Source organism: Shewanella sp. 8A, from assembly GCF_023475945.1.
GTDB classification, from domain to species: Bacteria; Pseudomonadota; Gammaproteobacteria; order Enterobacterales; family Shewanellaceae; genus Shewanella; species Shewanella xiamenensis.
On sequence record NZ_JAMDJP010000021.1, the window covers coordinates 1 to 82,113 of the forward strand.

81 protein-coding genes, 1 tRNA gene and 2 pseudogenes are annotated in these 82,113 nt (G+C 46.2%); 48 read left to right on the forward strand and 36 right to left on the reverse strand.

The window, feature by feature from the left end; genetic code table 11:
* A pseudogene (locus tag M0413_RS15565) lies at positions 1 to 148 on the forward strand (IS4 family transposase); the annotation flags it as partial.
* A gap of 712 nt (positions 149 to 860) precedes the next feature.
* Here M0413_RS15565 and M0413_RS15570 read toward each other — a convergent pair.
* On the reverse strand, positions 861 to 1,091 hold the full coding sequence (locus M0413_RS15570) for a transposase (protein WP_037421997.1): 231 nt from the start codon (positions 1,089 to 1,091) through the stop codon (positions 861 to 863).
* A gap of 656 nt (positions 1,092 to 1,747) precedes the next feature.
* On the opposite strand from M0413_RS15570, the gene M0413_RS15575 reads away from it, so the two are divergent.
* Together M0413_RS15575 and M0413_RS15580 are read left to right on the forward strand one after the other, a co-directional pair.
* The gene (locus M0413_RS15575; protein ID WP_037430137.1) at positions 1,748 to 2,440 is read left to right on the forward strand and encodes a YiaD family glycine zipper/OmpA-like lipoprotein; all 693 of its coding nucleotides are present in this window, start codon (positions 1,748 to 1,750) and stop codon (positions 2,438 to 2,440) included.
* Between the two features lie 217 nt (positions 2,441 to 2,657).
* On the forward strand, positions 2,658 to 3,485 hold the full coding sequence (locus tag M0413_RS15580) for a molybdate ABC transporter substrate-binding protein (RefSeq protein ID WP_099456981.1): 828 nt from the start codon (positions 2,658 to 2,660) through the stop codon (positions 3,483 to 3,485).
* A 76-nt stretch (positions 3,486 to 3,561) separates the two neighbouring features.
* Here the strand turns inward: M0413_RS15580 and mgtE are convergent, their stop codons facing one another.
* The 11 genes from mgtE to M0413_RS15635 all read right to left on the reverse strand — a co-directional run bounded on the left by mgtE (position 3,562) and on the right by M0413_RS15635 (position 11,924).
* Complete coding sequence (gene mgtE / locus M0413_RS15585; protein ID WP_037431332.1) at positions 3,562 to 4,926, reverse strand: magnesium transporter; 1,365 nt, start codon at positions 4,924 to 4,926, stop codon at positions 3,562 to 3,564.
* Positions 4,927 to 5,115: 189 nt separating this feature from the next.
* Entirely contained in the window at positions 5,116 to 5,391 is a 276-nt protein-coding gene (locus M0413_RS15590; protein ID WP_011627201.1) for an HPr family phosphocarrier protein, read from the reverse strand.
* On the reverse strand, positions 5,378 to 6,232 hold the full coding sequence (rapZ, locus tag M0413_RS15595) for an RNase adapter RapZ (RefSeq protein WP_037422011.1): 855 nt from the start codon (positions 6,230 to 6,232) through the stop codon (positions 5,378 to 5,380). The genes M0413_RS15590 and rapZ overlap by 14 nt, the downstream gene beginning before the upstream one ends.
* Positions 6,229 to 6,672 (reverse strand): PTS IIA-like nitrogen regulatory protein PtsN, encoded by a 444-nt coding sequence (ptsN, locus tag M0413_RS15600; RefSeq protein WP_037422014.1) that lies wholly within the window; start codon positions 6,670 to 6,672, stop codon positions 6,229 to 6,231. The genes rapZ and ptsN overlap by 4 nt, the downstream gene beginning before the upstream one ends.
* 2 nt (positions 6,673 to 6,674) lie before the next feature.
* A complete protein-coding gene (gene hpf / locus M0413_RS15605; protein ID WP_007650503.1) occupies positions 6,675 to 6,962 on the reverse strand; it encodes a ribosome hibernation promoting factor in 288 nt (95 codons plus the stop codon).
* Positions 6,963 to 6,990: 28 nt separating this feature from the next.
* Positions 6,991 to 8,466 (reverse strand): RNA polymerase factor sigma-54, encoded by a 1,476-nt coding sequence (locus tag M0413_RS15610; RefSeq protein WP_037431329.1) that lies wholly within the window; start codon positions 8,464 to 8,466, stop codon positions 6,991 to 6,993.
* Between the two features lie 106 nt (positions 8,467 to 8,572).
* Positions 8,573 to 9,304 carry an LPS export ABC transporter ATP-binding protein gene (lptB, locus tag M0413_RS15615; protein WP_037422019.1) on the reverse strand — a complete coding sequence of 244 codons (732 nt, stop codon included), beginning with the start codon at positions 9,302 to 9,304 and terminating at the stop codon, positions 8,573 to 8,575.
* Entirely contained in the window at positions 9,301 to 9,852 is a 552-nt protein-coding gene (gene lptA / locus M0413_RS15620; RefSeq protein WP_037422024.1) for a lipopolysaccharide transport periplasmic protein LptA, read from the reverse strand. The genes lptB and lptA overlap by 4 nt, the downstream gene beginning before the upstream one ends.
* The gene (gene lptC, locus M0413_RS15625; protein WP_037431327.1) at positions 9,839 to 10,399 is read right to left on the reverse strand and encodes an LPS export ABC transporter periplasmic protein LptC; all 561 of its coding nucleotides are present in this window, start codon (positions 10,397 to 10,399) and stop codon (positions 9,839 to 9,841) included. The genes lptA and lptC overlap by 14 nt, the downstream gene beginning before the upstream one ends.
* The gene (kdsC, locus tag M0413_RS15630) at positions 10,396 to 10,947 is read right to left on the reverse strand and encodes a 3-deoxy-manno-octulosonate-8-phosphatase KdsC (protein WP_037422031.1); all 552 of its coding nucleotides are present in this window, start codon (positions 10,945 to 10,947) and stop codon (positions 10,396 to 10,398) included. The genes lptC and kdsC overlap by 4 nt, the downstream gene beginning before the upstream one ends.
* Entirely contained in the window at positions 10,947 to 11,924 is a 978-nt protein-coding gene (locus M0413_RS15635) for a KpsF/GutQ family sugar-phosphate isomerase (RefSeq protein WP_037422034.1), read from the reverse strand. The genes kdsC and M0413_RS15635 overlap by 1 nt, the downstream gene beginning before the upstream one ends.
* A gap of 569 nt (positions 11,925 to 12,493) precedes the next feature.
* Between M0413_RS15635 and mlaF the strand changes: the two genes are divergently transcribed.
* From mlaF to murA, 7 genes are read left to right on the forward strand one after another with little or no spacing between them, the layout of a single operon-like run.
* A complete protein-coding gene (mlaF, locus tag M0413_RS15640) occupies positions 12,494 to 13,312 on the forward strand; it encodes a phospholipid ABC transporter ATP-binding protein MlaF (RefSeq protein ID WP_037427130.1) in 819 nt (272 codons plus the stop codon).
* Positions 13,309 to 14,094, forward strand: a complete 786-nt coding sequence (gene mlaE / locus M0413_RS15645) for a lipid asymmetry maintenance ABC transporter permease subunit MlaE (RefSeq protein ID WP_037427131.1) — start codon at positions 13,309 to 13,311, stop codon at positions 14,092 to 14,094. The genes mlaF and mlaE overlap by 4 nt, the downstream gene beginning before the upstream one ends.
* A 54-nt stretch (positions 14,095 to 14,148) precedes the next feature.
* Positions 14,149 to 14,622, forward strand: coding sequence for an outer membrane lipid asymmetry maintenance protein MlaD (gene mlaD / locus M0413_RS15650; protein WP_037427133.1), 474 nt, complete (start codon positions 14,149 to 14,151; stop codon positions 14,620 to 14,622).
* 11 nt (positions 14,623 to 14,633) lie between these two features.
* The gene (locus M0413_RS15655; RefSeq protein ID WP_037427135.1) at positions 14,634 to 15,287 is read left to right on the forward strand and encodes an MlaC/ttg2D family ABC transporter substrate-binding protein; all 654 of its coding nucleotides are present in this window, start codon (positions 14,634 to 14,636) and stop codon (positions 15,285 to 15,287) included.
* A 5-nt stretch (positions 15,288 to 15,292) separates the two neighbouring features.
* Positions 15,293 to 15,577, forward strand: coding sequence for an STAS domain-containing protein (locus M0413_RS15660; protein ID WP_037422051.1), 285 nt, complete (start codon positions 15,293 to 15,295; stop codon positions 15,575 to 15,577).
* A gap of 16 nt (positions 15,578 to 15,593) precedes the next feature.
* On the forward strand, positions 15,594 to 15,845 hold the full coding sequence (locus M0413_RS15665) for a BolA family protein (RefSeq protein WP_011621481.1): 252 nt from the start codon (positions 15,594 to 15,596) through the stop codon (positions 15,843 to 15,845).
* A 12-nt stretch (positions 15,846 to 15,857) separates the two neighbouring features.
* Positions 15,858 to 17,117 (forward strand): UDP-N-acetylglucosamine 1-carboxyvinyltransferase, encoded by a 1,260-nt coding sequence (murA, locus tag M0413_RS15670; protein WP_037422055.1) that lies wholly within the window; start codon positions 15,858 to 15,860, stop codon positions 17,115 to 17,117.
* A 675-nt stretch (positions 17,118 to 17,792) separates the two neighbouring features.
* Here the strand turns inward: murA and M0413_RS15675 are convergent.
* From M0413_RS15675 to degQ, 3 genes are all read right to left on the reverse strand, one after another.
* Positions 17,793 to 18,257, reverse strand: a complete 465-nt coding sequence (locus M0413_RS15675) for a hypothetical protein (RefSeq protein WP_192937981.1) — start codon at positions 18,255 to 18,257, stop codon at positions 17,793 to 17,795.
* A 788-nt stretch (positions 18,258 to 19,045) separates the two neighbouring features.
* Complete coding sequence (degS, locus tag M0413_RS15680; RefSeq protein ID WP_099456977.1) at positions 19,046 to 20,128, reverse strand: outer membrane-stress sensor serine endopeptidase DegS; 1,083 nt, start codon at positions 20,126 to 20,128, stop codon at positions 19,046 to 19,048.
* A gap of 125 nt (positions 20,129 to 20,253) precedes the next feature.
* The gene (gene degQ, locus M0413_RS15685) at positions 20,254 to 21,606 is read right to left on the reverse strand and encodes a Do family serine endopeptidase DegQ (RefSeq protein WP_099456976.1); all 1,353 of its coding nucleotides are present in this window, start codon (positions 21,604 to 21,606) and stop codon (positions 20,254 to 20,256) included.
* Between the two features lie 439 nt (positions 21,607 to 22,045).
* Between degQ and zapE the strand changes: the two genes are divergently transcribed.
* From zapE to rlmB, 8 genes are all read left to right on the forward strand, one after another.
* Positions 22,046 to 23,158, forward strand: a complete 1,113-nt coding sequence (zapE, locus tag M0413_RS15690; protein WP_099456975.1) for a cell division protein ZapE — start codon at positions 22,046 to 22,048, stop codon at positions 23,156 to 23,158.
* A gap of 298 nt (positions 23,159 to 23,456) precedes the next feature.
* The gene (gene rplM, locus M0413_RS15695; protein WP_011073682.1) at positions 23,457 to 23,885 is read left to right on the forward strand and encodes a 50S ribosomal protein L13; all 429 of its coding nucleotides are present in this window, start codon (positions 23,457 to 23,459) and stop codon (positions 23,883 to 23,885) included.
* 14 nt (positions 23,886 to 23,899) lie between these two features.
* Positions 23,900 to 24,292: a 30S ribosomal protein S9 gene (rpsI, locus tag M0413_RS15700; protein WP_006083052.1), complete on the forward strand. Its 393-nt coding sequence runs from the start codon at positions 23,900 to 23,902 to the stop codon at positions 24,290 to 24,292.
* 114 nt (positions 24,293 to 24,406) lie between these two features.
* Positions 24,407 to 24,595 (forward strand): DUF2065 domain-containing protein, encoded by a 189-nt coding sequence (locus M0413_RS15705; RefSeq protein WP_099456974.1) that lies wholly within the window; start codon positions 24,407 to 24,409, stop codon positions 24,593 to 24,595.
* A gap of 66 nt (positions 24,596 to 24,661) precedes the next feature.
* Positions 24,662 to 25,957, forward strand: a complete 1,296-nt coding sequence (locus tag M0413_RS15710) for an adenylosuccinate synthase (RefSeq protein WP_055647687.1) — start codon at positions 24,662 to 24,664, stop codon at positions 25,955 to 25,957.
* Positions 25,958 to 26,064: 107 nt separating this feature from the next.
* Positions 26,065 to 26,721 carry a flagellar protein MotX gene (motX, locus tag M0413_RS15715; protein ID WP_082389636.1) on the forward strand — a complete coding sequence of 219 codons (657 nt, stop codon included), beginning with the start codon at positions 26,065 to 26,067 and terminating at the stop codon, positions 26,719 to 26,721.
* A 39-nt stretch (positions 26,722 to 26,760) separates the two neighbouring features.
* A complete protein-coding gene (gene rnr, locus M0413_RS15720; protein ID WP_037422076.1) occupies positions 26,761 to 29,187 on the forward strand; it encodes a ribonuclease R in 2,427 nt (808 codons plus the stop codon).
* Complete coding sequence (gene rlmB, locus M0413_RS15725) at positions 29,188 to 29,928, forward strand: 23S rRNA (guanosine(2251)-2'-O)-methyltransferase RlmB (RefSeq protein ID WP_037422079.1); 741 nt, start codon at positions 29,188 to 29,190, stop codon at positions 29,926 to 29,928.
* Positions 29,929 to 29,988: 60 nt separating this feature from the next.
* Here the strand turns inward: rlmB and M0413_RS15730 are convergent, their stop codons facing one another.
* Both M0413_RS15730 and M0413_RS15735 read right to left on the reverse strand, forming a co-directional pair.
* A complete protein-coding gene (locus M0413_RS15730; RefSeq protein ID WP_140907818.1) occupies positions 29,989 to 31,416 on the reverse strand; it encodes an MFS transporter in 1,428 nt (475 codons plus the stop codon).
* A gap of 182 nt (positions 31,417 to 31,598) precedes the next feature.
* On the reverse strand, positions 31,599 to 32,342 hold the full coding sequence (locus M0413_RS15735; protein ID WP_047539304.1) for a DUF481 domain-containing protein: 744 nt from the start codon (positions 32,340 to 32,342) through the stop codon (positions 31,599 to 31,601).
* A 212-nt stretch (positions 32,343 to 32,554) separates the two neighbouring features.
* On the opposite strand from M0413_RS15735, the gene rpsF reads away from it, so the two are divergent.
* Genes rpsF through rplI form a run of 4 tightly spaced genes read left to right on the forward strand, consistent with a single transcriptional unit; the run spans position 32,555 to position 33,992 of the window.
* Positions 32,555 to 32,950, forward strand: coding sequence for a 30S ribosomal protein S6 (gene rpsF / locus M0413_RS15740; protein ID WP_011623998.1), 396 nt, complete (start codon positions 32,555 to 32,557; stop codon positions 32,948 to 32,950).
* Between the two features lie 8 nt (positions 32,951 to 32,958).
* Positions 32,959 to 33,264, forward strand: coding sequence for a primosomal replication protein N (gene priB, locus M0413_RS15745; protein ID WP_011073673.1), 306 nt, complete (start codon positions 32,959 to 32,961; stop codon positions 33,262 to 33,264).
* Positions 33,265 to 33,275: 11 nt separating this feature from the next.
* Complete coding sequence (rpsR, locus tag M0413_RS15750; RefSeq protein ID WP_006083042.1) at positions 33,276 to 33,503, forward strand: 30S ribosomal protein S18; 228 nt, start codon at positions 33,276 to 33,278, stop codon at positions 33,501 to 33,503.
* 36 nt (positions 33,504 to 33,539) lie between these two features.
* Positions 33,540 to 33,992 carry a 50S ribosomal protein L9 gene (gene rplI, locus M0413_RS15755; RefSeq protein WP_037422085.1) on the forward strand — a complete coding sequence of 151 codons (453 nt, stop codon included), beginning with the start codon at positions 33,540 to 33,542 and terminating at the stop codon, positions 33,990 to 33,992.
* A gap of 160 nt (positions 33,993 to 34,152) precedes the next feature.
* Here the strand turns inward: rplI and hydF are convergent, their stop codons facing one another.
* From hydF to M0413_RS15795, 8 genes are all read right to left on the reverse strand, one after another.
* On the reverse strand, positions 34,153 to 35,394 hold the full coding sequence (gene hydF, locus M0413_RS15760; protein ID WP_249554858.1) for a [FeFe] hydrogenase H-cluster maturation GTPase HydF: 1,242 nt from the start codon (positions 35,392 to 35,394) through the stop codon (positions 34,153 to 34,155).
* Positions 35,378 to 36,460, reverse strand: coding sequence for a [FeFe] hydrogenase H-cluster radical SAM maturase HydE (hydE, locus tag M0413_RS15765; protein ID WP_249554860.1), 1,083 nt, complete (start codon positions 36,458 to 36,460; stop codon positions 35,378 to 35,380). Before hydE ends, hydF begins: the two co-directional genes overlap by 17 nt.
* Entirely contained in the window at positions 36,460 to 37,098 is a 639-nt protein-coding gene (locus tag M0413_RS15770; protein ID WP_249554862.1) for a hypothetical protein, read from the reverse strand. Before M0413_RS15770 ends, hydE begins: the two co-directional genes overlap by 1 nt.
* Positions 37,099 to 38,538 carry a [FeFe] hydrogenase H-cluster radical SAM maturase HydG gene (hydG, locus tag M0413_RS15775; protein ID WP_249554865.1) on the reverse strand — a complete coding sequence of 480 codons (1,440 nt, stop codon included), beginning with the start codon at positions 38,536 to 38,538 and terminating at the stop codon, positions 37,099 to 37,101.
* Positions 38,539 to 38,607: 69 nt separating this feature from the next.
* The gene (locus tag M0413_RS15780) at positions 38,608 to 39,291 is read right to left on the reverse strand and encodes a cytochrome b/b6 domain-containing protein (RefSeq protein WP_037427165.1); all 684 of its coding nucleotides are present in this window, start codon (positions 39,289 to 39,291) and stop codon (positions 38,608 to 38,610) included.
* 13 nt (positions 39,292 to 39,304) lie between these two features.
* Complete coding sequence (gene hydB / locus M0413_RS15785) at positions 39,305 to 39,625, reverse strand: iron hydrogenase small subunit HydB (RefSeq protein ID WP_023268564.1); 321 nt, start codon at positions 39,623 to 39,625, stop codon at positions 39,305 to 39,307.
* A gap of 12 nt (positions 39,626 to 39,637) precedes the next feature.
* Entirely contained in the window at positions 39,638 to 40,870 is a 1,233-nt protein-coding gene (gene hydA, locus M0413_RS15790) for an iron hydrogenase large subunit HydA (protein ID WP_055647694.1), read from the reverse strand.
* Between the two features lie 633 nt (positions 40,871 to 41,503).
* Positions 41,504 to 43,702 carry a S46 family peptidase gene (locus M0413_RS15795; protein ID WP_249554867.1) on the reverse strand — a complete coding sequence of 733 codons (2,199 nt, stop codon included), beginning with the start codon at positions 43,700 to 43,702 and terminating at the stop codon, positions 41,504 to 41,506.
* A 122-nt stretch (positions 43,703 to 43,824) separates the two neighbouring features.
* Here M0413_RS15795 and dnaB point away from each other — a divergent pair, with 122 nt between their 5' ends.
* Both dnaB and alr read left to right on the forward strand, forming a co-directional pair.
* The gene (dnaB, locus tag M0413_RS15800; RefSeq protein ID WP_037422109.1) at positions 43,825 to 45,231 is read left to right on the forward strand and encodes a replicative DNA helicase; all 1,407 of its coding nucleotides are present in this window, start codon (positions 43,825 to 43,827) and stop codon (positions 45,229 to 45,231) included.
* 76 nt (positions 45,232 to 45,307) lie between these two features.
* Positions 45,308 to 46,384 (forward strand): alanine racemase, encoded by a 1,077-nt coding sequence (gene alr / locus M0413_RS15805; RefSeq protein WP_144374916.1) that lies wholly within the window; start codon positions 45,308 to 45,310, stop codon positions 46,382 to 46,384.
* Between the two features lie 168 nt (positions 46,385 to 46,552).
* Here alr and M0413_RS15810 read toward each other — a convergent pair whose 3' ends face one another.
* Positions 46,553 to 47,017 (reverse strand): chemotaxis protein CheX, encoded by a 465-nt coding sequence (locus M0413_RS15810; protein ID WP_037422113.1) that lies wholly within the window; start codon positions 47,015 to 47,017, stop codon positions 46,553 to 46,555.
* Positions 47,018 to 47,564: 547 nt separating this feature from the next.
* Between M0413_RS15810 and M0413_RS15815 the strand changes: the two genes are divergently transcribed.
* From M0413_RS15815 to M0413_RS15835, 5 genes are all read left to right on the forward strand, one after another.
* Complete coding sequence (locus M0413_RS15815) at positions 47,565 to 49,757, forward strand: TonB-dependent receptor (protein ID WP_037422115.1); 2,193 nt, start codon at positions 47,565 to 47,567, stop codon at positions 49,755 to 49,757.
* Positions 49,758 to 49,830: 73 nt separating this feature from the next.
* A complete protein-coding gene (locus tag M0413_RS15820; RefSeq protein ID WP_037422119.1) occupies positions 49,831 to 50,505 on the forward strand; it encodes a Fe2+-dependent dioxygenase in 675 nt (224 codons plus the stop codon).
* Between the two features lie 227 nt (positions 50,506 to 50,732).
* A complete protein-coding gene (dusA, locus tag M0413_RS15825) occupies positions 50,733 to 51,740 on the forward strand; it encodes a tRNA dihydrouridine(20/20a) synthase DusA (RefSeq protein ID WP_047539336.1) in 1,008 nt (335 codons plus the stop codon).
* 207 nt (positions 51,741 to 51,947) lie between these two features.
* A complete protein-coding gene (locus M0413_RS15830) occupies positions 51,948 to 52,241 on the forward strand; it encodes a hypothetical protein (RefSeq protein ID WP_037422125.1) in 294 nt (97 codons plus the stop codon).
* Between the two features lie 144 nt (positions 52,242 to 52,385).
* Positions 52,386 to 52,586, forward strand: coding sequence for a PspC domain-containing protein (locus M0413_RS15835; RefSeq protein ID WP_037422129.1), 201 nt, complete (start codon positions 52,386 to 52,388; stop codon positions 52,584 to 52,586).
* A 139-nt stretch (positions 52,587 to 52,725) separates the two neighbouring features.
* Here M0413_RS15835 and M0413_RS15840 read toward each other — a convergent pair whose 3' ends face one another.
* Positions 52,726 to 53,463 carry an enoyl-CoA hydratase-related protein gene (locus M0413_RS15840; RefSeq protein ID WP_037422131.1) on the reverse strand — a complete coding sequence of 246 codons (738 nt, stop codon included), beginning with the start codon at positions 53,461 to 53,463 and terminating at the stop codon, positions 52,726 to 52,728.
* Positions 53,464 to 53,497: 34 nt separating this feature from the next.
* On the opposite strand from M0413_RS15840, the gene M0413_RS15845 reads away from it, so the two are divergent.
* From M0413_RS15845 to M0413_RS15855, 3 genes are read left to right on the forward strand one after another with little or no spacing between them, the layout of a single operon-like run.
* The gene (locus tag M0413_RS15845) at positions 53,498 to 53,980 is read left to right on the forward strand and encodes a copper chaperone PCu(A)C (protein WP_249554869.1); all 483 of its coding nucleotides are present in this window, start codon (positions 53,498 to 53,500) and stop codon (positions 53,978 to 53,980) included.
* A gap of 11 nt (positions 53,981 to 53,991) precedes the next feature.
* Positions 53,992 to 54,960, forward strand: a complete 969-nt coding sequence (locus tag M0413_RS15850; protein ID WP_037422138.1) for a DUF2333 family protein — start codon at positions 53,992 to 53,994, stop codon at positions 54,958 to 54,960.
* Positions 54,961 to 54,962: 2 nt separating this feature from the next.
* Positions 54,963 to 55,700: a TIGR04219 family outer membrane beta-barrel protein gene (locus tag M0413_RS15855; RefSeq protein WP_037428021.1), complete on the forward strand. Its 738-nt coding sequence runs from the start codon at positions 54,963 to 54,965 to the stop codon at positions 55,698 to 55,700.
* 66 nt (positions 55,701 to 55,766) lie between these two features.
* Here M0413_RS15855 and tolC read toward each other — a convergent pair whose 3' ends face one another.
* Positions 55,767 to 57,074 (reverse strand): outer membrane channel protein TolC, encoded by a 1,308-nt coding sequence (gene tolC, locus M0413_RS15860; protein WP_037422145.1) that lies wholly within the window; start codon positions 57,072 to 57,074, stop codon positions 55,767 to 55,769.
* A 241-nt stretch (positions 57,075 to 57,315) separates the two neighbouring features.
* Between tolC and nudF the strand changes: the two genes are divergently transcribed.
* From nudF to parC, 7 genes are read left to right on the forward strand one after another with little or no spacing between them, the layout of a single operon-like run.
* Positions 57,316 to 57,918 (forward strand): ADP-ribose diphosphatase, encoded by a 603-nt coding sequence (gene nudF / locus M0413_RS15865; RefSeq protein ID WP_203432894.1) that lies wholly within the window; start codon positions 57,316 to 57,318, stop codon positions 57,916 to 57,918.
* 12 nt (positions 57,919 to 57,930) lie between these two features.
* Positions 57,931 to 58,371 carry a DUF1249 domain-containing protein gene (locus M0413_RS15870; protein ID WP_037422150.1) on the forward strand — a complete coding sequence of 147 codons (441 nt, stop codon included), beginning with the start codon at positions 57,931 to 57,933 and terminating at the stop codon, positions 58,369 to 58,371.
* A gap of 15 nt (positions 58,372 to 58,386) precedes the next feature.
* Entirely contained in the window at positions 58,387 to 59,223 is an 837-nt protein-coding gene (cpdA, locus tag M0413_RS15875; protein ID WP_169547091.1) for a 3',5'-cyclic-AMP phosphodiesterase, read from the forward strand.
* Between the two features lie 26 nt (positions 59,224 to 59,249).
* The gene (locus M0413_RS15880) at positions 59,250 to 59,825 is read left to right on the forward strand and encodes a YqiA/YcfP family alpha/beta fold hydrolase (protein WP_203432895.1); all 576 of its coding nucleotides are present in this window, start codon (positions 59,250 to 59,252) and stop codon (positions 59,823 to 59,825) included.
* A gap of 56 nt (positions 59,826 to 59,881) precedes the next feature.
* Complete coding sequence (parE, locus tag M0413_RS15885; protein WP_037422159.1) at positions 59,882 to 61,768, forward strand: DNA topoisomerase IV subunit B; 1,887 nt, start codon at positions 59,882 to 59,884, stop codon at positions 61,766 to 61,768.
* Positions 61,769 to 61,820: 52 nt separating this feature from the next.
* Positions 61,821 to 62,996 carry a PQQ-dependent sugar dehydrogenase gene (locus M0413_RS15890; RefSeq protein WP_069454282.1) on the forward strand — a complete coding sequence of 392 codons (1,176 nt, stop codon included), beginning with the start codon at positions 61,821 to 61,823 and terminating at the stop codon, positions 62,994 to 62,996.
* Complete coding sequence (gene parC / locus M0413_RS15895; RefSeq protein ID WP_055647704.1) at positions 62,989 to 65,265, forward strand: DNA topoisomerase IV subunit A; 2,277 nt, start codon at positions 62,989 to 62,991, stop codon at positions 65,263 to 65,265. The genes M0413_RS15890 and parC overlap by 8 nt, the downstream gene beginning before the upstream one ends.
* Before the next feature lie 193 nt (positions 65,266 to 65,458).
* On the opposite strand, the gene M0413_RS15900 is transcribed toward parC, so the two are convergent.
* Positions 65,459 to 66,529: a porin gene (locus M0413_RS15900; protein WP_037428011.1), complete on the reverse strand. Its 1,071-nt coding sequence runs from the start codon at positions 66,527 to 66,529 to the stop codon at positions 65,459 to 65,461.
* A gap of 884 nt (positions 66,530 to 67,413) precedes the next feature.
* Here M0413_RS15900 and tcdA point away from each other — a divergent pair.
* Positions 67,414 to 68,217, forward strand: coding sequence for a tRNA cyclic N6-threonylcarbamoyladenosine(37) synthase TcdA (tcdA, locus tag M0413_RS15905; RefSeq protein WP_047539345.1), 804 nt, complete (start codon positions 67,414 to 67,416; stop codon positions 68,215 to 68,217).
* A gap of 33 nt (positions 68,218 to 68,250) precedes the next feature.
* Here tcdA and M0413_RS15910 read toward each other — a convergent pair whose 3' ends face one another.
* Positions 68,251 to 69,882 (reverse strand): sensor histidine kinase, encoded by a 1,632-nt coding sequence (locus M0413_RS15910; RefSeq protein WP_249554871.1) that lies wholly within the window; start codon positions 69,880 to 69,882, stop codon positions 68,251 to 68,253.
* Positions 69,883 to 70,051: 169 nt separating this feature from the next.
* Between M0413_RS15910 and M0413_RS15915 the strand changes: the two genes are divergently transcribed.
* A complete protein-coding gene (locus M0413_RS15915; protein ID WP_047540754.1) occupies positions 70,052 to 70,663 on the forward strand; it encodes a superinfection exclusion B family protein in 612 nt (203 codons plus the stop codon).
* 120 nt (positions 70,664 to 70,783) lie between these two features.
* Here the strand turns inward: M0413_RS15915 and M0413_RS15920 are convergent, their stop codons facing one another.
* Complete coding sequence (locus M0413_RS15920) at positions 70,784 to 70,915, reverse strand: DUF3149 domain-containing protein (RefSeq protein ID WP_011715898.1); 132 nt, start codon at positions 70,913 to 70,915, stop codon at positions 70,784 to 70,786.
* A gap of 306 nt (positions 70,916 to 71,221) precedes the next feature.
* Between M0413_RS15920 and M0413_RS15925 the strand changes: the two genes are divergently transcribed.
* Entirely contained in the window at positions 71,222 to 72,811 is a 1,590-nt protein-coding gene (locus M0413_RS15925) for a bacteriohemerythrin (RefSeq protein WP_047539348.1), read from the forward strand.
* 189 nt (positions 72,812 to 73,000) lie between these two features.
* Positions 73,001 to 73,087, forward strand: a tRNA-Leu gene (locus M0413_RS15930).
* Positions 73,088 to 73,159: 72 nt separating this feature from the next.
* On the opposite strand, the gene modC is transcribed toward M0413_RS15930, so the two are convergent.
* Genes modC through modA form a run of 3 tightly spaced genes read right to left on the reverse strand, consistent with a single transcriptional unit; the run spans position 73,160 to position 75,761 of the window.
* A complete protein-coding gene (modC, locus tag M0413_RS15935) occupies positions 73,160 to 74,245 on the reverse strand; it encodes a molybdenum ABC transporter ATP-binding protein ModC (RefSeq protein WP_047539378.1) in 1,086 nt (361 codons plus the stop codon).
* Positions 74,239 to 74,976 carry a molybdate ABC transporter permease subunit gene (gene modB / locus M0413_RS15940; protein WP_144374920.1) on the reverse strand — a complete coding sequence of 246 codons (738 nt, stop codon included), beginning with the start codon at positions 74,974 to 74,976 and terminating at the stop codon, positions 74,239 to 74,241. Before modB ends, modC begins: the two co-directional genes overlap by 7 nt.
* A complete protein-coding gene (modA, locus tag M0413_RS15945) occupies positions 74,976 to 75,761 on the reverse strand; it encodes a molybdate ABC transporter substrate-binding protein (RefSeq protein WP_144374921.1) in 786 nt (261 codons plus the stop codon). The genes modB and modA overlap by 1 nt, the downstream gene beginning before the upstream one ends.
* Before the next feature lie 202 nt (positions 75,762 to 75,963).
* On the opposite strand from modA, the gene M0413_RS15950 reads away from it, so the two are divergent.
* Positions 75,964 to 76,743: a TOBE domain-containing protein gene (locus M0413_RS15950; protein WP_069454286.1), complete on the forward strand. Its 780-nt coding sequence runs from the start codon at positions 75,964 to 75,966 to the stop codon at positions 76,741 to 76,743.
* Between the two features lie 17 nt (positions 76,744 to 76,760).
* Here the strand turns inward: M0413_RS15950 and queG are convergent, their stop codons facing one another.
* The gene (gene queG / locus M0413_RS15955) at positions 76,761 to 77,942 is read right to left on the reverse strand and encodes a tRNA epoxyqueuosine(34) reductase QueG (protein WP_069454287.1); all 1,182 of its coding nucleotides are present in this window, start codon (positions 77,940 to 77,942) and stop codon (positions 76,761 to 76,763) included.
* 162 nt (positions 77,943 to 78,104) lie between these two features.
* Between queG and M0413_RS15960 the strand changes: the two genes are divergently transcribed.
* Positions 78,105 to 78,914: a substrate-binding periplasmic protein gene (locus M0413_RS15960; RefSeq protein WP_144374923.1), complete on the forward strand. Its 810-nt coding sequence runs from the start codon at positions 78,105 to 78,107 to the stop codon at positions 78,912 to 78,914.
* Here M0413_RS15960 and M0413_RS15965 read toward each other — a convergent pair.
* Positions 78,904 to 80,844, reverse strand: coding sequence for a GGDEF domain-containing protein (locus M0413_RS15965; RefSeq protein ID WP_249554873.1), 1,941 nt, complete (start codon positions 80,842 to 80,844; stop codon positions 78,904 to 78,906). The two genes, M0413_RS15960 and M0413_RS15965, sit on opposite strands and share 11 nt — an antisense overlap.
* A 114-nt stretch (positions 80,845 to 80,958) precedes the next feature.
* On the opposite strand from M0413_RS15965, the gene M0413_RS15970 reads away from it, so the two are divergent.
* From M0413_RS15970 to M0413_RS15980, 3 genes and pseudogenes are all read left to right on the forward strand, one after another.
* Complete coding sequence (locus M0413_RS15970) at positions 80,959 to 81,486, forward strand: phosphatase PAP2 family protein (protein WP_144374925.1); 528 nt, start codon at positions 80,959 to 80,961, stop codon at positions 81,484 to 81,486.
* Positions 81,487 to 81,510: 24 nt separating this feature from the next.
* Positions 81,511 to 81,945 carry a DUF3069 domain-containing protein gene (locus tag M0413_RS15975; RefSeq protein ID WP_037422197.1) on the forward strand — a complete coding sequence of 145 codons (435 nt, stop codon included), beginning with the start codon at positions 81,511 to 81,513 and terminating at the stop codon, positions 81,943 to 81,945.
* A 98-nt stretch (positions 81,946 to 82,043) separates the two neighbouring features.
* A pseudogene (locus tag M0413_RS15980) lies at positions 82,044 to 82,113 on the forward strand (valyl-tRNA synthetase); the annotation flags it as partial.

An 82,113-nucleotide genomic window follows, 5' to 3' on the forward strand; every position in this document is an offset into this window, starting at 1 on the left:
GAATGTCCCGAGAGACGTATTGGATATAGAACGAAATGCACGGCAATTTAAGCTGGATGGTAAACGGGAAAGGGCATATCCACGAGTCCTTAAAATGAGCAAAAACAAGTTCCCGGTTAGAGCAAAGAAAAATGCCGTTCACTCTTAAGTGAACGGCATTACGCCTTATGAGCGTCTTTTTTATTGGAATTAATTGCCTGGTGCGAGTGTTAAAGCCTGTGGCATTGCCATCCTTGGCACAGGCGTTATGCCCCTTCCTTTCCATTGAACCACTCAATAAAAGGACAAGACCAAAGGGAGAAATATGTTGATGGGCCACAGAGCACTATCGACATATTAATCTTTGGGGGAGACAACTCCCTCGAGCCTTGCCGAAACCTTCCCAATAACACAGCCATCCGTGGCGCGCTATCCTAGTCTAGCGCTGGATCGTCATTGATCCGTGAATAAAAGGACAAGACCCGAGAGGGTAATATGTTCATGACTTGGGGGAGCACAATTCACATATTTGATCTTTGGGGGAGATAGCTCCCTCTAAAGCCTTGTCAAAACCTACCTCTTTTTCTCTTGCAACACTTTGAGTGTTAAGTTGACAGAGTCGGACAGTAAACAGCACAGTTATTATTGTTATTTTGTACGATTTATATCTTAGGTCGTTGGGGAGCGATAATAGATACCCATCCGACTCTGTCTAAACTGTTATTTATTGCTAATCCAATTAATTGGATGACAAGGCCGGACGTAAAAGGGCGCTGTTATTATTGTTTTTAGCACAACTTTCATATCGCGTTAGACCTACAGGGCAATATGCAATGGGGTCCGGCCTTGTCTATAAGGGCACTGGGCGAGGTTACCTCAACCTATATCGTGCGTAATTCACTGTTTAGCTGCTTAATACGTTTCTGCAGCTGGGCAATTTCATTTATTAAGGCGCATTCACGTTGCTGCGGCTGTTGCTCACTTTCCCTTACCCACTGGTAAACCGCTTTAGCCGAAAGACCATACTGTCGTGCGACATCAGAGAGTAATCTGCCTTTGACTTTTACTTCAAAAATAACGTCAGGTTTAAGATTATGATTGACGATTCCCATGGCCTATCCCTTTTCACTTTATGCTATCTGTATGCGCTTTAACGGGTTCTTTGGGGGTATTCCTTCATGATTATTGGCGCTGCTCTATATCCCACTGACTATGTCCTATATGGCGTAGGGACAACCATTCGTGGTGACAATGACTAATGAGTTTCATCAGATGTTTCATCTCTTCCTCCTCAATCCACTTAGGGATTGTGCTTCGATTAACATGCCTCACAACGGGCACTTAGATTAACGTCCATTGATGTCAAACAGCTTACTTAGGTATCGAGTGAGTTACGCTTGGGGTCTCTACTCTTCTACCTATTTATTAGTATGTAAAATCCGTGCCAATTTTTTAATATATAAATTAATGTTTAAAATCAATTTATTGGGTTTATGTTTCAAACGATTGGCTTTAGAAGTTATGTCAGAAACGGTGCAGCTTGCACTATTTCAGTGCTTTTACTCTAAATGTTGCATGAATAAGCCAAAGATGTTTTGGTTTGGTGTTTTTTGCGATTAAATTACTCATAAACTGAGCAAAGAAACGATTAAAGATTGTCTCGAAAGAGAATGCTTATATACTGCGATTTTTTTATGGTGTTTTTGGCGATTTACCACGCCCTTTGCCTTTCAAAGGCAAATCTCATCAATCATGTTATGAGGTCATAATGATGAAGCCTTCTCTGATTAAATCATTGCCAGCATCTAAGCTTGCTATTGTGGTTATGGCTAGCGCCTTGATTGCGTCAGGCTGTTCGACTGTCAACCCCTATACCAACGAACAACAAACGGCAAAAGCGACTACGGGGGCGCTAATTGGTGCCGTTGCTGGAGCTGCCGTTGGTGTAGCCTCGTCAAGTAAGAGTGACCGCGGTAAAGGAGCTTTAATTGGTGCAGCCTCTGGCGCCGCCCTAGGTGGTGGTATTGGCTACTACATGGACGTACAAGAAACCAAATTACGCCAACAACTCGCTTCCACGGGAGTTAGCGTAACTCGCAGTGGTGACAATATTATTCTTAATATGCCAAATGAAGTGACTTTTGGTGTGGATCAAACCGAGCTGAGTGAGGGTGCTAAGCGGGTACTGAACTCTGTTGCGCTGGTGGCGAAGGAGTATAGTAAGACCCAACTTAACGTGTTGGGTTATACCGACAGCAGCGGCTCAGATTCATACAATTTACGTTTATCACAGGTACGAGCCAGCGAAGTAGGGAACTACTTGATGAGTAAAGGCGTGGCTTCCGCTCGCGTAAAGTCTAAGGGAATGGGTGAATCGAGTCCAATCGCATCCAATGCTAGTGCCGAGGGACGCGCGCAAAACCGTCGCGTGGAGATAGTGTTGACCCCAACGGGTCAATAATCATTCATCAAGGTTAAAGTCGCCTGCGGGCGACTTTTTATTTTATCCTAAGGGACAAATTGTCCTTCCGTTATCTATCTTGAGTGATCTTGTCCGCAATCATCTCTATTTGGGCTTATCAGGCGAGTATTCGACTTGATCCTGCCGGTATTTTCCCGTTTTGTATGTAGTTAGTTAAATTATGATAACTATTTCGCAGAGCCAAAGGAGAGCAATTATGGCAAAACAGGGCTTAGTACTGGCATTCAGTTTAGGGACTACAGTGATGGCAGGGATGGTACAAGGTGCGCCAATGAACACTGAGGCGACAGCCCCTATTGAACTAAGAGCCGCGGGCAGTTTAAAGGCGGCGATGAACGATATTATTGCGGCTTACCAAGCGAAATCCCAAGCTAATGTGGCAGCGCAGTATGCGCCTTCGGGTTTATTGCTTAAGCGGATCCAAGAGGGGGAGCGAGTTGATATTTTTGCCTCGGCGAATATGAAACACCCGCAGGCCTTAGTCGATGCGGGAGTGGGTCTACAGGTGCAAATGTTTGCCCGTAACCAGCTCTGCGCCATTGCTCAAGCGGAAGTGCCACTCACTAGCGCGAACTTATTAGACACCCTGCTCGCGTCGCAAATTAAGCTTGGTACATCAACGCCAAAAGCCGATCCCGCTGGCGACTACGCTTGGGCAGTGTTTGCGAAAGCCGAGGCTTTAAAACCCAATGCGAAAACTATATTAGAAACCAAAGCCATGCAGCTAACTGGTGGGCCTGAGAGTGCTAAACCGCCCAAGGATCGTAATCCCTATGCTTGGGTGATGGAAAATAAGCAGGCGGATGTGTTCTTAACCTATTGCACCAATGCGGTGCTGGCACAAAAAGAAGTGCCGAGCCTTAAGATTGTCGATTTACCGCCAGAGTTAGCTATTGGCGCCGACTATGGCCTATTGGTGTTAAAGGATGCCAATAGTGCGGCCGCACCTTTAGCCAAGTTTATTTTATCCCCTGAGGGACAGGCAATTTTGAGCAGTTATGGTTTTCAGCCGCCTAAAAAATAATGTCTAATAGACTCATTAAAAATGGCGCGAAATAGCGCCATTTTTGTTGCTCGCTTTAGCAAGGCTTGGGCCAGTGCTAGTGCATTAAATATAAAGTCGCTAATCCGAGAAAGGCAAACAGACCTATTACATCGGTGACTGTGGTGAGCACCATGCCGCCCGCCAACGCCGGATCTACTTTTAAGCGCTTTAAGATCAGCGGAATACTGGCGCCTGCTAGTCCTGCGACTGTCATATTGATGAGCATCGCACCGCCAATCAGGCTGGCAAGCGCCATATCATCTTTCCAAACTAATACCGCGATAAACACTAACATCGACCACATTAAGCCATTCAAAAAGCCAATAGCTAGCTCTTTGCCTATCAGCCAGCGGGCATTACTTTGGCCAATATGGCCTAGGGCAATCCCGCGGATCACTAGGGCCAAGGTTTGGTTCCCTGCGACGCCGCCCATGCTCGGTACAATCGTCATTAAAATCGCAATCGTGGCAAACTGTTCAATAGTGCCCTCAAACATATTGCTGACAGAGGCCGCCAGCAGAGCCGCAAATAGGTTGATCGTGAGCCAGAGCGAACGGCGGAAGGTACTTTTGAGTACAGGGGCGAAGGTGTCTTCATCATCGTCCATCCCCGCCATCCCCATCATAGAGTGCTCGGCGTCTTCACGGATAACATCCACCACGTCATCGATGGTGATCCGGCCGAGCAACTTGCCCTCACTATCGACCACGGGCGCTGACACCCAGTCATGGCGCTCGAACAGTTGCGCCACTTCACTGTCGGACATGCCCACGGGAATGCTCTCGATATCGGTATCGATAATGCTGCTGATATGAGTATTGGGATCGCAGGTGAGCAGATCCGCAAGTTTGACCCCACCAAGCACGCGATCGTGTTTATCCACCACGTATAAAGTATCGGTAGTGTCGGGCAGGTTGCCCCGTTGGCGCAAATAACGCAGTACCACATCGATATTGACATCGGGTCTTAAGGTTACTGTGTCGGTGTTCATTAAGCTGCCTGCGGTCTCATCGGGATAAGAGAGCGCTTGCTCGACTCGCTGGCGGTTTTGCAGACTCATCGACTGTAATACTTGTTTATACACAGTATCTGGCAGGCTTCGCAGAATATAAGCCAGATCGTCCGTATCCATGCTGGCGGTAGCCTTGGCGACTCGCTCTGGACTCATGGTGCTGATCAGCGGGTCTTTTAACTCTTCGCTGAGTTCATCGAGAATATCCCCGAGCTGATCTTGATCGACGAGTTGCCATAACACTTGCCGAGCTTTGGGAGGTGACGATTCTAAAATCAATGCGATATCTGACGGCGCCATATTTTGTAGCATTTGCCTGACATGCACAAACATACCACTGTTGAGGGCTTGACTCAGTTGGTCGAGGCGGTGTTCGGCTTGTAAACTGTCTGAGGCTTCTACAGGCATGTTTCCTCCATGGCGGCGGTGGATGGGTTGGCGTTTAGCTATTGAGGACTTAAGCCAAAGCGCAGCAGTACATTGTAATTTAGCGCACGGGAGGGCGTCGAGTCACAAATGTGTTTTACTGGTATAAGGTGCTGAAATCAAAACCAAACAGGATACTGAATACCGGCAGGGATCATCGAGATGATACCATCAGCAGGCTTCGTCAAACTTAGCGTCGATAAGGGCACAAATGGCATTAAGTGCAGGCTCGGCATCCGGGCCTTCGGCGATGAGGGTGATGGTTTTACCCATGCCCGTCTCGAGCATGAGTAGACCCAATACACTGGCGGCAGAGGCCTGTTTTTCACCTTGGATCAGCGTAATGCTGGCATCAAACTCAGAGGCCAATACCACGAGCTTTGTGGCGGCACGGGCATGTAAGCCGAGTTTATTGCAGATGGTGACTTGGCGCTCAAGTTTTGGCATGGCTCAACTCTCGATGGCGCGCATTGACTTTATGTTTGCCATTACTAAAACGTTTAGCTAGTTGCTCGGCTACATAGACTGAGCGGTGTTGGCCACCTGTGCAACCAATCGCAATCGTCAGATAGCTACGATTATTGCGCTCTAAATGCGGCAACCAGGTTTCGAGCAAATTCTCGATTTGCCAGATGAACTTATTCACCAGTGGCTGGCGATTTAAAAACTCCGCTACGGGTTCATCTAAACCGGTGAGAGGTCTAAGCTCCGGTTCCCAATGGGGATTTGGCAAAAAGCGCACATCAAACATAAAGTCAGCTTCGGTCGGCATACCATGCTTAAAACCGAAAGACTCGAAGTTGATCACCAGTTCCTTATCGACACTGCCAAGGAGTATTTGCCGCACTTGGTCGCTGAGTTCATAGATATTCAGATTCGAGGTATCTATATAGTGATCCATCTGCTGTGACAGCGGCTCCAGCAATTTGCCTTCAAGTTTGATGGCTTCTTGCAGTGACACTCGGCTCTTAGATAAGGGATGTAAGCGCCGCGTTTCGCTATAGCGTTTTAGCAGCACTTTATCGCTGGAGTTTAAGAAGAAGCTGGTGAGTTCAGTGCCCGTAGGCAGGCTGGCAAGCTGTTTAACCAGCACTTTGTCTTGCTCTGGTAAATTGCGCACGTCAACACTGATAGCAACGAGATCGTTACTGCCTTTGAGCTGTTCAAGCAAACTGCCAATCAAAGGCAAAGGCAAATTATCGACACAATAGTAGCCGAGATCTTCAAGCACTCTAAGTGCGACCGATTTGCCTGAGCCTGAACGCCCTGACACTATGACCAGTTTCATCCAATGATTACCTGATAGAGTTCCGTTTCATCATGCGTCTTGCGCAATTGTTTTAATATTTGCTTGTCACTGAGCTTTTCAGCCATGCATGACAAGGTACTTAGGTGCTGCTGACATTGGTCGGCAGGCACGAGTAGTGCAAATAAAATATCGACGGGTTGTTTATCGATAGCATCAAAGGCTATCGGCTCCTCACATTTTATCAATATCGCTATGGGTTGTGTTATATCGGTTAATCGACCATGTGGAATGGCGATACCGTTACCTATACCTGTGCTACCCATCTTTTCGCGCGCCACGAGGCTTTCGAAGATCTCTTGAGATGAGAGGGTGGGGTACTGGGCAGCGGCTAAGTCGCTGATGAGTTCCAGTACCTTTTTCTTACTGCCCGGAGTGGCGCAGGTTGTGCACTCCGGCCGCAGTATGGTACGAAGTTCCATTGCTAGTGTTTTGTTAACTTCTCTTTGTGTTTAATAACCTGACGATCAAGTTTATCAATCAGGACGTCTATGGCAGCATACATATCTGCATGCTCTGAAGTCGCGAAGACTTCACCACCGGTGAGGTTGATTCTCGCTTCGGCAATCTGTTGCATTTTCTCAACATTGAGCACAACGTGCACATTATTGATCTGTTCGAAATGACGTTCAAGTTTTGAAAACTTTTCCTCAACATATGCCCGTAACGATTCAGTAATCTCGATATGGTGTCCACTTAGGTTTATTTGCATAGAAACGTCCTCCGATACTCACAATAGGCTATAAACTTTTACGCTGATTGGAAGGGGGAATAAGCATCGCTTCTCGGTACTTCGCAATGGTTCTGCGCGCAACGTTAATTCCCTGTTCTGCCAGAAGTTGAGCCATCTTGCTGTCGCTTAATGGTTTTTTCTGGTTTTCCGCTGCAACCAGTTTCTTAATGAAAGCTCTGATTGCTGTGGATGAGCACTCACCGCCATCATCCGTCCCGACGTGGCTTGAGAAGAAATATTTTAGTTCAAAAAGTCCTTTTGGGGTATGCATGTATTTTTGTGTGGTCACCCGTGAAATGGTGGACTCATGCATCTCTACCGCCTCGGCGATATCGTTTAGGACCATAGGTTTCATGGCTTCTTCACCATATTCGAAGAAACCCTGTTGGTATTGCACTATGCAGTTTGCTACCTTGAGCAGTGTTTCGTTGCGGCTTTCAAGGCTTTTGATAAACCATTTAGCCTCTTGCAGATGGCCACGAATAAATTGGCTATCAGCTTGATTTTTTGAACTTCGGGCCATTGCTGCATATTGCTGATTTACGTTGATTTTTGGCATGCAGTCAGGGTTTAATTCGACCACCCAACGGCCGTTTTTCTTCGACACCGATACATCGGGGATCACATATTCTTCATCGACAGGGGTGATGAGTAAACCGGGGCGAGGATTCAAGGTTTGGATCAGCGCAATACTGTCCCTTAACTCGTCCTCTTTCAGTTTGGTCTTACGCATTAACAGCCTAAAGTCGCGAGCGGCGATCAGATCTAAATGATCTTTGATCAGCATGCGGGCGTTTTCGATGTGAGGGGTATCAGGCGAAAAATGAGATAGCTGGATCAGTAAACATTCGCTTAAATCCCTTGCCGCGACACCAACGGGGTCGAAATGTTGAATACGCTTGAGCACGGCTTCAACTTCGTCGAGTTCAATCTCGGGATTGCCCATGGCTTCGAGGATATCTTCAGTGCTTTGAGTGAGATAACCTTGATCGTCAATGGCATCAATAATCGCGGTGGCAATGGCTAAATCGGTTTCAGAGAAGGGTGTGAGGTTTTTTTGCCATTCTAAATGTTCGTACAACCCCTCGCTAGTTTCCCCTTGGAAGGGCATGTCATCTTCACGGCTGGCGCCAGAACCTGAGTTTGGCGATGCGGTAAATACTTCATCCCAAGTGGTATCCATGGGTAACTCTTCGGGCAGAGATTCTTTGGTCAGCGACTCGGCAATGTCCACGGTGGAATTATCTTGTTCCTGTGGCTGGGCAGTCGTTTCGCTAAAGTCGGTATCGGCGATATCTTGCTTACGTTCGCTAGGCGCGTCAAATTGCTCCTCTTCCAGCTCGAGAAGAGGATTAGAGTCTAAGGCTTGCTGGATTTCTTGTTGCAGTTCCAATGACGACAGTTGCAGCAGGCGAATGGCCTGCTGAAGTTGTGGCGTCATGGTTAACTGTTGACCCAGTTTGAGCTGGAGTGACGCTTTCATGTTACCGCTGATCCCTAGGTTATTATTGTGAGTTTAGGTCGCTTGATATCATATGGATGGAGCCTAGCGCTCTCAAATTCAAGGCTTATTAGCTTTGTTTTAGTAACTATAGCCTGAATTGTTCACCTAAGTACACAGCCCTAACTTGCTGATTGTCTAAGATCTCTGCGGGTGTGCCCTCGGCAATAAGATTACCGTGACTCACAATGTAAGCATGTTCACAGACGTCTAAGGTCTCGCGCACATTGTGGTCTGTGATAAGTACTCCAAGGCCTCGGCTCTTAAGCTGCTCGATAATTTTCTTGATATCGATAACGGAGATCGGATCAACGCCCGCAAAGGGCTCATCAAGCAGAATAAACTTGGGGTTGGCCGCTAAGGCGCGGGCAATTTCGACGCGGCGACGTTCACCGCCCGATAAGGACATGCCTTGGCTGTCACGAATATGGGTGATATGGAACTCTTCTAGCAGTTGCTCTAGTGCTTCTTCGCGCTGGTCACTATTGAGCTCTTTACGGGTTTGCAGTACCGCCATGATGTTGTCGTGTACGGTTAATTTACGAAAGATACTCGCTTCCTGTGGTAGGTAACCAATACCTTTGCGGGCACGCAGATGCATAGGATCGGCGGTTAAATCATCATCGTCGATAAAGATATGGCCTTTATCGCTTTTAACTAAGCCCACGACCATGTAAAAGGTGGTGGTTTTACCCGCACCGTTAGGGCCGAGTAGACCGACGACTTGACCCGTTTTTACTGTCAGGCTGACATCTTTGACAACCTGGCGGCTTTTATAACTCTTGGCGAGATTCTGTGCTTTTAAGGTGATTTGGGTCATTTAGAATCCTGTTTTTTCACAGGTTTATCTGTTGGTGTATTTTTGAGTTCTTCCTGATAATTATCAGGTTGAATAATGGTAATTACGCGATCATCACCATTGCCGCTACTTTCGGCGATCAGTTTTTGCTGAATAATATCGTAACGAATTAAATTGCCTGTAACTTGACTACCCGCTTGGTCTAGGGTCGCTGTACCAGTTAGGGTCAACGTCCGAGTGGCCATTTCATAGCGAATCTCTTTGGCGCTAGCAGATGCAGGGCGGCCATCATCAAGGATTTGGCTGTAGGTTGCTGGATTTCCTGTAGCCAGTAAGACTTTACTATTTTCGCCTTCGACAGAAAATGCACGGAGTTGATCCGCATGGATTTTAATTGAGCCTTGAACAACTTCAACGGGACCGAAGAAAATGATCTGATTGTTTTTAATGTCCGCAGTTTGACTGACGGCTTTAATTTTCACTTCTTGCTGTAAGTCACCGATCTTGGCGAAGGCATTCATGCTTATCATTAGCATTAGGCTGGCAAGTAATATGTTATTTTGCTTCATAGGTTCCTACTACCTGACTGGTCAATTGCACTTCCTGCGCGTTAAGGTCGGCATAAAGGCCTTGCCCTTGAATATTAAAATCTTTCCCTGTGACGTAAATGATGCGGTCAGAGGTCATTATCATTGTGTTGAGATCGAGTTCTAAAAAACTGGTGGACAAGGTTTGTATCGGTTCACCAGGGCTGATGGCATCGATAATAACATTATTTTCTAATACAACCTTGCCAGTATCTTTGTTGAGTCGACCTTGATCGGCTCTGATCTGCCATTTTGCTTTACCTTGGTCGGGATACACAAGATAGACAGGCTGAATAAAGTCGGTTTGGTTTTTAAGCTCATAGTGTTCCATGTGCTTTGCCGTGACGCGACTATTGACTTGTCCTTGCTCGTTAAACTCGATGCTGCGCAGATCTTCGATAATGTAGTCGGGTCTGTCTGTATCATTCAGGCTGCTATCGGTATCGCCACCGCGTTTTTGTTGGACCTGCCAATACAGCACGAGTGCAGTACCAAAAAAAGCAATAATGGCGAGGGTCACACGACTCATATGCTCATCCCATGGGCTGAGGTAAATTTGTTTTGACTCAGAAGTAACAGATCTGTCAGCTCTCTGAGCGCACCATGACCACCATTTAACTGGGTCACAAAATGGGCGTGTTGGCGCACATAGGGATGTCCATCGGCGACACAGACGGCAAGACCGACGACATTCATCACTGGCAGGTCGACAATATCATCACCGATATAGGCAACTTCTTCTGGTGTGACATTGTAGAGCGACAGCAGTTCTTCATAGGGGACAAATTTATTATCCACACCTTGATAAATATGGGTTACACCGAGGGCCGTCATGCGGTTTTCAACAATTTTAGACTGGCGGCCTGTTATCACGGCCAGATTAAAGCCACTGGTCAATAAAGAGCGCACGCCATAACCATCGCGGGTATGGAAGGCTTTGAGCTCTTCACCCGAGTTGCTTAAATAAATGCGGCCGTCAGAAAATACCCCATCCACATCGCAGATCAGCAGTTTAATTTTTTGCGCTCTTTGCCACACATCATCGCTGATCGGGCCGTAAAATCCTTGCTGTGGCATTAAATGACTCCCGCTTTAACCATATCGAGCATATTGAGCGCACCGACAGGATGATTGTCTTTATCTATCACTATCAGGCCGTTGATATTTTTGGAATCCATCACTTGCAGCGCCTGCGCTGCCAAGACGTTTTCAGTAATTGTGACACAGTTTCGCGTCATCACATCGGCGATAGGCGTGGTGCGTAGGTTGACTTGGGCATCGATAACGCGGCGTAGGTCGCCGTCGGTAAAAATACCCACGAGTTTGTTTTGTTCATCGATCACCGCCGTCATGCCTAGGCCCTTCTTGGAGATTTCATACAGGGCATCGGTGATGCAAATATCGTGTTTAACCAGTGGTAAATCATCGCCACTGTGCATCACGTTGCTGACTTTAAGCAGCAGCTTACGTCCTAGGGCACCGCCTGGGTGAGACATTGCAAAGTCTTCCCGAGTAAAGCCTTTGGCTTGCAGCAGCGCAATGGCCATCGCATCACCCATCACTAAGGTTGCGGTGGTGCTCGAGGTTGGCGCAAGCCCGAGCGGACAGGCTTCTTCAGGCACTTCAATACATAAATGAATTTTGGCCAAACGTGCCATCGTGGACTCAGGTTTGCCCGTCATGGCAATCACGGGAATGGCTTTACGTTGGATAACGGGCATCAGCGCAAGGATTTCGCTCGATTCACCCGAGTTTGAAATGGCGAGGATAATATCATTATCAGAGAGTACGCCTAAGTCGCCATGGCTGGCTTCGCCAGGATGCACAAAGAAGGCTGGGGTGCCAGTGCTGGCGAGGGTAGCAGAGATTTTATTACCAATATGGCCAGATTTCCCCATCCCCATCACGATGACTTTGCCGGTGCAGTTGAGGATTAACTCGCAGGCTTGGGCGAATTCAACGGAATCGACATATTGATAAAGATTGTCGAGGGCCGATTTTTCAATATCGATGACTTTACAGCCCCACTGGCGCAATTGTGATTGGTCTACCATGTCTATCTCTCTTCTTGCATTGTCTTTGTCGCCCCGTCTGGGATTGGAATAGCACAATTTGGTACGCGATAAAGATGATAAAATTAACGGCTTGTTACTTTGAGTCGCATGCTATTGTTTAAGCTCTGCGCCTAGGCATTAGGGCAGAATATATCGTTTAGCCATTGAATGCCTTGAGCAATATCATCGTCTTTGGTATTTCCCTTTTGCCACCCGCAGTGAGTAAGGTAACTATGATGGCCAGTTTGATGCTTAATTGCAGAACTCAATAGCGTTTTTAAGTTAAGTTGTACTCACATTATCTTTGTATCAATTAGCTTATGTCTTGACCGTTTACAAAACCATTTTGCTAATTTATCAACACAGGTGAAAACATTAAGTAACACTTTAGCTTCACAGAGCGAAAACTTAGGGCGCATTCTCGCTGGAAATGAGGCAAATTGAAAGTATCGCAGGACGATAGTGTCGATTCTGTTGTAGGTTAAAGCGCAATTACGTACAATTTGCGGCTCTTCGATTGGTCTGGGCAGGAAGCGTAGGCCACCTCTTTTCAAATATCGGAATCAAGCATGACTCAAGAACAAACGCCGTTGGTTGAGATCCGTCATTTGGGCTTTCGCCGTGGCCAGCGTGTCATATATGAAGATATTAGCCTGTCTATCCCTAGGGGCAAAGTCACCGCGATTATGGGACCGAGTGGCATAGGTAAGACCACCTTGCTCAAGCTTATCGGCGGCCAATTAACGCCCGATAGCGGCCAAGTGTTGTTCGATGGACAGGATGTGCATGCGGCGAGCCGTAGCGAATTATTCGAACTGCGCAAGCGCATGAGTATGTTGTTTCAAAGTGGCGCATTATTCACCGATATCAACGTCTTTGATAACGTTGCCTTTGCGCTACGTGAACATTCAGGCCTGCCCGAAGAGATTATTCGGACTATCGTGCTGATGAAACTTGAGGCCGTTGGGCTGCGGGGCGCCGCGCAAATGATGCCCAGCGAGTTATCCGGTGGGATGCAGCGCCGCGCTGCCTTAGCTCGGGCGATAGCCCTTGAGCCAGAAATGGTCATGTACGATGAACCCTTTGCCGGACAAGACCCTATTTCTATGGGCGTGCTGGTTAAGCTTATCCGCGAACTTTCCGATGCACTTAATTTAACCTCGGTTGTGGTGTCCCACGATGTGGATGAAGTGCTCGGGATTGCAGATTATGTGTATGTGGTTGCAGATAAAAAAGTTATTGCCCATGGCACGCCTGAAGAGTTAAAGCATGCGGATAATCCGCAGCTCAAGCAGTTTATTCAAGGTGCGCCAGATGGCCCTGTGCCGTTCCATTATCCGGCAAAGGATTACCAGCAAGAATTATTGGCAAAAGGAGTTGGCAAGTGAAGTTATTAGATAGTATTGCCGACCTTGGCCGCAGCGCTATCGAGTTAGTGCTCGGTTTTGGCCGTGCAGGCCTGATGCTGTGGGGCGCGATTGTTCGTTGGCCTCGGGTGCGTAAAGGTTTTCCATTATTAGTGCGCCAAATCTATGTGGTCGGCGTACAATCTATGGTCATTATTGTGGTCTCCGGCCTGTTTATCGGCATGGTGTTGGCGCTGCAGGGCTACAACATCTTAGTCGGTTTCGGTACTGAGGAGAGCTTAGGCCCGATGGTGGCCTTAAGTTTACTGCGTGAACTTGGCCCCGTGGTTACAGCCTTGTTATTTGCTGGCCGCGCAGGTTCGGCACTCACCGCCGAAATCGGTCTGATGAAGAGTACCGAGCAGTTATCCAGCTTAGAGATGATGGCGATTGACCCACTGCGGCAAATCATTGCGCCACGCTTTTGGGCGGGTGTAATAAGCATGCCGTTGTTGGCGCTGATGTTTACTGCGGTAGGTATTTATGGCGGCCATTTAGTGGGCGTGGAATGGAAGGGGATCGATGGTGGTGCCTTCTGGTCGATTCTGCAAGCCTCGGTAGAATGGCGCCAAGACATAGTTAACTGCCTGATTAAGAGTGGCGTATTTGCCGTGGTGGTGACTTGGATTGCCTTATACCGCGGCTATCAAGTGGTGCCGAATCCAGAAGGGATCAGCCGTGCAACTACTTCAACTGTGGTGCAATCGAGCCTCGCCGTACTGGCATTGGACTTTTTACTAACAGCCCTGATGTTTGGCCGCTAACGGATTGCAGCGCCAAGGATACAGATCGACGGATTAACAGAGTGGTAACTGAGCATGTTGACACGAAAAATTGAATTATTAGTGGGTGTGTTTCTCTTAACGGGCTTAGCGGCCTTTTTGGTGTTGGTGTTTAAAGTCGCCAATATCGAAGTGCAGACCAGCGACAGTAGCTATACCCTCACCGCCAACTTCACCAATATCGGTGGCTTGAAGGTTCGCTCTCCGGTCAAGGTTGGCGGCGTCGTGGTTGGCCGCGTGAGTAAGATTGATTTAGACCCAGTCAAACTGGTGGCTGTGGTGACGATTGTGATGGACAAGCGTTTCGATAAATTTCCTGAAACCAGTAGCTTAGCTATTTTAACTTCAGGTTTGCTCGGTGAGCAGTTCCTCGGATTAACACCGGGCTTTGTCGATGATGACGTGAGTATGCTTAAGGATGGCGACAAAATTGACGATACTCGCTCAGCATTAGTGTTAGAAGATCTGATTGGTCAGTTCTTATATAGTATGGGTTCAAAGGATAAATAGGGGTTACCGCTATGTTTAAACGCTTATCGCGCTTATTACTGCCGTTAGTATGGATGTTTACCGCAACGACCGCACTGGCGGATGACGCTCAGGTTAACACTATGGATCCTTATGCCATGGTGAAATCTGTTGCCAACAAAACCTTCGATCGGTTCCACAAAGACAAGGCGTTGATTGACGCCGATGCGGATCATCTTAAGGTGATTGTGCGTGAAGAATTAATGCCTTACATCGACTATAAATACGCCTCTTACAAAGTGTTAGGTCAGTATTTAAAAGAGTCGACTGAAGATCAGCGCAATCGTTTCGTCGATGCTTTTGAAGGCTACTTAGTTTCAACCTATGCCCAAGCTTTTACCGAATACACTAACCAAAAAGTGGAGTTTTCGCCTGGTAGTGATTTCAGCAATGAGAAGATTGTCGATGTAAACGTACAGATTATCGAAGCGGGTCGTCCGCCGATAAAGCTGTTGTTTAAAGTTCGTCGCCTCAAGGATGACTCTTGGAAGGCGTTTGACCTAGTCGCTGAAGGCGTGAGTTTGCTGTCCTCTAAGCAATCTGAAATCTCGAACCTTATCCGCCAACAGGGGATTGATTCAGTGATTAAGATGCTGGAAGAGCGCACCAAAGACAAAGTGACTAAAAAGCCTAAAGCAGGGAAGTAAGCGCCGTGGTTGAATTTGTGCAACAGGGTAACATTTGCCACCTAAAAGGGCGTTTATCACAGGAGCAAGTGGTCGTGCTATGGCCGCAAAGGCAAAGCCTGTTAAGCCAAGATACCCAAATGTTGTCGCTCGCCGAACTGGAGTACAGCGACAGTGCTGGTGTGGCATTTTTGCTGGCGTTAGTGCGCCAGCATGGCACGCCACTGAAGCTGTGCTCGGCATCGGAGCAGTTAAAAAAATTAATCGATTTATATGATTTACAATCCTTCTTCACCGAAGAAGCGAATTGAAAAGGTACCGAATTTCATGGAATGCAGCTTAATAGAACAGATTTTACGTGACGCGTTAGCACTCGATGAAGTGCACGCCAGCTCCGATGGCAGCCACTACAAAGTGATCGCCGTCGGTGAATGTTTTGACGGCATGAGCCGTGTAAAACAACAACAAGCCATTTATGCACCCCTGATGAGTTATATCGCCAGCGGTGAGTTACATGCATTAACGATTAAAACTTTCACGCCGACTCAATGGAAACGCGAGAAAATTTTCAACAGCTAGTAGTGAGGAAAAGTGGATAAATTAGCGATTCAAGCAAGCCCTCCGCTTGCTGGTGATGTGATTATTTCCGGTGCCAAAAACGCTGCGCTGCCGATTCTAATGGCAGGCGTGTTAGCCGAAACTGATTTTATTGTGTCGAATGTCCCCAATTTGCGCGATGTGAGCACCAGCTGTAAATTGCTGCGCTGCCTAGGCGCCGATGTGGATGAATTAGGCAATGGTCAAATCCGTATTTCGACCAAGAATCTTAATGAGTTCTGCGCACCTTACGATCTCGTTAAGACCATGCGTGCCTCGATTCTGATCCTTGGCCCGTTATTAGCCCGCTATGGCACCGCAGACGTGTCATTACCCGGTGGCTGCGCCATTGGCGCCCGTCCAGTAAACCTTCACTTACATGGCCTCGAAATGATGGGCGCTAAGATTGAAGTGAAAGAAGGTTATATCAAGGCCCGTGTCGATGGTCGCTTAAAGGGCGCCCATATTTTTATGGACATGGTGAGCGTAGGCGCGACCGAAAACCTATTGATGGCCGCGGCACTTGCCGATGGCGAAACCGTGATTGAAAACGCGGCCCGTGAACCAGAAGTGATCGACTTAGCTAACTGTTTGATTGCTATGGGCGCGAAGATCACCGGTGTCGGCAGTGCCACACTGCGTATTCAAGGCGTTGAACGTCTACAGGGCTGTGAGTACCGAGTGATGCCGGATCGTATTGAAACCGGTTCATTCCTTGTTGCCGCCGCTGTGACCCGTGGTCGTATCCGTTGCTTAAAGGCAGACCCAGCTTCGTTAGAGTCTGTTATCGCGAAACTCGAAGATGCGGGTGCCAAGATCACTACAGGTGAAGATTGGATTGAGCTCGATATGGAAGGCAAGCGTCCAAAAGCGGTAAATATCAAGACGGCACCATATCCTGGTTTCCCAACCGATATGCAGGCACAGTTCTGCGTGCTCAACGTTTTAGCCCAGGGCACTGCGACCATTACCGAAACCATCTTCGAAAACCGCTTTATGCACGTGCCAGAACTTATCCGTATGGGCGCGACCATGGAGCTTGAAGGCAATACCTGCATTATCCAAGGCATTGAGTCTTTGAGTGGTGCACAGGTAATGGCGACGGATTTACGTGCGTCGGCAAGCTTGGTGATTGCAGGCTTAGTCGCCGATGGTAAAACCATTGTCGATCGCATCTATCACTTAGATCGCGGCTATGAGCATATCGAGCAGAAGTTCCAAGGGTTGGGCGCGCATGTAGAGCGTGTGCAATAACATTTGCGTAGGATTCGCTCCCAATAAAAAAACCAGCCAAGTGCTGGTTTTTTATTGCGCATAATTTGTTTAGCTAAAAAGGAAAGGGACATTTTCGAGTTAAAACCTTAACTCTAACGAGTCTGTTTTAGATAAAAATATCTATGGAGATAACGCCCGCCACAAACGCAAGCAATTTGTTGCGAGTCGAGCCGCAAAGCGGCGTTTTGATGGCGTTTGTTATGCATTTTTCAATAGCCTTTCTGCCAGCGCTTTGGGTAAACACCTTTAAAAGAGATATTTATAAACTCGTCTTTACTAATGAGTCCATTTTGGTACTTAATTCCGTAGTAAATGAAAGCCGATAAAACACAAAATATGTACAAACAGAGAATAAGCGTTAAGAGGCAGCTTGCGAACATAAAAACAACTATCGTTTGATCATATTGCCGGATAGGGACATCAGTGGCTATACCAAAGAACGATGAAATATATTGGAAAAGGTAAAACGCTAGTACTCCACCAAGTATGCAACCGAAACCGCCAACTCTCGCTGATTCAGCGTAGAACTGAGGTTGTAAGTTTAACTGACTTTTAATTGCCCGAATCACTATGTGATTACCTCAAAATGCATAAAGCCGCCAACACCGGAAAATTAGGAGCGCAGCGAGTGATTTGTCCGAGTGTTTGGCTTTGTTAGAAGCCATATCGACGACTCTCTTTCTCTGGGTTGTGAACCCAAACATTGCAACCACCTTCTTTGGTATATGTTTTACCCAGGTCAGTAGTAATTTCTACCAAACACATTGCTGGTTTCCCACCAAGACCAGATGCCCAAAGGTGATACTTTTTTTTATCATCAGTATTAAAGGTAAAGATTACCTTTGCATCCTTTACCCACCAATCGGGTATCTTTAGTGATTCCAGGTCACGCTGTAAAATGCACGACAATAACTTGATAGCTTCTGAAAACTTTACACCCGTGACTTCATTTGGCGCATGCTCGTTTACAAGATTTATTACACACTCATTGGTGCCATTTTCTTGGGCGTATGCATATAGCTGACCGACAGCCCAGTACCCTTGATAATCAAAGTTTCTGCTCAGGCACCACTGGACTATATTTCCAGCAACTCCCTTAAGTTGTTTTCTTCGTGCCATATCTAAGTGCTTCTAACATTTGATTAGTGTGCATGCGCGTTTACCTCGTTGGACCAGTGAAAACGCGCACGGTTAACTATCTGTATGCAAAGAACTTATCAGCTTTCTGCCAAATACACCATCTGGAAAAACGCGCATGCGCGTTTTCCAAGCCTATTAACTAAAATTCAGTTACTATATCCACCTGATTTTATAGAGCTTTATTTATTGCGGATGGAATTAGTGCGCACTGATATTGTCTTAAAATCACTCCAAAGTATCTAAATTTAAATGCGACTGTATACCTATACATTGTTAGTCTATTTCTGGTAAGGCCAAACATAGGCAAATAGATAAGAATTTGTATGGCAGCAGGAGTGGGAATTTTCGGTTGAGCTAACGAGCCGATACACGGAATGGGGCAAAAAGCTTTTAGCCAGATGAACAGTTCAATGGTCGTAAAGATTGTCATTGTTGCAACTGTGACCGTTGGCGGCATGGCCGCTCTTTCACATCCATGTGAACGCGGCATTTACACTTCCATGTGTTGCAGATACCGCCGTCAAGCCTATAGGGACACTGCTTTTTAAACAAAGAGCACGGCGTGTCACTGGGGAAACAATGACAATTCATCCTACACACCTGACGACAAACTTATCTCGTTTTGGGGCAAAAGTCAGTGAAAAATTGCAGTGCAAGATAAATAGCTCTGCCATTTGAGGGATAAGGTAATAGGTGATTTTAGGATGGCTCAGAATGAGGTTTTATACATGCCTCATTCTGAGATTTATCAAGGTAGCTTACTGAGCTTAATTATCGACGACGACTTTCTCATCGATAATCACCGGTAGTACTTGCTCTTTGCCTTGGCGGATAACCGTCATCATGATTTTCTTGCCGGGCGTAGTTTCGGCAATTCTATCCATCAGCATTTCGACCCCAGGCACATCTTCGTCGCCGTATTTGATGATTACATCCCTTGGTTGTAGCTGCGCTCGTGCCGCTGGACCATTAGGATCGACACCAGTAACTAATACACCACGTAAATCGGGCAGGTTGAGGATTTGCGCCACCACCGGGTTAATCGGCTCGCCTGAGATCCCTAAGGCACCACGGATCACCCGACCATTTTTGATCAGTTTGCCCATAATGCTGTGGGCCAATTTAATCGGGATCGCGAAGTTAATCCCGTGTCCGCCACCTTCGCCGCCCACTTGGAAGGCGGCAGTGTTGATACCAATCAGGCTACCGTTAGTGTCGATTAAGGCACCGCCTGAGTTACCGGCGTTAATTGCAGCATCTGTTTGTAAAAAGTCTAAATAACCAGAACTTAAGCCGTTACGACCCGTAGCGCTGATAATCCCTTGGGTAATGGTTTGGCCGAGGTTATAGGGGTTACCAATGGCTAATACCACATCACCAACCTGCGGTGGGCTGTCGAGATTGACGGGCACTGTGGGAAGATTATCGCCTTCGATCTTAAGCACTGAAAGATCGGTTTCGGGATCAAAACCGACGACTTCCGAGGTGAACTTGCGGCCATCCTGCAGAGCCACCACAATCTCATCGGCTTTTTTAATCACATGATAATTCGTGAGAATATAGCCTTCTTTACTCATTATCACCCCAGAGCCTAGGCCTTGGAGGGAACCAGAGTTCAGCGGACGACTCTGATCGATACTTAAGCTATAAATATTGACTACGGCAGGGGCGGCGCGGCGTACGGCCTTAGCAAAGGAGAGTTCGACCGTGTTGTTACCACGGTTTTGCAGTAACGAGCTGCCGAGATTCTTATTGTCGAAGTAGTGTGTAACTAACAAAAACATGGCCGCCATGATAAGGCCGAAGAGCACGGCTTTACCGAGATATAACAGGGTTTCTTTTATTGTCATGGCAGGCTAAGTATTGAAAAAGGTGAGTTAGATTAACATGTTTAACAAGTTAAAGCATAGGGAACCCGCGTTCCCTATGCTGATCTGCATCTGATAATGGGATAAAGATCAGAGCGGCGTACCGATTAACGCAGCACTAAGTACAACAAGCTCTTACCACGGAGGATCTTCAGGGCGACAGCGCCTTCTTGATCTTTGAGCTGCTCCTTGAGTGATTTCAGATCTTTCACCGCCGAACGGTTAATGCCGACAATCACATCGCCTTTTTGTAAGCCGCTCATTGCCGCAGGTGAGCCCTGGGCCACCTCGGTAATTTCCACCCCTTTCGAAGCGTTTTCTAACGAGGCACCTTGGAGCATTGGGTGCACTGCGCCAGCAGCTTTTTCAGTGGTTTGGCTTGCTTCACCTAAGGTGACATTCACGGTTTTCTTATCGCCATCGCGGATAAGTCCCAGTTCAACCTTGGCTCCCGCGCCCATAGTCGCGACTTTCGCCCGCAGTTCTTGGAACGACTTAATTGCTCGTCCATCCACGCTGACAATAATATCGCCCGCTTTAATACCTGCTTTTTCGGCAGCACTGCCCGCAGTGACTTCATTCACAAAGCCCCCGTGCTGAGTGTCTAACCCAAAGCCTTGGGCAAGTTGGCTATCTAAATCACGGCCTGAAATCCCCAGCACGCCACGGCGAACTTCACCGTGTTCGGCAATTTGAGCCACGAGGTTTTTCACCATGTTGGCGGGAATCGCAAAACCGATACCGACGTTACCACCGTTTGGTGCGACGATAGCCGTGTTAATACCGATCAGTTCACCTTTAAGGTTAACCAGCGCGCCGCCCGAGTTACCGCTGTTAATCGCCGCATCGGTTTGAATAAAGTTTTCAAGCATTTCAATGCCTAAGCCGCTTCGGCCTAAAGCACTAACAATCCCCGAGGTGACCGTTTGACCTAAACCAAAGGGGTTACCGATGGCGACGGCAAAGTCACCAACCCGCAGTTCATCTGAGTCGGAGGTTTTAATTGCGACTAAATTTTTCGCTTCGATTTGCAGCAAAGCAATGTCGGACTCTGAGTCGGTACCAATCAATTTGGCTTTGACTTCACGGCCGTCATGTAAGCCAACTTGGATATCATCGGCACCGTCAATCACATGGTTATTGGTGACAATATAGCCTTTGTCAGCATCGATAATCACACCAGAGCCTAAGCCTCTAAAAGGACGCTCTTGCACTTGCTCTTGTGGTGCATTGGGGCCGAAGAAATAACGGAACACATCGGGTACACGTTGTTTGGACACGTGTGTGCCGGACACCGCGACAGAAACCACGGCGGGCGTCGTGCGCTCTAGCATAGGGGCAAGGCTGGGAATGGGTTGTCCCTCAACAGATTGCGGAATAGCGGCCTGTGAAACCGCAGGCATCATTGTCAGGGTTGCGGCTAACATTGCGGCTGAAAGTACAGATAATTTCGTTTTCATCTATTCATAACTCCAAATAAGGGATCAAGGATCTGGATGTAATGCGTCGTCAGTTTGTGTCCGCACCAGATCGAATCTGTATCGTTACCGGCTATTTGCCTAGGTAACCATTCGGACACGCACCTCATTGAAAAAGTTCATCAATATTAACAAAGGTTAATTTCTTAACGGTTATTTTATCAACATTTTATTGACTGTAACTGAAGTGAAACCTGTGGGCTTTTAAGGTATTTTTCAAGTCCTAATAACTTCCAATCATTGAGTTTAATCAGCTAACAGCATAGTTTTTCCTAATCAGTTTTATCATATTAAGCGTTGTGCTAGTCCTCTCCGCAAGCTCACTACAGATCCAAGTTGATAGGGTATAAATATATGCTGCGTCATCTTGGCCGTGTTAATATCGACGCAGTTTTTCCAAAGGATAAAAGAGAATAATAACGTGCCCCAGTTAAGCCCTTGGCAGCATTATCAAAAAGATCTTACTCGTGATGGTTTTTCCCATGATCCGGCGCAGGAAATGGCGGTAAAGGCGCTGCAACGCGTTTATGAGGATCTCACCGTAGCCGAAGAGCCTAACTCTTTATTTGGTAAGCTATTGACTTCTTTTGGCTTAAAGTCGGCACCCGCGCCTACAAAAGGGCTTTATCTTTGGGGAGGCGTAGGCCGCGGTAAAACCTATTTGATGGACACCTTCTTTGATGCATTACCTGGCAATCAAAAGTTAAGGGCGCACTTTCATCGTTTTATGCATCAACTGCATTTAGATTTAGACACCCTTAAAGGTACGCGCGATCCATTATTAGTGATTGCCAAACAAATGGCGGCAAAATATAAAGTCATTTGTTTTGATGAGTTTTTCGTGTCAGATATCACCGACGCCATGTTGCTTGGCACCTTATTCCAAGCGCTCTTTAAAGAAGGCGTGGTCTTAGTGGCGACTTCAAATATCATCCCCGATGACCTATATAAAAATGGGTTGCAACGGGCGCGATTTCTTCCTGCGATCGCGCTGATCAATCAGCATTGTGAAGTATTAAATGTGGATTCGGGGATCGACTACCGTCTACGGACGTTAGAGCAGGCGGAAATTTACCACTATCCACTTGATGAGCAGGCCGATACTAACTTACTGCGTTATTTCCGTCAGTTAGCGCCTGAGGCCGAGATTTCAACTGACGCGATTGAAATCGAAGGCCGTGAAATATCCATTCGCCAACAGGCGCAAGGTGTGTTGCTTGCTGATTTTAGAGCCTTATGTGATGGCCCCCGTAGTCAGCGGGATTATATGGAACTGGCGCGGATTTATCATACCGTGCTGGTGAGTGGCATTGAGCAAATGGGCGCATTTTTAACGGGTGATGATATCGCCAGACGCTTTTTGGCCATGGTGGATGAGTTTTACGAGCGCAACGTCAAATTGATCGTGTCCGCGCAGGTGCCGTTAGAAGACATTTATGCCGACGGCTTATTGAGTTTTGAATTCAGACGTTGTCGTTCCCGTTTGATTGAAATGCAATCCCACGATTACTTAAAATCAGAGCATTTACCCTAAGTCTTAGACTATTGCAGAGCGTGCTTTGCGGGGTTTTTCTCGACAATTCTTCAGTGGCTCATTCCTTAGCGTAGTAATGAGCCACATCGATCGAATTTTTATGATTTTTGTCAAAATATCAGGTGATTTTTAACTCACGTTTGTCTATAATCCGCCACCTGCCCACGTTACTCCGCCAAACTAGGTGGAAGTTGTACGCCGAGTTAAGTACTCGAAGGGGTACTGAAAGGCAATTTTGTGTTGTTTGTCATTGCAAGCAACATGTGAGACAGAAAATTAACTTTGGGTTTTTGTAATAATGAAGACTTTTACTGCTACACCAGAAACTGTAACTCGTGACTGGTTCGTCGTTGATGCAGACGGCAAAACTTTAGGTCGTATCGCTACCGAAATCGCTCTGCGTTTACGCGGTAAGCACAAGCCTGAATACACTCCTCACGTTGACACTGGTGATTACATCATCGTTATCAACGCTGAGAAAGTTACTGTTACTGGTAACAAAGCGCAAGGCAAGACGTACTACTCGCACTCAGGCTTCCCTGGTGGCATTAAGCAAATCAGCTTTGAAAAGCTGCAAGCTCATAAGCCAGAAATGATCATCGAGAAAGCAGTTAAGGGTATGTTACCAAAAGGTCCACTGGGCCGTGCCATGTTCCGTAAACTGAAAGTTTACGCTGGCGCAGAACATAACCACGCTGCACAACAACCTCAAGTTCTTGATATCTAAACGGGATTAAGCAAATGGCTGCAACTCAGTACTACGGCACTGGCCGTCGCAAAACCTCTACAGCACGCGTATTCGCTAAAGCTGGTAGTGGCAACATCGTTGTAAATCAACGTCCTTTGGACCAATACTTTGGTCGTGAAACTGCTCGTATGGTTGTTCGTCAACCATTAGAGTTAGTTGAAATGACTGACAAGCTGGACATCTATGTAACTGTTAAAGGCGGTGGTATCACTGGCCAAGCAGGTGCAATCCGTCACGGTATCACTCGTGCCCTGATGCAATTAGATGAAGCTCTGCGTCCATCATTACGTTCTGCTGGTTTCGTTACCCGTGACGCTCGTAAAGTTGAGCGTAAGAAAGTGGGTCTACGTAAAGCACGTCGTAAGCCACAATTCTCTAAGCGTTAATACGTTTTGGAATCTCAAAAAACCCAGCTTATGCTGGGTTTTTTATTGCCTAAAATTGGTTATCCTCGTATTAATCACCGATTTTTAGGGTAGAAAAAGCTAAGAGAGAGGAAGATGAGCTTACAGTTATTTATGCTAGCCATTGCACTGGTGCTGATTTTGGAAGGTGTGGGACCATTGTTATTCCCCAATAAATGGCGCCGATATTTAAATGAACTTTCCAATCAAAATCAGCAAGTTTTGCGTCGAATCGGTGGCTCATTAGTCACTGCTGGTGTGGTCATTTTGATTATTTTTTCATAAATGCCTTACCACTTGCGGTTTAAAATCTGTTAGAATTCTTTTTTAACCACAACCTTGCAGCAAACAATGGGCAAAAACGTAGTTGTTCTCGGCACTCAATGGGGTGACGAAGGAAAAGGTAAGATTGTCGACCTTCTAACAGAACAGGCAAAATATGTAGTTCGCTACCAGGGCGGTCATAACGCAGGTCACACCTTAGTGATCAATGGCGATAAAACCGTACTTCATCTGATCCCATCAGGCATCCTACGCGACAATGTGAAATGCATTATCGGTAATGGTGTGGTGCTTGCACCCGACGCACTGATGAAAGAAATCAACATGCTCAAAGAGCGTGGCATTCCTGTTGAGGAACGTCTGCTGATTTCTGAAGCATGTCCGCTGATCCTACCATTCCACTGTGCCTTAGACATCGCTCGCGAAAAAGCGCGCGGTAACAAAGCTATTGGTACTACGGGTCGTGGTATTGGTCCTGCGTATGAAGATAAGATTTCCCGTCGCGGTCTGCGTGTGGGCGATCTGTTCAATGCTGAACTATTTGCTGAAAAGCTGAAAGAAGTTATGGCATATCATAACTTTATGCTGACAGAGTACTACAAAGTTGACGCCGTAGATTACGAGCAAACACTGAGCGATGCGTTAGCCTTAGCTGACTATCTGAAGAGTATGTGTGTTGACGTGACTGAACTTTTGGATAACGCGCGTAAAGCGGGTGAGCCAATCCTGTTCGAAGGCGCACAAGGTACACTGTTAGACATTGACCACGGTACTTATCCGTTTGTGACTTCGTCAAATACGACCGCAGGTGGTGTGGCGACAGGCAGCGGCTTTGGTCCACGTCATTTAGACTATGTCTTAGGTATCATGAAGGCATACACCACTCGCGTGGGAGCTGGTCCTTTCCCAACTGAACTCTTATGTGAAGTGGGTGATCATTTAGGGACTAAAGGTCATGAATTTGGTGCGACTACTGGTCGTAAACGTCGTCCAGGTTGGTTAGATGCAGTGGCAATGCGCCGCGCAGTACAAATCAACAGCGTAAGCGGCTTCTGCTTAACTAAGTTAGACGTACTTGATGGCCTGAAAGAAGTGAAGATCTGTGTGGGTTATCAACATCCAGATGGCACTATTTCCAAAGTTACGCCATTAGCAGCTGAAGGTTATGAGCAGGTCACGCCTGTTTATGAAACTATGCCAGGCTGGAGCGAGTCAACTTTCGGTGCGACCTCTTTAGATCAGTTACCGCAAGCAGCTATCAACTACATCAAGCGTATTGAAGAGTTGTTAGAAACGCCGATCGACATCATTTCTACTGGTCCAGACCGTAATGAGACGATGATTTTAGTTAGCCCGTTTAACTAAAATCGTAGAGGCCGTGTTTCACGGCCTTTTCTTCCTCTGCTGTTCCTTCCTGTTTGCTTTCGTGGTTAGAAATTCGGCTCAAGCTCAAGAAATAGGTTATACTGCCGATGCAAGTATTCACCTTATTGTCATTGAGAGTCGTTATGCTACGTACTGCATTAGTTGCGCTGCTGCCCTTAGTATCTTCAATGTGCTTTGCTGAAACACAGGCGGTGGATATTTATTCTCAAGATCAATTGCTTGAAATGATCCGCGGTGAAAAGTATTTGGCAAGAGTCAAACAAGATGACTGTCAGCTAGTGCAAGACATCGAAGCGCGCGCAGAAGTCTTAAAGCAGCCCCTGTATCAGTTTTTGTGGGGAGAAATGCTCAACCACGGAACCTGTGTAAAAGCCAATGCGGTCAAAGGGATGGGGTTATTGCGTGATGCAGCTGAGCAGGGCAGCCCCGAGGCCATGGTGAAACTTGCCGAATATTATCAAAATGGTAAGTTTGTTATTCGTAATAAAGACCGTGCGGTCAATTATTTATTGCCAGCGGCAGCGAGCGGTAGTTTAGCCGCGCGGATGATGCTGGTCCGTTTATACGGTGAAGGTTATGGTAGTCCAAGAGACTATGAAATGGCCTATAACTGGTTATACAACAATGTATTTACCGATGAGGCGACTAAGAAAAAAGCCTTGTCATTACTGCAGGTGTTAGCCGCTAAAATGCCCGCCAGTGCAGTGGCGCGGGCCCAGCAAGAGCACTTGCGAACCCGTTGAGTTGTCTCTACTGATTGAGACAAAAATATTGGATATTGAATGATCAAAGACCCTCATTTCGAGCGTGAACAGGATAAGTACGAAAACCCTATCCCAAGTCGTGAGTATATTATCGAGTACTTACGTTCTCAAAAATCACCTATTACCCGTGACAGCATCGCTGCTGCACTACAGATCCATGATGAAGAGCAATTAGAAGCCCTGCGCCGCCGTTTACGGGCGATGGAGCGCGACGGTGAATTGGTATTTACCCGCGGTCAAAGCTACGGCTTACCTGAAAAAATGGATCTGATCCCCGGCATTGTTCTTGGGCACAGAGAAGGCTACGGCTTCTTTAAACCTGACGAAGGTGGCGACGATCTATTTATCTCAAATCGCGACATGCTGATGTATTTCCATGGCGATAAAGTGCTGGCACAAAAAGCCGGTATGGATCGTAAAGGTCGTCGTGAAGCCCGTATTGTCCGTTTGATCCAGCCCCGTAGTGCTGCGATTGTTGGTCGATTCCATGTCGACAGTGGCATGGCATTTGTGATTGCCGATGATAAGCGCATTACCCAAGAAATTTTAATCGCTAGTGAAGATCGCAATGGCGCCCGTCAAGGCGATGTGGTGGTGGTAGAATTAACCCGTCGTCCCGGTCGATTTGTTAAAGCCGCAGGCAAAGTGACTGAAGTGCTTGGCAAGCAAATGGCACCGGGAATGGAAATCGAAATAGCCCTACGCAATTACGATCTTCCCCATACGTGGTCGGCCGCCATTGAAAAGAAACTGCGCCGTATTCCCGATGAAGTGACTGAGTCTGATAAAGTGGGTCGTGTCGATCTGCGTGATCTACCCTTAGTGACCATCGATGGTGAAGATGCCCGAGACTTTGACGATGCTGTTTATGCCGAAGCTAAACCCAGTGGTGGCTGGCGTCTGTGGGTGGCGATTGCCGATGTAAGCTATTATGTGCGCACCGATTCGGCCTTAGATACTGAAGCCCGTGCCCGTGGTAACTCGGTGTACTTCCCATCGCAAGTGATCCCTATGCTGCCGGAGAAGATCTCTAACGGCCTGTGCTCACTTAATCCCCATGTCGATCGCCTGTGTATGGTCGCAGAGATGACGGTTTCAGCTCGCGGTAAGTTATCGGGTTATAAGTTTTATCCGGCGGTGATGCATTCACACGCGCGCTTTACCTACACCCAAGTCGCTGCGATGCTCGAAGGTGGGCCGATTGCGCCTGAACATGAAGCACTCTTTCCACATCTTCAATGCTTACAGTCGCTTTATTTAGCGCTTGATGAACAGCGCGCAGAGCGCGGTGCGATAGCATTTGAGACGATAGAAACGCAGTTTATTTTTAACGAACAGCGCAAGATCGATAAGATTGTGCCAAGAGCGCGTAATCAAGCTCATAAAATCATTGAAGAATGTATGATTTTGGCGAACGTGTCTGCCGCTAAGTTTGTGAAAAAGCATAAGGGTGAAATCCTCTATCGAGTGCACGAGTCGCCCTCTGAGCAGAAACTGGCAAACTTTAAAGAGTTTTTAGCTGAGCGTGGTTTGAGCATGGGCGGTGGGCTTGAGCCAACGCCTGCAGATTATCAAAATGTAATGTTGCAGATTGCCGACCGTCCCGATGCTGAACTTATTCAAGTGATGTTGCTGCGCTCTATGCGCCAAGCTATATACACGCCTGATAACGAAGGCCATTTTGGTTTGGCACTGGAAGAATACGCGCATTTTACCTCGCCTATTCGTCGTTATCCTGACTTAGTGCTGCACCGAGTGATCCGCTATTTGTTGGCGAAAGAAAAAGGTGAAGCCAATGAGAAATGGACTCCCGATGGTGGCTACCACTATCAACTCGATGAATTAGATAAATTAGGCGAAGAATGTTCTACGACTGAACGCCGCGCCGATGAAGCAACACGTGATGTAAGCGACTGGCTTAAATGTGAATTTATGCAGGACCATGTGGGTGACACCTTCGAGGCCGTGATTGCCTCTGTCACTAACTTTGGTTTATTCGTTCGCTTAAATGACTTATTTATCGATGGCTTAGTGCATATTTCTAGTCTGGGCAGCGATTATTACCAGTTCGATCCTATGCGTCAGCGTTTGATTGGTGAGCACACAGGTCAAATCTATCAAGTGGGTGACCCCGTTACGGTAAAAGTGGCCGCGGTAAACTTGGATGATAGACAGATTGACTTAGTCATGATTGGCGACAGTGGTAAAGGCGGTCGCCGCAAGGCGGCACCTAGTCGAGAAAAACCCATGACAGCCCGTGAGCGGGTAAACCGCGAAGGCGCGAAAATGGCGAAAACGGCTAAATCGACTGGCGTTAAAGCGAAAGCGGGTTCAGACAAAGCGGCGAGTAAGTCTAAGTCTAAAGCGGGCACTAAGCCTAAGAAAAGCGTAAAAGATACGGCGAAAAAGCCAAAGGCCGCGAAGCGGAGCACGAGAAAGAAGTAAATGAAAAAACAAGATATTATTTTTGGGATCCACGCGGTTGAAGCGCTGTTAAAACACAGCCCTGAGCGCATTATTGAACTTTGGCTACTGCAGGGCCGTGAGGATGAGCGTTTAACCCCGCTGATCCGTCAAGCGAAAGCCTTTGGCACGAGCATACAAGTGACTTCACGCAAAGTGTTGGACGAGAAAGCCGAAAGTACTCAGCACCAAGGTATTATTGCCCGTGTGAAAGCGGCTAAAATCCTTGGTGAGCATGACTTAGATGAGCTGTTAGCTAAGACCGACTTACCGTTTTTATTGATTTTAGATGGCGTTACCGATCCGCATAACCTAGGTGCCTGCTTACGTAACGCCGATGCGGCGGGCGTGCAGGGCATTATTGTGCCAAAGGATAACTCCGTTGGCTTAACGGCTGTGGTCAGTAAGGTCGCTTGCGGCGCAGCTGAAACCGTGCCGTTATTCCAAGTAACTAACCTTGCGCGTACTATGCGCCATCTGCAGGAAAAGGGCGTGTGGATTGTCGGCACGGCGGGTGAAGCGGATTGCGAGCTTTATCAAGCCGATCTTAAAGGGCCATTAGCGATTGCGATGGGCGCCGAAGGTAAAGGTTTACGCCGCCTAAGCCGTGAGTGTTGCGATACTTTAGTTTCGATTCCGATGGCGGGAAGCGTCTCTAGCTTAAACGTGTCGGTCGCCACGGGTATTTGCCTATTCGAAGCCGTGCGTCAACGCCGTAGCTAAATGATATCTATAAATAAAAAAGACGGGCGAGCCCGTCTTTTTTATTGCCTAAATCAACCCTTAATTGGTTTTAATAGCATCGAGGTTGGATTCGTCTACCTCGTTTGTCTCATCGTGGATAAAGCTGGGCGCTGGGTGAAATTCAAACTCGAATGTTAGCTGTTGCTCATTATCATTCTCTGCATCTTCAACAAGGGCATCGGCACCTAAATCTTCTTCATCTTCCTGCTGTGTTGGTGTCATGTGTTCCTGCACCGATTCAACATCCACCCTCGGGTCAAGTGCCGCAGCCAGTGGTGATGAGACTAAGTCACCGGTCGCCATGATGTAGTCTTGGGTGACATTGGTTTCGGTTTTTTGCTGTGAGTGAACATAACGTAGCCGTAAAAACAGGATTAAGGTACAGGCCGACATAAAGCCATAGAGCATGCTGTTGCCAAACCATTGCATAAGAGTCGAGGCGATTAATGGGCCTATGCTGGCGCCCATGCCAAAGGTGAGCAAAATGGTTGCCGATAGTCCTACCCTTTCACTTTGCTCGACACGGGAATTAGCCAGTGCGGTTGCCAAGGGATAGAAGGTAAAGCCAAGAATGCCGAACAGAAACGTCATCACCAGTGAGAGTGTCGGATGATAGGGAGTGAGGGCGATAGCTAATGCTAAGATCCCAAGCAGTACGCAGTTGATGCGGATCAGGCGACTGCGGGACATAATGTCAGATAATTTTCCCATTGGCCATTGGGCGAGTAGGCCCGCGAGAATGGTTGCTGTCATATAGGTGGCCACCTTCTCGGGCGGTAAACCTAAGTTGCTCGCATAAGCAGGCGCCAAACCGTAAAAGGAGCCGACAATCATGCTGCCAATGGCAATGGTCGTGAGTGCCTGCGGCGCTTTGCGCCAATAGTGAGCAATTTTTAAGGGGGCGGGCACCAGTGGTGCTGGGTGAATACGCCGCGTTAAAGAAATCGGGACAATACACAGGGCAAAGCAGATGGCGATCAGTAACAGCGGCTCTAGACCGAGTTCAGGATAGAGGCTGATGGCACCTTGGCCCAAGATCAAACCGAAGTAAGAGACGATCATGTAGCTGGCAAACACTGTGCCGCGTTGGCTGCTTTCAGCCTGTTCATTGAGCCAACTTTCGAGCACCATGTATTGGCACATCATCCCCATACCGACGATAAGTCTTAGCAGGATCCAAATCGCTAACTCATCTACGAGTGCGTGACCAAGTGCGGAGGCGGCAACGATCCCAGCACTAGCGACAAAGGCACGGATATGTCCGACTTGGGCGATTAGCCGGTGGCCGATCTTAGATCCTGCGACAAGGCCGACATAGTAGGCCGACATCATGCTACCTATCCACAACTGCGGAACATGCATCACTGAGAGCCTAAGGCCTAAATATGTGGTGAGTAAACCGCCAGCCAGCACTGTTAATAACGTCGTGCTATATAAAGAGGCGAAAGTACGTAGCGGGTTTGTCATTAACTGCTCCTTGTATGATTGCCAGGGAGAGTATATCAGCAGTCGGTGTTTATTCCGTGTTGCAAAATGTTGGAATTTATCGACTAATTTATCGTTTTTATGTGTGGGTCACTAAATTGTGCTGAAATGGGATTTGGCTGAGTGGGGAATTGTTGTGCCAGCCAAATCGTTTTATTGCTTGTTTATCTAAAGGTATACAGCAAGTTAAAGGTGGTGATGGTATCCGTCTGCTGGCTGCCCTCAGGAACCACTTCGGTGAACTTGATGTTCATGCCGATTTTAAAGGCCCAATCCTGAAATACTAAATTTTTGTAGTTCATATCGAGAGTCAGGGTGTTGTTATTTTCGCCCACCTCGGCGGTGAGATCGGCATTGATACTGGTGTATTCCTGTAATTTTTGAGAAAACTTTGCCGCAGTACGTAGGATCACATCCTTTTCGGGAGCGGGGTCTGGCTCTGCGACTGACTCGGCAGGCAAGTTGTATCGATAACCAGGGCCGATTTCGAGACTGAGTTTGGTCTTGTAGCTACTAATTGCGTTAAAACCATAACCCGAAGAAAGAGTTGAGATTTGGGTATAACTACCAAACTGATCCCAAGTGAAGTCGCCACGGCCGAAGATATAACCTTTGTTGAGTTTATAGTTGCTTTGAAGTTGGAGTTCGTACTTTTCGGAGGTGGTTTGATTTTTTTCAGAAGCAAAATACGCTTTTAGCGTCGCTTCCTGCTTAGTTTGTTTAGTATCGTAAATCAGTTGGGTTCGACCATTAAAACTGCTCGATTCGGTATTGCCTGTGTTCAATTGTAAGCCGGCTTCGACTTCTGCAGTCAAATCACTTGGTGGCTCCTGATAATCGGGAGGAACAAGCGCAAGTGCAGGAAAAGATAGGCAAAACAAACTAACTGGTGCGATAACTTTTAGCATTATAATGGGTTCTTGAGAGGCTGATGTCTGATATCCGAATAGGGGTGAGGCGTCATCATACCTGTATTGGGTGTTGAGGCAAAGTTATTGCTTGAGTTTCGCGTCTGCTTTCTGTACTATCTCGCGCTCAAATCAGTCACTATTTTCGTTCCTTGCCTCTATTTGGTTTGACTGAGCCAATAACGAGGCTACATAACCGTAAGGAGCAATAAATGCGTCATTACGAAATCGTATTTATGGTTCACCCAGATCAAAGTGAACAAGTACCAGGTATGATTGAGCGTTACACCGGTGTTATCACCGAAGCTAACGGCAAAATCCACCGTTTAGAAGATTGGGGCCGTCGTCAACTGGCTTACCCAATCCAAGATCTGCATAAAGCTCACTATGTTCTGATGAACGTTGAAGCACCAGCAGAGACGATTGAAGAGCTAGAAACTGCTTTCCGTTTCAACGACGCAGTTCTGCGTAACATGGTAATGCGTACTAAAGTTGCCGTTACTGAAGCATCTCCAATGGCGAAAGCTAAAGATGAGCGCGATTCACGTCGTGGCCCAGCTGGCGACCGCTCATATGATGAAGCTAACGCTGAAGAAATCGCTGAGTAAGTTTTTCTGTGACCACCAATAACTTGGTGTTGTCAGGAACCATAACCCGTTCCAGACGCTTTAAAAGCCCAGCAGGCATTGCACATAGTGTGATCATGCTAGAACACAAATCGCAGCGTTATGAAGCAGATATGCTCCGCAATGTCTACGTTCAAATACAAGTGATATTGAGTGGACCACGTTTTGAAAGCGTGGCAGATAATCTGAAAGCAGGTGTGGAAGTACAAGTACAAGGTTTTATGACGCTTCAACAGGGGCGAAATGGCCAAAATCGCTTAGTCATCCATGCCGAAAATGTCGAATTGAAAACTTAGGAGACTGTCAAATGGCACGTTATTTCCGTCGTCGCAAGTTCTGCCGTTTCACCGCTGAAGGTGTTGCAGAAATTGATTACAAAGATATCGTTACTTTAAAGAACTACATCACTGAAAGCGGCAAAATCGTTCCAAGCCGTATCACTGGTACTAGTGCTAAATATCAGCGTCAACTAGCTCGCGCTATCAAGCGTGCTCGTTATCTTTCTCTACTGCCATACACTGATTTACATCAGTAATTGCAGTATTCCTAATCGAATATAGAGGATTTGATAATGAACGTTATTCTGCTTGATAAAATCGCTAACCTGGGTAACCTGGGTGACCAAGTTGCAGTTAAAGCTGGTTACGCTCGTAACTACCTGCTGCCACAAGGTAAAGCTGTTGTTGCTAACGAAAGCAACGTTAAAGTATTTGAAGCTCGTCGCGCTGAATTAGAAGCTAAAATCGCTGCTGATCTGGCTGCTGCTAACCAACGTGCTGAGAAAATCGCTGCTCTGGAAGCTGTTGTTATTGCTTCTAAAGCGGGTGATGAAGGCAAACTGTTTGGTTCAGTTGGCAACCGTGACATCGCTGATGCAGTAACTGCTGCTGGCGTTGAACTGGCTAAATCAGAAGTTCGTTTACCATTAGGCGCTCTGCGTACTACTGGCGACTTCGAAGTTGAAGTTCAGTTACACACTGAAGTTAAAGCTGTTGTTAAAGTTTCTATCGTTGCAGAAGCTTAATTACATACTGCTTTAAACTAAAAAAACACCGCTTAGGCGGTGTTTTTTTATGGGCGCGATTTAGTTCGTATTGTTGTGTAAGTGGTTGTTTGTCAAGCATCAAGGATAAACAGGCTTAGCTACTTCATCGCAGCTAAGCCTGGCACTAAGGCTCAATATGTTATTGCTGCGGACTGTTGTTAAAAGGCGCAAGCACTCGCGGTAGCACGCCCTGCAATTTAGAAATCGCCACCCCATAGTTAGTGATAGGCACCTGCCGCCGTTGACATTCACGGATGCGACGGAGCATTTCATTGCGGTTAAACATACAAGCGCCGCAGTGGATGACGAGGGCATATTGTTCTAAATCATCGGGAAAGTCGTGCCCAGATGTGACTACAAACTGGAGTTGTTTGCTGGTGTAGCTATTTATCCAGCGGGGAAGTTTAACTCGGCCAATATCGTCCTCCTGCACATTGTGACTACAGGCTTCGGCGATGAGCACTTTATTACCATCTTGCAATTTATCTAAAGCATCAGCTCCCGCAGCGAGAACGGCTAAATCGCCTTTAAATCGGGCAAATAAGGTTGAGAAGGTGGTGAGGGGGACAGCGTCTGGCACTGTGGCGGCGACTTGCTTAATCGCTTGAGCATCAGAAATCACCAGCTTAGGCGTAACCACTGATAATGCCTGCGTTAGTTCTGTTTCTTTGACGATCATTGCGATGGCGCTGCGATCAAGCGCCTCACGCAGTATCTGCACCTGTGGCAGGATCAATCGTCCCTTAGGTGCGGCCATATCGATAGGGACGACACAGAGAATGACATCCCCCGCTTGGTAGAGATCGCCCGCTAGGAGCGGCTCCTGCTTATACTCCGCAGGTGCTAATTCGACCATCAACTGCTTAAGTTGTTTACCCGCAAGACCTGTTGCGGCTGAGACCACAATAAAGGGTAAGGATTGAGTCTGGCAAAAGGCAATATCCTCAGCTTTGGGGAGGCAGATATCGGCTTTATTGAATACTACGAGTATTGGCATTTCTAATTGCTGTATTTCATCGATTAATGACATGTCTGAGGGGCACAGCCCGTGCTCATCAACGACTAAGAGTGCCATATCGGAGCGAAACAACACTCTGCGAGTGGCGCTCACTCGCATCATTCCTAATGTCCCTTCATCGTCTATGCCAGCGGTATCGTAAAAGGTCACCGGCCCTAAGGGGTGTAACTCATAGGCCTTGGCCACGGCATCTGTGGTTGTGCCTTTAATATCGGATACTATCGAGATCTGTTGCCCTGCAAGCATATTAAGTAGGGAGGATTTCCCCGAATTACGCCGACCAACCAAGGCGATATGGTAGCGCATTCCTCTTGGTGCCGATTGGGTTTGGCTATGCTCTTGTGGATTAATGCCTTGACACATATTGGGTCCTTTTTGAATCACCACGGCTAAAGGAGGGGATTAGCCCGTGGCGTTGAATTTGCTGGCAGACTTGGTTAAGTCGCTCTGCTGCTGGGTTTTGTTGCTGGTTTTTTCCCGGATAGATGCTGTAATCGCCACTGACGTGTGCTGGGGTGAAGGAGGGCATAAGCACATTACATCCGCGTTTGAGTGCCAGTTCCCTTGCGCCTTTTTCGAGGGCGTCGAGGGAACTGGTTGCAGGGATATTCGCCCCCGGGTTCATCAGTCGCAAAATAGCGCTAACCCTATGACTCTTAAGGGCGCTGCCATTGGGGGAAGTCGCAAACGGTGTTTGGTGATGGGCAATAAAGGGGCCGCAGGCCAGCATATCGAGCTGCAACTCCGATAAATGCTGAATATCACACGCTAAAATCGCATCAGTCATTCCCGGTAAATCGACAATAATCCCTGAGCCAGTTTGATATCCCAGAGACTTAAGATAATTGAGCCTTGCAATGCGCTCGTCAAAATTGGCTTTAGGGCGACACCGAGCAAAGAGGGCGCGGTCAAAGGTTTCCATCTTGAGCAAATAGCGATCTGCGCCCGCCTCGCGCCATTTTTCCAGCTCTTGATGTTTGCGATCACCCAGTGACAGAGTGATTGCTAGATTGTGGTGACGTTTAATTTCAGTAATAAGGGCACTAATACGATTGCCGCTGTAGTTAAAGTCATCCCCCGATTGCAGCACCACAGTACCTAGTCCCAGCTCGGCAATGCTATCCACTGCGTTAAGGATTTCTTCGTTCGAGAGTCGATAGCGTGTTACCTGCCGATTTTCGCTTCGTAAACCACAGTAATGGCAGTGGTTACGACAGTGATTCGAAAACTCGACAATGCCGCGTAAATACACCTGTTGATTAAATTGCAATTCAGTGGCGAGCTGGGCGCGACTAAATAACCATTCATCGTCTTGCCCCTGAAGTAGCGAAAGGATTTCGGCATAGGAAAACGCTGTGGACTTAAGCAACGTCGGTTTAACGGACGTTGACTGAGTCACTGGCACTGGCTGGCTAGGGCGAGTGATCATTAGTTACGCCCTTTATCTAGCTCAATCAAGCTCTGATACCAAAGATCGCCCACTGCGCGGCGGCATTCATCAACATAACGGCCTAGGGCTACTTCTACCGCTGAGTTTTGCTCACTGGGGATGCCTGTATCAAACCAATCGATTAAGCTGTTTGGCGCAAGACCTAAAGCAAGGATGTCAAACTCCAACCAAAGTCCTTGAGCCGAGGTGCAATTACTGTGGGCGTAGTGGCCGACAAAGAGTCTATCGCCAATCAGCAATATAGGTTGCAGTGGTAGCGCTTGGGTCGAAACTAAATTGACTGTCTCAGGATACTGCGTTTTAAGCTCGGCGCACCAGTGGCGGGAAATCTCATACAGCTGCTCAACCTCTTGCAGCGGCATCTCGGGCCTTAGGATGGTGGCAAACTCATCCCGCCATAGACGAGTGGGCTCAAGTTTAATGAGGGTGAGTTGCTTTAAGCTGGCGTTTTGTAGCCGCTGCAATAACAACTGCCCTACGGCATTATCGGCAAAATTACTGTAAATGGCCGCGTGTAGCACGATTTCATCAGCGCGTTCTATCGCATTCAGTAAGGCGCTAGTGTTAAGGCCGAAATGCAACTGCACGCCGAGATCTGAGAATAGATAAGATGCCATTTATAGATAGATATCCCGTTCACCCGCATCGGTTTTTTGCAAGCAGCCGCGCACATTGCGCGCCCGTGACGGGCTCATTTTAGCCAGTTCTCGTTCTATCAGCGCATTGCCAGCCTCGCGAGTCTTTTCACTGGCGTAATCGTTCAAATATTCCTTAAAGGTGATCAAGGCATTGGGCTGGCAGAATTTGCCAATAAACTGCTGTTTGGCTAATCCCATAAAGTGATCGCCAGTTCGTCCTTTGCGGTAACAACCCGTGCAGAAAGAGGGAATAGCATCTGAATCAGTCACTAGCTCATAAATAATATCGTCCATCTCTCGTTGATCACCAAGGCTGAATTGCTCGGCATCATGTTGATTTTGTTTGCTGTCTTGATAGCCACCCGGTGCGGTACGCGAGCCTGCGCTGATTTGTGAAACCCCGAGTTCTAACAGTTCTTTGCGCAGCGCCGCACTTTCCCGCGTGCTCATAATCAGCCCGGTATAAGGCACGGCAAGGCGAGTGATGGCAACAATGCGCTTAAAGCAGTCATCATCGACCTCATAGGGCGGTTTTTCACTGATAGCCGAACCATGGGCAGGTTCAATCCGCGGAAAGGAGATGGTATGTGGGCCAACGCCACAATCTTTTTCGAGCTGCTGAACATGGGTGAGCATGGCGAGCAGCTCAAATCTATGATCATACAGGCCAAAGAGCGCACCGATACCGACATCGTCAATTCCTGCTTCCATCGCCCTGTGTATGGCGTAGAGGCGGTATAAAAAGTCGGTTTTTTTACCTTTAAGATGGACTTGGCTGTAGGTGTCTTGATGATAGGTTTCTTGAAAGCATTGATAAGTGCCTATCGCCGCAGTTTTAAGTTGCTTAAAGTCCTCCACACTCATTGGCGCGCAGTTGACGTTGATACGACGAATTTCTCCGCCCTTGCCCTGCTTAACGCTGTACATGGTTTGAATACTTTCAACAATGGCCTGCACATTATTGCGTGGATGCTCGCCATAAACGGCAAGGATCCGTTTGTGACCCATTTCTTCAAGGATCGTAACCTCTTGGCGGATCTCATCCTGTTTTAAGGTTTTACGTTTGAGCTCATGGTTATCGGCGTTAAAGCCACAATAACTACAACTGTTGGCGCAATGGTTGGATACATACAGCGGCGCAAACATCACAATCCGATTGCCGTAAATGGTGTTCTTAATCTCACGGGCAACGGCAAAGAGTGCTTCATCCAAGGCTTTATCTTGGTTTTGCAGCAAAATGGCGGTCTCGCTAATGCTTAAGCCTTCACACTGGCGCGCCTTGTCGAGAATGGCGAGGACTTGCTCGCGACTTGGATTACTGGCGTCTTCAATGGTCTGCCAAATCGCTTTATCGTCGATAAAGCTGACGTTGGGATTATAGTCAGTGACGGTAATGGAATGATGCTCGTGTGTGCTCATGGTTATCTATGCCCTTGAGTATGAATGTGAAAATGCGGCAGTTGTGAGCAACTGCCGCTGGAGACTTAGCTATTTGCTTGTCAGCTGTTCACCATTAGTGGCGACGGGGGCAATTTCATTTTTAACCCACAGAGGGGTGTACTCAGCGGCATCATGGTAGGGCACATTACCGTGGATCATCATGGCCTTGAAATCATCAAAGCGGTATACCGCGAGGAAAAGATGCACGGGTAAAAAGGCGGTTAACACTAAGCCTGACACTAAATGAGCCTGACCTAAAAACCACACTATATCCCGCGGCGCAGCATGGGGAATGAGCCATAGCACTAGACCTGAGAGGATAAGCACTGTGCCGCCAATCAGTACGCAGGCACCAAAGAGTTTTTGGCCTGAGTTGTATTTGTTCATCGGTGGAATAGGCACTTTTTTACCCAGTAAGAATTTCTGTGGGTAGCCGCCTAACACCATAAACCATTTCACATCGCGCCCTGAGAAACTAAACACACGGGCGATAAACAGTACCACTCGATCGAATGCCATGATGGTAAATGCCACGGCATCGAGGGCCATAACAATCCCTGCAATAATGTGCACATCATAGGTTAGCTGCATACCTTCTTGGGAAAGCGGTTTAAAAAACAATAGCAAACCCGTTGCGGCTAATGGCAAAAAGCTGAGCAGCAGGATGTAGTGGAAGATCCTGACGTTTAGCGGATGTTTTAAAATGGGTCTCATATCATGTTCTTGATGCATTTCTCATCTCCAATCAAGAGCTTAATTTAGTGCGATCGACAAAGTGGGTGTGTAGCAGCTCGTGGGACATATGTCCTAATGGCTCGCCACCGAACTCTTTGTAGTACTTTTCAACTGCGGGGTTGGCGTGGCTGACACGTTTTTTCGCTAGGCTATCGTCCTTATATAACCCTTGGCTTCTGGCCTTAATGTATTCATTCCGGCGCTCAAGTTTGCTGGTAAACCAGCCGATAGGGATCGCGAGCGCAGCCACAAACGCGGCGCCAACGGCCATAAATTTACGGCGTGACAGAAAGAAACTGTCCTCGGCAAATAGGTGTTTTTTCTTATTCATTTCTGTTTCCCGTTAAATGTTACCAAGCCATGAAGAGCCTTTACCCTCAATAGGTTGACCTCCACCGTTAACGCAACCACCTGCGCAGTTCATCACCTCAATAAAGTGGTAGGGAGAGGTGCCTGCCATCACATCGCGCAGCACGGGTTCGATGTTGTTGCCCATGTCATGCACTACGGCGACATTGACGGTTACATTTTGTTTAAGCTGGGTATCAAACAGACTGACAGAGGCCGATTTCACCCCTTTTAATCCACGTACGGGTTCAAATTCCAACTTAGCCATTTCAGCGCCAGTCAGCACTTTATGGGCGGTACGCAGTGCCGCTTCCATCACCCCGCCGGTTGTTCCAAAAATAGTGCCCGCGCCTGTGTATTCAGAGAACAAACTATCACCTTGATATTCCGCGGTATTAGCGAGATTGATATCAAGCAGTTTGAGTAACTGTGCCATTTCCCTTGTGGTGAGCACGGCATCAATATCTTGATACGAAGGCGTGTTAGCCCCGTGTTCCTGATGGTATTGCCAAGCCGAGTTAAATTCGGGGCGTGAGGCTTCGAGTTTTTTCGAGGTACAAGGCATCACAGAGACGGTGAAAATATTCTCCGGCTGCATTTGATACACCTTGGCGCCGTAAGTTTTGGCAACCGTTCCGGCCATTTGCTGGGGCGATTTGGCGGTTGACAGGTTAGGTAAAAGTGCAGGGTAGCGGGTTTCGAGGTAGCGTACCCAGCCCGGGCAGCAGGAGGTGAACTGCGGCAATGCACCTGCATTTTCTTCACCTTTCACATTGGCATGGAGGCGATGAATAAACTCACTGCCTTCTTCCATAATGGTGAGATCGGCGGCAAAGTTACAATCAAAAATCTTAAAACCCGCCTGATTCATGGCGCCATAGAGCTTACCTGTCACCAGTTCGCCCGTGCCTAAGCCAAATTCTTCACCAATCGCCACCCGTACCGCAGGGGCGATAATGCCAACGACGGTGGTATTCTTATCGGCGAGTTTTTTAATCACGGTTTCAAGGGCGCTGTGGGTTTCTTCAATGGCGCTAAAGGGGCAGTTGATTAAACACTGTCCGCAACTTAAACATTTATCTTCATCGATAGAGTGCGCTGCACCCGAGGCACCATTAATGGCGTGGGTTGGGCAGAACTGTTTGCAAGCATCACATCCTTTGCATTTGGATGCATTAATCTTGATCAGCCCTTGGATTTCTCCTGGTTGATAAGTTGTCGCTGTCATAGAATTTTGCGTTCCTCATTTTCAACCTGAATTATATTTTCAGTGTTATTTAATGTGTTTGTTAAGTGCTTATGTTGACGGTTACATTTAATTTGTGAAATTTTAGGCGGCTGGATGATAGGAAATTGAACCTATGAAAAACATGATGGTGATCAAGTTTTATGGTTTTTGATAAAACAGGTGTTTTTAATAGTTTTATTTGCGTTTTTTGAGTTTTTTTGAGAAATAAAAATAACAATCTTGGTTAATTTTATAGTGGTGATTTTTATATTTTTTATTTAAATACAGTGTGTTATTTTTCTTTTTGTGTTTGCCTACCACTATTTGTGATGTTTTAAAGGCTTAGATTGAAATTTGTTGGTTAATGTGGCTTTTATCACTGGATTTTATTTTTAGGTTGGACAAATTGTCCATGTGTAGTCTTGCTTTAAATAATACTAATTAAGACGCTTTGATTGAGTTTTTGGTGAATTGATAATGCGGTAGATCACAAATTGATAAATTACATAAAATAAAAACCGTCCAAGGAATATTCCTTGGACGGTTTTTAAAGATGCTTAATTTATATTGATTAAATTAAACGGTTTATATTAGTTAATTCCATTATCATTAATCATGACAGATTAATAATAATTAGTTTCTTACTAAATCCAGTTCTTTAATCAGATTATCGGCATGGTCAACTTCATCCATCATCCACAGGATATAACGAATATCCACGTGCACGGCACGGGTGATGGTGGGATTGAAGAACCAATCCTTAGTAATTGCTTCGTAGGTGGAGTCGAAGTTAAGTCCTACAAGTTCCCCTTTGCCGTTAAATACGGGTGAGCCTGAGTTGCCACCTGTGGTATCTACGCTCGATAAGAAGTTAACTGGTACTGAGTTGAATTCTTCTGGCTTGTCCAAACAAGAGAACAGACGGCAAATCCAGCCACGGGGATCTTGGTAGACAGATTTCACTAAGTGATCGCCAAAACGTTGCTCGTGAATCGCATCGAGCAATTTTTTCGGGGCATTATAGGGCTCAACACCAGTGTGCTTAGCTACAATCCCATCAAGACGTGTAAATGGCTGTTTGTACAGCGCATCGCGGGATTGATAACCATCGACCATACCGTAGCTGATGCGTAGCGTACCGTTAGCATCGGGATACACTGGCCAGTTGTTGGCTTTGTAGTAGTCGATAACGGCTGCCATGTAGGCTGGGCGAGCGGTAGACAATTTACCCGCAAGGATTTTTTCTGCTTTTTCCTGGGCCATATTGGTGTCATACAGCGCGACAGCGAGGCGGATAAACGGATCGCTGCTGGTTTCAAAGGCCTTCGCATCAGCATCCATCCACGCCAGACGTTGCGCTTGGTCTGTCAGAGTGGTCAGCGAATACAGGCCGTCGAGTTTAGCCTCTAGACTGACGTTTTTATCGTCCAAATTCAGCATATTGTCTAAGGCCGCAACACGGTTTGGCTGCGATAAATAAGCATTTAAATCTTGTAACCAGAGGGTTTTATCGACTTTAACATCAAAACTAGAGTCGATACGTTTTAAGCGCGAGCTGAACATGGCTAAGTCGCGCTCTTGGTAACCGATTTCACGCTCGGCATCGCTCTTTTGCTTTTCTTTCGCTAAGCGGTAGAGGTTGTTGGCCGCGGTGAGCAGTGTGCTCGATTGGGCGTTGGTGAAGTAATAATTGGTTTGGGTTTGCAGTTGCTGCTCGGCCAGTAACACTTCTAGTTCGCTGATAAGATTTTGATTAAGGCTAGGGTTTTTCTTTAACCAAGCTAGAAAGTCATCTTCACGTTGCTGCTTAATGCCGACGATATCCGTGGCTTTAAAGCCAGCCAGCAGACCGTTGAGCTTTTTCATCCGGTTAGCCATAGACGCCATATTGCCTGCATATTTAATCGCGATGTCGGCATCTTCCTGACCCATGGCTTCGATAGTATCAATCTGTAATTGATAGCGTTTTGCCTGAGTTGGATACAACCAATCACTGGCAAATTTAAGCTCGCTAGTGAGATTGTAACGGTTGGTCGTACCAGGATAGCCTGCCACAAACACGCCATCGCCGGCTTTGACGCCATCGGCGTTCACTTTTAAATAGCTTTTGGGCGTATAAGGAATGTTATCTTCGCTGAAGGCCGCAGGTTTTCCGTCTTTACCCACATAAGCCCGTAGGAAGGCAAAATCACCCGAGTGGCGTGGATATTCGTAGTTATCAATATCACCACCGTAACCACCAACACTTTCAGGTGGTGCATACACTAGGCGCACATCGCGGATCATCAATTGCTTGATGAGGTAATATTCCAAGCCATTGTGGAAGCTGCGAACGTTACAGCGGTAGTTATCATCGGCTTCACAGCTTTTGATTAAGGATTTGCTGTGATTCTCAATCTCTTCGTAGCGTTTGAGTGGATCTTGGCTTAAGTCTTTGGTGACCTCAGCGGTGACATTGGTCACGGCTTCGGTGATGTATAGACGCTCATTGGGACCGGCCGACGGTTCTTTATCCATTGAAGTGGCTAAAAAGCCTTGTTCGAGATAGTTATGCTCTTTCTTAGTGTTATATTGTATCGCCTTGTAGGCACAATGATGGTTTGTCACAACTAGCCCTTGGGGCGAGACAAAACTGGCGGTACAATAGCCCAGCCCGACAACGGCGTTCATTGGATAACTGGTGAGATCGGCCAGCTTATCTGCGGGAATATCGATTCCACGCGCGCTGAGTTTGTCTGCAATAGAAGGCATTTGATAAGGTTGCCATTGCCCTTCATCGGCTGTTGCAATGCCAGAGGTCAGTACTAAGGCTGCAACCAATGCAATACGCATGTTCTTTCCTTATTTTTAGTTTGAGTATCCGTTGGGTGAGATAACAGGCCTGTGAAACCACCTGTTTGCTTGACGGGGTTTTATATCATATTTTGTTAAGTTGTTGGAAATCGGGAGTGTTAATGTCACAACAAGGTGCTTTTAAGCCTAAGAGTAAGCCAAGGGATTTGCAGGTCGATAGCCTCAAGCTACCGCCGCATTCAATTGAGGCTGAACAATCGGTATTAGGCGGCCTCATGTTAGACGCCGACGCTTGGGATAAAGTGGCTGAAACCGTAGTGAAGGAGGATTTTTATTCTCGCTCGCACCGGATGATTTTCGCCGCCATGCACCGTTTAGTCGAAACAGGCCAACCTATCGACTTAATTACGGTTTCTGAACAGCTTGAGCTTGAAAACCAACTTGAAGAAGCGGGCGGCTTTGCCTACTTGGGCGAGATTGCCAAAAACACCCCGAGTGCGGGCAACATTGTTTCCTATGCTGAAATTGTCCGTGAGCGCGCAGTCGTACGCGAGATGATCCGCGTTGCCCATGAGATTGCCGATGCGGGTTATAACCCTGAAGGCCGCGATTCCAGCGCTCTACTCGATTTAGCTGAGAGCAAAGTCTTTAAAATTGCCGAGCAGCGCACCAATGCTAACGAAGGCCCTGAAGGCATCAAAACCATTCTGGAAAAAACCGTTGATAAGATTGAGCAGCTCTACAACAACCCACACAATGGTGTAACCGGGGTATCGAGTGGCTTTACTGATCTCGATAAAATGACAGCAGGCTTTCAATCCGGCGACTTGATCATCGTGGCGGCGCGTCCGTCGATGGGGAAAACGACCTTTGCGATGAACCTGTGCGAACAGGCGGCGATGAATGAAGACAAGCCCGTGCTTATTTTCAGCCTCGAGATGCCCTCAGAACAGATCATGATGCGTATGTTGGCCTCTTTAGGGCGCGTTGACCAAACCAAAATCCGTACCGGACAACTCGATGATGAGGATTGGGCGCGGGTATCCTCGACCATGGGCATTATGCTTGAGCAAGGCAAGATGTATATCGATGATGGTTCAGGCTTAACGCCGACCGAAGTGCGCAGTCGTGCCCGCCGTATTGCCCGCGAGCATGGCGGATTATCGATGATCATGGTCGACTACTTGCAGCTGATGCAAGTGCCGGCATTATCGGACAATCGTACCCTTGAAATTGCTGAAATCTCTCGTTCTCTTAAGGCATTAGCTAAAGAATTAGAGATCCCCGTTATCGCACTTTCCCAGCTTAACCGCTCGCTCGAACAACGTGCCGATAAACGCCCTGTGAACTCGGACTTACGTGAATCAGGTTCTATTGAGCAGGATGCGGATCTCATCATGTTTATTTACCGTGATGAGGTGTATAACAACGACTCTCCCGATAAGGGCACGGCGGAAATCATTATCGGTAAACAGCGTAACGGCCCCATTGGACGTGTGCGCTTGACCTTCCAAGGCCAGTTTTCCCGTTTTGATAACTATGCAGGTCCTCAGTTTGAAGAAGATTAATTCCCGGTGTTAGAAGATAAGCAAAGCTTATGTATTCTTTTTATTTCCAGACTTTTCCAAATAGACAAGGCAAATTTTGAAACCTTTTCCTCGAGCAGAAATTAGCAGTACTGCACTGCAAAACAACCTCGCCGTTTTACGCCAGCAGGCGAGCAGCAGCCAAGTTATGGCGGTGGTGAAAGCCAATGGTTATGGTCATGGATTATTAAATGTCGCTCATTGTTTACATACTGCCGATGGCTTCGGCTTAGCCCGTTTGGAAGAGGCATTAGAACTGCGCGAAGGTGGTATTAAGGCGCGTTTATTATTGCTGGAGGGCTTTTTTCGCAGCACCGACTTACCTTTGTTGGTGGAGCACGATATCGATACCGTGGTGCACCACGAATCGCAAATCGAGATGTTAGAACAGGCAAACTTAACGAAGCCTGTCACCGTGTGGCTAAAAGTCGATTCGGGGATGCATCGTTTAGGGGTCACGCCTGAACAATTCACTGCGGTTTATGCGCGTTTGGCAGCCTGCGAAAATGTTGCCAAACCTATTCATTTGATGACCCACTTTGCCTGTGCCGATGAGCCAGATAATCATTACACTCAAGTACAAATGCAAACCTTTAACCAGTTAACTGCAGATTTACCTGGGTTTAGAACCTTAGCCAACTCGGCGGGTGCGCTTTATTGGCCTAAAAGCCAAGGGGATTGGATCCGTCCAGGCATTGCGCTCTATGGCGTATCTCCTGTCACAGGAGATTGCGGTGCGAACCATGGTTTGATCCCCGCGATGAACTTAGTCTCACGTTTGATCGCGGTGCGCGATCATAAAGCGGGTCAACCTGTAGGTTATGGTTGTTATTGGACAGCCAAACAAGATACTCGCCTTGGCGTTGTCGCTATTGGCTATGGTGATGGCTATCCGCGGAATGCGCCTGAAGGCACGCCTGTATGGATTAATGGTCGCAGAGTGCCGATTGTTGGCCGCGTATCTATGGATATGTTAACCGTAGATTTAGGCCAAGATGCAGCGGATCAAGTCGGTGATGATGTGCTACTTTGGGGGCAGGCTTTACCCGTAGAGGAGGTGGCCGAACACATTGGTACCATCGCCTATGAATTAGTGACTAAACTTACTCCAAGAGTAGCTGTTTGCTTAGCATAGTTTGCTCAAATTAGAATGACAAAACGGCGCTAATGCGCCGTTTTTCTTTATCTAGCATACAGTTAATCGATTTACTGATTGGCTATCAGGTTTGCTCTAGTGGAGCAAAGCGTACCCGTTACAGCCAACCAAACATCCAATGTTTTCCTACAAACTTATGATATTTAATTAATTTTCGAAGCAAACTTCGATAAATGCAGTTCCGTAAGAACTGGTAAATGGCATGATAATTTTGGTGCCGTTGGCTTTATGGGAAATTGTATGCCCTTGACCTGAAACGACCATTGGTGTTGCCATTTCGAATTCGTAACCCTTTTGTCCTAAAAGATTTTTTGCGCCCCCCGTAACCATATTAGTGATTTCACCCACCAGATCGGTTACTTCTTCATTTATTTTGCCGGGGTTTTCGCCCAGCATATTTTGCATGATTTGCAGTACCAGTTTTTGCTCAAACGTAATTGAAAGTGAGCCTTTGGTTTGTGGCCCAACCATACCAATCAAACCTGATACATCGCCTTTGGCTAAGTTGTCAGTTTTGATTTGGGGTTTACCTGGCGTGAGCTCTAGGCTTGCCATGGTCGAAATAACATTGAGCAGCGACTGCAAAAAAGGATTAATAAAATTGACGTTCATGCTTCAGTGTGTCCTCTTATGAACTTAAGCCTTATGGTCACCACGTAATTAAGGGTAGTCGAAAAGTGGCTTGACCACAGCAATCTTAATCACACTCTATCAGCTTAGATGACACAAATGGAAATGTGAGGTTAATTTCACGATTTTCTTGTTATTTATCGTAAAAGTCTTTTTACCAAAAGCCACGCTACAAGCGGTAAAATTCTGCATGTCCCCTCAATGAGTCCAAAGGCACGTTTCCACCGAAAGGTTGATGATTCGAATGAGCATGCCGTTAGGCTATGAGTGCGATAGCTTGAATGTATGCGAAAGATTTTTGAAGGAAATTTTCATTTCTATCATAGGCGTATCTTTAACCCTACCAATGTAGCTACAGTCGTTTTGCTGTGCCTAACAACTATAAACGGCTTAAACTGTGATTTACATTAAATTATAATGTAAATGATAATAATTATTGATCACAAAAATAATTTTACATATATTAGCGGGCGATTAACAGGTGGGGGACATCTGTTACAGGGTTTAGTCCGCAACAGGAATGCTTTAAATGAAATTTGCAAAACGTCGCAATGGTCGAGTCACGCTTGGTGCCCATGTTTTAGGTTCGTTAACCATAGGGATGGCGGTTTCTGCTATCCCTGCTATGGCCGCGGAGCAGGCACAAGTCGCAGATAAAAAAGTTGAACATATTGAGGTCAATGGTGAGTACTTGGGTTATAACACCCGCAAAGTACAATCGGGTAAATTTACCGAAGACCTGCTCAATACTGCGAAAACTGTAACAGTCATCAATCAAGATCTGATCAAAGATATGGGCGCGCAGAGTTTTACTGATGCGCTACGAGCGACGCCTGGTATTACCTTGGGTACTGGCGAAGGGGGAAACCCCTACGGTGATAGACCGTTTATTCGTGGATACGATGCTCAATCCTCCACTTTTATCAATGGTATGCGTAATGTGGGTTCACAAAGCCGTGAAACCTTTAACATTGAACAAATTGAAGTCCTGAAAGGCCCAAGCTCTGTCTATAACGGCCGTGGCGCGGTTGGCGGTAGCATTAACATTGTGACCAAAAAAGCTCAGGCTGAAGATTTTATTAACGCCGATGTTGCCGTGGGGACTGATGCCCTCAAACGTGCCAATGTTGATATTAACCATGTGATTACCGATGAAGCTGCGGTTCGTGTCAACATGATGGCTCACGATGCTGACACTCCTGGGCGTGATGAGGTCACAGGTAATCGTTGGGGCGTTGCACCGTCAGTTACTTTTGGGTTAACGACGCCAACTAAAGTGACCCTTGAATATTATCATTTTGAAAACCATGATATTCCTGATTATGGTATTCCCTACGATCAGGCGACAGGCAAACCTGCCGATGTCGATCCCGACAATTTCTATGGCTTATTATCGCGGGATTTTCGCGATACGATGGACGATACAGCTTCGGTGTTGATCAGCCATGATTTTAACAACGACATGCAGTTCACTTCGACGTCTATCTATAGCCGTAACAGCAATTACTATATTGTGACTAACCCAGACGACACCACTGGCAACGTGGCTAATGGTTATGTTTGGCGAAACACTAAGTCGCGCCATTCGGTGACAAAGACCCTAGCGACTCAATTGCAACTCTCGGGTGAAGCAAAACTTGCAGGAATGACTAACCGTTTTGCAGTCGGGACTGAACTCAGTAACGAACGTACTAGCAATTTGAGTTACACCGTCGATACGGGCAATGGTCGCAACGCGGGTTGTAATCAGGCAATGCTGGATAACTACAACTGTACGTTGCTGGATAATCCGAATCCCCACGATCCTTGGGTTGGTACGATTACACTCGGTACCGATGCGACAGTGACTGAAACTGATACTCGCTCTATCTATGCCTTTAATACCATTGAGTTAACTGAAGCATGGATGATTAACGCAGGTATCCGCTGGGATGACTATACCACCAGTGCTGAGAACTCAACCTCTCGATTCAGCAATGATGCTGATTTCTTCAACTACCAATTGTCGGTGCTATATAAGCCCGCAGAAAATGGCAGTATCTACGCTGCGTGGGGCACTTCCTCTAATCCACCTGGCACGTCTAACGGCGATGGGGCAGATCGTCTTGGCAGCACTAATGCCGATTTAGAACCAGAAGACACCGAAAGCTACGAGTTAGGCACTAAATGGGATCTTTGGGAGGGACGTTTATCTCTGAATGGCTCTGTATTCCAAATCGAGAAAAACAATGCCCGCGTTGCGACCTCTGGCGATCGCAATGCACCGCAGGAAAACGTCGGCGAGCAAAAAGTCAAAGGCTTTGAAATCGGCTTTTCCGGTGACTTTACTAAAGATTGGCATGGTTTTGGTGGTTATACGTATTTGGATGCGACCCTCGAAAGCAATGGTTACAACGCAGCGCAAAATGGTAATCGCTTCCCTAATACAGCCAAAAATAGTCTTAGCTTATTCACAACTTACGATATTACCGAGCAGTTAACGGTCGGCACGGGTGCCTATTATATGGACAAAGTGTATGGCAATACGGCTAATACGCTGTCAATTCCGTCTTACTGGCGTTTTGATTTGACCTCATCCTATAAGATGAGCGAATTCTTGACCTTACGCCTGAACGTTCAAAATCTAACGGATGAGCGTTATTACGATAAAGCGTACACCGCGCACTTTGCCAATATGGCGCCTGGACGTTTGGTGATGTTAAGTGCCGATATGCACTTTTAATATCAGTGAATGACGATTTGAATGGCAGCCCTAGGGCTGCCTTTGATGTTTATGCTTTCCTTAAGGTTTGAAGATGCTTATTGAAATTCCTCATGTTTTTTCTAAACAAGAAGTCAATCAGTTACGTGAACAACTCGATGCTCGCACTTGGATTGATGGCAATCAAACCTCAGGCGTGATGGCGAGTACCCGTAAGCGCAATCAGCAGTTGGATAAAGACGATCCTGTTGCGATTGGCATCGGTGAATTGATTATGGAGCGCTTGTTAGCTCATCCTTTATTTGTCTCGGCAGCACTTCCATTACAGTTTTATCCGCCCTTGTTTAATCGTTATCAAGGTGGAGAAACCTTTGGCTATCATATCGATAATGCAATTCGCTCGACGAGTGACGGTATGGTGCGTACCGATCTGTCAGCCACCTTATTTTTAAGCGAACCAGACACTTATCAAGGTGGTGAGTTGGTCATCCAAGATACCTATGGCCAGCAAAGCATTAAGCTGGCGGCGGGATCTTTGGTGTTATACCCGTCAACGAGTTTACATCAGGTTACGCCTGTCACATCAGGTGAGCGAACCGCCGCCTTTATGTGGCTACAGAGCATGGTGCGCGATGAAGGGCAGCGTCGCTTGTTATTTCAACTCGATCAATCGATTCAATCTTTGACGTCGCAGACCGCGCCTGAACAAGAGCTGTTTAATCTAACGGGTGTTTATCATAACTTGCTCAGGCGTTGGAGTGAGTTGTAGTGATATAGAGCTAGGCTTCTCTCCCTGCTTAATCTCCACAAAGCAGGCGGTTTAGGGTATAATCCCGCTTGCTCTGAGGGGCAATAAAACAGTAAACGTTAACTCGTTTACTGTTTTTGTATTTTTACGCTGGCGCTGCATGGCTCATCTGCAGCTTAAATTAAGGCGCCTTATCCCTCAAAGCATGAACTTGCTGGCAAATTTTAATTACTTGAGTCGATAGTCACGTGTTGAAAAATAATCTTAATGATGGTCTACAGCTCGACCGCACCTTTTCCATTGCACCGATGCTCGATTGGACGGATCGTCATTACCGTTATTTTGCGCGTTTAATGTCGGCCAATGCCTTACTGTATACCGAGATGGTGACCACCGGCGCGATTTTGCATGGCCGTGGCGATTATCTTGCCTATAACCAAGAGGAACATCCTCTTGCATTGCAGTTGGGTGGCTCGAATCCTGCTGAACTTGCTCGCTGCGCCAAACTGGCCGCCGAGCGCGGTTATGATGAAGTGAACCTCAATGTGGGCTGTCCTTCGGATCGGGTGCAAAATGGTCGCTTTGGTGCCTGTTTGATGGCTGAACCTGAGCTGGTGGCTGAATGTGTCGATGCCATGAAGCAAGTGGTTGATATTCCTGTGACGGTAAAAACGCGCATCGGGATCGATGAGCAGGATAGCTATGAGTTTTTGACTCACTTTATTGATACTGTCATGGCTAAAGGCTGTGGTGAGTTTATAATCCATGCGCGTAAGGCTTGGCTGCAAGGCTTAAGCCCGAAAGAGAATCGCGAGATCCCGCCCTTAGACTACGAACGTGTGTATCAGCTCAAACGTGATTATCCGACGCTTAATATCAGCATTAACGGTGGCATCACTAGCCTTGAACAGGCCCAAACCCACTTGCAGCACTTAGATGGTGTGATGGTAGGACGTGAGGCTTACCAGAATCCTTATATGTTGTCGCAGGTTGACCAACTGCTCTGTGGCAGCCAGAAGGCGGTGATTAGCCGTGAGGCTGTGATTGAAGCGATGGTGCCCTATATCGAGGCTCACTTGCAGGCGGGCGGACGCCTAAATCATATCACTCGCCATATGATTGGCTTATTCCAAGGTTTGCCTGGTGCCCGTGCGTGGCGTCGTTATTTAAGCGAAAACGCCCATAAAAACGGTGCGGGCATAGAGGTGGTAAAGCAGGCTTATTTGAGTATTCAAACAGAAATAATTGCTCAATAATCATTCGATTTAAAAAGTGGTGAGATTCACTAAACGTTGTAGTATTTTTCACCACTTTACCTTTCCTAAATATCTCGCTTATCTCGTTCTAGCTTAAAATAAATTTTTAAATCTAATTAAATTAGTGCGTTAGGTTTTATTTGATAAGTTGGCACGCCCTTTGTAATAGTCCCTATGTCAAGTTAATCAATCGAAAGGGACGACATCATGTTTACTTCAAATGTTAAAAAATCAGTTCAAGCAAGTGTGTTATTCGGTGCATTAATGGCGAGTGTTACAGCACATGCTGAAGCGGCTCCTGTATCTGATGTTATGAGCGCCATTGAGCAAACTCTTAGCACCCAAGCGCAGGAGTTGTTAGTGAATACAAAGCGTGAATTGGTGTTATCGCTGCAAACGCAACTGGCTGAAAGTATCTATGATTTTAACAGTCAACTAACACTGAGCGCGGATACCCAAACTGATTCGGCAACCACAGGTGAATTGAGCGCGAATAAGTAAGGATCTGCCTATGTGGTTTGTAGCACCTCTAATGACTTTGCTACTGCTACCAGTGATTAGCCTCGCGTTGTTTTCAGGCATTATCTGCTGGTTTCAGTGGCATAGTGTCAGCGATAAGTAACTCATAAAATTTTGGAGTTCAAAATGAAACGAGCGCAAATACGAATGAACAATTCACAACGTTTGGTCTGTGGTGTTGCATCAGGTATGGCGTGGCAATTTGGTTGGTCATGTTTTTGGACGCGAGTGGTATGGGCGGGGGCAATTCTGTTTATGCCAGGCGTGAGTCTACTGGTGTATTTTGTGTTGGCTTTGCTTGTAGAACAATGGAAAAGACCGATTTAAGCCAAGTTTTTGTACTCTAGATTGTGGGACATTAATGGGACAGCCTATACACGTTTATGGCCACAATCGTTAGCGAGATGCTATCAACAAGAGGGCACATTGACCCTCATGCCAATAATGAGCACTTGCTAAGTGAGTATCACTTTTTAAGAAAAGCCTGGAATCTGGCTTTTGCTTCATCACTTTTAAGTCTTGCACTAAATTGTTCTAATTCTTGATGCATTTGGTGTTGCACACGGTTTTTATGCGGTCGCATCAATTGACGGGTAATTTGCAGCGCCTGCGGTGGTTGATTGGCTAGTTTTTTCGCTTGGTTAAAGGCATAAACCAATAACTCTTCTTGGGCGATCACATCGTTAATGATGTTCAGTCTGTGGGCGGTATCAGCATCAAAACTTTCTCCGAGCAGCAATAATTCAGCTGCTTTTTGATAACCCACTAATTCGGGTAGGAGTAAACTCGCGCCCGCTTCAGGGACCAAGGCTAAATTAACAAAGGGCAGTTGAAACTTAGCTGTATTGTCTGCGTAAACTAAATCGCAATGAAGTAGCACAGTGGTACCAATACCAACAGCCGCACCAGAAACGGCAGCGACCAGTGGTTTTTTGAGCTCTAATAAACAAAATAAGAAGCGTACCGCAGGATGGTTTGGCCCTAAGTCACTATTTTTCAAAAAGTCTGCAACATCATTGCCCGAGGTGAAACAATTATCTTCACCATGGAGCATAAAGGCACGAATGTCGTTGTCTGCTTCACCTTCGATCAGGTATTCTGTCAGTTGTTTATACATATTAAGATCAAGTGCATTGCGTTTATCTGGGCGATTAAAGCTGATAACACGAACGCCCTGATCATCCCGAACCTGTATATGACTCATGGGTTGTTTTCCTTTACGACGACATTGGGTAGACATGGAGTTTAAGACATTGAAACCGATATTCAAACAGATGTTTAATTGTGTTGCCTTATCCTGTGCTTCATTTTCTGTTTTCGCCAACGTAGTGATGACTGAAGGTCATGTACGTGCAATGCCTGATACCGTTCCAAATACTGCCGCTTACTTTACGCTCGAAAATCACAACGATAAAGCCGTACGCTTGATTGGCGTGACAACCGACGTAACGAACGAAGCGCAATTGCATACCATTATTGAAGAGCAAGGTATGGTAAAAATGCGCCATGTTGAAGGCTTTGATATTCCATCCCATGGAAAATTAACCCTGATGCCATCGGGGGAGCATGTCATGCTAATTGGGCTTAAGGCTCCATTAGTGTTAGATCAGCAAGTTAAGCTGCAATTAGAGTTTAACGATGGCGAAAAAATGACGATTACATTGCCTGTCGCTAAGCAGGCCGAGAATGCTGCTGAACCCGAGCATCATCACCATCATTAAGGAGTCGCTTGATGCAAATCACATGGAAGAAGGTCACTGGAGTTAGTTTATGCGTTGTTTTAATTGGTTATGTTGTGAGTGTCTGGTGGAGTATCGAGCCTGATCCGCTGACGCCACAACAGCTTACTGCCACAGAAAAGAATGTTGTTGGTTATGCGACCACAACCTCTTTGATTATGACCGTTGAAACGCTGCTGGATAAGCAAGGTGGTTGGCTATCGAATGATGTTATGCCACCCTCAATCTTTATGGATAACATGCCCGCCTTTGAGTATGGCGCTTTAGAGCAAGCGCGTGATTTGGCGCTGATTATGCGTAAAGAGTTTAGCCGTTCACAGTCGCAATCTACCGCTGATAAAGATTTGAGTGAAGCGCAGGCTAAGTTAAACATCGACCATACCAGTTGGTTAGTGCCGAGTGCTGAAAGCGAATACCGCGATGGTATTAAGCTACTTAAGTTGTACCGGGCGCGAATGATGGATCCGAATAATCAAGATGCACAGTTTTATGCCCGCGCAGATAACCTTAATGAGTGGCTCAAAGAAGTGCAAAAACGTTTAGGCAGTATGTCGCAACGGTTATCTGCAAGTGTAGGTCAAGAACGTCTTAACACCGATTTAGCGGGGGATAATGCTGCGCGTCAATCAACCCCTAATTTAGCCAGCCATCAGGTGAAAACCAGCTGGTGGAAAATTGATGATGTGTTTTATGAGAGCCGTGGCGCCTCATGGGCATTACTGAATTTTATGCGTGCAGTTGAAGTCGATTTTGCTGACGTGCTGAAAAAGAAAAATGCTGAAGTGAGCCTAAAACAGATCATTCGTGAACTAGAGGCAACTCAGCAAACGGTTTGGAGCCCTGTTGTGCTTAATGGCAGTGGTTTCGGTCTAGTCGCTAATCATTCATTGGTTATGGCTAACTATGTATCCCGTGCAAATGCCGCGGTGATTGATTTAACGAACTTGCTATCTCAAGGTTAATTATGAAAAAAATACTCCTGGCCAGTGCAGTATTAGGCTGCATAATGGCTACATCAGCTCACGCAGCCACTGTGGTTGGTTTTAAAATAGGTGGCGATTATTGGCGCGCCGATACTAGCGGTACTTTTTCCGATAAAGGTCAGCCACAACAAGGTTTTGACTACAGCTCATCAGCGCAGGGTAGCTATTGGTTTGCCGTTGAACACCCACTGCCTTTTGTGCCAAATCTGAAAATTCGTGAAAACAGTCTTGATCAAAAAGGTAGCTTGGCGAACGCTGATTTCAGCTTTAATGGTCATGATTTTAAAGGTAATGTGACCAGTTATACCGATCTGAGCAACACCGATTTTGTGTTGTATTACGAACTGCTGGATAACGATATTTTATCTTTTGATTTGGGCGCAGCTTATAAGTTGATGAATGGCTCTCTGCGTGTCCAAGATGCAGGTCATCCAGAAGAGAAAGACGTAGATAGCGGAATTGTTATGGGGTACGCCAGTACCCATGTGAGCATGCCGGGTTTAGGCTTATTTGGCTTTGCAGATTTAATGCTTGGGGTGAATGAGTCGAATGTACACGATTATGCGGTCGGTTTAGGCTGGCAGTTTGATGGTGTTGCGGTGGATACCCGTGTGCGCGTTGGCTATCGTGAGTTTGCCTTTGATGTGAATAATTTCTCTGGCATTAGTGCTGACTCAAAGTTTGATGGCTATTTCGCTGGCGTCGAAATTGACTTCTAAGTCGTAATTCTGACAATAAAAAACCGCCAATCTTGGCGGTTTTTTTATTGGACAATATTGCTTAACTTATTCAGCTTTTAGGCCGTTGTTAATAGCAATAACATCATCTTCGTTTAATGTACCCGCTGCTTGTTTCAGTGCAACAATCGAGTTGATGTAGCTGTAACGCGCATCTGATAATTTACGTTTTGAGTCGTACAGATCGCGTGTACGGTTCAATACGTCAACAATAGTACGAGTACCAACTTCGAAGCCTGCTTGCGTAGCCTTTAATGCACTTTCAGATGAAATTACAGACTGTTCGTAAGCACGGATAGAGCTGATTGACGCCCCCACGTTGTTGTAGTTATTACGAACGTTTTTCACTACGCTACGGTAGGTTTGTTCCAACTTCTCGCTTGCCTCAACATATTGGAACTGCGCTTCTTTGACTTGTGATGAGACTTTAAAGCCTTCAAAAATCGGAATACTTAAGTTAATGCCTGCGCTCATGTTGTCAAAATCAGGTTCATTCGAATTACCTAATTTTTGCTCTAAACCTTTGCTATAACCAGCATTTAAGCTTAGTGATGGCATATGGCCTGCTTTATAGAGGCTAATGGTCTCTTGAGCGATATCTTTGCCAATACGTTGAGTCATTAGATCGACGCTATTGGTTTCGGCAATTTTTAACCAATCACTAGATGAACTCGGTGCTGGTGTGACTGCTGAGAAGCGGTTAGTGTCGAGTACGTTTAAGGCTTTGTGATCGATACCCGTGATTTCGCGCAGTGCTTCATAACTATTGGCAAGGGTATTTTCTGCCAAAATTTCAGAGGCTGAGGCTAAGTCATATTGTGCTTGAGCTTCATGAACGTCAGTAATCGCAGTTAAACCAACGGCAAAACGTTGTTTAGTTTGCTCAAGTTGACGCTCAATCGCGCGTTTTTCTGCACCTTGGAACTCGTAGTTATCTTTGGCTGTTAATACATCAAAGTAGGCTTTAGTCACGCGAGTGATCAAATTTTGCAGTGCCGATGCATAGGTTGAGTCAGCTTGAGAAGCGGCTTTCTCCGCAAGGCTTAAACCTACCCAAGCACTATGGTCATAAATGACTTGATTGAGCTTTAGGTTGCCAGTCAGGCCGCTGCTATCATCTCGAGGATCATTCCATGCCTTGTCATAGCCCACGTTTGCACTGATAGTCGGTAACAGTGGCGCACGATTTTGTTCAATCTTTTCAAACAAAGCGTTACGTTGCGCTTGCGCTTGCAACACGAGTGGGTCACTTGTCAGTGCCTGTTGATAAATTTGCAGTAAATCATCTGCTTGAACCGCAGGAGCGGAAGCGGCTAGAGTTAATGCTACGCATAGAGAACGGATCTTAAATTTCATTTGCTGTCCTTATTAGACAAAATCTCCAAAAGGAGAAATATATAACTTCGTTTAGACTAAGTAATGCCTTTACCAAGGCGGTTTGCGCTTCCCGACGCTTCCCGATACAGCTAAAACTTAATGACGTAGAGTCTAAAAACTCCCAGACGTTCAAGTCAACTGCGAAGTGTAACAGATTTTATTTAAAAATGAGCCAAATTGCCTTGATAATAGGCGAAAATTTAACTGTTAAGGATAAGATATGAAGCCTCAGGTTTTTTCGCAAACAGATATTGAAATCCTCGAAAAAAAATCGCTATATCAAGGCTTTTTTGCCTTAGAGCAATTTACCTTCAAACATAAGCTATTTGCTGGAGGCTGGAGTCAGCCGGTCACCCGTGAGGTCTTTGAACGTGGCCATGCAGTCGTTGTGCTGCCCTATGATCCTAAGTGCGATAAGGTTGTGTTGATTGAGCAAGTTAGATTTCCTGCATTAGCAACCACTAAATCTCCTTGGCTTATGGAGTTAGTCGCGGGTATGATTGCGCCCGACGAAACGCCAGAGGATGTAGCGCACCGCGAATTGTTAGAAGAAACTGGCTTGACCGCTCGCCACATCCGTTTTGTGAGCAGTTATCTTGCAAGCCCTGGTGGCAGTACTGAACGTTTCTATTTTTATTGGGCTGAGGTGGATTCATCACAAGCTCAAGGTTTGCATGGATTAGCTGACGAACACGAAGATATTCGATTGCATGTTGTAGACCGTGAGGTTGCCTATCACGGTGTCGTTAATGGCGAAATAGACAATGCATCGACCGTTATTGGATTGCAGTGGCTGCAATTAAACTATAAGCAACTGGTTTAGGTTGGAAAAGGTTTGGCGCATTCAACATCACATCAAAAACCGCGTTATCAACCCAACGTGAGCGACTTTTTAGCGCTATGCGGGCGTAACTATGGCTATATGCAAAAGTGGTTGCCACTGGATATTGCTGTAGGTCAATCTTGGCAACTTGAAGGTGAATTTGGTGTATTAGTTATCCGTATTTTAGAAAATACCAAATATACTCAATTAGTTGAAATCTCACGCCCACTACAAATAGTGGAGTTTGTTAATATTCCCAAGGTGTTAGTGAGAATTTATCATGATGCTAAATTAGCAGAAGTGTTAACTGGTCAACAGATTTACCAACTGCGCCCAGTGTATGATTATCCCAATTTACGTATGTATCATAGTGATGAGAAGTACCAGGTAAATGCATTCCTGGGAGAATTATTGAAGATTGGTGGCCAACAACGTTTGGTTTGCCAGTCTTAGAATTGGGTATTCAATGTGCTGAAAGAGGCTATCTCTTACTCTGTAGCTGATGAAAATGTGCGCATAGTGCAAGTCACCGACCCGCACCTCTTTGCCGATCCTGAAGCTCAGCTACTTGGTGTTAATACCAGCAAAAGTTTGGCCGCGGTACTCAATACGATCCGTGCCGTCAATTACCCTGCGCATCTTATGCTTGCCACAGGTGATTTAAGTCAAGATTATTCCCCTGAGTCTTATCGCCAATTTGTGTCAGCGGTCGCCCCGCTCAATTTACCTTGCCATTATCTTCCGGGTAATCATGATGATCCGCGGATCATGTTTTTGCATATGCAGGGCGAGCGGATTTTTGGCCAGCAACGTATCTTAGTTGGTAAATGGCAAATTTTGATGCTGGATTCCACCGTGAGAGGAAAACCTGGTGGTCATATGGCCGCGAGTCAATTCGAACTCATTGAACAGGCTATAGCCGCACATCCAGACCGCCATACCTTACTGGTGATGCATCATAATCCTATTTTGGTTAATTGTGCTTGGTTAGACCAACACTGCATGGATAATGGGACGGAATTTTTAAAGCGTGTCGCTCAATACCCGCAAGTCAAAGCTTTGCTTTGGGGCCATGTGCATCAACAATTGGATAGCCTTTACGATGGTCCCCATGGTGCGTTGCAATTAATGGCGACACCTTCTACTTGTATCCAGTTTAAACCGCAATCGCCTTATTTTGCCCTCGATGGACTGCAACCCGGTTATCGTTTGCTGGAGCTCAAGGCCGATGGTAGCATCAGCACTAATGTGTATCGCGTACCGGGAAATCTGTTTTCCCCCGATAAAGATTCCAGCGGTTATTAACGCGAGTGACCGCAGCTTGAGGAACTATGCTGCTCTATATTCACGGATTCAACAGTTCTCCTTTCTCTGATAAAGCGGTGATGACGGCACAATATATGGCCGAGCATCACCCGTCCCTCACTTTTCATCAGCCACAGTTACCCAATACACCCAAAGCTGCGATGGCCTTACTACAGCGCTATGTTGAGGAGGCTTTGCAAGCGGGTGAGCCGCTTAACTATATTGGCTCGTCCTTAGGGGGTTATTTTGCCAGTTATTTGGCTGAGCATTATGGTGGCCGAGCCGTGTTGGTGAATCCGGCAGTAAAACCCTTTGAACTGTTTGATGAATTTATGGGGCCGCAATTTAACCCTTATACCGAAGAGCATTATCAGGTATTGCCAGAGCATAAGCAGGAAGTGACTGAATTTAATACGACTGTTATCCGCAATCCCGATCGTTTTTTGGTACTATTGCAAACGGGCGATGAAGTGCTGGATTATCGCGAAGCGCTACATAAATATCATCATTGCCAATTACGGATTGAATCCGGTGGTGATCACAGTTTTGTGGGTTATGAGCGATATCTGCAAACTGTAAGCCAATTTTTACACTTACCTTGACAAATCGTCATCCACAGCCGCAACATGGCCGGATATAACAACCTATAGCGTACACTATGACTAATCAATACACCTCTGACGCCATTGAAGTTCTTAACGGACTTGACCCAGTTAAACGCCGTCCAGGTATGTATACCGATACCAGCCGACCTAACCATTTAGGCCAAGAGGTCATAGATAACAGTGTCGATGAAGCCTTAGCTGGCCATGCCACTAAAATCGAAGTTGTGCTCCACACAGATAACTCGCTGGAAGTCACTGACGATGGTCGTGGTATGCCAGTGGATATTCATCCCGAAGAAGGTATTCCAGGGGTCGAGCTGATCCTGACTAAACTGCATGCTGGCGGTAAATTTTCAAATAAAAATTATCAATTCTCCGGTGGTTTGCATGGTGTAGGGATTTCAGTCGTTAACGCCCTGTCTCGCAGAGTTGAAGTCACTGTGCGCAGAGATGGCCAAGTGTATGATATGGCTTTCGAAAATGGCTTTAAAGTCGAAGAACTACGAGTCAGTGGTACTTGCGGTCGGCGCAATACCGGTACTCGAGTACATTTTTGGCCTGATGCGAGTTATTTTGATTCGGCGAATTTCTCCAATTCCAAACTTATTTATTTACTGCGTGCCAAAGCAGTATTGTGCCCCGGTCTTAGAATTAAATTTACTAATAAGCACACTAACGAAGTGCATGAGTGGTACTACGAGAGTGGCTTAACCGATTATCTTAAGACGGCGGTAGGCGATAATATCATGCTGCCGGAAGAGCCTTTTATCGGTAGTTTTAAGGGGCAAATTGAGGCGGCAGATTGGGCTATTACCTGGTTGCCAGAGGGCGGAGAGTCGATTAACGAAAGTTATGTCAACTTGATCCCAACTCCCTTAGGTGGCACCCATGTGAATGGCTTTCGCCAAGGTTTGCTAGAGTCGATGCGTGAGTTTTGTGAGTTTCGTAATCTCATCCCCCGTGGGATTAAGCTCTCTCCTGAGGATATTTGGGATCGCGCAGCCTTCATTCTGTCAGTGAAAATGCAAGACCCGCAGTTTGCGGGACAAACCAAAGAGAAGCTTTCGAGCCGTCAAAGCTCAGCCTTTGTTTCAGGTATCGTGCGTGATGCATTTTCGCTTTGGTTAAATTCGAATACCGAATTAGCCGAGTCATTGGCTGAAATGTGTATTAATAACGCGCAAAAACGCTTAAAAGCAGCCAAAAAAGTCGCCCGTAAAAAAGTCACATCAGGTCCCGCATTACCGGGTAAATTGACCGATTGTAGTGGCCAAGATCCAATGCGCGGCGAACTCTTCCTTGTGGAAGGGGATTCTGCGGGAGGCAGTGCTAAACAGGCTAGAGACCGTGAGTTTCAAGCTATTATGCCGCTACGTGGTAAAATCTTAAATACGTGGGAAGTGGATGCATCTCAGGTATTAGCGTCGCAGGAAGTACATGATATTTCGGTGGCAATTGGTTGTGATCCCGATAGCAATGATATTTCTGAGTTAAGGTATGGCAAAATCTGCATCCTCGCCGACGCCGATTCCGATGGATTGCATATTGCGACTTTACTCTGTGCACTGTTTCTGAAACATTACCGAGTGTTGGTTGAGCAGGGTCATGTTTATATCGCCATGCCGCCATTGTTCCGTATCGATATAGGTAAAGATGTTTATTACGCTTTAGATGAGGCTGAAAAAGAAGGTATTCTCGATCGTATCAGCGCTGAGAATAAAAAAGGTAAAGTTCAAGTAACACGCTTTAAAGGTCTGGGTGAAATGAATCCACTGCAATTGCGTGAAACGACAATGGACCCTAATACTCGCCGTTTAGTGCAGTTAACTATTGATGATGCAGAAGAAACTGATTCTCTTATGGATATGCTGTTAGCTAAGAAGCGTTCACCCGATCGTAAAAACTGGCTCGAAGATAAGGGTGACATGGCGGTACTTTAATGTTGTGCACTATTGCCGATAACAATAACACTTAGGCATAAAGAAAATTACCATGTTGTATATTAAAACGAATAATTATAAATGTTTAAAGGTGTTCTCTGCCTATTGGACCCTACTGGTGAGTCTGGCTTTGTTACCGATCCAGACGGCGATTGCAGGGGCTCAGTCGATCATGATTACCGTCTCAAAGGGATTTGGTTTATCGCTCTATGCTTCCGATCTTGGGGATGCCAAACAGCTTGCGATGGGGGCAAATGGCACCTTATTTGTCGGCTCCAATAAGAGTGGCACAGTGCATGCGCTTGTTGATAGTAATCAAGATGGTCGTGTAGACAAGCGTTATGTCATCGCCAAGGGGTTAGAGTCTCCCGATGCGATCGCGTTCCATAATGGTGATCTGTTTGTGGCAACTGAAAACCGAATTGTCCGCTTTATTGATATCGAGCAGCGCTTACGCCGTCCAAGTCGTCCTAAAGAGATTTATAGCGATTTACCAGAGTCAGATAAGAAAAGTGCACGAGCGATGAATTTTGGTCCTGATGGCAGGCTCTATGTCTCTATCGGTGCACCTTGTAACGTGTGTGAAGCGAGCGCACCCTATAGCAGTATTATTGCGATTAATGTGGATACCGGCGCCAGTGAGCAAATTGCGTCAGGTATTCGCGATGTGACAGGTTTTGACTGGTCTCCTCAAGACGGCAAATTGTGGTTTGCCGATCAAGGACGCGATTGGATGGGCGATAACTTACCCCCCGATGAGATTAACCGCATCGATGTGGCGGGCAGCCATTATGGCTTTCCGTATTTACACGCATCATCCGTGGTCGAACCTGCCTATGAAAAGCCAAAAAATTTAAAAATTTCTGTACCGATATACGAACTGCCTGCACACGTTGCACCAACGGGACTGGCATTTTACCGTGGTAAGCAATTCCCAGAAATCTATCATAACCAATTGTTTGTTGCTGAAAATGGTTCTTGGAACCGTTCAAGCAAAGTCGGTTATCAAATCGTCATGTTGAAGCTTGAGAACCAACAGGTGGTCAGCCGCGAAACCGTAGTGAGTTTTCTCGACGGTGAGTTTCCTGTCGCCCGCCCCTATGGATTATTGTCCGGTGAAGATGGGGCCATGTACATCTCGGATGATTTGAAAGGTAACCTGTATCGACTGTTCTATAGGGATGGCGATAATACTGAAGAACCACAGGAACTAGAAGAAAATGAGTGACGCAATCAAGTTAAGCTTGGATGGCGTAGAGCAGATGCCATTGCGGCGCTTTACCGAAGAAGCTTATCTGAATTATTCCATGTACGTCATTATGGACCGAGCCTTACCCCATATTGGTGATGGCCTTAAACCCGTACAACGACGGATTATTTATGCTATGAGCGAGCTTGGTTTATCGGCTCAATCAAAGCATAAAAAATCAGCTCGTACAGTGGGTGACGTATTAGGTAAGTACCATCCCCATGGCGATAGTGCCTGCTATGAGGCGATGGTGCTGATGGCGCAGCCATTTTCATATCGTTATCCACTCGTAGATGGTCAAGGAAACTGGGGGGCACCAGACGATCCTAAGTCATTTGCAGCAATGCGTTATACCGAGGCGCGCCTGTCAAAGTTTTCTGAGTTGTTATTATCTGAGCTGGGACAAGGTACGGTTGACTGGGGGGCGAACTTCGATGGCACGTTAAAAGAGCCCAAAGTGCTGCCTGCACGTTTACCTCATATTTTGCTGAACGGCATCACTGGTATTGCGGTGGGCATGGCGACAGATATACCGCCACATAATGCTAGAGAGTTAGTGAATGCCTGCGTTGCGCTTTTGGACGATCCCAAACTCGACCTTGCGCAGTTGATGGCCTATGTGCCAGGGCCTGATTATCCTACAGAAGCTGAGATCATCACCCCGTCTGCCGATATTGCCAAAATCTATGAAACTGGGCGGGGCTCCTTAAAAGCCCGTGCGGTTTATACTGTCGAAGCCGGTGAAATAGTGATCACCGCGCTACCACATCAGGCGGGTAGTGGTAAGATTTTAGAGCAGATTGCTGCTCAAATGCAGGCGAAAAAATTGCCTATGGTTGCTGACTTGCGTGATGAGTCTGACCATGAAAATCCCGTTCGCTTAGTGATTGTACCGCGCTCAAATCGCGTCGATTGCGATCAACTGATGGCGCACTTGTTTGCGACTACCGATCTTGAGAAAAGTTTTAGGGTAAACCTTAACGTACTGGGCCTTGATGGTCGTCCAAGAGTTAAGGGCCTAAAAGACTTACTCACCGAATGGCTTGAGTTTCGTGTCGATACCGTAAGACGTCGCCTAGAATATCGTTTAGATAAAGTGTTGGCGCGTTTACATATCCTTGAAGCGTTAATGATCGCTTTTCTCAATATTGATGAAGTCATTGAGATCATTCGTTTTCATGATGAGCCCAAAGCGGAGTTGATGGCGCGTTTTAACCTGACAGACAAGCAGGCTGAGGCCATCCTCGAGTTAAAATTACGCCATTTAGCTAAGTTAGAAGAATTTAAGATCAAGGCTGAGCAGGACGAACTCGAAGCTGAACGTGAAAAGTTAGAGCAATTATTAGGTTCTGAGCGCCGTTTAAAAACCTTAATTAAGAAAGAATTAATCCAAGATGGTGAGACCTATGGCGATGATCGCCGCTCTCCTATTGTAGAACGCCATGAGTCCCGCGCCTTAACAGAGCAAGAGCTTACCCCGAGTGAACCTGTGACTGTGGTGTTATCAGAAAAAGGTTGGGTGCGTTGTGCTAAGGGCCATGATATTGATGCCGAGTCTTTATCCTATAAGGCGGGCGATCAATATCTCTGTAGTGCCATCGGGCGTAGTAATCAGGTGGCAGTGTTTATTGACTCATCCGGTCGCGCCTTTGCCACCGATAGTCATAGTCTGCCATCGGCTCGTACCCAAGGTGAGCCCATTACTACGCGCTTTAATATGGCATCTGGTGAGACCATGCAGCATGTTATTTTGGGGGAAGACGAGCAATGCTTCCTCTTAGCAACCGATGCAGGTTATGGCTTTATTTGTACTTTCAATGACATGGTGTCTCGTAATAAGGCGGGTAAAGCGCTATTGAGTTTACCGACGAATGCCAAGTCTTTATCACCCAAACCGATTGATCGTAATCGAGAGATGTCTATCCTTGCCATCACCAATGAAGGTCGTATGCTACTGTTTTCATTGGAAGCATTGCCGCAATTATCTAAGGGTAAAGGTAATAAGATTATCGGTATTCCAAGCGAGCGCGCTAAAAACCGTGAAGAGTTAATGACACATTTACAACTTGTGCCAGCAGATACTCCAGTTACCTTGTGGGCGGGTAAGCGCAAACTCACACTTAAACCAAGTGATTTAGAGCATTATCGCGGTGAGCGCGGACGTCGTGGGGCAAAATTACCACGTGGATTACAGCGTGTTGATAGTGTGGAATTAGGCGAAGGTGCTGAGGTCTTGCCTAGCATTTAACTGTTAATTTGAGGCTGCGTAAGAGGTAGCCAGCAGAAGTTATCAAAACCGTTAATCAAAGCCACTCAAGTTTCACTGGAGTGGCTTTTTTATTCTCAGAGTTATGCGCTACAGAGTCACTTTTCTTAAATACAAGGCATAAAAAAACCTACCGCTTGCGGTAGGTTTTTATTAGCGAATATCCGTAAGGATATTAGAAGTCGTAACGTACACCAACAGAGAATACGTTGTCGTCTTGTAGGTCTACTTTGTTACCTGCTACGACATGGTCACCACGGTACATTGCGTATTGACCGTATACCATAGTTGATTTAGAGAAACGGTAGTCAGCACCCACGTTGAAGTTTTGTACGCTGATGTCTGCGCCTTTTAACAGGTTTGTACCAGTGGTAACGTTTTTGTAGTAGTTACCAAAGCCCGTTTCATCAAAGCCGTATTCGGCTTTCAGGTTAACACCGTTTAAAGTGTAAACAACGTTAACAAAGTAAGTGTTACCATCTACTGAGCTATCAGTTACGCTTTCAGAGTTTTGGAATAAACCACCCACTTTGAAATCGCCAAATTTAACTTGTGCTACACCACGGTATGCATCAACACCCGCAATACCTTTGTTATAAGCAACTGCTAAATAGTAGTTTTGATCTTTGAACTTGCTATCACCCAGAGTTGCACTCAGAGCGTATAAGCTTTCGGTGGTTTTTGCAGTAGTGTCGTTATCATCGAACAGGTAAGTGGCGTTTAAGGTCACTAAATCAGCGATTTTTGGTGAGTAGTACCATACACCATCTGCGCTACGAGTTTGTGCGCTGACTAAACGGTCGATATCGGCGTTGGTGTTACCAAATACGTCTACGTTACCTTCTGCTTGCTTAAATACTGTGTCATTACGACCCACTAATACAGTACCTGCATTAGTTTTTAAACCGAGGAAAGTGTTACGAGCTTTGAACACATCACCTGAGCCAGAAGTGTTTTCAACTTGGAATTCCATTTGATAAACAACATCATAGCCATCAGCGATTTTCTCAGTACCTTTAACACCTAACAGTGAGAAGTTGTTTTCTAAATAGGTACCAGCATTGTTTTCATCAGCATAGTTTTTAGTATCAACACCATTGGTGCCTGATTGTAGAGTTGCACCTGTTTCAGTATTAGTTAATGCAAGCTCTAAACGACCATAGAAGCTTGGGCCTTCGGCTAGCGCACCGAATGAAGCCAGCGCTAATACTGATGCAACTGATGCAGAGATGAATGTCTTTTTCATGTTTTGTGCTCCCTCGAACCTAAGTTCTTATCCATTTTTCATGGTTTTTGTGTGGTTTAACACGTTTGTTACAGAAATAAGTAACAAAGTTGCCGCCGATTTTTACAGTTTTATGCCTTGCAGGCTGTGTCATAGATCAAGTTTTTAGCTCTCCTTGTCTGTATTCGGGGTTTTTTAGGACATTTCCCTATCACTTGACCGAAAATCGGCGTGTAAGAGATAAAACTGTATTTTTGGCATACTACTAAAGAGGTATGCGAAGTGCCGTAGCATATACAGACCGGCGGGCCTAACTGTAGCATATACTAATGTTGTCGCAAGTTTGTCATATACGCGTGAGTTGGTGTTATTGGGTACCGAGTACAATAAAAAAAACAAGTAAAGTTACTTTTTAGCAACAAAATGCCTGAGGGGATGTTGTTAAATATGTTTAAAATCAAAAATTTAATTGTTGTTGATGATCTATTATTTAGATATTGTATTAACTCAGCTAGCATAAGCATTAGTTCAATGCGATAGCCATGATCCTAGACCATAGTATTAGGGCGTATTGACGTTTTGAGTGTGAATTTTATTCGTTATGGCAAGCTTGTGCTTGCGAAACGAGGAATGATTATTGACGAGTAAAGCCGTCAATCAACGTGGGTTTAGCGCTTACACTCGCATTCGCGCAAACATGTCTGCTCAGTGCCTTAGGAAAGCCGAGTGGTTTACTTTAAAATCTAGCTGTATCTTTTAGCTCATGGGTTGAGTTTGATTTCGGTTTTTGGCTTAAATCGTTTAGAATCTTCGGCGCATTTTTCATGCATTATGCTGCGTTGGTAAGTGTTTCTCCTCCTTCTCGTTGCGGCCGGGTTCGCTAGATATAAATAAGGTAAGTATTGATGACTGAAGCCTATCAAAATCGCTTTGGTGGCATAGGCCGCTTGTACGGGCAAAAAGCGCTTGCGAAATTTGCAGCATCTCATGTCGTGGTAATTGGTATTGGTGGTGTGGGCACTTGGGCGGCTGAGGCATTGGCAAGGAGTGGTATTGGTCAAATTACCTTAATTGATTTAGATGATATCTGCGTGACCAATACTAACCGTCAAATTCATGCGCTTACCTCAACTATTGGCGATTCTAAGGTTGCAGTTATGGCCAAACGGATCCGCGAGATTAATCCTGATTGCCAAGTCAATGAAGTAGAAGATTTTATTACGGTCGACAATCTGGGTGACTATTTACTAGGTTCTCAGTCAGGCGGCAATATTGATTATGTTGTTGATTGTATTGATGCGGTTAAACAAAAAGCAGCGCTTATTGCTTGGTGCAAACGTCAAAAAATCAAGATAGTGACCGTAGGTGGTGCTGGTGGGCAAGTTGATCCAACACAGATCCAACTGACTGATTTGGCTAAGACCTATCAAGATCCGTTGCTTGCAAAAGTGCGTAATATTCTCCGCCGTGAATATAACTTCTCCAAAAATGTACAACGTCGTTTTGCTGTGGATGCCGTTTTTTCTAGTGAACAGCTCGTTTACCCTCAAGCTGATGGCTCGGTTTGTAGTACTAAAGCCACCGCCGATGGTAGCATGCGGATGGATTGTGCTTCGGGGTTTGGTGCTGTGACTATGGTCACTGGTACTTTTGGATTTGTGGCGGCGAGCCGTGTCCTTTCTCGGTTGGCACAATTAGCTAACGAATAATCCAATTTGTATGTTTTATTGTTCTAAATATTTTCAAATAGTGAACTCGTGGTGAGTGGTTATCTTAGGCGCATCGCATTGGTTAAGAGGAATGCGAATGTTAAATTGCGCGCCGCCAAGTGAAGAGTCTGCTTGATAGCTCATTGAACCTTTTAACAAGGTGACTGCATTAAAGGCAGCGGATAAACCTAATCCCGTGCCGCCTTTACTTCTATTGGTGGTAAAGAAAGGCTCGAACATATGTTCAGCGACTTCGGGGGGGATTGCGACGCCATTATTTTGGATGCTGATATTCACAAAGCCCTGCTCAATACTGGCGGAGATTTGTATCTGATTATCTTCTCGGTCTTGAAATGCATGGGTATAAGCGTTGGACAATATATTACTGACGATTTGGTTTAATAGACTCACATTAGTTTGAATATTTAAGTTGGGATCGACTTGTAGGTCGGTTTTTGCGTTGAGTTTAGGATGCATTATCAAGCTAGACGCTAAAATCTCTTTAAGCTGCCTTTGCAGATTGATGCACTGATGCTCTTCGTGGCTGCGGTCGATAGCAATAGTCTTGAATTTTTGAATTAGGCTGCTGGCTTTGGTGATATTACGAACTATAAGCTCACAGCTTTGTTGATACTCGTCCAAAATCGCATTGATTTCGTCGAGTGTCGCGTGCTCACTATGGATAAGCTCAATGAGTTCTTCTATATGATTTAATTGTGCGTTGGCCGCCGTTAAGCAAATACCAATGGGGGTATTAATTTCGTGCGCCACACCAGACACTAATCCTCCTAAGGCGGCCATTTTTTCCTGTTCAACTAACACCTGCTGTGCGCGCTTTAGAGCGGCTAAGGATTGCTCTAACTCTTGGGTTCGCTCTTTAACTTGTCTTGCTAGTTCTTCCTTATAACTACGTTCGAGTTTCAGTAAACGCTCTCTATCTTCTAATGCTGTTTGTAACTCTGCTTTAGAACTTTTCAGTGCTTCAAATGAGCTGCGAAGTTGCCCTTGCATGCTGTTAATCGCATCAGCAACTTGTTTAAACTCATCGATTTTCTCCTTACGTTCAAATTGAAGGGGTTCGAAGTCCGCGTCTAAGTTAATCCGTTTGCAGTATTTACTGAGTTTATCGAGATGTTTAGTGATGTTGTACCAGACTAAAAATAGAATAAATCCAGCGACTAAGAAGGTTTTTATGCCATTGGAGAGTAAAATAAGGATGGCTTTATCGTAAAGGCGGTCATAAATGGCATCCATGTCTACTTGTACTTCTAAAGTACCAACGTTGATATTGTCGGTCGGTGATTTATACACCAGAGGAAAGATTTTATTTAAAGTATGAGTTGGTTTTGGGGTTCCTCCGTTCCACGATTGACCACTATCATCTTTGATTGAAATGTAGTTAATATCAGGTAGTTGGATGAGACCATTTAGTTGGGTGTTAATCAGTCTTTCATCTATTACCCAAATACTTGCGGCTAATACATCCAGGTTAGCTTTCTCGATATTAGAAAATACCCGATCAATCCGACTAACATCGCCACGATAATCGCTAATGAGTTGGTAGGCTGTCGTCATTAGTGTGATTAAGGAGCTGAATAGCACAATTGACAAGGTGAGGTGCCTACCAATCGGGCTTTTTATAAATTGACTGAAGAATGTCAGCATCTTAAATAATCTTTATCTGATAGCAAGTTGGATGCTTATAAGCATAGACTCAAGCTTAAAAAATTTCGCATGTTATCCCAGTGAAAAATCCCTCAATATTGAATAAAGCAATGGCATCAAACTTGCTTGGTCTTGGCTAAGTTCAATTTTTTGTCACTGGGATAACACTATGATTAAACTCAAATTCGATTCAGTGAAGTTGTTTAACCCTAAGAAGGTAATGTTTCGGGTTATGCTGTGGCTAATGGTGAGTTGTGCAGTTTTATTGGCGATGCCGTCAAATATTCTTACTTTGCTGGCACTGGATAAGTTTGTACCCGAGCACGCACATTTTGTCGGGCTTGGACTTATTATCTCGATCGCGTATTTTTTAACTCAGTTATTGAACTTGGGATTAGATGAGTCGATTCGTCATTTAAGTGATAAGCGCATCACCGAGACCATTGAAGCAAAAGTTAATTTGCTGGATCGTGCAGAGCGAGCATTATTACGAGAATTCTTTTTGCAAGGAGCCACTATTTTGACATTGCCGCAAAACGAACCCGCGGTCAAAAGTTTGCTCAGTGCCTGTATCCTCGAATGTTTAGGTAATGAACGTCATTACGCAATCCAAGGGCCCACAGCAGACTATAAAATTTCGATGAAAGCACGTATCTACTTAAATCGGGGCGTTTTACGTTTACCTGCAGGGGAACCAAGTGAAGAAGAAATGCAACATCTGATTAAAGCGCGCCCGCAGTTTCTCAATGGCTTAGTACAAAACCGTAAACACGCAGCTTAAGTGTAGCGTTGGCTCTAACTCGAAATTACAGGCATAAAAAATGGGGGTTAATGGAACCCCCATAACAACGTGCAATTTTTACAAGCTACAATGAACAGAATAACAATTTGGAAGCAAAAACTACGATTGTTGCGCTGACTTCACGATAAACATCCAAGTGATATAAGAAATTATCCCTATAGTGCTAAAGATAACGATCATTGAAAGTAAACCAATTGGGTTACCGAACATTAAATCTAACCAAAATGCCATGATTGAAATCCTCTTTCTTGTGAAGTCATCCATACACTAGCGCTCTTACTGTCAGCAAATACTGATCCTGATCAATAAAAAATCGACGTCCTAAAACAATCTTGTAACCAAAGATTAACCCTGTGATCTACTTCAAATTTAGCGGGTGATGAAATTTTATCAAACTCAATCTTTTGGGCTTTGTTTCTTACTTCATTCGGGACTAGTCTTAAGAGTAGTAACTATTAAGTGATACCAAGAACAAGGTATTTGCTAATCCGTTTTAGCATTGATTGAAGTTAGACTGCATTTTTGAAGGAGCCAAAAATGGCTAGCACCACTGTTAAAAAGGGCACTATGGGATATGGTATTATTTTCGCTCCTATGGTCTTACTTTTATATCCCCTTTATTGTTTGCTTAGTAGCGCGCATTGGGTTGCAACCTTATGTTTAATCGCACTTGCCCTTATTCTATTTTTTAACATTAACAAACTTATCCGTAATCTGAGGCACCTCGAGCGTGCGGCTCATCACTTGGGTGACGGTGATTTGAGTTACCAGCTTGATGAGAAAGATGCGGGAGTGTTTCACACTGTCGTTCACAGCATCAATCGCATGGGCGAAGATGTGAGTCGTACTATTCTATCTCTAGTTGATACCAGCGAATGGATGAAGAAGGTCGCCACCGACATAAAGACGATTAGTGAGCAGGCAAAACAAGGCGTTTTGGAGCAAGAACGTCAAACCGAGCTTGCGGCAACGGCCATGACCCAGATGGTTTCAACCGTACAAGAAGTGTCACACAATGCGGCTAATACCGCGCAAGCCGCTGATATTGCGCAGACTTCAGCTAAACATGGTGATGAAGTCATGGGCGCTATTGTCAATAAAATCAGCGATATGACTTCGCAAATTCACCAAACAAAAGCAGTGATTGAACACCTTGCCGCCGATACGAATAGCATTAGCAGCATTATTGAGACTATCTCGCAAGTGGCCGAACAAACCAACTTATTGGCTCTTAATGCGGCGATTGAGAGTGCCCGAGCGGGTGAGCATGGCCGTGGATTTGCGGTTGTTGCCGATGAAGTCCGTAATTTGGCAAAACGTACCTCAGAGGCGACCGCCGAAATTCAACAGCAGATAACCGCATTACAAAAGGGCGCTCAACAAGGGGTTGAAGTGATGTTAAAAAACGTCACTATCGCCGATGAAACCGCCTTGATGGTAGAGAAAGCGCATCAATCTTTGGGTGAAATTGTCACTCACGTTGAAAGCATTACGGATATGTCTCATCAAATTGCCACTGCATCGGAAGAGCAGCATGCAGTTGCAGAGGAAATTAACAAAAATATCAACGCGATGACTGAATTAGCGTTGAAAAATGCACATCATACTAATCTAACCAATCTATCTAGTCTTAAGGTTTATAATATGTCTCAGGAGATTGGTTCACTGCTACATCGTTTCCATGTGGATAAGCAGCTATTTACCTCTAATCAAGCCCAAAGCCAACTATTTGTAAAATGGGGGCCAGAACTTGATATCGGTATGCCGGAGATTAACCGCCAGCATCAACGCTTAGTCTCTCTTGTTAACGAATTGCACCGTACCTTAAGCGAAGCCTATGGCCTCGAAGCGATTAAACGGATTGTTCAAGGACTTGTGGATTACACCGCGAATCATTTTTCCTATGAAGAAGAGTTGTTTGCTCGTTTTGGATACCCACAAACTATTGCCCATAAGGAGAAACATGCGCAGCTTGTTGGTCAAGTGCTTGATTTTCAAAAGCGGGTTGGTAGAGGTGAAGATGTGGCTGACGAGTTAATGGCATTCTTAAAATCTTGGTTGGTTAACCATATTCAAAAAAGTGACAAGGAATATACGCAGTTTTTACTTTCCCATGGCGCTGAGTAGATTAAGATGCTGTTTTAAGAGTCATCGAGCAATATGCAAGGTAAAATTAATAGACGCCGGATTTTTGAGCGGTTAAAACTAATTTGCCAACAAGGTCTTTAAAAGGGCTTGCCATTGTCTTTGGCAAAGGTATAATTCCCAGCACTTAAAGCCAGCTAGTTGTTTTTATTAGCTCTAAGTATTGATAATGCCAGAGTGGTGAAATCGGTAGACACAGCGGATTCAAAATCCGCCGCCCTTAAAAGCGTGACGGTTCGAGTCCGTCCTCTGGTACCATCCCTTTCAAAGGGACTCAAACCGACCTAGAGTCGGTTTTTTTGTGTCTTAAATTTGCTCCAAACATGCAACTTAGTGGGACTCGGCAATATCCATTTGTGTCATAGTCACGCCTTTGATTTGGGCATAGATAGCCTTTCCTGGAGCGAGTTGTAACTCGTCACAAGCCCATGGGGTGATGTTGGCCCACAGTTCTTCTTTGCCTAGTGCAATTTTTAGCTGAATTTGCTCGCCATTATCGCTGGGGTAGAGCTCTTTTATGTTTCCTCTTAGTAAGTTACGAATACTCGAGCCTTTAGGTTCTTCAGTGCAAACCGAAACATGGTTCGCTTGAATGCGTACCTTTAACTGTTTATGGGTGGGGGGCAATTGGCCGCTGACCCAGAGCTGATTGCCGTCATCCATCAACAGTCTGGTCATTGGATAATCAGGATGTCTGTCGGCGATTCTGGCGCTCAGCAGCGAACTTAATTCCTGCAATGGTACCCAGGGGCGCATTTGTTCACTATTCCATACCTGTGTTAGCGGTCCTTGGGCGATCATTTTTCCTTGATGTAACACCAACATATGGTCGGCAAGTTGTAGGATTTCATCCAAGCTGTGGCTCACATAGACGATTGGTAGCTTCAATTCCTGCGCTAGGGTTTGTAGGTAAGGCAGCAATTCGCGTTTTCGGGGTAAATCGAGGGAAGCTAAGGGCTCATCCATCAATAGCATTTGCGGCGAGGTGAGTAGGGCTCGGCCAATGGCGACCCGTTGTTTTTCACCGCCAGACAGTGTGCTGGGATAGCGGCTTAAGAGTTTTTCTATACCCAGTAGCGAGACAACTTTATCAAACAATTCAGGTGCTTTATGACGCATCCCATAGGTGAGATTGCCCTTCACACTGTAATGGGGAAATAATCTCGCTTCTTGAAAGACATAGCCAATTCGGCGTTTTTCAGGGGGCAGATTAACGGTTTTATGCTTGAACAATAGTGTATCGCCCAGGCTAATTTCGCCTTTGTCTGGCGTGGTTAATCCGCCGAGTAAATTCACTAAGGAGGTTTTGCCCGCTCCTGATCGGCCGAATACGGCTGTGACGCCCTGTAATGGTAAATGGGTGTACACCTTGAGTTGTAGTTGGCCGAGTTGTTTTTCAATATTGATGTTTAACATACGCTTGCCGTTCTTTTGAGGGCTTTTTTTGTGAGCCATTGGGAGGCGAGTAAGGAGGCCAGCGCTATCACTATCGAGATGATACACAGGCGCATTGCCTGATATTCCGCCCCCGGTGTTTCGATAAAGGAATACATGGCCAGCGGAATGGTGCGAGTTTCGCCGGGAATATTGGAGACGAAGGTAATTGTCGAGCCAAATTCCCCTAGGCTGCGGGCAAAGGCGATGATCATTCCCGACACTATTCCGGGCGAGGTGAGCGGCAGGGTGATGGTCAAAAATACCCGCCAGCGGCTGCTTCCCAAGGTGCGCGCCGCCTGTTCGAGGCGTATATCGACGGTTTCGAAGGATTGACGTATGGCTCTGACCATTAAAGGAAAGGAGACCACAGCGGCGGCGAGTGCCGCGCCGCGCCAGCTAAAGCTAAAACTTACGCCAAACCAGTTATAGAGCCATTGTCCGATTACGCCCTGACGCCCCATGCTGATGAGCAGCAGGTAACCGACCACCACGGGCGGTAACACCAGTGGGAGATGTAGGAGACTGTCGAAGACAGCCTTACCGGGGAACTCTACGCGCGCCAGCAACCAAGCGCATAAAATGCCTAAGGGTAAACTGGCGAGCACGGCAACCGCCGAGACTTTGAGGCTCAGCAGTAGCGCGGCGGTTTCGTATTCGCTGAGCAGTGGCCCGTTAAACAGCGAGCCACTTACTAAAACATCACTCAGCACTAGTTCACTCCAAAGCCATATTTTTCAAATACTGCTTTTGCACTTGAGCTTTGAAGGTATTGATTAAAGTTTTTAGCGCTGGCGGTTGATTCTTGCTTAGTTAAGGCGCTGGGATATTCAATCGGGCTATAGCTGGTGGCGGGGAAGGTTGCCACAATTTTAATCTTTTGTGCCACTTTGGCATCGGTCGAGTACACGATACCGAGCGGGGCTTCGCCCTGTTCCACTAATGCTAAAGCGGCGCGGACATTGTTTGCTCTCGCCAGCAGTGGCTCGGCGGTTTTCCAAAGATTCAGGTTTTCAAGCGCTTGCTTGGCGTATTGTCCGGCTGGGACATGATCAGGGTCGCCCACCGCTAAGCGGCTGCCATTGACCGCGGCCTTAATATCCCAATCGCTGTTTAGGGTGATTTGGTCTACTGGGCTATTCTTTTCGGCAATCAGCACTAAGGTATTTTTTAACAGGGTAATGCGGCTATTGGCATTGACCGCCTTGGCCTCGACGAGGTAATCCATCCATTTTTGGTTGGCGGAGATAAACAGATCGGCGGGCGCACCATTAGCGATTTGTTTGGCGAGTGTTGAGGAGGAGGCGAAGGAGAAAATCACTTTCGTTTGATGTTCCTTTTCGTACTGCTGGCCAATCTCATTAAGCGCATTCGTGAGGGATGCGGCGGCAAAAACCGTCACTTGTTCTTGGTCTGCGGCAAAGCTGATGCTGCAACTGAGGGCTAAGCCAACGACTGAGGCTGTGGTAAAGCGTAAAAAGTGTTTGAGCGAGCTCATGGTGTTCCTCCGTGATAAAAAGTGATCGTTATATACCAATCTATATATCGATCATTCAAGTCCCGATGCGTAAATTAGTGATCTCGGCTCGGTTTATTGGCGAAAACGCTAATACCTCGGCGGAGAATTCCGACCGTACGTATTGGTATCTCAAGATTGATCGGGGACAATAGCATTCACTTAAGCTAAGGCGCGCAGGAACATGGACTTACACGCACTATTGACATTGTCATTGGGGGATAAACCCTTCGCCAATCCTCGGCGGATAGCTTTGCTACGCCAAGTGGCTAATACTGGGTCTATCAGCCAGGGCGCTAAGTTGGCGGGGATCAGCTATAAGGCCGCGTGGGATGCAATAAACGAGATGAACACCACTATGCCCGAGCCCGTCGTCAGCAGTGAAAAGGGTGGTAAGGGCGGTGGTGGCGCCAAACTTACCGAGTTTGGTGAGCGTTTACTTAAGGTGTATTCCATCACCTCGCAGGTGCAGGAAATGGCGCTGTCGGCGTTGCTTGATGATTCGGTCGATATGCACAGTTTGTTAGATGTGATGGCGCATTTCTCCCTTAAAACCAGTGCTCGCAACCAATTAACGGGGCGTATCCACAGCATTGAGCCACTCGGTTTGAATGACAGCCTGAAGGTGACATTGGCGGGGGGGCAACAGATCCAAATCTCAGTGACCCATGCCAGTTTTGAGCGTCTGCAGTTAGCTTTGGACCAATCGATTCTATTGTTGTTTAAGGCACCCGCGGTGACGGCCAATCGTTATGCCTGCCAGAGCGCTGGGCAAAATTGTGTCAGTGGGCACTTACTGAGTGTGACTGAACTGGCCGATAAGGCTGAACTAGCCATAGAAATTGGTGGCAAAGAGATTATCTATTCGGTGATGCCACTGGCCGATATTCAAACGCTCAACGTAGGCGAGCCATGCTTTGCCTGCTTTGATGCCACACAAGTGATTGTTGCCAGTATGAATTAAGGCATTAAGCTAAGATGCTAGGCATCCCGTGGTAAGCCTTTTTGGATGACCCTAACCAGTCGCTCCGTTTTACGGTTATTGGTTTGTGAGCCGCCCGCACGTTGCCGCACTAGGGCCCAATCGATATGTTCTTTCACCATTTCATCGACATCTGCTTGGGCTTTACGTTGTTTAAGGGCGGCGATGATTTGCGGCGAACTCGGCGCATTGCCTAGGGCGACGGCGATATTGCGTAGCCAGCGCTGATGACCAATACGGCGAATGGCGCTGCCTTCGGTCTGTTTAAGAAACTCGGTTTCGCTCCACGCAAACAAGGTGAGCAGTTCAGGCTGCTTGAGTTTAGGTCGAATGTGGAAATCACTCTCCTGAGTCAGCGGCGCCTCGCGATTGACCGGACACACCAACTGACAATCGTCACAACCGTAAATGCGATTTCCCATTAAGGGGCGAAACTCCTCGGGAATGGCACCCTGTAATTCGATTGTGAGATAAGAAATACAGCGCCGTGCATCCACGGTATAAGGCTCGACTATGGCGCCTGTCGGGCAGGAGGTGATGCAGGCCACGCAGGTGTTGCAGTCTTCTTGGATCGGAATGTCTACGGGTAAGGGCAGGTTGATCAGTAATTCCCCGAGGAAGAACCAACTGCCAGCATCGTGATTAAGGATAAGTGAGTGCTTACCTGTCCAACCTATGCCAGCTTTTTCGGCGAGTGGGCGTTCTAGCACTGGGGCCGAATCGACAAAGGGCCTGAAGTCGGCGGCATCAAACCCCAAGGCGACAAGCTCGCTACTGATTTGATCGCCCAGCTTTTTTAAGCGGGCACGGATAAGTTTGTGGTAATCCCTACCGCCTGCGTAACGCGAGATATAGCCCATATTCGGCGAGGCTAAGTTAGTGGCAAACCCCGCCTCTGGCGGCAAATAATCCATCCGAGCAGAAATCACTCGAACTGTGCCAGGGTGCAACTCGTGGGGGCGGGCACGCATCATGCCATGGGTGGCCATGTAGGCCATTTCTCCTTGATATCCTTTATCTAACCACGCTTCCAACTTAGCTTCTTCCGCGGTTAAATCGGTGTCACAAATCCCTATTTGGGCAAAACCGAGCGCCTTTCCCCAGTTTTTAATTTGTAAAGCGAGGCGGGATAGGGTGGCTGCATCGGGAATATTGGCGGGAGAGGTTGCTGTGGTTGACATGGAAGCTGCGTTGAACTTAATAAGATTGCTCTATGATAGCAGTTTTAAGCCGCTACGGACGAGTTTAGTGTTTCGGGGATTTAAGCCAAACAGCAATTGTTACTTTCTTCTGTGCGTAAATTAGATCTATGATTAAGATTAACCTCCCCTTCGGCCTTGCCTATGTTATCCGCCATTTCCAAGTACTGCTATCGATTGTTATTAGGTGTGAGCTTAGGTTATTCAGGGCTAAGCTTTGCGGTAGCCGCTCCAGTGCGTTTAGTCACAGAAGCTTGGCCGCCTATGAGTTTTGAGCAAGATGGTGTACCCACTGGTTTTGGGGTGGAACTGGTGAATATGCTGCAAGCTCGCCTTGGACAGCAAGAAAAGATTGAAGTATTGCCTTGGGCGCGGGCGTATTCGATCGCGAGTACAACGGCAAATGTGCTGCTGTTTGCGACATCTATTAGCGATGAGCGGGAAGCCAATTTTGATTTTATTGGTCCCATCGCGATTAGCAACATTACTCTTTACACCAGAGCGGACGATCCTATCAGCATCAATCACTTGTTGGATGTGAATACGGCGGGAATTGTTGGTGTGTATCGAGAGTCTGTGGGGGCACAACTGTTGCAACAGCAGGGAGTTAATGCCCTCTTAGTGGCAAGTTTTCCACAGCAATCGGCTAAACAGCTGTTGTTTTCGCGGATACGATTCTGGTGTCAGGCTGATCTGGCGGTAAAGCATATACTTGAAGATGTTGGGGCGAAGGAATCGGCTATTAAACCTGTTTATATTATCGCTGAAATCCATCTTTATCTTGCTTTCTCGAAGGGGACACCAGCCGAGACTGTGCAGCGTTGGCAAGTTGAGTTAGAAAAGCTAAAAGAGTCAGGGGAGTTTGCAAAGGTCTATCAAAAATGGTTTGGCGCACTGCAGCCCCCCCTCGAAAATCAGATTTTTTGGCGTAAAAATAATTCAGCTAGCAGGTAAGTTCCGCAGCTTTAACACAGTTTCTTCCGGCATTTTTGGCTTCGTACAGCGCGCTATCTGCCCGTTTCAGTAAACGGGCAAAGCTTTCATCTTGAGGCTTTGTCTCTGGACATAAGGTGGCAACTCCTGCACTGACGGTCAGTTTTAACTCTTCCGGTAAATTAATGGTGCCGTAACGGCTGATTAAGCTTTGTAATTCATGGGCCAGCTCCCAAACGCGTTCAGCGCTGGTATTGGGTAATAAGATCAAAAACTCCTCACCGCCGATCCTGCCGACTTGATTGCGGTCCGCGGCAAATTCTTTGCAGGCCTGGGCTATGGTTAAAAGTGCTTGGTCGCCAATTTCGTGGCCGAAGTTATCGTTGATTTTTTTAAAATGATCGGCATCGAAGATGATGATCGAAAAAGGCATTTGCTGTTTAATCGCTTGCTGAAAATACTGTTCTGCTTGGGCATATATATGCCTGCGATTAGGCAATTGGGTGAGATAATCGGTTAAGGCGATGGTTTGTAGTTGGCGGTTTCTGTGCACTTGCTTATAGGCAAATAGCGACACTATGCCCAAAATACAGCCCGTCAACAGCAGAATGATAAGCTGTAGTGACTTATTTTTTTCGAGCAAGGCTAATTCTTGCTCTTTTAATTTTTGATTATCAATCAATCGCTTGTTTTCAGACTCGATCCTACTGGTATCAAATTTTACTTTTAATTCAGTTGTCTGGTGAGCCGTGGAGTTGTTATCAACTTTCTTTGTTAGATCAACAAATTGCTGCAGAGTATAGTAGGCTTGCTGTAAGTCCCCCATCGCAGCATAGATATCACTCTTGAGTTGTAACAGTTGAATAAGACCACGGTCATTATGCATGGTCCGAAAAGCATTTTCGGCTGAGGCTAGTTCAGTTAGCGCCTCTGGGTAAAGAGCTTGTTGAGAAAGGATTTTTGCCATAAAAAGCTTCATAAAACTATAAGCTCCGGGCTCTTTCTCTGTAATGTCGAGTGCAGCCTCCTTTAAATAGTTTTCCGCTTCCTGTAACCGGTTTAATTGAATAAGACTGTAGGCAATATTCGTTGCATTTATTGCAGCCACAAGCTTGTACTTGTGGTCTTTAAAGTATTGGTAACTAAAGCGAAAGTTCTCTATTGCTTGCTCATGCTCCCCTATTTCATCTAGGGCGAGTCCAATATCTGAAGTTACACCAGCAACTTGATCCATATTGCCATTTTTTAAATATAACTCTTTGAGTTTTTGATAGTATTTTATTGCGCTTTCAGGGTCGCCATAGCGTCTAAAGCTGGTGGCAATATCGGTCAAGTTTATATTGGCCCAGCCTGTGAGATTTAATGATTCATAAAGCCCTTGTGCGGTGACAAGATCGTCTAATGCCTCTGAAAAGTCACCAATATAGGAGTGTAGTGCTCCACGAAGACTGCGGGCATCGGCAATGAGTTTTATATCTTCATGCGCGTATGCGCTTTTCACGCCTTTATTATAACCTTCCATAGCTCCACTAATATCACCACTTAGCTGTAAAAACCAAGCATGGCAAAGGGTTATATCGGTAATAAAATGGGCCGAAGCGGTAGATGGAATATGTGAGAGCATTTGCTCGGCATAATTAAGCGCGTTAGTTATTTGGCCTTCATCATCTGAAGGTTGGCTCCAGCACTTGATTTGGTTCAGTTTTTCAATACGTTCTATATCATCACTTGAGATGTACTGCTCTAGTAAAGCAATATTTTTCTCGATGGCTTCACGGGACATTGTCTCGCCGCTATCAAATAATTTGAATATTTGTTCGACCTGTGGCGGCTCTTCAGCTAAAGCTAGGTATGCTTGCCCGGTGAAGAGGAGTAGTGCTATGGCAAAGAATCGTCGGCAATATCGCAAGAGATAGATTTCCTGTTCACTTTGAAACAGATAGCTAACTATTATCCTAACATAAGTTTTTCACTAATTGTTTACATTGTGTATTGGCAATTTTTGCATTCATTCCGCTATCAAGGTATAAACGTCGCCTTGGATCTCACCCAATAAGGAAAACCCTTGAAAAAATTACTCTGTGCCGCACTGTTACTGTTCTCGGGAGCGAGTTGGGCAAACTCGGATGATATCGAGACCTCGGGCGATGTGGTTCATTTACTCCTGCCGGCGACGGCTTTGGGCGCGACCCTATTCTATGAAGAGGGGAATGAAGGCTCGTGGCAATTACTTAAAGCAGCAGTCTCGAGCCGAGTCATAGTCGAAGGGCTTAAGCTGGGTGTCAATAAGGATAGACCCGATGGCAGTGGTGATGATTCTTTCCCATCCGGGCACACCTCGGATAGTTTTATGGCAGCCACGTTTATTCAGCAGCGTTATGGCTGGCAATATGGTCTGCCTGCGTATCTTGCTGCGACTTATGTGGGTTATACCCGAGTCGAGAGCGATAAGCACTATTTAGAAGATGTCCTCGCCGGCGCTGCCATTGGCGCACTGGCGGGTTGGTATTTTACTGAGCCCTATAAAGGGATCACTGTGACACCTTTAGCCCACAATGGGGTTTATGGTTTGTATATTAGCGGCCAATTTTAAGCCGCTTAAGTTAAGAGAGAAATTATGGCTGAAGTATCAGTTGAGTATCGCGAAACTGCCGAGCGCATTTCTTACAATGTTGCCAATAAAGTGTTACCTATGGCGAAATTGCCCGAGAGCCTATTAGCGGCCTATCAAGGTTTATGTGCCGAGCTGTTAGAAGACAGAGAAACTAAATTTAGCCAAGCGTGGGATGCGTTACCCGCCAGTGCGCGTAATTTAATGCCACAGGCTGAATTCCATGGTTTTTATATCGCTAATGCTTGGTTGCAACTCAGCCGTGTTGCACAGGAGATTTCTGAGCAGGCGGATACGGATGAAGCGATTAACGAGAAGGAATACAACGGGATATTTACCCGTTTGGCCGATGAGTCGCTCAAGGAAAGCCTGCGTAAGTTGAAAAAAGCCCGCACCGATCGTTCTATGCTCAATAGCTTTAAACAGGTGATGGCGCCTTAAGCTGTGAGTTTGACCCAATAAAAAGCCCGTCGATTGACGGGCTTTTTATTGGAATAATGTCTCGTCCTGAAATACGTTGACATAAAGAGGACTTCTTTATGACAACATCAATTAACTCAAGCCGTAAGCGCACACAACGAGATTACACCTTAGCCTTTAAATTAGGCG

Bases quoted from the DNA above. Each gene is read 5' to 3' on its own strand.
- hydE (WP_249554860.1), bottom strand. From the start codon at position 36,460: ATGATCACTCGCCCTAGCCAGCCAGTGCCAGTGACTCAGTCAACGTCC.
- hpf (WP_007650503.1), bottom strand. From the start codon at position 6,962: ATGCAAATAAACCTAAGTGGACACCATATCGAGATTACTGAATCGTTA.
- tolC (WP_037422145.1), bottom strand. From the start codon at position 57,074: ATGAAATTTAAGATCCGTTCTCTATGCGTAGCATTAACTCTAGCCGCT.
- rapZ (WP_037422011.1), bottom strand. From the start codon at position 6,232: ATGAAACTGGTCATAGTGTCAGGGCGTTCAGGCTCAGGCAAATCGGTC.
- M0413_RS15570 (WP_037421997.1), bottom strand. From the start codon at position 1,091: ATGGGAATCGTCAATCATAATCTTAAACCTGACGTTATTTTTGAAGTA.
- M0413_RS15675 (WP_192937981.1), bottom strand. From the start codon at position 18,257: ATGGCACGAAGAAAACAACTTAAGGGAGTTGCTGGAAATATAGTCCAG.
- M0413_RS15910 (WP_249554871.1), bottom strand. From the start codon at position 69,882: ATGCTGACATTCTTCAGTCAATTTATAAAAAGCCCGATTGGTAGGCAC.
- degS (WP_099456977.1), bottom strand. From the start codon at position 20,128: ATGACAATAAAAGAAACCCTGTTATATCTCGGTAAAGCCGTGCTCTTC.
- rpsI (WP_006083052.1), top strand. From the start codon at position 23,900: ATGGCTGCAACTCAGTACTACGGCACTGGCCGTCGCAAAACCTCTACA.
- rlmB (WP_037422079.1), top strand. From the start codon at position 29,188: ATGAAAAAACAAGATATTATTTTTGGGATCCACGCGGTTGAAGCGCTG.
- M0413_RS15835 (WP_037422129.1), top strand. From the start codon at position 52,386: ATGAAACGAGCGCAAATACGAATGAACAATTCACAACGTTTGGTCTGT.
- M0413_RS15855 (WP_037428021.1), top strand. From the start codon at position 54,963: ATGAAAAAAATACTCCTGGCCAGTGCAGTATTAGGCTGCATAATGGCT.
- dnaB (WP_037422109.1), top strand. From the start codon at position 43,825: ATGTCACAACAAGGTGCTTTTAAGCCTAAGAGTAAGCCAAGGGATTTG.
- queG (WP_069454287.1), bottom strand. From the start codon at position 77,942: ATGTCAACCACAGCAACCTCTCCCGCCAATATTCCCGATGCAGCCACC.
- M0413_RS15850 (WP_037422138.1), top strand. From the start codon at position 53,992: ATGCAAATCACATGGAAGAAGGTCACTGGAGTTAGTTTATGCGTTGTT.
- M0413_RS15665 (WP_011621481.1), top strand. From the start codon at position 15,594: ATGGAATGCAGCTTAATAGAACAGATTTTACGTGACGCGTTAGCACTC.
- M0413_RS15635 (WP_037422034.1), bottom strand. From the start codon at position 11,924: ATGGTAGACCAATCACAATTGCGCCAGTGGGGCTGTAAAGTCATCGAT.
- M0413_RS15655 (WP_037427135.1), top strand. From the start codon at position 14,634: ATGTTTAAACGCTTATCGCGCTTATTACTGCCGTTAGTATGGATGTTT.
- M0413_RS15900 (WP_037428011.1), bottom strand. From the start codon at position 66,529: ATGAAAAAGACATTCATCTCTGCATCAGTTGCATCAGTATTAGCGCTG.
- M0413_RS15705 (WP_099456974.1), top strand. From the start codon at position 24,407: ATGAGCTTACAGTTATTTATGCTAGCCATTGCACTGGTGCTGATTTTG.
- tcdA (WP_047539345.1), top strand. From the start codon at position 67,414: ATGACTGAAGCCTATCAAAATCGCTTTGGTGGCATAGGCCGCTTGTAC.
- lptB (WP_037422019.1), bottom strand. From the start codon at position 9,304: ATGACCCAAATCACCTTAAAAGCACAGAATCTCGCCAAGAGTTATAAA.
- rpsR (WP_006083042.1), top strand. From the start codon at position 33,276: ATGGCACGTTATTTCCGTCGTCGCAAGTTCTGCCGTTTCACCGCTGAA.
- M0413_RS15950 (WP_069454286.1), top strand. From the start codon at position 75,964: ATGGACTTACACGCACTATTGACATTGTCATTGGGGGATAAACCCTTC.
- M0413_RS15920 (WP_011715898.1), bottom strand. From the start codon at position 70,915: ATGGCATTTTGGTTAGATTTAATGTTCGGTAACCCAATTGGTTTACTT.
- lptA (WP_037422024.1), bottom strand. From the start codon at position 9,852: ATGAAGCAAAATAACATATTACTTGCCAGCCTAATGCTAATGATAAGC.
- M0413_RS15960 (WP_144374923.1), top strand. From the start codon at position 78,105: ATGTTATCCGCCATTTCCAAGTACTGCTATCGATTGTTATTAGGTGTG.
- modC (WP_047539378.1), bottom strand. From the start codon at position 74,245: ATGTTAAACATCAATATTGAAAAACAACTCGGCCAACTACAACTCAAG.
- hydB (WP_023268564.1), bottom strand. From the start codon at position 39,625: ATGAATAAGAAAAAACACCTATTTGCCGAGGACAGTTTCTTTCTGTCA.
- mlaF (WP_037427130.1), top strand. From the start codon at position 12,494: ATGACTCAAGAACAAACGCCGTTGGTTGAGATCCGTCATTTGGGCTTT.
- M0413_RS15880 (WP_203432895.1), top strand. From the start codon at position 59,250: ATGCTGCTCTATATTCACGGATTCAACAGTTCTCCTTTCTCTGATAAA.
- motX (WP_082389636.1), top strand. From the start codon at position 26,065: ATGCAAGTATTCACCTTATTGTCATTGAGAGTCGTTATGCTACGTACT.
- M0413_RS15890 (WP_069454282.1), top strand. From the start codon at position 61,821: ATGTTGTATATTAAAACGAATAATTATAAATGTTTAAAGGTGTTCTCT.
- rplI (WP_037422085.1), top strand. From the start codon at position 33,540: ATGAACGTTATTCTGCTTGATAAAATCGCTAACCTGGGTAACCTGGGT.
- M0413_RS15840 (WP_037422131.1), bottom strand. From the start codon at position 53,463: ATGAGTCATATACAGGTTCGGGATGATCAGGGCGTTCGTGTTATCAGC.
- rpsF (WP_011623998.1), top strand. From the start codon at position 32,555: ATGCGTCATTACGAAATCGTATTTATGGTTCACCCAGATCAAAGTGAA.
- M0413_RS15915 (WP_047540754.1), top strand. From the start codon at position 70,052: ATGATTAAACTCAAATTCGATTCAGTGAAGTTGTTTAACCCTAAGAAG.
- M0413_RS15770 (WP_249554862.1), bottom strand. From the start codon at position 37,098: ATGGCATCTTATCTATTCTCAGATCTCGGCGTGCAGTTGCATTTCGGC.
- M0413_RS15780 (WP_037427165.1), bottom strand. From the start codon at position 39,291: ATGCATCAAGAACATGATATGAGACCCATTTTAAAACATCCGCTAAAC.
- nudF (WP_203432894.1), top strand. From the start codon at position 57,316: ATGAAGCCTCAGGTTTTTTCGCAAACAGATATTGAAATCCTCGAAAAA.
- M0413_RS15590 (WP_011627201.1), bottom strand. From the start codon at position 5,391: ATGCCAAAACTTGAGCGCCAAGTCACCATCTGCAATAAACTCGGCTTA.
- parC (WP_055647704.1), top strand. From the start codon at position 62,989: ATGAGTGACGCAATCAAGTTAAGCTTGGATGGCGTAGAGCAGATGCCA.
- hydG (WP_249554865.1), bottom strand. From the start codon at position 38,538: ATGAGCACACACGAGCATCATTCCATTACCGTCACTGACTATAATCCC.
- modA (WP_144374921.1), bottom strand. From the start codon at position 75,761: ATGAGCTCGCTCAAACACTTTTTACGCTTTACCACAGCCTCAGTCGTT.
- M0413_RS15580 (WP_099456981.1), top strand. From the start codon at position 2,658: ATGGCAAAACAGGGCTTAGTACTGGCATTCAGTTTAGGGACTACAGTG.
- lptC (WP_037431327.1), bottom strand. From the start codon at position 10,399: ATGAGTCGTGTGACCCTCGCCATTATTGCTTTTTTTGGTACTGCACTC.
- kdsC (WP_037422031.1), bottom strand. From the start codon at position 10,947: ATGCCACAGCAAGGATTTTACGGCCCGATCAGCGATGATGTGTGGCAA.
- parE (WP_037422159.1), top strand. From the start codon at position 59,882: ATGACTAATCAATACACCTCTGACGCCATTGAAGTTCTTAACGGACTT.
- degQ (WP_099456976.1), bottom strand. From the start codon at position 21,606: ATGAAAACGAAATTATCTGTACTTTCAGCCGCAATGTTAGCCGCAACC.
- ptsN (WP_037422014.1), bottom strand. From the start codon at position 6,672: ATGGAACTTCGTACCATACTGCGGCCGGAGTGCACAACCTGCGCCACT.
- hydF (WP_249554858.1), bottom strand. From the start codon at position 35,394: ATGTGTCAAGGCATTAATCCACAAGAGCATAGCCAAACCCAATCGGCA.
- mlaD (WP_037427133.1), top strand. From the start codon at position 14,149: ATGTTGACACGAAAAATTGAATTATTAGTGGGTGTGTTTCTCTTAACG.
- mgtE (WP_037431332.1), bottom strand. From the start codon at position 4,926: ATGCCTGTAGAAGCCTCAGACAGTTTACAAGCCGAACACCGCCTCGAC.
- M0413_RS15735 (WP_047539304.1), bottom strand. From the start codon at position 32,342: ATGCTAAAAGTTATCGCACCAGTTAGTTTGTTTTGCCTATCTTTTCCT.
- M0413_RS15795 (WP_249554867.1), bottom strand. From the start codon at position 43,702: ATGCGTATTGCATTGGTTGCAGCCTTAGTACTGACCTCTGGCATTGCA.
- M0413_RS15815 (WP_037422115.1), top strand. From the start codon at position 47,565: ATGAAATTTGCAAAACGTCGCAATGGTCGAGTCACGCTTGGTGCCCAT.
- M0413_RS15810 (WP_037422113.1), bottom strand. From the start codon at position 47,017: ATGAACGTCAATTTTATTAATCCTTTTTTGCAGTCGCTGCTCAATGTT.
- M0413_RS15610 (WP_037431329.1), bottom strand. From the start codon at position 8,466: ATGAAAGCGTCACTCCAGCTCAAACTGGGTCAACAGTTAACCATGACG.
- M0413_RS15575 (WP_037430137.1), top strand. From the start codon at position 1,748: ATGATGAAGCCTTCTCTGATTAAATCATTGCCAGCATCTAAGCTTGCT.
- M0413_RS15925 (WP_047539348.1), top strand. From the start codon at position 71,222: ATGGCTAGCACCACTGTTAAAAAGGGCACTATGGGATATGGTATTATT.
- M0413_RS15975 (WP_037422197.1), top strand. From the start codon at position 81,511: ATGGCTGAAGTATCAGTTGAGTATCGCGAAACTGCCGAGCGCATTTCT.
- rplM (WP_011073682.1), top strand. From the start codon at position 23,457: ATGAAGACTTTTACTGCTACACCAGAAACTGTAACTCGTGACTGGTTC.
- M0413_RS15845 (WP_249554869.1), top strand. From the start codon at position 53,498: ATGGAGTTTAAGACATTGAAACCGATATTCAAACAGATGTTTAATTGT.
- rnr (WP_037422076.1), top strand. From the start codon at position 26,761: ATGATCAAAGACCCTCATTTCGAGCGTGAACAGGATAAGTACGAAAAC.
- M0413_RS15730 (WP_140907818.1), bottom strand. From the start codon at position 31,416: ATGACAAACCCGCTACGTACTTTCGCCTCTTTATATAGCACGACGTTA.
- hydA (WP_055647694.1), bottom strand. From the start codon at position 40,870: ATGACAGCGACAACTTATCAACCAGGAGAAATCCAAGGGCTGATCAAG.
- M0413_RS15710 (WP_055647687.1), top strand. From the start codon at position 24,662: ATGGGCAAAAACGTAGTTGTTCTCGGCACTCAATGGGGTGACGAAGGA.
- M0413_RS15820 (WP_037422119.1), top strand. From the start codon at position 49,831: ATGCTTATTGAAATTCCTCATGTTTTTTCTAAACAAGAAGTCAATCAG.
- M0413_RS15830 (WP_037422125.1), top strand. From the start codon at position 51,948: ATGTTTACTTCAAATGTTAAAAAATCAGTTCAAGCAAGTGTGTTATTC.